We start from the raw sequence: 109780 nt of genomic DNA on the forward strand, positions 1-109780 counted from the left end.
TGAGTTTCGCCCGGCCACCACAGCGCATCGTTTCCCTGCTGCCATCGCTGAGCGAATCGGTCTGCGCGCTGGACGCGTGCGCCCGGCTGGTCGCAGTCGACGACTACTCCAACTTTCCGGAAGCGGTCCGCCACCTGCCGCATGTGGGCGGCATCGAGGATGCGCGGGTGGAAAGCATCGTGGCGCTGAAACCCGACCTGGTGCTGGCGCCGACCTCGTCGCGCGCACTGCCGCGGCTGGAGGCGCTGGGCCTGAAGGTGGTCGCACTGGAGCCGCGCACGCTGGCGGATGTGCGCCGGGTCTTGTTGCTGCTGGGGCCCGTGCTGGCGGCGCGTGACGGCACCCAGGCCTGGCAGGCGATCGAAGCGGAGCTGGCGCAGGTGGCGCACAGCCTGCCGCCCGCGCAGCGCGGCGCGCGCGTGTATTTCGAGGTGAGCAGTGCGCCCTACGCGGCCAGCGAAGCCTCCTTCATCGGCGAACTGCTGGCGCGCATCGGCGTGCGCAACGTGGTGCCGGCGGCGCTGGGTCCGTTCCCGCGGCTCAATCCGGAATTCGTGGTGCGCGCCGATCCCGACGTCGTCATGCTGGCGGAAGACGAGGCGAACGCGCCGCTGGCGACGCGTCCCGGCTGGCAATCGCTGCGCGCCATCCGCGCGGGCCGGGTCTGCCGGTTCACGCGCGCGCAGGCCGACGTGCTGGTGCGTGCGGGTCCCCGGATGGCCGAGGGCGCCCGGCTGATGGTGCAGTGCCTCGCGGGCGGCTGGCGCGATGGGGGCGCGCCCAGGTGAACGGCACGCGTCCTCCCGCCACGGTCGCGGCCTGGCTCGTCATCGCGAGCGCGGGCCTGCTGTTGCTGGGCGTTGCCGTCGGCAGCCTGGGCTGGGAGCCGCTCGCGGATCCCACGGGCGCTGGCCTGTCCATCCTGTGGGACATCCGCTTGCCGCGCACCGTCGGCGCGTGGACCGCGGGCGCGCTGCTGGGACTGGCCGGCGCCGTCGCGCAGGGGCTGTTCCGCAATCCGCTCGCCGATCCCTATCTCCTGGGCAGCTCCACGGGCGCCGCGTTCGGCGTCGCCTTGCTGCTGCTGGCGCTGGGCGCCGCACCGGAGCTCGCCGCCGGCTGGGGCGTGCGACTCGGGCTCACCGGCGCGGCCTTCCTCGGCGCATCGGCGGCAGTGGCGGTGACGCTGGCGCTGGCGCGCGGCGTGCAGCAGACCGCGCGCCTGCTGCTCGCAGGGGTGATCGTCGGCATGGTGTTCGGCGCCTTCGCCGCCTTCGCGATCTTCCTGGCGCCCGAGCTCCTGCGCAGCATGCAGGCGTTCCTGCTCGGGACGACCAGCTTCCTCGGCTGGCCTTCGGCGCTCGTGCTCGCGCTGGCGCTGGCCGTGAGCGCCGCCGCCGGCATCGCGTGCAGCCGCGCGCTCGACGCACTGGCGCTGGGCGAGACGACGGCGGCGAGCCTGGGCGTGGCGCTCGGGCCGATGCGCCTGCTGCTGGTCGCCGTCATGGCGCTGGCCACCGGCGCAGCCGTCGCGCACGTGGGCCTGGTCGCCTTCATCGGCCTGATGGCGCCGCACCTGGTGCGGGCGCTGTGCAAGCCGACGCACCGCTGGCTGCTGCCGCTCTCCGCGCTCGCCGGCGGCGTGCTGCTGCTGGCGGCCGACGTGCTCGCCCGCTGGCTGCTCGCGCCGCGCGAACTGCCCGTGGGCGTGCTGACGGCGGTGCTGGGCGGCGGCTACCTGCTGGCCTTGATGCAGAGGAGGGCGCGGTGAGCGCAGCCGCGTTCGAGACGCGCGACCTGCGCGTGGCGCTCGCGGGACGCGAGGTGCTGCACGGTATCGCGTTGGACCTGCCGGCCGGCCGCTGGACTGCGGTGGCCGGCCCGAACGGCGCGGGCAAGACCACGCTGCTGAAGGCCCTCGCGTGCCTGCTGCCGGCCAGCGGCGAGCTGCGCCTGCTCGGACGCGCCAGCGCCTCCTGGTCCGCGCGCGAACGGGCGCGCGCGCTGGCCTGGCTGGGGCAGGCCGAGTCCGGCGCCGAGGACCTGCTGGCGCACGACGTCGTGCGCCTGGGCCGGCTGCCGCACCAGGGCTGGCTGGGCGGCGGTGACGCGGACGACGAACAGGCCGTGCGCGAGGCGATGGAGGAGACCCAGAGCTGGAGCTGGCGCGACCGCCCGCTGGGCAGCCTGTCGGGCGGCGAACGCCAGCGCGTGCTGCTGGCGCGCGCGCTGGCCGTGCGCGCGCCCGTGCTGCTGATGGACGAGCCGCTGTCGCACCTGGACCCGCCGCACCAGGCCGACTGGCTCGCCATCGTGCGCCGCCACGTGGCCCGCGGCGGCACGGCGGTGAGCGTGCTGCACGAGATCGGCCTCGCGCTGCAGGCCGACGACCTGCTGTTGCTGCGCCAGGGGCGGGTGGCGCATCATGGCCCCTGTTCGGATCCGTGCACGCATCGCGCCGTCGAGGCGGTGTTCGACCAGCGGCTGCGCGTGCATGCAGTGGCGGGGCGCTGGGTGGCGCTGCCGCGCGAGGAGGGCGACGCATGAAGGCGAGCTGCGTGATGGTGCTGGGCACGCACAGCGGCGCGGGCAAGAGCTGGCTGGCCACCGCGCTGTGCCGCTGGTATGCGCGCATGGGCCTGCGCGTCGCGCCGTTCAAGGCCCAGAACATGAGCAACAACGCCCGCGTGGTGCCCGCCCCCGGCGGCGCGCTGGGCGAGATCGGCAGCGCACAGTACTTCCAGGCGCTCGCCGCGCGTGCCGAGCCCGACGTGCGCATCAACCCGGTGCTGCTCAAGCCCGAGCACGACACGCACAGCCAGGTCGTCGTGCTGGGCGAGGTGGACGCCGCGCTCACCGCCATGCCCTGGCGGGAGCGCAGCGCCCACGTGTGGCCGCGCGTGCAGGCGGCGCTCGACGCCCTGCGGGAAGAGAACGACGTGGTCGTCATCGAAGGCGCGGGCTCGCCGGCCGAGATCAACCTGCGCGACAGCGACTACGTGAACCTGCGCGTGGCGCTGCACACGCAGGCGCGCTGCCTGCTCGTGAGCGACATCGACCGCGGCGGCGCGTTCGCGCACCTCTACGGAACCTGGTCGCTGCTGGAGCCGGCCGAGCGCGCGCTGCTGCACGGCTTCGTGCTGAACAAGTTCCGTGGGGATGCGGCCCTGCTCGACCCCGCACCGCAGGAACTCGAACGGCTCACGGGCGTCCCCACGGTGGCCACCTTGCCGATGGTGTGGCACCACGGCCTGCCGGAGGAAGACGGCGTCTTCGAGCAACGCACGGGCGGCGCGGGCGACGCGCACACCACGATCGCGATCGTCGCCTATCCGCGCATCAGCAACCTCGACGAGTTCCAGCCCCTGGCCGCCGTGCCGGGCGTGCGCCTGCGGTGGGTGCGCACGCCTGCGGCGCTGGACGGCGCCGACTGGGTCGTGCTGCCGGGATCGAAGAACACGACGGCCGACCTGCAGTGGCTGCGCGCGCAGGGGCTCGCCCCCGCGATCGCGCGCTTCGCGCAGCAGGGCGGCCGCGTCCTCGGCATCTGCGGCGGGCTGCAGATGCTGGGCGAGGCCTTGATCGATCCGCGGGAGCTCGCGGGCAACCAGCCGGGCCTCGGGCTGCTTCCCCTGGTCACGCAGTTCGCCGAGCACAAGACGGTCCAACGCACCACGGCGTGCTTCGAGCCCCTGGCCGGTGCATGGCGGGCGCTCTCCGGCATCCAGGTGCAGGGCTACGAGATCCATACAGGCGTCACGGCGCAGCACGCCGGGATGGCGCAGGGGCGGATCGCGCTGGCGGGCGGGCTGGGCTGGCAGGACGAGCGCGGCAACGTGCTGGGCGTGTACCTCCATGGGCTGTTCGAGCAGCCGCAGGTGCTGCAGGCCTTGTTCGGAGCCGGCGTGCCCACGCTGGAGGCCGTGTTCGACCGGCTCGCCGATGTCGTGGACCGGCACTTCGAGACCGGCGTGCTGCCCTCGCTGATCGCGTGCTGACCGCGCACTTGTCTTGCAGGCAAATGCAAATCCGTAAGGGTTTGAACGTAGCCGGGCACATTGCCCAAGTCCGCGCCCGCAGTCCATACTAGGCCAGCCGGGGCACGGGGCCACGGCATGTCCTTGGGGGCTGCCATGTACAAGAAGATTCTGCTTGCGTACGACGGCTCGGATGCCGGCCAGAAAGCGTTGCTCGACTGCCGGGACGTCGCTCAATGGGGCCAGTCCGAGCTGCACCTGGTGGCCGTGATGCCGTCGGCCATGAGCTTCGTCGGGCTCGAGGGCGGCGTGTACGACGTCGAACTGGAAGAGCGCGAGAAACGCAAGTACCGCGCGGTGCTCGACGACGGCCTCAAGCGCCTGAGCGAATGCGGCCACATCGCCCGCGGCGAGGTGGTGACGGGCGAGGCGATCGACGAGATCGTCAAGTACGCGCGCCAGATCAACGCCGACCTGATCGTCGTCGGCCACAAGCACCTGGACAGCTGGGCCGCGCGCTGGTGGCGCGGTTCCATCTCGGGCGCCCTGATCGAGCACGCGCCCTGCAGCGTGCTGGTCGTCATCACCCAGTAGCGGTGCGGCCATGGCCTTTCCCTCCGGCCCGCACCGGAGGCCCGATGCCTCCCTGTCGGTCGCGAAGTACCGGCTGCGGGCGGCGCGGTACGACCTGGAGCTGCTGCCCTTCGAGCCGGTGCGCACCGAGGCCATCGCCGTGCTCGACCCGCGGCCGGGCGAGACGGTGCTGGACGTCGGCTGCGGCACGGGCCTGAGCTTCGGGCCGCTGCTGCGGCGCCTGGGGCCGCAAGGCCGTGTCGTGGGCATCGAGCCATCGCCCGAGATGCTGGAGCTCGCGCGCCAGCGCGTCGCCGTGCATGGATGGCGGGGCGTGACGCTGCTGCAGGCCGGCGCGGCCGAGGCGCCCCTGGAGGGCCTGGCGGACGCGGCGATGTTCCACTTCACCCACGACGTCCTGCGGGACCCGCAGGCACTGGACCACGTCCTCGCGCACCTGCGGCCCGGCGGCCGGGTCGTGGCCGCGGGGCTGCAGTGGGCGGCGCCCTGGATGCTGCCGGCCAACCTGTTCGTGCTGGGTGCCGCGCTCTATTCCGTCACCTCCATGGAAGGCCTGGAGCAGCCCTGGACCCTGCTGGCCAAGCGCGTCCAGGGGCTGCAGGTGCGCACGCGCGGCTTCGGCGGGATCTACATCGCCAGCGGGCGTATCGCGGAGCATGCGCCGCGGCCGCACGGGGCGGGCTGAGCCGGCGGCCACGCTGGCGCCGTGCCTGCGTTAGGCTCGCGGCATGAACCGGATCGCGCTCCTGCGCCGCGCCGCGCTGGCGCTGTGCCTCGCGTTCGCCTGCATTGCGGCCCTGGCCGCGGCGCCGCGCCCGCGCCTGGTCGTGCTGTTCGTGGTGGATGGCTTGCCGCAGTGGCAGGTGCAGGCTTATCGCGACCAGCTGGCGCCCGACGGGCTGGCGCGCTTCCTCGACCACGGGGCGTCATTCGAGCAGGCGTACTTCGACGATGCGTACACGGTGACTGGCGCCGGCCACGCGACCTTACTCACCGGCGCCTATGCCCACCGCACCGGCGTCATCGGCAACGAATGGCTGGACCGCCGCACCGGCCAGGCGGTGTACTGCACCGGCGACGCGTCCGAGCAGTACATCGGCCATGCGACGCAGGCCCTGGACGGCACCAGCCCGCGCAACCTGAAGGTGGAGTCGCTGGGCGACGTCCTGCGGCGCAGCGACCCGCGCGCGCACGTGATCGCGGTTTCGGGCAAGGATCGCGGCGCCATCCTGCCCGCGGGCCGCAGCGGGACGGCCTACATGTACATGGCGGACGATGGCAGCTTCGCCTCGACCACCTATTACATGCGTGCGCATCCCGCGTGGGTGGAGGCCTTCAACCGCGCGCGTCGGGCCGATCGCTATTTCCACACGCAGTGGCAGCCGCTCCTGCCAGCCGCCGCGTACAGCCGCTCGCTGCCCGACGACCAGCCCTGGTTCGGTCCGCGTGGCGGCCACCTCCCCATGGCGCTGGGCAACGCGGCGGACGAGAAGCCGGGTGCGGCCTTCTACGGCTCGCTGCTGGCCAGCCCGTTCGCCGATGCGTTGACGCTGGACTTCGCCCGTGCCGCCGTCGCGGGCGAACACCTCGGCGCCGACGCCGTGCCCGACCTGCTGGCGATCAGCCTCTCGGGTCACGACTACGTCAACCACACCTGGAGCGCCGAGTCGCGCCTGTCGCAGGACCACCTGCTGCAACTCGATCGGCTGCTGCAGTCCTTCTTCCACGACCTCGACCGCAGCGTCGGTCGCGATCGCTACCTGGCGGTGCTCACGGCCGACCACGGATTCATGCCCAACCCCGAGGCCTTGCAGGCCCGGGGCATCGCGGCGGGACGGATTTCGGGACACCAGTTGCGCGCCGCGGTGAACGAGGCGCTCGAGCAGGAGTTCCATGCCCCCCGGCTGGTGTCCGGCCTGTCCGCTTCGGCGCTCGTGCTGAACCGGGCGGAAATCGCAGCCCGCGGCCTGGCCTTCGACCGCGTGGCGGTGGCGGCACGGGCTGCTCTGCTCGCGCAACCGCACCTGCTGGCCGCCTACACCCGCGCCGAGTTGCTGGCCGGCAGCCGTGCCGGTGCGCCGTTCTTCGCGGCGATGCGCAACAGCTGGCATCCCGAGGTCTCGGGCGACGTCCAGTTCGTCACCGAACCGTACTGGATGTTCGGCGCGGCCGTGGCCACGCACGGTTCCCCGCACGAGTACGACACGCACGTGCCGCTGCTCTGGTGGGGACCGGCGTGGGTGCGGCCGGGCGTGCGCCCCGAGCGCGTGGCCATCACCGACCTGGCGCCGACGCTGGCCAGGCTGCTGCGCATTGCGCCGCCTGCGGCCAGCGAAGGGCGCCCGCTGGAGCTGGCGCCCTGACGGATGTCGCAGAATGCGTGAACTTCACACAAGCGCAACATGCGGCTTACGGCGCGGTAACGCGCCAGGAGCACGCTCGTGGCGACGCCAAGTGCACAGCAGAACCCGGCCTACATGGCTTTGCGCCGCGAGCCGTCCTGAGGAGGAGGCGCGCAGGGGCACGCTCTGCTGCTGCTGAACTTGCCCGCTTACGACGGAACCCAAGGATCCCGATGCCCATTCCCCCGCCGCAGTCACCGGCCGATGAGTCCCGACCTGCAGATGCCGCCCCGGCGCCGCGCAAGCGGTTGAGCCGGCGCGCGTCGCTGATCGGCACCGTCATCGCGCTGCTGGTGGCGGCCGGGCTCGCCTGGCTGGCGTGGGACCTGACCCGCCCCGCGACGATGGCGAGCGCGGGGCGCGCAGGCGGAGCCGGCGGCCGTGGCGGTGCCGGCGGTCCCGGCGGCCCGGGCGGCGGCCGCGGTGCAACCACCGTCGGCGTCGCGGTGGCGCAGGCGATGGACATCCCGGTCAACCTCGACGCACTCGGCACGGTGACGCCGCAGGCCACCGTGCGCGTGCGCCCCCAGGTCAGCGGCGTGCTCACCCAGGTGTTGTTCAAGGAAGGCCAGTCCGTGAAGGCCGGGCAACTGCTCGCGACGATCGATCCACGTCCGTTCGAGAATGCCTTGCAGCAGGCGACCGGCCAGCGCATGAAGGACGAGGCGCAGCTCGCGGCGGCGCGCGTCACGCTCGCGCGCTACGAGACGCTGCTCAAGCAGGACTCGATCGCACGCCAGGACGTCGACACGCAGGCCGCGACCGTCCACCAGCTCGAAGCCACCATCGTTTCCGACAAGGCCGCCGAGGGAACGGCGCGCCTGAACCTCTCCTGGACGCGCATCACCTCGCCCATCGACGGGCGCGTGGGCCTGCGCACCGTGGACCTGGGCAACCAGGTGAGCACCAGCGATGCGAACGGCATCGCGGTCATCACCAAGATGACGCCGATCGACGTGCAGTTCGCCATCCCGCAGGACAACGCGGCCTGGCTGCAGCACAACGGCGGCGGCTTCATGGAGGTGCGGGCCTACGACCGCACCAAGACCACCTTGCTGGACAGCGGCGTGTTCGCCTCGCTGGACAACCAGATCGACACCACGACGGGCACGGTCCGGGCCAAGGCGCGCTTCAACAACGCCCGCCTGCAGCTCTTTCCCAGCCAGTTCGTGAACGTGCAGCTGCAGGTGCGCACCATCCAGAACGCGGTCGTCGTGCCCGTGGCCGCGGTGCGCCAGAGCGGCAGCGGCGAATTCGTGTTCGTCCTGCAGCAGGACCACACGGTGAAGCAGCGGCCCGTGGTGCGCGGGCAGCAGGTCGACGACCGCGTGCAGATCGTGAGCGGGCTGCAGGTCGGCGAGCGCGTGATCACCGAAGGCGCCGACCGCCTGCGCGACGGCGCCCGCGTCACGCTGCCGGGCGAGTCGCCGCAAGGCGGCGGGCCGGGTGGCAACGGCGGCCGTCGCCGCAACGCGGGTGGGGCCGACGGTGCGGCGCCCGGAGTCCAGCCCGCCGCTTCCGCGCCCTTCACCGGCGCATCGGCCGCGCAGCGCGGGCCGGCGACGAGCCCCTTCGCCGGGACGCCGGCCGTGCCGCCGCAACCGGAAGGTTCCCGCACCTGGGCGCGCGGCGAACCCACGCAGCCCGTGTCGCCCGCGCAGGCCGCGGCTTCGTCCGCGATGGGTGCTCCAGCGGCGAGCGGCGATGCCGGGCCGGGGGCGCATCTGTCACCCGAGGAGCGCGCGCAGCGGCGCGCGGAGTTCAGCAAGCTCTCGCCGGAGGAGCGGGCGAAGCGCCGCGAGGAGTACCAGAAGCGCCGCGCCGCGGCCGGCGACGGCTCCGCCAACCCGCAGCAGTGATGGTCGTCCGCCGCATTTCCCTGCCTCTGCTGCCGGCAGAGGGCTGGGGTGAGGGCCGCACTCGATGAGTCCTTCCCGTCCCTTCATCCTCCGACCCGTCGCCACGGCGCTGCTGATGGTGGCGATCGTGCTGGCCGGCCTGCTCGGGCTGAAGTTCCTGCCGCTGTCGGCGCTGCCGCAGGTCGACTACCCGACCATCCAGGTGCAGACGCTCTATCCGGGCGCCAGCCCCGAGGTGATGGCGCAGACCGTCACCGCACCGCTGGAGCGCCAGTTCGGCCAGATGCCCGGACTCTCGCGCATGGGGTCCACCAGCGCGGCGGGTGTGTCCATCATCACGCTGCAGTTCACGTTGGGCCTGGCGCTCGACGTGGCGGAGCAGCAGGTGCAGGCCGCCATCAACGCAGGCGCCTCGCTGCTGCCCGCGGACCTGCCGGCGCCGCCGACCTACGCCAAGGTGAACCCGGCCGACGCGCCCGTGCTCACGCTCTCGATCACGTCGGGCACGCTGCCGCTTACCGAGGTGCGCAACATCGTCGACACGCAGCTCGCGCTCAAGATCAGCCAGGTGAGCGGCGTCGGGCTGGTGACGCTCGCGGGCGGCCAGCGCCCGGCCGTGCGCATCCAGGCCGACACCAACGCGCTGGCCTCGCTGGGCATCGCGATCGACACGCTGCGCACCGCGATCACGGCGGCGAACGCGAATGCGGCGAAGGGCAGCATCGACGGCCCGACGCGCTCGTACACCATCAACTCCAACGACCAGCTGCTCACGGCGCAGGACTACAGCAACCTGGTGGTCGCCTTCCGCAACGGCGCGCCGGTGCACCTGTCGGACGTCGCGCAGGTCGTGCAGAGCGCCGAGAACGTGAAGCTGGGCGCCTGGGCGGGCCACGCGTGCGACAGCCAGGACAGAGCCGGCCAGGACGGCAGCTGCCGGGGCGCGGCCGCGCCCGCGCTGCAGCCGGCGATCATCCTCAACGTGCAGCGGCAGCCCGGCGCCAACGTCATCGCCACGGTGGACGCGATCAAGCAGCGCCTGCCGCAGCTGACCGCGGGACTGCCGGCGTCGATCCAGGTCGAGGTGCTGGCCGACCGCACCACCGGCATCCGCGCCTCGGTGGAGCACGTGGAGATGGAGCTCGTGCTGGCCGTGCTGCTGGTCGTGCTGGTGATCTTCGCCTTCCTGCACAGCCCGCGCGCCACGCTGGTGGCGAGCCTGTCGGTGCCGATCTCGCTGATCGGAACCTGCGGCGCGATGTACCTGCTGGGGTACAGCCTCAACAACCTGTCGCTGATGTCGCTGACCATCGCCACCGGCTTCGTGGTGGACGACGCGATCGTGATGATCGAGAACATCGCGCGCCACATGGAGAACGGCGAGCGGCCCATGGAGGCAGCGCTCAAGGGCGCCAGCGAGATCGGCTTCACGATCATTTCCCTCACGGTGTCGCTGATCGCCGTGCTGATCCCGCTGCTGTTCATGGGCGACGTGATCGGCCGGCTGTTCCGCGAGTTCGCCGTGACGCTGGCGATCACCATCCTGATCTCCGCGGTGGTGTCCCTGACGCTGGTGCCGATGATGACGGCGCGCATGGTTCGCACGCTGGAGCCGCCCGAGCACGGCATCGGCGCGCGCATCCAGCTCTCCTTCGACCGCGTGGTCGAGAAGTACGACGGCGCGCTCACCTGGGTGCTGGCGCGCGAGCGGCTCACGCTGCTGGTGGCGCTGGGCACGCTGCTGTTCACGGTGCTGCTGTACATCGCCATTCCGAAGACGCTGTTCCCCACCCAGGACACCGGCCAGCTGCAGGTGCGCGTGCAGGCGGCGCAATCCTCCTCCTACGGCAGCATGGCGGCCTTGCAGCAGGAAGTCGCGCGGCGGCTGCTCGCCGACCCGGCGGTGCAGTCGGTCGCCAGCTTCGTCGGCGTCGACGCGGCCAACAACACGATGCTGAACATCGGCAGCATGCTGGTGAACCTGAAGGATTCGCACGGCAGCCTGCAAGGCGTGATGGACCGCCTGCGCCAGAAGGGCGAGCAGGTCGCGGGAACGCGCCTGTTCGTGCAGCCGGTGCAGGACCTCACCATCGAATCCGAGACCGGGCCGACGCTGTACCGCATGTCCGTGGAAGGCTCGGACCCGGCGGTGGTGAACGACTGGACGCAGCGCATCGTGGACCGGCTGGCGCAGGAGAAGCGCCTGGCCGACGTCACCACCGATGCCGGCGCGAGCGGCGCGGCGCTGTACGTGGACGTGGACCGCAGCACCGCTGCGCGCCTGGGTATCGCCGCTTCCACCATCGACGAGGCGCTCTACAGCGCGTTCGGCCAGCGCATCGTCTCCACCATCTTCACCGAGACCAACCAGTACCGCGTGATCCTGGAGGCGCGCACGGATTCCCTGCCCGCCATCGGCGACCTGAGCAACATCCAGCTGATCTCCAGCTCCGGCACGGCGACGCCGCTGACCGCCGTGGCCCGCGTCAGCGAGCGCCGGGCGCCGCTGCAGATCACGCACGTGGCGCAGTACCCAGCCGCCACCATCGGCTTCAACACGGCCCCGGGCGTGGCCCTCGGCTCCGCGGTGGACACGATCCATGGCGCGCTGAAGGACCTGCAGATGCCGGCGACGGTGTCCGTCACGATGCTCGGCGCGGCGGGTGCGTACGAGACCTCCCTGTCGAATCAGCTGTGGCTGATCCTCGCGGCGGTGGTCTGCGTGTACATCGTGCTGGGCGTGCTGTACGAGAGCTACGTGCACCCGCTCACGATCCTCTCCACGCTGCCTTCCGCCGGCGTGGGCGCGCTGCTCGCGCTGCTGCTCAGTGGTTCCGGGCTCGGCGTGATCGGCATCATCGGCATCATCCTGCTGATCGGCATCGTCAAGAAGAACGCGATCATGATGATCGACTTCGCGCTCGACGCCGAGCGCGAGCAGGGCAAGTCGCCGCGCGAGGCGATCCACCAGGCCGCGCTGCTGCGCTTCCGGCCCATCCTGATGACGACGCTGGCGGCCTTGTTCGCGGCGATCCCGCTGATGCTCAGTTTCGGCCAGGGCGCGGAGCTGCGCCGGCCCCTCGGGCTGGCCATCTTCGGCGGCCTGATCGTGAGCCAGTTGCTCACGCTCTTCACCACGCCCGTGATCTACCTCGGCTTCGACCAGCTGGGGTCGCGCTGGCGCAAGCGCGGTGCCCGGCGCCCCCACACCAGCTTCCCTGAGGGCCAGGGGGCCCGGATCGAGCCACCGAAGGACGAACGCGCCTCTTACCTGCCCCCGGCCGTGGGTGAGGGCGGGCCGGCCGGCGGCGGCGGCGAGTGAGGCGGCAGGCGCCATGAACCTCTCCGGCCCCTTCGTCCGCCGACCCGTGGGCACCGTGCTGCTCACGGTGTGGATCGCGCTTGCCGGCATCGCGGCTTTCTTCAAGCTTCCAGTCGCTTCGCTGCCGCAGGTGGACTTCCCGGTGATCTCGGTGTCGGCGAACCTGCCGGGCGCCAGTCCGCAGACGATGGCCAGCAGCGTGGCGACGCCGCTGGAGCGCCGCCTCGGCGTGATCGCCGGCGTCAACGAGGTGACCTCCTCCAGCGGCAACGGCAGCACGCGCGTCACCCTGCAGTTCGACCTGAACCGCGACATCGACGCGGCCGCGCGCGAAGTGCAGGCCGCGATCAACGCGTCCCGCTCCGACCTGCCGGCCACGTTGCGCAGCAACCCCACCTACCGCAAGGCCAACCCGTCGGCCGCGCCCGTGATCATCCTGGCGCTGACCTCGCCGACGCGCTCGCCCGGCCGCATCTACGACGTGGTCAACAACCTCGTGCAGCAGAAGATCGCGCAGGTGCCCGGCGTCGGCGACGTGGAACTCGGGGGCGGGTCGCAGCCGGCGGTGCGCGTGGACATGATCCCGTTTGCGCTGAACCGCTACGGCATCGCGATGGAGGACGTGCGCGCGGCGCTGCAGGCCGGCACGGCCAACCGGCCCAAGGGCGACGTCACGGTGAACGGCAACCGGCTGCAGATCTACACCGGCACCGCCGACATGCCCAACGGAGGCAAGACGGCCTCGGACTACCGCGACCTGGTGGTCGCCTGGCGCAACGGCGCGGCGGTGCGCCTGTCGGATGTCGCCGAGGTGAGCGACGGCGTGGAGAACATCAACACCATGGGCCTGTTCAACGGCCGGCCCGCGGTGATCGTGCTGGTGACCCTGCAGCCGGGCGCCAACGTCATCGAGACCGTGGACGGCGTGCGCGCGCTGCTGCCGGAGCTGCAGGCCTCCCTGCCCAAGGACATCGCCATCGACGTGGCCTCGGACCGCACCTTCTCCATCCGGTCCTCGCTGCACGAAGTGGAGCTCACGCTCGCCATCGCCATCATCCTGGTCGTGCTGGTGGTGAGCGTGTTCCTGCGCAGCGCGCGCGCCACCTTCATCCCTGCGGTGGCCACGATCGTCTCGCTAATGGGGACGCTGGGCATCATGTACGTGCTCGGCTTCTCGCTCAACAACCTGTCGCTGATGGCGCTCACCGTGGCGACGGGCTTCGTCGTGGACGACGCCATCGTGGTGCTGGAGAACACTTCGCGCCACATCGAGCAGGGCATGGACCGCTTCCAGGCCGCGCTGCGCGGCGCGCGCGAGGTGGGCTTCACGGTGCTGTCCATCAGCATCTCGCTGATCGCCGTGTTCATCCCGCTGCTGTTCATGGGCGGGCAGGTGGGCCGCCTGTTCCGCGAGTTCGCCGTTTCGCTCTCGGCCGCGGTCATGATCTCGCTGCTGCTGTCGCTCACCACGACGCCGATGATGTGCGCCTGGCTGCTGAGCCCGAGCGCGCACGAGAAGAAGCCCTCGCGCATTTCGCGCTGGGCTGAAGCGGCGTTCGACCGCGTGCACCGCATCTATGCGGTGAGCCTGGACTGGGCGCTGTCGGCGCGCTGGCTGGTGCTGCTGATCCTGCTGCTGGTGATCGGCCTGAACATCTTCCTGTTCGTGCGCGTGCCCAAGGGCTTCTTCCCGCAGCAGGACACCGGGCAGGTCATGGGCGGCATCCGGGCCGACCAGAGCATCTCGTTCCAGCAGATGCAGGACAAGCTGCGCCAGCTGGTGGACATCATCCGCGCCGACGAAGCCGTCGACACGGTGGTCGCCTTCACCGGCGGCTCGCGCGCGGGCGGCGGCTTCATGATGATGACGCTCAAGCGCGGCCACGGCGAGCCGCGCGGCCAGGAGGTGATCTCCCGGCTGCGGCCCAAGCTGGCGCGCGTCACGGGCGTGAGCCTGTTTCTCAATCCCGTGCAGGACGTGCGCATGGGCGGGCGCTCCAGCAACAGCACCTACCAGTACACGCTCAAGAGCGACAACGTCGCCGACCTCAAGCTGTGGGGCAACAAGCTGATGGAGGCGATGAAGGAGCAGCCGGCGCTGACCGACATCGACAGCGACCTGCAGGAGAACGGCATCGAGACGTATGTCGACGTCGACCGCTCGAGCGCCGCCCGCATGGGCATCAGCGCGCGCAGCGTCGACAACGCGCTGTACGACGCCTTCGGCCAGCGCCAGGTGGCGACGATCTACGAGGAGCTGAACCAGTACAAGGTGATCATGCAACTGGCGCCGCGCTACATCGTGACGCCGGAGGCGCTGAAGGACGTGTACGTGCCGGCGAAGAACACGGGCGCGCCGACGCCGGAGACCGGCCTGGCGTCGACCGGGGTCTCGGGCAGCACGGCGAGCGGGGGTGGCAGTGCCACGGGCACCAGCACCGCGGCGGGCACCAGCGGCGGCGCTGGCACCTCGGCCAACCTGTCGCTGCGCGACGCCTCCACCGGGACCGCCGTGAGTTCGGCGACCACGCCCATGGTGCCCTTGTCGGCGATCGCGCATTTCGCCGAGCGGCCGGCCGCGACCTCGGTCAACCACCAGGACGCGGAGCTCGCCGCCACCATCTCCTACAACCTCGCCGACGGGCACACGCTGGCCGACGGGGAGGCTGCCGTGCGGGCCGCCGAGGCGCAGATCAGCATGCCGATCAACGTGCGCGGCAGCTTCCAGGGCACGGCGCGGCAGGCGCAGGAGACGAACCAGCAGCAGCCCTTGCTGATCCTCGCGGCGCTGGTGGTGATCTACATCGTGCTGGGCGTGCTGTACGAGAGCCTGGTGCACCCGATCACCGTGCTGTCCACGCTGCCCTCGGCGGGCATCGGCGCCGTGCTGGCCCTGCTGATCTTCCACATGGAGTTCTCGATCATGGCGCTGATCGGGCTGTTCCTGCTGATCGGCATCGTCAAGAAGAACGCGATCCTGATCATCGACTTCGCGCTGGACGCGGAGCGCTCGCGCGGCCTGTCGCCCTACGAAGCGGTGCGCGAGGCCTGCCTGCTGCGCTTCCGCCCCATCCTCATGACCACCCTGGCCGCGATCCTCGGCGCGCTGCCGCTGGCCATCGGCTTCGGCGAAGGCGCCGAGCTGCGCCGGCCCCTGGGCATCTCCATCATCGGCGGCCTGATCGCCAGCCAGGTGATCACGCTGCTCACGACGCCGGTGGTCTACCTGCTGCTGGACAAGCTGCGCCGCCGCAGTCCGCTCGAGCGCGAGCTGGCGCGGCACGGCGAAGCCCGAACCGCCTGAACCCGATGAAGCTGCTGCCTGCCTCCCGTCCGCTCCTGCTCGCGCTCGTGCCCGCGCTGCTGCTCGCCGGCTGCGCCAACCTCGCACCCAACTACGAAGTGCCCAGCGTCGACACGCCCGCGAGCTTCAAGGAGGGCAACGGCGTCTGGGTGCAGGCCGCGCCCGCCGACACGCTGGAGCGCGGGCCCTGGTGGGAGCTGTTCGACGACCCTCTGCTCAACGCGCTGGCCGCGCAGGTGGACGTCACCAACCAGAACGTCGCCGCCGCGATCGCCGCCTATGAAGAGGCCCGCGCGCTCACCCGCGAGCAGCGGGCCGCCATGTTCCCGCAGGTGACGCTCGACGGCAGCGCCAACCGCACCGGCGCCGAGAACCGGTCGACCACGCGCAGCTACCGCGTCAACCTTGGCGCGAGCTGGGAGCCCGACGTGTTCGGACGGCTGCGGCTGACGGTGGATCGCGCCCGCTATGGCGAGCAGGTCGCCGAGGCCGACCTCGCGGCGGCCCGGCTCGCTGCGCGCGGCGAGCTCGCCAGCAACTACTTCACCGTGCGCCAGGCCGACCTGTTCTACGCCTTGCAGAAGGACGTCGTGGCCGGCTACCAGCGCTCGGTGCAGATCACGCGCAACCGCTACGACGCGGGCGTGGTCGCGCGCACCGACGTGCTGCAGGCGGAAAGCCAGCTCGCGAATGCGCAGGCCGACCTGCTGTCGCTGGAACGCACACGCCAGACCAGCGAGCACGCCGTCGCCGTGCTGGTGGGGCGCGCGCCCGCCGACTTCAGCATCCCCGTCGACCTGAAATGGACGGTGAGCATTCCGCGGTTGCCCGCGGAGGTGCCCAGCACGCTGCTGCAGCGCCGTCCCGACATCGCCGCGGCCGAACGCCAGGTCGCGCAGGCGAACGCCGCGATCGGCGTGGCGCGGGCCGGCTACTTCCCGAGCTTCGGGCTCACGGGCTCGATCAGCTCCGTGGGAACGACCATCGGCGATCTGTTCAAGGCGTCGAACCTGGTCTGGGCGCTGGGCCTCACCGCCACGCAGATGGTGTTCGATGCCGGCGCGACGACCGCACGCGTGGACCAGTCGCGGGCCGCGCTGGGCCAGGCCGCGGCGCACTACCGCCAGACCGCGCTCACCGCATTCCAGAACGTCGAGGACCAGCTCATCGCGCTGCGCGTGCTGGAAGAGCAGCAGGTGCTGCGCGCCGAGGCGAGCCGGGCGGCAGACCTGGTGGAGCGCCAGATCCTGAACCGCTACGAGGCGGGCCAGGTGAACTACACCGAAGTGATCACGGCGCAGCAGAACGCCGCCACCGCGCGCCGTGCCCTCGTGCAGGCGCAGGTGGACCGGCAGGTGACCATCGTCGCGCTGATCCAGGCGCTGGGCGGGGGCTGGGGTGGCCTGGGGACCACGCAGGCCGTACGCTGAGCAGGGAAATTTGACGAATGTCAACCGCGCGCCAGCGCAGTGGCGTACCTTGGCGGTATGGGCAACGGCAAGTTCGCAGCAATCCTCGCGGTCCTGATCTCCGTCGGGGTGGCCGCGTGGCCGTCCGTGACCCAGAAGACGGTGGTCCAGGGCGTCACCGTCGCCGTGACGGCGGGCAACCTCGGCGAGGACAGCAGCATCTGGGACTTCGCCGTCGCGTACGACGCGCAGGGCGTGCACGGACTCAAGGGCGACGAGCCGCTGGACCAGTTCGTGCTGGTGGGCGACGGCCACCGGATGAAGCCGCTGGCCTGGGAAGGCGACCGCGACGGCAAGCACCACCGCGCAGGCGTGCTGAAGTTCATCGCCATCCGGCCGCGCCCCAAGGAGCTGCAGCTCGAGCTGGCGCGTCCCGCCGAAACCCGGCCGCGGATCTACCGCTTCGTGTTCGGCGACTGGTCTGCCTGAGCCAGGCGCTCAGGCCTTGCCGGGTTCGGTGTCCTGCCCCAGCAGGGCGAGCATGCCGCCTTCCAGCGCCTCCATGTGCCGCGCCAGCTGCGGCGTCGACTCCTTGGAGATCTTCATGTAGCCCTTGAAGGTGCGCAGCAACGTGGCGCGGTCGGGGTGGTGCAGCAGCACCGTGGCGAGCGCGGCTTGCAGCACGTGCACCTGCGCGGCAAGCATGAGCTGGTTGTCCACCAGCCCCTGGATGCTTTGCCTGTGGACGTCGAGCGTCTCCCTGATTTCCTGGTCCTGGTCCATGCCGGTCTCGTCGATGCGTTGCGGCCATTGTGACACCGCAAGCGGCTCACGCGCGCAGTGCGGGCGGAGGTGTCTTGGGCCGGTAGTCGCACCAGCGTGCGACCGCGCACTCCCAGCACTTGGGCAGGCGCGCCACGCAGACGTAGCGCCCGTGCAGGATGAGCCAGTGGTGCGCGTCCTGCCGGTACGCCGGCGGCACGCGCTGCATCAGCTTCTGCTCCACCTCCAGCGGGGTCTTGCCCGGGGCGAGCCCGGTGCGGTTGCTGACCCGGAAGATGTGCGTATCCACAGCCATGGCTTCTTCGCCGAAGGCGACGTTGAGCACCACGTTGGCCGTCTTGCGCCCGACGCCGGGCAGTGCCTCCAGCGACTCGCGGTCGCGCGGCACCTTCCCGCCATGCTGCTCCACGAGGATGCGGCAGGTCTCCATCAGGTGCTTCGCCTTCATGCGATAGAGGCCGATCGTCTTGATGTACTCCTTCAGCCCCTCCTCGCCCAGCGCGAGGATCGCCTGCGGCGTGTTGGCGACGTGGAACAGCCGGCGCGTCGCCTTGTTCACGCCCGCATCGGTCGCCTGCGCCGACAGCAGCACCGCGACCAGCAGCTCGAAGACCGTGCTGTATTCGAGCTCGCTGGCCGGCATGGGGTTGGCGGCTTTCAGAGTGGCGAAGAAGGGCTCGATGTCGGCGGCTTTCATGCGGCGAGTGTAGGGCGGTCGGTCCAGCGGCCGCGCGCTCCTACAGTTCCTTCACGACGGCCGCGACGATCGCGGCGGTCGCGGAGTCGCGCCGCTGCGCCAGGGCGAGCTTGCGCTCCTCCGCCTGCGGCAGTTCGATGACGCGCAGCTTCGGATCGCTCGCCCAGCGTGCACCGCGCAGCAGCGGCACCACCGACACGCCCAGGCCCGAGCGCACCAGTTCGACGATGCTCTCCAGCGCGTTGAGCTCCAGCAGTTCCTGCGGCCGCGTGCGCAGCCGCTTGAGCGTGCGTTCCACCAGCTGGCCCGTGTGCTGCGTCGGGTCGAAGCGGATGAAGGGCTGCCGCTGCAGGAGCAGGCGCGGGTTGCCTTCCTCCAGCTTGCGCGGCGCCAGCAGCACCATCGGCTCGGCATAGAGCGCGGTCCACGCGAGATCGGGGCCGACCCCGGGCTCGCGCACGACGATCGCAGCGTCGAGCCCGCCGGCCTGCACGCGCTCGATCAGCTCGATCGACTTGGCGGCGGACACGTGCAGGTCCAGGGCAGGGTGGCGCGACTTCAGCGCGAGCGTCGCCTGGATCAAGGGGCGCACCGCGGAAACCACGGCGCCGAGCTGCACCGTTCCCGCCATCGCGCCGGCGGCGGGATCGGGCGCCAGGATCTGTTCGTACAGCGCGAGCAGCCGGCGCACCTGCGGCACCAGCGTGCGGCCGGCGTCGTTGAGCACCACGGCCTTGCCCTGCCGCTCGAACAGCGGCCTGCGGAGTTCGCCTTCGAGCGCGCGCATCTGCTGGCCCACGGCCGCCTGCGTGAGCGCGACGCGTGCGGCGGCGGCCGCGAACGAACCCTCGGCCGCCACCGCGGCGAAGGTGCGCAGGACGCGGATGCTGCTCATGGCGCGATCCTAAACGAAACCTTTAGCTTCGCTAAAGCAAGTTTGGCTTTTGCTTTGGCGAGCCGCTCCCTATGATCGACTGCATGATGTTGAAGTTGTTCGCTCCCTTCCTGCTGGCCGCCGCGGCGGTCGTCACGCCCTCGGCCCACGCCGACGGCTACCCCGCCAAGCCCATCCGCCTGGTCGTTCCCTTCCCGGCCGGCGGCCCCACCGACGTCTTCGCCCGCGCCGTCTCCGAAAAGCTGGGCCAGCGCCTGGGCCAGACGGTCATCGTCGACAACAAGCCGGGCGCGGGCGGCGCCATCGGCACGGACCTCGCCGCGCGCGCACCGGCCGACGGCTACACGCTGCTGCTCGGCACCAGCAGCACGCACTCGGTGGCGCCGGCCTTCGGCATGAAGCTGCCCTACGACACCGCGAAGGACTTCACGCCCATCGTGCAGGTCGGCGACGCGCCCAACCTCATGCTGGTGCCCAACGACACGCCGGCCAAGGACGTGAAGGAGTGGATCGCCTACGCGCGCAAGAACCCCGGCAAGCTGAACTACGCGAGCAGCGGCCCCGGCACCGTGGTGCAACTCACCGCCGAATACCTCAAGGCCGAGGCCAAGGTGGACCTGACGCACGTGGCATACAAGGGCACGGCCCTGGCGATGCCGGACCTCATGAGCGGCAAGGTGCACGTGCTGTTCGACTCCATGCCCACGGGCCTGCCGCACGTGCAGGCCGGCCGCCTGCGCGCCCTCGCGGTGACCAGCCTGAAGCGCTCGCCGCTGCTGCCCAACCTGCCGGCCGTGTCCGAGACGCTTCCGGGCTTCGAGTCCGTGGTGTGGTTCGGCCTCTACGGCCCGAAAAACCTGCCGCCCGCCGTGGTCACGCGCGTCAACGCCGCGGTCAACGAGGTGCTGAAGGACAAGGACATGCAGGATCGCCTCGCCAGGCTCGGCATCCAGCCGGCCGGCGGGACGCCGCAGCAATTCGCGACCGTCGTCGAGCAGGACCGCGCGAAGTGGAAGAAGATCATCACCGAGCAGAAGCTCACCCTGGAATGAGGACGCGATGAAGAATTTCGATTTCCATAACCCGTACCCCACCACGCGCATCCCGGTCTTCGCGCGCAACGCGGTGTCCACCTCGCATCCGCTGGCGGCGCAGGCCGGCCTGCGCATGCTGTGGAAGGGCGGCAATGCGGTGGATGCGGCCATCGCGGCCGCCGCCGCGATGACGATCTGCGAGCCGGTGAGCAACGGGCTGGGCAGCGACGCCTTCGCGATCCTGTGGGACGGCAAGCAGCTGCAAGGCATCAACGGCTCGGGCAAGGCGCCCGCGGGCTGGACGCCGGAGTACTTCCGCAAGAAGTACGGCGACAACGCGGCGACGCCGCCCAAGCGCGGCATCGACTCGGCCACCGTGCCGGGCGCGGTCGCCACCTGGGTCGCGCTCTCCGAGCGCTACGGCAAGCTGCCCTTCGCCGACCTCATGGCGCCCGCCGTCGAGATCGCGGAGCGCGGCTACCTGCTGCCGGTCGTGGTGCAGCAGAAGTGGGATGCGGCAACGCCGGAGCTGGGCACGATGCCCGGCTTCGCGCAGACCTTCCTGCCCTGGGGCCGCGCGCCGCGCGTGGGCGAACTGTTCCAGTTCCCGGCCGCCGCGCGCGCGCTGCGCCTGATCGGCGAGACCCGGGGCAAGGCTTACTACCAGGGCGAGATCGCCGAGGCGCTCGCGCGCTTCAGCAAGGACATCGGCGGCGTGCACACGGTGCAGGACTTTGCGAGCTTCCAGCCGGAGTGGGTCACGCCCATCCAGAAGAACTACCGCGGCTACACCCTGCACGAGATCCCGCCCAACGGCCAGGGCATCGCGGCGCTGATGGCGCTGGGCATCCTGGACAACTTCGACCTGCGCTCGCACAAGGTGGATGGCGCCGACTCGCAGCACCTGCAGATCGAGGCGATGAAGCTCGCCTTCGCCGACACCTACCGCTTCGTCGGCGAGCGCGCGGCGATGGAAGTGACGACCGAGCAGATGCTGGACGACGCCTACCTCGCCAGCCGCGCGAAGCTGATCGACATGAAGCGCGCGCAGGACTTCAAGGCCGGCAACCCCGTCAAGGGCGGCACGATCTACCTCACCGCCGCCGACGAGAACGGCATGATGGTGAGCTTCATCCAGAGCAACTACATGGGCTTCGGCTCCGGCTGCGTGGAGCCGACCTACGGCATCAGCCTGCAGAACCGCGGGCATGGCTTCAGCCTGAAGCCGGGCGCCAACCAGGTCGCCCCGGGCAAGCGGCCCTTCCACACGATCATCCCGGCCTTCCTCACGAAGGACGGGCAACCGGTCATGAGCTTCGGCGTGATGGGCGGCAACATGCAGCCGCAAGGCCACCTGCAGACGGTGGTGCGCATGGTGGACTACGACCAGAACCCGCAGGCCGCCTGCGATGCGCCGCGCTGGCGCTTCAACAGCGGGCTGGAGATCAACGTCGAACAGCAGATGAACAAGGCCACCGTGCAGGAGCTCGTCTCGCGCGGCCACCGCATCGAGGTCATCAACGACAACTACCAGGACTTCGGCGCCGGCCAGTTCATCTGGAAGATGGGCGACACCAAGAAGGAAGGCTACGTGATCGCGAGCGATTCGCGGCGGGACGGGTTGGCTGCCGGGTTTTGACCGCGGGCGTGGGGCGCGTGCCGCGCGAGGAGGGCACGCCGCTGAGCATCAATCAGGAGAACGCAGAGGACGCAAAGGTCACGCAGAGGACGCAGAGAAATCCATTGAAGGTTTTCCTTTGCGTCCTCTGCGTAACCTCTGCGCACTCTGCGTTCTCATTGCCCGCTCTCGCACGTGGCCCGAGCGATGCACGTTGCTCGATCTAACGCAAGCTCGCCAGGTAATGCCCCAGGTTCTCGATGTCCTGGTCGCTCAAGGTGCTCGCCACGCTGGTCATGTTGCCCGCGTCGTTCGTGCGGGTCTTCTCCTTGAAGGCCTTCAGCTGCGCGACGATGTACTGGTACTTCTGGCCCGCCACGCGCGGGATCTCGTTCTGGCCCAGGAAGCCGCCGAGATGGCACATCGTGCACAGCGTCTCGTCGGCCTTTGCCTTTCCGAGCTTCGCCTTGCCGTCGTCCACCTTGAAGTCGTTGGGCTTCAGGGGCAGCGAGGCGTAGTAGTTGGCGATGTCTATCATGTCGTCCCGCGACAGCGGCTGCGCCATCGGCGTCATGAGCGGATTGCTGCGCCGGCCCTCCTTGAAGTCCTTCAGCTGGATGTACAGGTAGCGCCAGGTCTGGCCCGCGAGGGCGGGCACCTCCGGCATGGCCGTCGTGCCGTTGCCGTCGGCGCCGTGGCACGCGGCGCAGGCCTGCGCCTTGGTGCGGCCCGCCTCGACATCCTGCGCCGCCGCCGTGGCGCACACGGCGAGCAGCGCAGCGAAGGCGAGGGCAGTCCGCGTCGCGTGCATCAGTCCAGCGAGAACACCACCATGGTGTTGCCGCGCTTGAAGTCCAGCTGCGTGTTGCCGCCGCAGCCCATGGCGATGTACTGCTTGCCGCCGACCATGTAGCTCACGGGCATCGCGTTCGCGCCGGCGCCGCAATTGAATTCCCACAGCTTCTGGCCCGTGCCGGCGTTCAGCGCCCGGATGAAACCGTTGCCTTCGCCGTAGAACACGAGGTCGCCGCCGGTGGCCAGCGCGCCGCCGATCAGGGGCTGCTCGGTGTCGAACTTCCACGCCACCTTGCCGGTGTCCACGTTGACCGCGGCGAGGCGGCCCCATTGCTTTTCGCCCTCGATGGTCTTGAAGGCGCCGCCGAGCCACAGCTTGCCGCCGGGATACTTCGCGTCCTCGACGTGGTAGGTCATGGGCTGGTGCAGGTTCAGCGCATACACCAGGCGGTGCTTCGGGCTGAACGCCATCGGCGACCATTCGACGCCGCCGTTCGCACCGGGCAGCATGCGCGCGCCCGTGGCGGTGGGCAGCACCCACATGTTCTCCTGCGGGATCATCGCGTCGGAGAAGCGGATCAGCTTGCCGGTGGCGCGGTCATGCACGTACACATGGCCGGTCTTGCCGCCGTGGATCACGGCCGGCACCATGCGGCCGCTGGCGTCCTTCACGTCGACCAGCATGGGCGGGCTGACGGCGTCGAGGTCCCACACGTCGTGCGCGATGTACTGCGAGTGCCACTTGTACTCGCCGGTGTCCAGGTTCACGGCCACCATCGAGTCGGTGTACAGGTTGTCCCCGGGCCGCACGGCGCCATACAGGTCCGGCGAGGGATTGCCGACCACGAAGAAGATCGTGCGGGTCTTGAGGTCCACTGCCGGGTTCATCCACACGCCGCCTCCGAGCGTCTGGTAGAACGAGCTGTCGCGCGCCAGCGCCTGCTTTTCGGCGGCGATGTCGCGCTTCATGTTGCGGCCGGTCGCATCGTTCTCGGCCCAGACGCCCTCGTGGCCCTTCTCGGGGATGGTGTAGAAGGTCCAGAGCAGCTTGCCGTCATTCGCGCCATAGGCCTTCACGAAGCCGCGGATGCCGTACTCGCCGCCGTTGGTGCCGATCAGCACCTTGCCGTCGATCACGGTGGGCGCCATCGTCTCGCTGTAGCCCTTCTCGGGATCGGCGATCTCGGTCTGCCACAGCACGGCGCCCGTCTTGGCGTCCAGCGCGAGCAGCTTCGAGTCCAGCGTGCCCATGAACAGCTTGCCGCCTTCGATCGCCACGCCGCGGTTGTTCGGCCCGCAGCAGAAGGTGGTGATCGGACCCATCTTGTGCTTGTAGTGCCAGAACTCGCGGCCCGTCGTCGCGTCGATCGCGTACACGTGGTTGAAGGCGGTGGTGAGGTACATGACCCCGTCCACCACGATGGGCGCGGTCTCCATCGACTCCTTCACCTCGGTCTGGAACATGAACACCGGGCGCAGGCGCTTGACGTTGCCCGTGTTGATCTGCGTGCCCGGGTAGTAGCGCTGCTGCTCGTAGCCGCCGTTCGTGTGCAGCCAGTTGACGCCCTGGGAATGCGCCGCGTTCAGCATGTCCTGCGTCACGTTGGGCGCCTTGACGATCATCGGCGGGCCGCTGCCTTGCTGGCCCTGGATTTCCTGTTGCGCGGTGGCGGCGGGGGCGGCGAGGGCACAGGCGAGTGCCACCGGCCAGAGCGAATGACGGAAGACCTGCATACGACTTCTCCTCGGGTTGGATACTTCGAGTGAAGTCCGGCGCGCGAGCGTCGGGCTCGGAAACCTTGCGTGTGAGTATCATGATTTCGCGTCGCCAGCACAAGGAGGTTGCCTCATGCCGAAGGATGTCCTGCGCTCCGTCCTCGCCGCCCTCGTCCTGCTTTTCATAGCGCCGGTGCAGGCGCAGCAGGGAGTCGGCAACATCAACATCAACGGGCAACTGGTGCTTGCCGCGCGTGCAGGATTGGTGCAACGCGTCAAGCAGTTGATCGCCGAGGGCGCCGAGGTGAACTCGCGCGACCGCAACGGTGACTCCCCCCTGAAGATGGCGGCCGGCAAGGCCAATGTCGAGCTGGTGGACGTGCTGCTCGCGGCGTCCGCCGACGTGCAGCAGGCGAACATCGCGGGGGTGACGCCGCTCATGGCCGCCGCGTTCGCGGGCAGCCCGGAGATCGTGCGCAAGCTGCTGGCCGCGGGCGCCCGCCCGGAAGCCGTCGACCGGGTGAAGAAGAATGCGGCGGTGTACGCCGCGGGCCAGGGCTGCACCGAATGCCTGGAGCTGCTGTTGCAGGCCGGCACGCCGGTGAACGGCCGCCTGGACCACGAGCTGACGCTGCTGATGTGGACGGCTGGCTATGGCCAGGAGGGCGCCGCGCGCATGTTGCTGCAGCGCGGTGCGGACGCGTCGCTGCGCGACGATCGCGGCAAGACAGCCGCGGAGATCGCGCGCGAGCTCAACTACACCGCGCTGGCGCAGATGCTCGCGCCTTAGCCGCCGGCGCTGGCCTCAGCTCCCCCGCGACGCCTGCAGCAGCTTGTCCACGACCGCGCGCAGCCGGCGCGAGGCCTCCTCTGCGCCGAACTGCTGCTGCCACCAGAGCACATCGGCGAAGCCCTGGCCGCCCAGGGCATCCACCGCGATCTTCACGCCTTCGTACAGGGTGTCGTCGAGCGTCGTGTGGCCGCGCAGGCAGCGCACCGCGAGAAAGGGCACGCCCTGGCAGGCCGGATCCTTCTTGAGCGCACGCAGCAGGTCGAAGATGCGGCCTTCGTCGAAATGACAGCCGCAGACCAGCAGCGACGGCGGCGAACGCAGGGCGCGAACCGCCTCGTCGAAACTCGCTGCGTGCTCCAGGTCATGCGGGACGGCGAGCACCTGGCGGAACACGTCGAAGGCATCGGCGTGGTCCGCCACGAGGATGCGGGCGGGGGACGACATGTGCCGAACATTGTAATGTCATGACACGGTCGAGTCCGGTCCGATGTTGCGCCGGAACAGGGCGAACAGCCGTTCCCAGTGGCGTTCCGCCGACGCCTGGTCGTAGATGCCGGCGCGCCGCGGGAACACGAAGCCGTGGTGCGCGCCGGGGTACCACTCCAGCCGGTACGGCGTGCCGGCGCCGTCCAGCGCGGCCTGCAGCGTGGCCACCGTTTCGGGCGGCGCCCACACGTCGGTCTCCGCGCAGGCGACATAGGTTTCGCAGCGGATGCGCGGCGCCAGGCGGTGCGGCGAGTCGTCCTGCGCGGTCACCATGCGGGCGCCGTGGATGGACGCAATGCACGCGATGCGCGAGGGCAGGGCGGCCGCCGCTGCGAACACGAAGGGCCCGCTCATGCAGTAACCCACCGCGCCGACGCGCGATCCGTCCGCCTCGGGCTGGCCGTCCACGAAGTCCAGCATCGCCTGGGTGTCGCGCACTGTCCCCGCGTTGCTGAGGCTGTCCATCAGCGCGAACATCGGCTTCATGCCCTCGGGCGTGCGCTCCTTCAGTTCGAACTCGCGCGCCAGCCGGTAGTACAGGTTGGGCAGCACCACGTAGTAGCCGACGCTGGCCAGCCGGCGGGCCATGTCGTGCAGTTCCTCGCGCTTGCCGGGTGCGTCCATGTAGAACAGCACGACCGGGTACGGGCCGCCTTCCTCCGGGTGAACCACGAAAGTATTCATCTCGCCTTCGCCCGTGGCGATGTCCAGGTGCTTCTCGACCATCCCGCCCTCCTTGCGGAGCAGCTTGGCATGTACGCCGCGGGGCGGGCAGAGGGTAGTCCCGCACCTACCCGACCTGACTCGGCGGGACGACAGCGGGGCGTCGGTGAACGGCCTACACAGGAAGGTGACCGATCGAAAGGAAAACAACCATGCATACCGCCATCTGCGCCTTCGACAGCGCCGAGCAGGCCGACGCCGCGGTGGACGCGCTGCTGCGCGCCGGCTTCTCCCGTGACGACGTGCACATCGAGCACGAGTCCAGCACCGCCGAAGGGAGGAACGACCACGACCGCCATTCGGAGCGCCTGGCGCGCGAGGAGGGCCACGACCGCGGCGTGCTCTCGTCCTTCGGCGCCTTCTTCGCCAGCCTGCTGGGCCGCGACCACACGCCCGGGCACCTGGACACCTACACGCAGCACGTAGAGCGCGGCTCCCACGTCGTGGTCGTCGATGCGGTCGACGCCTCCGAGGCGCTGCGCGCCAGCACCTTGCTGCACGACCTGCAGGCCGCCGACGTCAACGTGGTGCACCGGCCGGCGCAGCCGCCGGTGCGCGACCTCGTCGCCGAACGCGAGCAGGACGACCCGGGCGTCGCCGGCATGGTGAGCCGCAGCCGGGACAACTACGAATCGACCGGCAGCGTCGGCGAGAGCCCCGGCGCGCGGGAGCGCGAGCGCGCCGTCGCGTCCCCGCATGTCGTGAGCCCGGTCGCTGGTCCGTCGCTGCGCGACCCCGAGACCGAGCACGCGCCCGGCCTGCGCTATGCCGACAAGGACAAGCCGCTCTGAGCGGCACAGGAGACCCACCGCATGCATACCGCCATCTGCACCTTCGAAGATCGCGCGCAGGCCGAACAGGCCGTCGAGCGCCTGCAGCAGGCCGGCTTCGCCCGGCACGACATCCACCTGGAGCACCGCCACGCGGACGGCAGCCCGATCGAGGAACGCAGCAACTACGGAATGGGCACCTTCGAGTTCTTCGAACACTTGTTCGGCCACGGTGAGCACGCCATCCACACGGGCCGCTATCGCGACGCGGTGGACCAGGGCCTGTTCGTCGTGATGGTCGAACACCAGGACGAGGAAGAGTCGAGCCGCGCCCAGGCCGTGCTGCACGGCATGGAAGCGCGCGACCTGAACCGCTTGCACCGCGCCGGCGAACGGCCGCTGCGCGACATCGTCGCCGAGCGCGCGGACCATGACCTGCAACGCAGCTTCGGCACGGCGCGCGCGGACATGGGCGCGAGCCACACGTCCGACGTGAGCGGCGAGCCCGCCGACGTGGCGCCCGAGCGCGAACTGGAACGCCCGATCGCCTCCAACGGCGGCTGGGGCGAGCAGGACCGGCTGCAGGTCGTCGACGAGGACCGCCCGATCGCCTCGCCCAGCCTGCGCTCGGACAACGAGGACAAGCCGCGCTGAAGCGGCGCGCCTCTCGCCAGCACGCCCGCCGCCGCGGGCGTTTTTCATGGGGAGCGATCTGGTCAGCGCTTGTGCGATCGCGGGCAGGAGAACGCAGAGTGCGCAGAGATTGCGCAGAGGACGCAGAGGAAGAACCCTTTTCAAAGGAATTCTCTGCGTCCTCTGCGTAGCCTTTGCGTCCTCTGCGTTCTCCTTTCCCAAGCAGCGCCGCGGCCCCCGAAAGCGGCGCCCGCGCGGCCGCGCGACAATAGCGTCGACGCGGCCGTTTTCGTGCCGCCCTTCACCGAGACGATCGAGATGCCCCTTCCCTTCGCCAAGCGCCTGGACAACGTCGAAACCTCCGCCATCCGCGAGCTCTTCAAGCTGCTGGGCAAGCCCGGCATCATCAGCTTCGCGGGCGGCTTTCCGGACAGCGCCATGTTCGACGTGGAGGGCCTGCGCGAGGCCTCGCAGCGCGCGCTGCAGGAGGAGCCGGGCGGCGCGCTGCAATACGGCGCCACCGAAGGCTACGAGCCCCTGCGCACGCAACTCGCCGCGTTCGAGCGCAGCAAGGGCGTGACCGACCTGGAGCCGCACCAGTTGATCGTCACCACCGGCAGCCAGCAGGCGCTGGACCTGCTGGGCAAGACGCTGATCGACCCGGGCGACAAGGTCATCGTCGAAGGCCCGACCTTCCTGGCCACCATCCAGTGCTTCCGCCTCTATGGCGCCGACGTGCAGAGCGCGCCCATCGACGCGCACGGCGTGCAGGTGGACAAGCTCGAAGAGATGATCAAGGCCCACAAGCCGAAGTTCGTCTACCTGATCCCCACCTTCGGCAACCCGAGCGGCGCGCTGCTGTCGCTGGAGCGGCGGAAAAAGATCCTCGCACTCGCAGTGAAGTACCAGGTGCTGGTCGTCGAGGACGACCCCTACGGCGACCTCTACTTCGGCGAAGCGCCGCCTCCGAGCATCCTGGCGCTGTCGAAGGACGTCCCCGGCAGCCGCGAATGGATCGCCCACTGCGGCAGCATGAGCAAGGTGCTGAGCCCGGGCCTGCGCGTGGGCTGGCTCATTGCCCAACCGGAACTGCTGGCCAAGGCGACGATGTGCAAGCAGTTCAGCGACGCGCACACCAGCACCTTCGCGCAGGCGACCGCGGCGCAGTACCTGAAGAGCGGCCGCATGCCCGCGACGCTGAAGAACGTGCGGCAGAAATACGGCGAGCGCGCCAAGGCCATGGCGGACTCGCTGCGCAAGGAACTCGGCGACGCCATCGAGTTCACCGAGCCGCAGGGCGGCCTGTTCTTCTGGGCGCGTCTCACCGGCGCGGGCGGCAAGATCAAGGATGCGGGCGAGTTCGCGAAGCGGGCGATCGAGCAGGGCGTCGCGTTCGTGCCGGGGACGCCGTTTTTTGCGAAGGACGCGGACCCGAGCACGCTGCGCCTGTCGTTCGCGACGGCGGACGTGGCGAAGATCAGGGAAGGCGCAGCGCGCCTGGGCCTGGCGCTCTCACAGCGCTGATCGCCGCCGGACCGGCGTGGGCTCAACGCGCAACGCCGACGCCGCATCCCGTAGGCTGGCGGTGAGCGCGCGCAGCGCCGAACCCCAGCGCTCTCGCGGGGCGCGCCGGCGCCCGACCCTCACGTCACCCGCTCACCCCGCCGTCAACGTCTTCAACACGTCCGCATACCACGCGCAATTCAAGCCGAGCGAATCGTCGACTCCCTGCTCGCGCGTCGACACATCGAAGCGCGCGGAGTGGATGCCCAGCAGCCGCCACGGCAGCTTGGTGTCGCCGCCCGCGTGCCGCATCACCACCGGCGCGCCGCTCGCGCCGCGATGCGTGCGCGCATCGGTCAGGAAGAAGCCCTTTTCCTGGAAGCGCACGCCGAAGGCGGAGGCGATGATGGCTTGCCGGGCGACGGGCAGGTTGTGCACGGTGTCGTAGAAGCCCAGGGGAAAGCCCACGATCAGCAGCGGCGCGCCGATGCCGATCTCGTCGAGGTCGGGCTCCAGGTGTTCCGGCGTGAAGGCGTACAGCACGATGCCCGCGGGCAGCCGCCCCTGGTCGATCTCGACGACGGCGACGTCGATCTCGCCACCCGAGTCGACGCCCTGGTGCCAGACGCTCACGCCGTTCGCGTACAAGGGCACTGACCACACGGTGGTGCGCGTGAGGTTCACGGGGTCGGTGTGCAGCACCAGTTCCACGCGATCGGGATGGTGGCCGCTGGCCTCGTCGAGCAGCACGTGCCGGCTGGTCACGAGGAACAGGCGTTCGCCGCGCCGGAAGTAGAAGCCCGAGGCCGCAGTCAGCGCCTGCGACCCATAGAAGGTGGAGACGCGGACGGTGGCCAGCAGCAGGGATTCGATCACGCCCCATCGTACAGCGATGCACGCGGCTTGCGGCTCGTCCGCTTCGGGAGGCGCGCAGGCCCCGGATCGACTACCATGGGGCCGCTGACGTTCCCCCAGACCGTCCATCCCCGGTCGTTCCCTCCACCGCCTGCAGGCGGCTCGCGAATCTCCCTCGATGTACCTCCTGGAGTTCGTGCAGTCCCGCCGTGTCCTGCGCGGCGGTGCCGCCTTGAGAGGCCGGCGCGCCGCCATCGCAGCAGCAGTCGAAAGGAAAACGAGATGAGCAATACGAGACAACGCGCCCAGTGGGCGGAGCACCTGAAGGACGAAGCGGCGGAACTGCGGGCGCAGCAGGTGTCCGCGGGCAGCACGCACTCGCCGGTCGAGGGGCCGCTGCCCCACAGCGCCGACGCCCTCGAGTCGGCCGTCCACGCGGAGCGCGAGCGCTGCTGCGCGATTGCCAGCCGCTGGACCAGCGAGGCGGAAGTGCACCGCGCCTTCGCCGAGTGGACGGAGTGGGAAACGCGGGCCGCCGTGGAAATGGCGCGCGCCATCCTCCGTGGCATCCGCGAGGGCCAGCGCGGCGACAGCCCGGCTTAAGCGCCGAACGCATGGCGCATGGAATAGCGCAGAACGCACAACGTAGCGCCCTAGCGCCGAGCGCCGCACTCCGGGCATCGCGCGCGGCTGCGGGCCGCGCTCACCGGCCCAGCGCGCCCTTGAGCGCGTCGCTCAAGGTCCGGTTCAGATTCATGCCCTGCAAGGTACGCAGCGTGTTGGTGGAGGCCGTGATCTCGGTTATCGCCTGCAGCGTCCGGTTGTTCTCGCTGTTCTGGATCACGAATCCCGGCGCCGCGTCCGGATGCGGCAGTTGCAGCGTGTTGGCGGTGCCGTTCTGCACGACGGCCACACCCGCCAGCTGCTGGCCGAGCTGCCGGGCCTGGTCCACGGTGATGCTTCGCACGTCCGGGATCTGCAGCGCCGTCTGGCTCACGACCTGGCCGTCGATCAGCACGGTTCGCACGATGCCGAACGACACCATCAGCCCGTCAGGTAATGCGAAGCCCCCGCGCATGTCCGCGAGCAGGTCGTCGCCCGTCGTCATCCAGGCCTGGTCGGCGCAGGCGGAGCCGGCCGCCAGCGCGGCCACGAGCCCCAGCATGCAGATCGCTGTCGGCCGCATCAGAAGTCCCCTGGGCCGTTGCGGGGCAGGCCCGTGCCCGCCAGCCCGTCGTGCGGCAAGGCCGAGAAGACCGGCGCACGGGGCGCCGCGCGCCAGTCGCTCGCCAGGTTGAAGCGTGCCTGCTGCACGTGGTCGTGGATCACGAACAGCAATCCGCCCAGCCAGAGCTTTTCGAATTCCTCGCGCGTCAGCGCGCGCGTGCCGCGCGCAGGATCGCCGATCAACACGCGCCCGTCGCGCAAGCCTTTGACGACCACGAAGTGGTGGTAGTTGCCTTCGTTCACGAGCACGATGGCGGGCAGCCCCGCCTCCGCGAGCTTCTCGAGCGGCTGCTGGAACCCGTCAGCCGCATAGCCGAGACTCTCCAGGTATTGCTTCATGTCCAGCATGGAGAATCCCTCCTGCCGGATCTTCTGCTGGTCGCCTTTCGCGTACATCTCCTGCAGGACCTCCTGCTCGCTCACCGGATGGCCGTAGTGATGCGTCAGCAGCGTGGAGATCGCGGCGGAGCCGCAGCTGAAGTCGTACTTCTGCAGCACCGTTGTCGCGGTGCGCGCCGCCTGCATCGACGTGATCGGCACGCGGAGCATCTGGCCCGCGAAGCCGGGCACCAACGCCTCCGGAGCCGCCTGCACCTGGCACGCCGCGACGGCCAGCACCAGGGGCAGCATCGCATTGCGCATGTTGCTCGGCTCCTATTGCAGCCGCAGGTTGAGGATCAGCGAGTTCTGGATCAGGACGTTGGCCCCGGTGTTCTGGATCACCACGGGGATTCCGTTCATCTGTCCGAACGCGCCGGCAGTGATCGTGTTCGTGCCGGTCTGCACGTTGGTCGCGCTGTTGCCGGCGGTCGTGCCGCGCAGGCGGATGTCGTTCACCGTGGTGTCGGTGCCACCGCGCAGGTCGGAGAGCTGCGCCGCCGCAACCGGTGCGCCGAAAGATACCGGCTCCTGCCCGGCGAAGGCAGCGTTGCTGCCGATGGCGAGCAGCGCGCAGAGGAGGGAAACGCTTCGTGGAGTCATGGCTTGTCCCCGTAGGCGAACTGCAATGCGGACCCGGCTGCGCCCGCGTGCATGCCGGGCCCGCACTCGATCAATGCACCGTCAGGTTCGACTGCACGTTGACGCTCTGCTGCACCAGGCTCGTGAAGCCGGTCACCTGCGACATCACGAGGATGCCTGCCGCCGAACTCGCCGCGCTGCCGATGGAGTTGTTCATGGCGAAGCTGCCGGCATTCGGGCTGACCGTGCCGCCCATGCCGCCGGACCCGCCGGTGGCGCTTCCGCTGGTAGCAGCACCTCCCGTCGCGGTAGCCGCTCCGCCCGCACCAGTGGTGTTGCTGCCGCCCGAACCACCGGCGCCACCGCCGCCGGACGTGGCCGCGCCGGAGCTCGCGCTGCCGGAGGTCGCCGCGCCGCTCGTGGCGCTGCCGCTGGCGCCGCCGTTGCCGCCGACGCTCGTGCCGCTCGCGCCGTTGCCGCCGCTGCCCCCCGCGCCGGTGGTGGCATTTCCGCCCGTCGCGCCGGCGCCTCCGGCTCCACCGGTGCCGCTGCCGCCGGCACCACCTCCGCCCGAGCCTCCGCTGGTCGCGGTCGCGCCCGAACCCGCAGCACCGACGGTGCCGCTCGTGGCGTTGCCCCCGAAGCTCGGGCCTAAGTTGGTTGATCCGGTGCTGCCGCCCGTGGCGCCGCCTGAGCTTGCATTGCCGCCATTGCCGCCGGTCGCAGAGCCGGTTCTGCCCGAGTCCCCGCCGCTGCCGCCCCTGGCGTCGCCGCCCATGCCGCCGCCCGCGCCGCCACGCGCGTCGCCGCTGCTGCCGCCCCTCCCGCCGTCGCCGCCGTATGTGCGCCCGCCATTACCGCCATCGCCTCCCGAGCCGCTGCGCGCCGAGCCGCTCGTGGAACTGCCGCTGCGCGCCGAGCCGCTCGTCGCGCTGCCGCCCCTCCCACCATCGCCGCCGTTGCTGCCCTTCGCATCGCCGCTTTCGCCGCCGCTGGCGCGCGCATCACCGGCGTTGGCTGTACCCGAGCGTCCCGATGCGCCGCTGCCGCCATCGGCCGAGCCGCCGCCGGTCACGTAGTTGCCGATGCCGGAGATCGTGTTGCCCGTCACGGACCCGCTCAGGCGCGTCAGCGCCGCCACGTTGGTCACGTTGAACGCGTTGGAGAACGAGGCGGAGGAGCCGTTGTTCAGTGCAGCCGAACGCGTAGCCGACGCATTTGCATCGCCGGAATTACGGTACATGCTGTTGTCGACCGTGGTGTTCGTGCTGTTGTCGTTGAAGCTCGAGTTGAAGGTCTGCGCAAATGAGGTTGCGCTCGCACTTGCCAGCAAGGCAACGGCGGCGGCGATGAGGCTGAGTTTCATGGTCTCTCCAGGTTTTGGGGACTGAGGAATTGACGGAGCCCGCGCCGGTGCGCCACGGCTCCGCGGCGTTCCATTGCAATCTCGATGCCAGGCGCCGACTCGTCTCGCAGGGAAACTCGGTGGCCGCCTGCTGCAAGCGATGTGCGCCGATCAGCAGCGGCTCGCCTCCTCGTCGCGTGCAGTGCTCCGCGTAGCTGGTTGTCACGCGCGCGTGACACAGCCGTTTTCCGCTGTGACACAGCGGTCCGCGTGGCACGACGGTTCATTTGAAACTCGAAGTAAGTAAGCGGGGTAACGCACAGACGAACCGAGTGGCCGGTCGGTAACGTTTAGTCTTCATAACGAGATGTTTCATGTCCAACTCGGCCAAGCTGCATCCGCTCAGTGCGCTCATCTCGACCGCACTGCTCATCACCGCACCCGCATTGCACGCGCAATCGGCCGGCCGAGCCAAACCCCCGTCGTCGCCGCCGGCATCGCAGGCTCAGGTCGATGCGCTGCGGCGCCAGCTCTCCGACCAGGCGGAACAGCTGGACAACATGCGCAAGGCCTTGGGCGACCTGGATGGGCGCTATCGCGAACTGATGCAGGCCATGGAGGCCGAGAAGAAGGCGCATGAGGACGCGCTCTCGCGCATGGCTCAGCCGCAACAGGCGCAGTCGCAACAAGCCCAGCCACCGGGCGCGCCGCGCACGGTGCAAGTGCCGCCCCGCGAGGAGCCACGCGAGGTGCAGATAGGCACCGCGCCGGCTGCGGTGCCCGAGTCGCCGCTGAGCGTGCCGCAATTGTTCGACCAGCCCAGCGTGCTGACAGCGCGCGGCCAGACGATCGTCGAGCCCTCGTTCCAGTACGAGCACTCCTCGACCAATCGCGCTGCGCTGGTGGGCTTCACGGTGATTCCCGCGATCCTCGTCGGCCTGGTGGACGTGCGCGAAGTGCGGCGCAACACGTCGACCGCCACGCTCACCGTGCGTCACGGTTTCAGCGACCGCTTCGAACTGGAGGGCCGCCTCCCCTACCTGTACCGCTCCGACTCCACGGTGAGCCGCGAGATCTTCACCGGTACCGCGACGGACCGCGCCTTCAGTGCGACAGGCAGCGGCATCGGCGACGTGGAAATGACGGGCCGCTATCAGCTCACCACCGGCACCAGCCGCTGGCCCTACCTGATCGGGTCGCTGCGCTTCAAGTCGCGGACCGGCAAGGACCCGTTCGAAGTGACGACCGATTGCGTCACGCGGTGCGTGGGCGGCACCACGGGCACGGGCGAACCGCTCGAACTGCCCGTCGGGTCGGGCTTCTACACGCTGCAGCCCGGGATCACCTGGCTGTATCCCTCGGACCCGGCGGTGTTCTTCGGCAGCTTCACCTATGGCTACAACTTCAAGCGCACTGGAGTGAGCCGGCACGTGCTGGGCGGCGAGACCGAATCCCTTGGCGACGTGAAGCCGGGCAACACCCTCGGCGTGAACTTCGGCATGGGCCTGGCCCTGAACGACCGGTCCTCGTTCAGCATCGGCGTGGATCTCAGCACGATCGGACGCACCCAGCAAAACGGGGCGGACGTGCCGGGCTCGGTCCGCACGACGCTCGCCAGCCTGCTGCTCGGATACAGCTTGCGCTGGGACCAGAACCACACGGTGAACCTGTCGGTGGGCGCGGGACTCACCCGCGACACGCCGGACCTCACGCTCACCGTGCGGATGCCCTTCAACTTCTGAGGCATTCGCCATGAACGAACAACGACCCATCCTGGTGGTGGCAGCGGAGGACTGCCGCGCCGAATTGCTGGAGCAGCTGCTGGCGCGCGGCTGGCTGGCCACGACCGCCTCGAACCTCGCCGCGGCAGCGGCGCTGTTGCATTCGCAGCGCTTTCCCGTCGCATTGCTGTTGCTGGACAGCAGTCATCCCGATGCCGCGGCGCAATTCCAAACCTGCGCCGCCATGGGATCGCAGTGCGAGTGGGTGGGTGTGTTCCCGGCTGGCGAGTGCACCCGCGCCCCCTGGCGCGACCTGATCCTCACGTACTTCTTCGACCACCACACGTATCCGGCCGACCTCACGTTCCTGTGCCAGTCGCTCGGACACGCGTGGGGCCGCGCCAGCTTGCGCGAAGGTGCGACGGGCGACAGCGCGCCCGGTGGCGACATGGGCATGGTCGGCGAGAGCCCGGCGCTGCGGCGACTGCGCAGCGAGATCCGCAAGGCCGGGCCGTCGGACGCGCCGGTGCTGATCGCCGGCGAAAGCGGCAGCGGCAAGGAGCTGGTCGCGCGCGCCTTGCACCTCGGCTCGCGCCGCGCCAAGGCACCGTTCGTTCCGGTGAACTGCGGTGCGTTGCCGACGACGCTGATCCAATCCGAGCTGTTCGGCCATGAGCGCGGCGCATTCACGGGGGCGAGCAGCGCACGGCGGGGCTTGATCGAGGAGGCGAGTGGCGGCACCCTGCTGCTCGACGAGATCGCGGAGCTGCCGCTGGAGACCCAGGCCACGCTGCTGCGCTTCCTGCAGGAGCGGCGCATCGTGCGCGTGGGTAGCACGCACGAGATCCAGGTCGACACGCGCGTCATCGCCGCGTCGCACGTCGACCTGGAGAGCGCTGTGGCGGTTGGCCGGTTCCGGGCCGACCTGTTCTTCCGGCTGAACGTGCTGCACCTGCGCGTGCCGCCGTTGCGCGAGCGGCGCGAGGACATCCCACGACTGGCCCGCCACGTCTACGCGCAGACGGCTGCCGGCCAAAGGGTGATCGCGCGCGGCTTCCATCCCGATGCGATCGCCGCGATGATGGAGTGGCCGTGGCCCGGCAACGTGCGCGAGCTGTGCAACCGCGTGCAGCGAGCGGTGGTGATGGCAGACCGGCCGCTGATTTCCGCGGACGACCTTGGACTCACGACGGTGCAGCTCGGGACGGCGGGCGATCTGGAGGAGGCGCGGGTCGAGGCGGAAAAGTGCGCGATCCGGGATTCGCTCGCGCGCGAACGCCACAACGTGACGCTGGCCGCGCGCGACCTGGGTGTTTCACGGATGACGCTCTATCGGCTCATGGCCAAGCACAGCATCACGCCGCACGCTGCATGACAGGGAGCAGGCGCTGCGCGTGGCCGCGCAGCGCCTGGTAGCACTCGCAGCTGCCCGCCTCCAGCGCATCGCGATCCATCACGTGCAGGCGCCCGCGGCCCCAGTGAAGGACACCGCCGCTTTCCAGCCGTGTTGCCGCCCCGGATACCGCCTCCCGTCGGACCCCCAGCATTCGAGCCACCTGCTGCTGTGTGACAGCGAGCCGATCCGGGTCGCCGTGTTCCAGGCGGGTAAGGATCCAGCGACACAGCTGCTGGTCGACCCGGTGCATCCGGCTGCACAGGGCTGACTGCGCCATCTGCACCATGAGCCACTGCTGATAACGCAGGGCCTGCAACTGCAGGCTGCCGCCCTTGGCAAATTCCGCGCGAAGCACCGAGGCGGGCAACCGCCAGGCACGTCCGGCACGCTGCACGACCGCCTGACCCGGCGACCAGTTGCCCGATGCGAACGTGAGCCCGACCACCCCCTCGTGGCCCGTGGCCGCCACGTCGATGGATTCGCCGGCGGCCGCGCTGCACAAGTGCGAGACGACCGCAGTGGTCGGAAAGTAGACGTGTGTCACGGGGCCGACATCGCCGCACAGCACGTCGCCTTCGACCAGTTCGATTTCGACCAGGTGCGGTCGCAAGCGATCCAGTTCGTCGGGCAACAGCTCGCTCAACAGTTTGTTGTTCTTGCTGGAGGGCATAAGTCCTCGGCTCGTCGCAGGCAGTATCGGTGCCGACTCCGTTCATTCTTGTAGCAGATGCCGATCACCCGCGCCGGAAAAAATTGCGACGAGTTTGCGCATCCGCAACCGATGGGCGCCCGATCGACGCCAGCTAGGCCAGGATGCCGAGCAACGTGCGGTGAAAGGCCTGCGGGTCCTCGTACTGCAGCCAGTGTGCGGCCCCGGGCAGCACGATCAGTTCGCCCAGCGTGGGCGCCAGCGACAGTTTCTGCCGCAGGGCCGGCAAGGTGTCGCGGTACAGCGCATCCTGCTCGCCATAGATCGCGTCGACCCGGCAGGTGATCTTCGGCAGCGTCTGCGCCAGGATGTCCGAGAGCGCGAGCCGGCGCCGTTGCATGCGATCGCGCGGCACGTTCACCGACTGCAGCGCCACGGCGAGATCGTCGACCGTCTCCGGCTTGAGCATCAGCGTCGCCAGGTTGCTGCGATGCGCGGCGAGCTTGCCTTCCTCCGTCGGCTGGTCGCGCCAGGACGTGAGCGACAGGCGCCGGTCGCGCAGCCCGAGGCCCGGTGCGCCGACCAGCACGATGCGCCGCACATGCTGCGGGTCGGATGCAGCGATCAACCCGGCGCACAGGCCGCCGAACGAGAAGCCGACCACGTCGACTGGCGCAGCGCCGACCACGGCGGGCAAGGCAGCAGCGATGGCGGGCGCCACCGCATCCGCATCCTGGCCACCGGGCGGGCGCGCGGAATCGCCGAAGCCGGGCAGGTCGGGCACGACGACGCGCCGGCCCGATTCGGCCAGGGCATCCACATTCCTGATCCAGTGCGTCCAGCTGCCGCTGCCGCCGTGCAGCAAGACCAGCGGCTCGTGCGCATCGTCGCCCCACGTGTGCCACACGATGTCGCCATCGCCGCAAGGCGTGGTGAGCGTGCGGGCGCGGGAGAGCACGCGCAGCGCGGCGTGCGGGAGTTCGGTTTGCAGGGGAGGCAGTTGCGGGGTCGCGGTCATGCCGTCATTTTCGCCGGTTGCGCAGTTCAAGCGGCTTTGTGCCAACTAGTTCTCGGCCACCGCGGAATACAAACGGGCGTGACGGCGTTCTTCCACGGACGGGCCGCGTGGTGCGGTCCCGCAATGAGGAGGGATCCCCCATGAAGAAACTGCTTCTCGCCATCGTGCTGCCGATGGCGCTGCTCGCGGGCTGCGCGTCGCTGTCCGGCGGCTCCGAACCCGCCATGATGAAGGACGGCATGCTGGTCAACGCCAAGGGCATGACGCTCTATACCTTCGACCGCGACGTCGCCAACAGCGGCAAGTCCAACTGCAACGGCGACTGCGCCGTGAAGTGGCCGCCGCACATGGCCGGCGCGTACGGCCAGGCGCACGGCGACTACACGATCGTGGTGCGCAACGACGGCGCCAGGCAGTGGGCGTTCAAGGGCAAGCCGCTCTACACCTGGCCCGAGGACCAGGAGCCGGGCGACAAGTACGGCGACAACTACAACAAGGTGTGGCACGTCGCCCGTTGAGGGAATGCGCATGAACCGCTTCCTCGCCGCGCTGGCGCTGGCGGCCTTCGCCTGGTCGGCGCAGGCCGGCGCACTGAAGGTGACCGTGCTGGACAAGGAAGGCCGGCCGGTGCCCGACGCCGTCGTGGTGTTGGCGCCGTCGGTGCCCGGCACGCCGGCGCCGCTGCCGGACCACGTGACCATCACGCAGCAGAACATGCGCTTCGTGCCCGCCGTGTCGCTGGTGGGCGTGGGCGCGGTCGGCACCTTCGTGAACAACGACCCCTGGGAGCACCACGTGCGCGGCAGCGCCGCGGGCATCCAGAACTTCGACGCGGCCAGCAGCAGCGGCTTCGAGCTGCGCCTGGAAGGCAAGGCGAACGGCAGGCCCGCGCAATCGTCGCAGGCGAAGTTCGACCAGCCCGGCGCCGTGCTCCTCGGCTGCCACCTGCACGCGTCGATGAAGGCGCACGTGTTCGTGAGCGACACGCCGTGGGCCGCGCTCAGCGGCGAGGACGGCAGCGCGAGTTTCGTGGGGGTCCCGGAGGGGCCGCTGCGCATCCGCGTGTGGCAAGCCGACCAGCTTCTGGAGCTGCCACCGCAGCAGATGACGCTGACCGCCGCGCCGGCGCGGGCGACGGTGCAATTGCAAGTCCTGCCGCGCAGGCGCCGGGTGTGAGGGCGCGGCCTGCCCGAGGTGCAGGCCGCGTCCCGCCTGCTCTAGCGCGACCGTGATGTTCCCCTGATCGGGAGATTGACGCCGGCGCCCGCAGTGCCATCATGGCTTCGCTCTCCCAGGAGGTGCGCCATGAGACTCCGCCCACTGCGTCTCGCCGCGTTGGTGCTCGCGCTCGCCGCGCCGCTCGCGGCGCAACCCCAAGGCCTGCCGCGCCACGTGCCCGGCACCATCTGCTACACGCCGCAAGGCTGGTGCTGGGCCGTGTACCCGGGGCCCGCCGGCACGCGCTGCGCCTGCCCCGCGAACGGCCTGTGGTTCCAGGGCGTGCTGGTCTGAGGTGTGTCATGGACGCGCGCGCGCTCACCAACCTGCTGCTCGACGCCGAGGCACTGGCCGACTACGCAGCGCGGCACGGCAGCCTGCCGCCCGACTGCCGCGTGTTCGAGCTGCTGGGCCAGGCGCAGGCCTTGCACGCCGCGGGCAAGCAGTCGCAACTGGCCGTCGACCTCTCGCACGAGATCGATGCGCTCGCCAAGGCGATCCAGCCGGTGAGCGTGTTCCGCCTGACGTGGCGGCGTCGCCTGTACACCGTGTTCAGCCGCACGGTGACGGCGGCCGCACCGTTCGTGATCGGGCTGCTCACCCTGCTGCTGACCTTCTACCTCGCGTTCCAGAGCTCGCAACTGCACCAGGCGGACATGGCGCTGCGCTCCTACTACGAGTGGGTCGGTCAGCAGCCGCGCGAGAAGCTGTTCGCGGCGTTCAAGCTGTATCGCTACGAGCGCGTGCTGAACGTGACGACGCCGCCCCTCGCGCAGCTCGATGAGTACCAGAAACTGGTGGAAGACGCGCAGCAGCTCGCCAACAAGGGCGCCGCCATCCAGGGCATGCTGCAGAGCGCCTCGGCACTGCAGTACGTGCCGCATTTCGTCGAGGAGATCGGGCCGCGGCCCGTGCGCTCCTTCTTCCTGAAGCTCAATGCCGTCGGGCCCGTCCCCGACGAACTCCCCACCGGCGCCGTGCCGCAGCTCGACGCGAGCCGCGCAGCGCCCGGCGCGCTGCCGGGCAGTCCTGGGGCGCTACAGGGCACGCACTGCAAGGCGGAGCCGCCGCCGCCCGCTGCGCCACTGAAGGCGGTTGCGGTGCGCAGCGCGGCGAAGACCGTGGACCTCGCGGACAGCTACGAAGAAGGCTGGGCCTGCTTCCTCGAGCGCATCAAGCTCGATCCGCGCCAGCTGAGCTACTCGCAGTGGCCGGTCATCTACGACACGCAGATCAAGATCAACATGCTGGTCACCTGGCTGCTGCCCGGCCTGTACGGGCTGCTGGGTGCGTGCGTGTACGTGATGCGCCGGCTGATCCTCACGCGCCACGCGCTGCCGGGCAACGGCAGTGCGCTGAATGCGCTGTCGCTGTTGCTGCGCATCGCGCTGGGCGGGCTCGCGGGCATCATCATCGGCTGGTTCTGGGTGCCCGGCGCCGGTACGGCGGGCAGCCTGTCGCAGATCAGCTCGATTCCCTTCGGCATCGCCTTCCTCGCGGGCTTCAGCATCGAGACGCTGTTCTCGCTGCTGGACAAGCTGAACCACAACCTGCTGAACCCGGGGGACGAGCCGCCTCCGCCGGAACCGAAGAAGGCCTGAGCGGCGGCTGCGCGCCGCCCGCCCTGGCGCGCAAAGGGTCCTGCATTCGGTGGATGCCGTCGCCGCCGCGGCCATCGATCATCGACGTCCTGGAGCGGGGTATGGAAAGAAGAGCGAATCGCTTGCGCAGTGCCTGCGCGCTCGTCGTGCTCGCGGCCGTGCTGGCCGGCTGCACGCAGGAGCGGGCGCTGGCCGTCAAGGCGGCCGCGGAACGCTTCGCCGCCCAGGCCGCAGCGGCGATCGACGCGCTCACCGAGCTGCATGTCCGCGGCGCCTACGGTCCGCTGCAGACCGACGATGTGATGCTGGCGCAGGCGCGCGACGACGTGTACGAGGTGCAGGCCGCCGACCCCGGGCAGGTCAGGGCGGCGGTGGCGCAGGCCTTCACCTGGGTGAGCGACCGCGAGCAGTTCCGGCGCAACGCATTCGGCGGGGCCGATGCCCTGAAGCAGGCCTATGGCGAGTTCGCCCTCGCGTTCCGCCGGCTGCCGGAAGGCAGCTTCTTCGCCGCCAACGACGTTGCGTGCGCCGCAGGACTGGGCGCGCGGCTGGTCGGCACCATGGCGAGCGCTGCGCAGCAGCTCGCGCGCCATCCCGTGCCGTTGGTGGTGGAGACGGCCGCGAGCCAGGCGCAGGTCACCGCGACGGCGCAGAAGGCGGTGAGCGCGAACAACCGCCTGCTGCTGGACGCGCCGCTGCGTGCGCATCTGGCCGTGCTGCGCGAGCAGGACCGCGCCAACGTGGAGGTGGTCGCGAAGCTCACCGACGCTGCCGAAACGGGCCTCGCCGTGCTGGACATGATCGCCAGGTACGACCAGGTCTCGGCGGCCGACCTGGCCGCCGCCGTGCGCCAGGTGCTGGTGATTCGAGAAAGCACCTTCGGCCTCTCGTCCCAGGCGCAGCTGGCCCGCCTGGACAAGGTGGTGGCGCAGATCGAGGCGCAGCCGGCGCTCGCCCAGGCGGCGGCGCTGCCGCTGAACCAGAAACCGGCCACGTGCCAGTGAGGAGGAAGCCATGACGCCCGACGAGGAAGTCGTGCAGCAGGCGGACCTGGCCCTGATCGACGCCACGCTGGCTTACCAGGGCGCGTCCGCCACGGACCGCCTGCAGCTGGCCGGGCCCTTGCAGAGGGCGCGTGAGAGCTGGGGCACCGCGCGTTACCGCCTGCTGCTGCCGGACAGCGTGGCGACGCAGGCGGACGTGGAGGAAGCCCGCGCGATCCGCGCGCGCTTCGAAGCCGACGCCGATACGCAGGCCAGCGTGCAGGCGCTGCTGCAGCTGGCCATGCTGCTGGCCAAGTTCGTGCATTGAGGGAGCGCAGCGATGGATGCGACGGAGATGATCGAAGCCGTGCAGAAGGCGCTGGGAGTCGACGTGGACGGCCGTGCCGGCCCGGAGACCTGGACCGCCATCTACGCGGCCGTCGTCAACACCAGGAAGGCGGCAGCCGCGACGCCGCTCACGGCCTTTTCCAGGGTCGACGAGCGCAGCGAAAGGAACATCGCCACACTGTTGCCCGAAGTGCAGCCCATGGCGCGCATGCTGGTGCAGAAGGCCGCTGCCAACGGCATCGACATCCGGGTGATCAGCGGCCTGCGCAGCTACGAGGAGCAGGACGCGCTGTATGCACAGGGCCGCACGGCGCCGGGCAACATCGTCACCAAGGCGCGCGGTGGCTACTCGAACCACAACTTCGGCATCGCCTTCGACGTGGGCGTGTTCTCCGGCAGCAAGTACCTGCCCGAATCCCCCAAGTACAAGGCCGTGGGCGTGCTCGGACAGGAGCTGGGCCTCGAATGGGGCGGCAGCTGGACCTCGCTGGTGGACGAGCCGCATTTCCAGTTGCGGCCCGCGTGGGCGCGGTCGATGAACGAGAGCAGCATGCTTGCCGAGCTGCGCCAGCGCCGGCAGGACAGCGAGCCCGTGTACGCCTGAGGCCGCACACCACGTTCAGAGCAGGTCCTTCAGCAGGTAGGCCAGGTTGTCGTGCACCTTGTGCAGCACGCCGCGCCGGCGCCACTCCTCCAGCTTCACCTCGCGCGCGCGGGCGACGTACTTCTCGAAGATGCCGTCGAACTGCGCCGCCAGCTTCTCGTCGAGGATGCCCAGCGTGATCTCGTCGTTGGTGTCGAAGGAGCGGTCGTCGAAGTTGGTGGAGCCCACCCCGCACCAGCAGCCGTCCACCGTCAGCAGCTTGTGGTGCAGCAGGGTGTGCGGGTACTCGAACAGGCGCACCCCGGCCTTGAGCATCGTCTCGAAATGCCGGTGCCCGGCGTGCTGCACCATGGGCGAGTCGGAGCCGCTGGTGGAGGGCATCAGCACGCGCACGTCCACGCCGCGCTTTACCGCCGCCGCCATCGCCTTGATGGCTTCGGCCTTGGGGATGAAGTAGGGGTTCTGGATCCAGATCTTCTTGCGGGCGACGCACAGCACGGTGTGGTGCAGGATCTTCACCGCCGGCGCCGAGTTCTCCGGCTTCGCGTAGGCCGCGTGGATCGGCGTGTCGCCCACCTTGTGCAGCACGGGGAAGAAGTCGTCGCCGATGAAGAGCTCGCCGCTCTCGCCCGCCCAGTTCTCGCTGAACGCGCCCTGCACTGTGTGCACGATGGGGCCGTGCAGCCAGACACTCACGTCGGCGTTGTGCTTGTGGTCCTCCGCGTTGCCCAGCCAGTCGTCCGTGATGCAATGGCCGCCGACGAAGGCCTCCTTGCCGTCGACGATGCAGAGCTTGCGGTGGTCGCGGTCGTTGAGCACGCCGATCGTGTAGAACGAGCGCTTGTGGAAGAACTTGAGCTTGCAGCCCGCCTCGCGCAGCCGTTCCACCTTGTCGTTCTCGATCGTCTTGGAGCCCTGCGCATCGAGCAGGATGCGCACCGCGACGCCGGCGCGCGCGCGGTCCATGAAGGCATCGGCCACGCGGTCGGCGAGCCGGCCCGGCTTCCAGAGGAAGGTCTCGAAGTGCACCGACTTCTCGGCCGCCAGGATGCGCTCGACCAGCTTGTCGAAGAAGGCGCCGTTCTCCAGCACCTCGACGCGATTGCCTTCCACCGAGGTGCCCAGGCTCAGGCCCGACAGCGAGGGCATGAGCTTGTCGATGCCGCACTCCGTGTCCACCTGCAGCTGGGGGCTGCGGTGCCAGCGGATCGAATAGATCACGAGCAGCAGCACCGCGATCAGCGCGAACGACAGCCACAGCCAGAACCGCGAATCCATGGATCTCCCTTGCAAAGGCAATCCTTCGATGGTGGGTCAGCAAAGGGACCGCTGAGGTACGAAGAAATCCTGCACCCGCGCAGGAGGCGACCGGCACGATGCGACGGCGCCCACGCCACGGCAGGGCTGTGCGGCGCGCAACGATCCGCAGCGCCTAGGGATCACGCCATGCGCCAACGCGCGCGCCGCGCGTAGACTGCGCGGCCATGACAACCAACGCGCCCCGCTACGACGCCTCCAGCCTGCACGGCTATGCCCACGACCTGCTCGTCGCCGCCGGCATGCCCGATGACAAGGCCCAGGGCGTCGCCGACATCCTCATCGACGGCGACCTGCTCGGCCACACCACGCACGGGCTGCAGCTGCTGCCGTCGTACCTGCGCGAGGTCGAGTCCGGCTCGATGCGCGTGGACGGTCAGCCGCACGTGCTGCACGAGTCCCCCGCCACGGTCACGTGGGACGGCCGCCGCCTGCCGGGTCCCTGGCTGGTGCTGGAGGCGATGAAGAAGGCGGCCTCGATGGCGAAGCGCTGCGGCACCGGCACCGTCGTCATCCGGCATTGCCACCACATCGCCTGCCTCGCGGCGTTCCACAAGCGCGTGACCGAGCAGGGGCTGATGATGATCCTCGCCTCCTCGGATGCGAACTCCGCAAGCGTCGCACCCTACGGCGGCCTCGACCCGGTCTTCACGCCGAACCCGATCTCCGTCGGCATCCCGAAGACGGGCGATCCGATCGTGACGGACATCTCCACCTCCGCCACCACCAACGGACTCACGAACCGCCTGCACCAGCAAGGGGGCAAGCTGCCGGCCCCGTGGCTGATCGATGGCCACGGCCAGCCCAGCGACGATCCCGCGGTGCTGTTCAACGAGCCGAAGGGGACGATCCTGCCGCTGGGCGGACTCGACTCTGGCCACAAGGGCTACGGGCTGTCGCTGACCGTCGAGGCGCTCACGGGCGGACTTGCCGGTTTCGGCCGCGCCGATCCGAAGCAGGGCTGGGGCGCGACGGTGTTCCTGCAGATCCTCGATCCCGCCGCCTTTGCGGGCACGCAGGCCTTCGTGCGCCAGATGGACAATATCGCCGAGCGCTGCCACGCGTCGCGCCCCGCGCGTCCCGGCCAGCCCGTGCGCCTGCCCGGCGAGAAGGGCTATGCGCTCGCGCGCGAGCAGGAGGAGCGCGGCGTGGTGCTGCACGCCGGCATCATGGAAGCGCTCGCGCCTTGGGCGGAGAAGCTGAAGGTCGCGGCGCCGGCGCCGCTCTGACGCGCGCTCCGCCTGCGCTGCGGCTGGGGAGAAAAACCCAACAACCGGACGCAGAGGACGCAGAGATCTCGCAGAGGACGCAAAGGAAACCAATTCAATTTTGATTGGATGTTCTTTTGCGTCTTCTGCGCATCCTTTGCGTCCTCTGCGTCCGGTTGTTGGTTTGAAGGTTCCTACGCCGGTACAACCGGCCGCCGCCCACGCAGCAGCTTCATCACGGGCGGAGCGAACCAGACCAGGAAGGTCAGCAGCGCCAGCCCCAGTGCGATCGGCCGCACGAAGAACGCGCCGAGGTCGCCGTTGGACTTGATCATCGAGGTGATGAAGTTCTCCTCCAGCATGCCGCCCAGCACCACGCCCAGGATGGCCGGCGCGATCGGGAAGCGGTTGGCCTCCAGCACGTACGCGACGATGCCCGCCACCAGCATCACCGTGACCTCGAACAGCGAGTTGTTGATCGCGAAGGTGCCGACGATGCAGAACAGCAGGATGAGCGGCATCAGGATGTTGCGCGGTACCTGCAGGATGCGCTTGGCCACCTTGATGCACAGGATGCCCAGCGGCACCATGATGATGTTCGCCACGATGAACAGCAGGAACACGGCATAGATGTTCTGCGGGTTCGTGGTGAACAGCGTCGGTCCCGGGTTCATGTTCTTCATGTAGAGCACGCCGATCACGATCGCCGTGATCGAGTCGCCCGGGATGCCGAACACCAGCGCCGGGATCCACGCGCCCGCGAGCGCGCTGTTGTTGGCGGAGCCGGACTCCACGATGCCCTCGACGTGGCCGGTGCCGAACTTCTGCGGCTCCTTGGAGAACTTCTTGCTCATGGCGTACGACATCCACGCCGCGATGTCCGCGCCGGCACCTGGCAGGGCACCCACCAGCGTCCCGAGCGCGCTGCCGCGCAGGATCTGCACCGGGTATTTCTTGGCCAGCGCCCACTGGCCCTTCAGGACGTTGCCGACCTGCTCCACGGCGAGGACCGCGGGCGGACTGGTGTCCACCACGAAGCGGATCACCTCCGAGATCGCGAACATGCCGATCATCATGGCGATCATGCCGATGCCGCCGGTCATCTCCGCGCTGCCGAAGGTGAAGCGCGGGTAGCCCGCCGGGTTGCCGAGGCCGACGCAGGCCACCAGCAGTCCGAGCAGCAGCGTGATCACGCCCTTCAACGGCTGGTCGCTCGTGATGAACACGGCGCAGGTCAGGCCCAGCAGCACGAGCCAGAAGTACTCGAAGGAGCTGAAGCGCAGCGCCACCTCGGCGAGCACGGGTGCGGCGACGATCAGCACCACCGTGCCGAACAGGCCGCCGACCGCGGAGAACACCAGCCCGGCGCCCAGTGCCACTTCCGCCTGGCCCTTCTTCGTCATCGCGAAGGCCTCGTCGGTGTACGCGGCGGAAGCGGGCGTGCCCGGGATGCGCAGCAGGCAACCGGGCACGTCACCGGAGAAGATCGCCATCGCCGTCGCCGTGACGATGGTCGCGATCGCCGGGATCGGCGCCATGAAGAAGGTCACCGGCACCAGCAGCGCCGTCGCCATCGTCGCCGTGAGCCCGGGCACCGCGCCCACGAACAGCCCGAACAGCGACGCGAGCAGCATCGCCACGATGGTGCCCGGCGCGAACACCATCTGGAACGCCTGGAGGATCGCCGAGCCGGTCACCATGCCACCCCTTTCAGCACGCCCCAGGGCAGGGGCACGCGCAGCAGCTTGTAGAAGGCGAAGTGCACGAGCAGCGTCGCGACGATCGCCACCGCGATCGCGATGGGGACCCGCACGCGCAGCACGAGCAGCAACGCGAGCAGGACGATCGCGGCCGTGGGGAGGAATCCCAGGGGCTCGGACGCCAGGATGTAGAACACGATGGAGCCGACCAGCACCACCAGCCCCAGCACGTGGCGCGGCGAGTGCACCCAGTCGTCCCAGGTGAGCCAGGGCTGCTCCGCCCGCTGCCTGAGGCCCGTGGCCACGAGCAGCGCGCCACAGACGCACAGGCCCGCGGCGATCAGGCCCGGGAACAGCGCCGGCCCCACGGGCTGGCCCGGGATCTTGGGATAGTGCTGGATGGCCGCGAGGACCGCGGCACCCAGGAGCATCAGCAGCGCGCCGAAGACCGCGTCATTGAGCTTCACTTCGCGATGCCCACGGCCTTCATCGTGGCGCCGAGGTCCGCGTCGGACTTCGCCATGAACCGGCCGAACTCTTCCGGCCCGGCGTAGATGACGCCGAAGCCGCGGCTGGCCATGAAGTCGTGGTATTCCTTGCTGTTGGCCACCTTCTGCACGGTGGCGGCCAGCTTCGTTCGGACGTCGGCGGGAATGCCCTTGGGCGCGACGATGCCGCGCCACGCGGCGGTGGTCCAGTCGCTGCCGATCGCCTGCTTGAGGGTGGGCACTTGGGGGTACAGCGCCGCGGGCTTGTCGTTCATGATCGCGAGGCTCTTCACCTTGCCCGCATCGATCAGCGAGCGCGCCTCGGGCAGCGACACCGGCGCGATGTCGATGCCGCCGGCCACCATGTCCTGCAGTCCGGGCGCAGCGCCGTTGCTGGGCACCCAGGACACCGAGGCCGGATCGATCTTCTGGTCGCGCAGCAGGCCCGCGAGCGCGAGGTGCCAGATGCCGCCCTGGCCGGTGCCGGAGGCCTTGAACTTGCCGGGGTTCGCCTTGATGGCGGCCAGCAGTTCCTTGATGTCCTTGTACGGCGCGTCCGCGCGTACCTGCACGCCGGCGGGATCGGCGTTCACCAGGCCGATCGGCGTGTACGACGCGCCGGAGAGCTCGGTCAGTCCCTGCCAGTGCATCATGCTGATCTCCACCGTCGCGAGGCCGATGGTGTAGCCGTCGGCCGGAGCCGATGCGATGGCCGAATGTCCCACCACGCCGCTGCCGCCGGTGCGGTTGACCACGTTCACCGGCTGGCCGAGCTCCTTTTCCATGAGGCTGCCGAGGATGCGGGCGGTCGCGTCGGTGCCGCCGCCGGCGCCCCAGGGCACGATGAGCGTGATCGGGCGCGTCGGATAGGTCTGCGCGCTGGCGGGCAGGGCCGCCGCGAGGGCGAGCGCGGCGACGGTGCCTGCGATGAGCAGGCGGCGGGTAGCACGGGTCATGCGTCGGTCTCCTTGGCGTCGCATCGAGGTGGGCGACTGCGGGCCAATCTACGCCGGCGCGCGGCGCGGCGTGCTAGGGAGAACCCACTGGACGGCGCGGCGCGCAGGCGCCACTGCCCTCAGGCGTTCAGGGCAAGGAGGCGCTGGAGGGTCGCCGCATCGGCGACGGCCGTCTCCGGCAGCTCGTTGCCGCGCTGGAACGCGCGCACCAGCTGCGCCGATGCGTTGCCGAAGATGCCGTCGGCGCGCACGTCGCAGCCCTGGTCGGACAGCGCGAGCTGCACCAGCCGCACGTCGAGCCCGCGCTGCAGCGGCGCCTGCACGCTCAGCACGCGCGTGCCGGGCTGCGGCCCGTCGTAGCACCCGGGCGGCAGGGCCGCCAGCGAGGCGAGCGATATTTCGGCGCCACGCACCACGAGGGGCAAGGCCAGTCCCCAGGCGTCCTGCGCGATCAGGCGCTGGAACGCATCCATGCGGTACACCGTCTGCCGCAGCAGCGCATTGGGGTGGGTCGCGAGCCAGTCGCGCCGCGTGCGCACGTAGCGCTGGATCCATTCCGGTTCGCCGAGCTGCTGCACCGTGCCGTCGGCCATCGTGCGGTCGCGCAGCAGCGCCCACGAGCCGTGCACCCAGCTGTCGTAGACGACCGCCACGCCCAGCGGGGAACGGATGCCCAGGCGCGTCGCCGCGCGCAGCGCCGGGTTCCAGTACGCGTCGTCGAAGAACGCGTCCTGCACGTCGCGCATCACCGGATCGTCGGCACTGGCGCGCAGCACGTTGTGCAGTTTCAGGTCCGTGTCGGCCGCGGCGCTGCGCGCGGCGAGTGCCGGCAACCATGCGCGCAGCCGCTCCCCGAAGCGCGCGCCGACGGTGTTGCAGTAGCGCTCGACCAGCACGTGCAGGTTGCCCGAGCCCAGCGTCGTCTGCGCACGCCCATAGGTGAGCCGGCCGGTGTCGCCCGGCAGGTTGGTGACCTGGCTGTAATCGCCGCGCACGCTGCCGGTTTCGAACAGGTTGACGATGCCCTTGGCGGCCTGTGCCTGCGTCGCCGGAATGGCGGGCAGGGCGGTGGCGACGGGCACGTCGGGCGGCGCATAGCGCAGCACGCAGTAGCCGGGCAGCGACGGGTCTTCGCGGCAGTCGACCACGTGGTGGCCCGTGCCTTCCAGGTCCTGCCTGCGTTCGGTGCAATCGCTGCACGCGATGGTGGTGCTCAGAACGTCGGTCATGGCATCTCCCTGCAAACGTGAACCCAGGATAGGTGAGCCAGGCGCATCCGCCATCGGCCGGATTGGGTAAGGGCAGGCGCGCTGGCCTTGCCACCCCGAAAGGGCGAGGCAGTCCGTCCAACGCGATGCTAAGTTGACTGGCATGCGCGGTGATCGCCGCGCGCCGGAAGGAGCACCCCATGGACCACCTGCATCAGACGCTTTGGGCGCAGGGCCTCACGCTGGCCCTGGGTGCCTACACGCAGGCATCGGATGCCTACGCCCACGACGCCCTGGTGAACTCGGTGGCGCTGTGGGCCGTGTTGATCGCCGCCGGACTGGTGTTGCTGGAATGGGTGGTGGCGCGCCGGGCAAGGGGCTGAGTTGACGCAGCGCAAGGGCGCCGACCGGGCGCTGCCTAGCATGGGGCAACCAAAGACGAGGCGTTCCATGCGTTCGATGCGTTCCATCCTCCTGGTCCCGAGCCTGCTCGCCGCCAGCCTGTGCGCGCACGCGCAGGCGCAGGCCCCGAGCCGCGGCGAATTGCTGTACAGCACGCATTGCGTGGGCTGCCACACCACGCAGATGCACTGGCGCGACCGGCGCCTCGCGCGCGACTGGGGCTCGCTGAAGGCGCAGGTGCGGCATTTCCAGGACGTCGCCTACCTGCGCTGGAGCGAGGATGACATCGATGCCGTCGCGCATTACCTGAACGACACCATCTACCGTTTCCCCGAGACGCAGACGCGCCGCTGAGGCGCCCACGGCCATGCGCGCAGCCGAGCGCGCGTACAGCCATGGCCGGGCTCCTCGAGCGGTGCCCGGTAAAATGCCCTGATGCGACACAGCGGGGGCGGCCTCGTCTACTCCACCGAAAGCGGACGGATGTGCCCGGCCTGCCGGCAGCCGGTGGCCCGCTGCACGTGCAAGCAGGCTGCGTCGGTGCCTGCGGGCGACGGCATCGTGCGCGTGCAGCGCGAGACCAAGGGCCGCGGGGGCAAGGCCGTCACGGTGCTGCGGGGGCTGCCGCTGGAAGCCGCGGCCCTCGCGAAGCTGGGCCAGGAACTCAAGGCCGCCTGCGGCAGCGGCGGCACCGTCAAGGACGGCGTCGTCGAAGTGCAGGGCGACCATGTCGACAAGGCGATGGCGTGGCTGCAGCAGCGCGGCTTTCGCGTGAAGCGCGCCGGCGGCTAGTCACAAGGCCTTACGCAATCTGCTGAACGGGGGGATCGTCCCGGTGTCCTACATTGCTCATCCGAAAGCGCTAGTGGATTTCCTCGCATGACACCGGTCCTCGCCCGGGCCCGCGCCTGGGCTGGCTATCATTGGCAGCGGGCCAGCGCGCTGGCGCGCCGCCACCCTTTCCGCACTGCGCTGATCCTGCCCGCGTTGCTGCTGGGCTATGTGCTGGTCCTGATCCCGTTCACTCCGAGCACCGCCGACCTGCGCAAGGCGCGCTCGGAAGTGCCGTCGGTGGTGATGTCCTCCGACGGCGTCGTGCTGGCGGAGTTCAAGCGCGTCAACCGCGAGTGGGTGCCGCTGTCGCAGATCGCCAAGCCCGTGGTCGACGCGCTGATCGCCACGGAGGACCGGCGCTTCTACCAGCACCACGGCATCGACCTGCGGCGCACGGCCGGGGCGGCGCTGAACACCTTGCGCGGCCGCCGCGAGGGCGGCTCGACCATCACGCAACAGCTCGCGCGCAACCTGTATCCCGAGGAGATCGGCCATTCCATGTCGCTCACGCGCAAGGCGCGCGAGGCGATCACGGCGCTGAAGATCGAGTCCGTGTATTCCAAGGACGAGATCCTCGAGACCTACCTGAACACGGTGCCGTTCCTCTACAACGCGTTCGGCATCGAGATGGCGGCGCGCACGTACTTCGACAAGTCGGCCAAGCAGCTGGACGTGCTGGAGAGCGCGACCCTGATCGGCATGCTCAAGGGCACGGCCTACTACAACCCCGTGCTCAATCCTGAGCGCGCGCGCGAGCGGCGCAACACGGTGCTCGCGCAGATGGTCAAGGCCGGCAAACTCGATGCCAAGCGCGCCGAGCAGCTCGCCGCGCGGCCGCTGCGCGTGGACTTCGAGCGGCAGGACCCGCAGCTGGGCATCGCTCCGCACGCCACGCAGCAGGTGAAGAAATGGCTGATCGCGTGGGCCGATCGCGAGGACTACGACATCTACGCCGACGGCCTGGTGATCCGCACGACCATCGACTCGCGCCTGCAGAAGGCCGCGAACACCGCGGTGCAGAAGCACCTGCACCAGCTGCAGGACCTCGCCGACCGCAGCCGGCGTCGCGGCGAGGACAAGCCGGTGCTGCAGGCGGGCTTCCTCGCCATCGACCCGCGCAGCAACCAGGTCAAGGCTTGGGTGGGCAGCGCGGACTATGCGCAGGAACAGTTCGACCACGTGTACCAGGCGCGGCGCCAGCCGGGCTCCACCTTCAAGCCCTTCGTGTACGGCGCGGCGTTCTCCGACGGCATGTCGCCGGACGACACCTTCCCCGATCAGGCCGTGACCATCCGCGACCGCGGCGGCGCGGTCTGGAGCCCGGGCGACCCCGAGCCGCCCACGGGCCAGCCCATGACGCTGCGCGAGGGGCTCGCGCAGTCGCGCAACCGGATCACCGCGCAGGTGATGCAGCACGTCGGCCCGGCCAAGGTGGCCGAGCTCGCGTGGCGCCTGGGCGTGCGCGAGAGCAAACTGGATGCGGTGCCATCCCTGGCGCTCGGCACCAGCCCGGTGACGCTGCGCGAGATGGTGACGGCCTACGGCACGCTGGCCAACAACGGGCAGTATCTCGGCCAGCCGCAACTGATCGTCCGCGTGGACAACCGCAGCGGCCACACGCTGGCCCTGGTCACCCGGCCGAAACCGGAGGAAGCGCTGCCCAAGCCGCGCGCGCTGCAGCTCGTCAACGTCATGCGCGGTGTGATCGACGAAGGCACGGGCAGCGCGATCCGCACGCGCTGGGGCATCCAGGCCGACGTGGCCGGCAAGACAGGCACCACGCAGGACGACACGGATGGCTGGTTCATCCTGATGCATCCGCAGCTGGTCGTCGGCGCCTGGGTCGGCTTCAACGACAACCACGCCACGATGGGCGACAGCTGGGGGCAGGGCGCGCGCAGCGCACTGCCCATCGTGGCCGACTTCTTCGTGCAGGCGCTGCGCCAGCGCGCGGCCGACCCGCGGGTGGAGTTCGACATCCCGCGGCCGCGGCCGAAGCCGCGCGAGCCGCAGCCGGGTGACCCGGTGCAGGAGATCGTGAACGACCTGCTGGGCCGGCTGATCCGGATGATCCAGTAGGGCCGCGGCGGGTCCCGAATGCGCGCCGGGCCGGACCGCATGGCAGCGGGCCGGCCCGGCGTTCGCTTTCTCGGTCAGTCGCCGTCGTCGTCTTCACCGTGGCCGGCCTCCAGGCGTGCCAGCATCAGCAGGCCGCCCAGCACCAGCAGCGTCTTGAGGAACGCGAGCGTCTCCGAAACCGGCGCCTGCCGCGGCAGCATCCAGTACTTCTGCAGCACCGGGCTGGTCGCGAGCAGGGCCGCTGCCAGCACGCTGGTCCAGCCGGTATGCTGCAGCGCGAACTGCGCGATGGCGACTCCCAGTCCGGCTGCGAGGACCACGACCAGGCACAGCACCGGCAGCGGGGCGCCGGCGGCGTGCACGAAGCCGAGGAGTCCCCACAGCACGGGCACGGCAGCCAGGCGCAAGGGCGAGGCGGTCGGCCGCATGGCTCATTCCCCTTGCGCCCGCTCCATCACGGCGAGCTCGGTGCTGTGGTCGCGCCGCGCGGCGACGCGCGTGAGGTAGGCGGAGCCGCTGTCCTCGGCATCGAGCGCCGCGACTTCGTTGCGCGAGGCCAGGTAGGCCGCGGTGACCTCGGCACGCGTCTTCGTGCTGTGGACCTGCGCCAGCTGGTTGTAGTCGTCGGCCCAGGGGTTCACGCCCGAGGCCTGGAACGCCTTCAGCTCCGCCATCACCTGGGCGCGGCTCGCGGTGGAGACGAAGGGCGTCGGGTCGATGGTGATGTCGTCGGCGAACGCGGTGCCGATGGACGCGGAAGCGAAGCACAGGGCGAGAGCGAAATTGCGGTTCATGGCTTTCTCCATCAAGGTTGCAGTCGTGTGTCGGGGGCGGGGGTCTCGCCTTGCCGACCCAGTCATGATGGAGAACAGGTCGCAGCAGCGCTGTGCGCTTACGCACCTGATTTTGCAAGTGGCTCGCGTGCGCCTTCGGCCATGCGTTGCAGGCGCAGCAGGTCGCGCACGACCAGCGCGCCGCCGTCGCGCACCAGCACACCCGCCTTCGCGAGCGCCGAGAGCTCGCGCGTGACCTGTTCGCGATAGGTGCTCACGCGGTTCGCGAGTTCGACGTGCTTCGGGACGGGTTCGATGCGCAGCTCGCGCCCTGCGGCGCCCTCGCTGCTGCGCGCGATCCGCAGCAGCTCCATGCACACGCGCTGCTGCACGCTCAGCGTGCTCAGTTCCAGGACGCGGTCGACCAGTCCGCGCGCGAGATCGGCCAGGCGCACCAGCACGCGTTCGTTGACGATCCACTCCTGGCGCAGCAGCTCGCGGAAAGCGGCGGGCGGCATGGAGGCGAGCAGGCCCGGCGTGAGCGCCACCACGTCGGCGGAGCGCGGGCGACCGTCGATGGCGGCGAGCTCGCCGAAGGAGGTGCCTGCCGCCAGTTCGCGGAAGCTGGTCTCGCGCCCGGCGGACGAATAGGTGGTCACGCGCACGGTGCCGGCGATGATGAAATGCAGGTCGCGGTCGCCGTCCTCGCGGCCCACGAGCCGCTGGCCCGCCTCGTACGGCCGCCATGCGCACTGCCGCCCTATCGCGTCGAGCCGCGCCGTGTCCAGGCCCTGCAGCAGGTCGATCTGGCGCAGGCCCAGGCTGGAAGTCTGCATCGAGGAGGCCATCGCGGCCCACTCTAGTCACTCGCGTGCAGGCGGGCAAGCTGCCGACCGGGAGAGGCGGGCAAGAAGGTAGGCTGGGGTGACGCAGGAACCCCGGCGATGGATGCCTCAGGCGACGGGGCCGAGTTCCAGTGCTTCGTACACGCGCAGCGCCGCCCAGGCGTCGTTCGCCGCGTAGAGCAGCTGCGCGGGGCTCAGCCGCTTCTGGGCCCAGTTGGAGGTCGCCGCCCGCTTGGACTTGAGGTAGCGCTGCCCGAACAGCACAGCCACCGCGGCCTTCGTCCCCATCTGGCGCCGGTAGCCGCGGTGGCGGAACACGGTGTCGAGGTCCAGCACGTCCTGCGGCTCCACGCCGAGCTTGGCGTTGATGCGGCGCTTGTCGTCGTGCAGCCCGAAGCCTGCCTTGACGATGCCACGGCGCGCGAGCAGGGCGCCGGCCACCTCGCGGCAGCCCGCTTCGTGCAGCTGGAAGATGAACACGGCCTCGCGCGTCGCCAGCTGGATGACGTGCGGCCCTTCGGACGCGACGCCCGCCTGGAAGGTGGGGCGCGACTCCGTGTCGAAGCCCCACACGGGCGCGAGCGCCAGCGCGTCGGCGGCCAGCTCCGCGTCGTGGCTGGTCGCGACCACCGCGATGCGGTCGAGGCCGATGCGCTCGAACGGTTCGAGTGCCGCGATCTCCTCCGGGCTCGGCATGGGGGGCGCTTGCATGCGGGGAGCATAGCGGCTGTCCGCCGCGGGACGGGCAAGGCGCGCAAACCCCTGGGGGGCGGCGGATCGGGGCGACAATGTCGGCCTGCAACGGTGCATGCGCTCGAGGGGCGCTGGCGCCACGACCGAACGAACCACAAGGACGACCATGATCACGCTGCACGGCTTCCCGGCCAGCAATTACTACAACAAGGTCAAGCTCGCGCTGCTGGAGAAGGGGATTCCCTTCGAGGAGCGCAGCGTCACGCTGAAGGACAAGCCGCCCTCCATGCTGGAGGATTCGCCGCTGGGCAAGATCCCCTTCATCACCTGCGAGCACGGCCCGCTGTGCGAAAGCCAGGCGATCCTGGAGTACCTCGAAAGCGCGTATCCCGGCACGCCCCTGCTGCCCAGGGACCCGTTCGCCGCAGCCAAGGTGCGCGAGCTGGTGACCTTCCTCGACTGGCACCTCGAGATGGCCGTGCGCCAGCTGTATGGCGCGGCCTTCTTCGGCGCGCCGCCGCTCAGCGAAAGCAATCTCGCGCGCATCCGCGGCGAGATCGAGCAGAAGCTCGCGGGCGTCCAGCGCCTGCTGAAGCTGGCGCCCTACGCCGCAGGTGACACGTTCACCATGGCGGACTGCAGCGCCTTCGTGGACCTGCCGCTCGCCGGCATGGCGACCAAGGCGGTGTTCGGCGAGGACCTGCTGCTGGCCCACGGCCTCGACTACAAGCCCTACGTCAAGTTCCTCGCGGAGCGGCCCGCGGCCCAGAAGGTGGTGGCCGACCGCAAGGCCGCCACTGCGAAGGCCTGAGCCGGGATGGGGGAGTCGCCGGCACGCTAAGCTGCGGGCCGTGACACCCGAACTCCTGCTCCGCCATTCCGACGAGGCCACCTTGTGGCCGGCCGGCTGCGGGCTCGGCGTGGCCGAGGCGTACGAGCGCGCGCTGAGCGTGCGCGAGCTGCGCCTGGGCCGCGGCGAGCAGCCGCGCGGCTACAAGGTCGGCTTCACCAACCGCACGATCTGGGAACGCTACGGCGTCCACGCGCCCATCTGGGGCACGGTGTGGAACACCACGCTGAGCTTCTGCGAGGGCGAGGGCGAGCTGTCGCTGGCCGGCACCTGCCAGCCACGCATCGAGCCCGAGTGCGCGTTCGGCCTGAAGGCCACGCCACCCGCGCGCGCCGGCCTGGACGCGCTGCTCGCCTGCATCGAGTGGATCGCGCCGGGCTTCGAGATCGTGCAGTCGCACATGCCGGACTGGAAGTTCCAGGCCGCCGACACCGTGGCCGACAGCGGCCTGCACGCGCGCCTGCTGGTCGGGCCGCGCCGGCCGGTCGCGGATCTCCCCCGGGATGGCGGCGCCTTCGATGCGCAACTCGCTGCCTTGCGCGTGACGCTCACGCGCAACGGCGAACGCATCGATGCCGGCGTGGGCAGCAACGTGCTCGATGGCCCGCTGCATGCGCTCGCGCATTTCGTGGCCGCCTTGCGCGACTGCCCCGGTGCGCCCGACCTGCAACCCGGCGACGTGGTCACCACCGGCACCTGGACCGACGCGTGGCCCGTCCAGCGCGGCGAACGCTGGCAGGCCGACTTTCCCGCGCCGCTCGCGCCGCTTTCCGTGCAATTTGTCTGACCAACCCAATGAATCCAGCTCTTCCCGAAGATTGCCTCGCCGCCACCCCGCTGGTGGACAGCACGCATCCCGCCGTGCTTGCCTTCGCGCAGGCCCACGCCATCGGCGCGACCCCGCGCGAGCAGGCCGTCTCGCTGTACTACGCGGTGCGTGACCGCATCCGCTACGACCCTTACCGCATCGACCTCGGTTCCGAGGGCATGCGCGCGAGCACCGCGCTCGCGCTCGGTTACGGCTGGTGCGTGACGAAGGCGGCCCTGCTGGCCGCGGCCGCGCGTGCGGCGGGCATCCCGGCGCGCGTGGGCTTTGCGGACGTGCGCAACCACCTCTCCACGCAGCGCATGCGCGAGACGATGACCACCGACGTGTTCATCTGGCACGGCTACACCGAGCTGTGGCTGGACGGGCAGTGGCGCAAGGCGACGCCGGCGTTCAACGTGGAGCTGTGCGATCGCTTCGACCTGCTGCCGCTGGAGTTCGACGGCGTGGCCGATTCGATCTACCACCCGTTCGACAAGAGCGGGCAGCGGCACATGGAGTACCTGCGCGAGCGCGGCAGCTTCGCCGAGGTGCCGCTGGCGCGCATCGTCGCGGACTTCCGCGAGGTCTATCCGCGCTGGCTGCAGTCGGCCGGCGTGCGCATCGGGCTGCACGACGCGGATTTCCTGGCCGACGTGGAGCGCGAACCCCAGCCTTAGCAGGCGAGCGGCTGTCGACACCCGCCTGCAGGGACGCGCGTTCAACGCCCGCCCAGCGGGACCTTGCGTGCCAGCACGAGATAGATCACTGCGCCCAGCACCAGCAGGCCGGAGGCGATCCACAGCGAAACGGTGAACCCTTGCGCGGGGCTGGCGCTGCGCGCCACCAGCGCCGTCGCGAGCGGCGGGCCCGCGATCTGCCCGAGGCCGTACAAGGCCGTGAGCAGGCCCATGTAGGGCGTGGCGTGCAGCGGGCGCACGCGCCGGACTTCCTGCATGGCGAAGAAGGTGATTGCTGTGAAGGGTAGTCCCAGCAGGAAGCTGCCGAGGCCGAAGCCGGCCAGGGTCGGGCTCACGAGGCTGGCGGCGACGCCGACGGCCTGGATCGCGTAGCAGCCCGCGAGACGCAGGCGCAGGTCGCCGCCCGCGGACATGCGGGACGCGAGGATCGCGCCCAGCATCACGCCCACGCCGAACAAGGGCCAGAACAGGTCCAGCCAGGGCGATCCGGGCAAGGCCTGCCGCGCGATCACGGGCAGGAAGGTGGCGGTGACGATGTAGCCGATGCCCGCGAGCCCGTACGCGAAAGCCAGGGCGCTGATCCCCGCGCGGCCCATGCCGGCGGACCCCGGTGCGGAGTCGTCGCTCGCCGCCGCCACCGGCGCTGTGGCCACGCCGCGTCGCGTGTCGAACGCGCGCCACACCGTCGCACTCAGCAGCGCAGCGAGCACGGCAAAGGTGAACCAGCCGGCTTCGGCCGTGCTGCCGCGTGCGACCAGCACGCTGGCCGCGAGCCCGCTCGCCACGATGCCGCCGCCCGGTCCGACGTAGATCAGCGCGCCCATGGCCGGCACGCCGCGGCGCGCGAGTTGCTCCAGGCACCACCCGGACGTGTAGAGGAACACGATCGCGCTCGCGACGCCGGCGGCGAAGCGCAGCCACGGCCACAGCGGCGGTACGTCCCAGGCCATGCCGAGCGTCAGCAAGGTCGTGGCGACCAGTCCGCCGCGCACCCAGCGCGGCCCGTCGATGGCGACGCTGCGGCCAAGGCGGCGGGCGATCCAGGGCTGGAAGGTACAGGCCAGGGCGCCGACCAGGTAGCCGAAGTAGTTCGCGCTGGCGAGCAGGCTCGCGCCCGCGAGGTCCACTGCATGCTCGGCCAGCATGAGCGGCAGCAAGGGCGTGAACGCGAAGCGGCCGATTCCCATGGCCACCGCCAGTGCGACGAGGCCGGCAAAAGCCAGGGCGAGGGCAGAGGGTGGCGCGGCGCGTTCGGTCATCGGGCGCGCAGTGTCGCACGACGCCGCGGCGGCCGCCCGGCAGGCCCGGTACCATCCCGGGCATGAAAATCATGCTCGCGCTGCGCCCGTGCAGCCCGGGGCTGGCACGCCGCCTGGGAGCGGACGAGGCCCTCGCCAAGGCGCTCGGCGCCAAGCCCAACCCCGCCGTCGGCTTCCTCTTCCCGCGCTTCTTCGACGCCGCGGGCCCGGTGCTACCGCGCCTGCTGGCGCTCGCCGAGGGCGAGCCCGTGGGCTTCGTGCGCGAGCTGCGCTGCAGTCCCGCGGAGCTGCAGGCCTGCACGCATTTCGAGGCGGTCTGTCGTGCCACGATCGGGCAGACGCGGGCCGATTCCAAAGCCACCATGGCGGCCTACCACCAGGATGCCCTGCATCCGACGGCGAGCCGCTGGGCCGTGCGGCTGCCGCAGCGCATCTTCCTGAGCAAGCCCGTGGCCGCCGACGCGCTGGGGCACGTGGACGAATGGACCGGCGAATACGTTCTGGGTCCGCAGCTGGCCGACGCCCTGGCGGCGAGCGGGCTCACGGGCTTCGAGTTGCGCCCGGTCCTGCACCACAAGACCGGCGAGGCGCACGAGGAGGGCGGCCGGCACCTGGTCGCGCGCACGCTGCTGCCGCCGGCGCTGGAGGATGCCACCACCTACGAAACGTTCGACGAAGGGCCGCGCCAGCCGTCCACGCCGCGGCGCTATGGCCTGCTCAGTTATGCCAAGGGTGCGCTGGAACAAAGCCCGGACCTCGCGCGGACCGCGGAGCCCTGGGGCAGCTGGCGCACGCCGGTGTGGATCCTGCGCCAGCCCGCGCGCGACTGGTTCGAGCAGCGGCAGGCGCGCGGCTGGCGCTTCCAGCCGGTGCTCGCGGCCGGCAGCGCCCTGCATGCGGAGCACACCCAGCGCTGGGAGGACCTGCTCGGCCAGCTCCGCGCAGCGGGCGCCAGCGTGCAGGCCTGAGAAGGTGTGAACGAATTGCTCACACCCACGCGAGCCTTCAGCGCGCGACGAGCACGGGCACGGGCGATTCGGCCACCACCTTGGTAGCGACGCTGCCCAGCATCAGCCGGGCGATCCCGGTGCGGCCGTGCGACCCGATCACCACGAGGTCGGCCTCGGTCTGCCGCGCCGATTGCACGACGCCGTTGGCCGCCCCGATGTCCTCGGCCAGCCGCGTCTGGCAGGGAATGCCCGCCTTCTCGCAGAGGTCCAGCACCTTCGCGTGGGCGGCGGCGCCGTGCTCCAGTGCGGCCGACATGTAGGCCTGGAAACCGAGCGGGTTGGATTCGCCGATGCCCAGGTAGGGGTACGGATCGACGACGTACAGCGCGGTGAGTTGCGCGCCGTGCAGCTTGGCGAGGTCGACGGCGAGGCGGGCGGCGTGCTCGGACGCGGCGGAGCCGTCGGTGGCGAGAAGGATGCGTTTGAACATGGCAGGCTCCGGTAGTGATGCGTGGAACCATGCTGCGCTTCGCGGGACGCCCCTCGCTTGACGTGCGTCAAGCGTGCACGACCTGCTCCCCATGGGCGGGTCGGTCCGCTTGAAGCCCCTCGGCCGCGCGGTTAGCATGAGCTGCCGCACGCCGCGGCGTGGAGACGGAATGCCGCAGTTGATCGCCACCGTGAAGGGCGTCGAAGTCAAGCACGTGTACCTGCACAAGGACCGGACCACCCTGGGCCGCAAGCCGAACAACGACATCGTGCTGGACACCATGGTGGTGAGCGGCCAGCACTGCGCGTTCGACCTGGTCGGCGTCGCCGACGTGTACCTGCAGGACCTGGGCAGCACCAACGGCACCTACGTCAACGACCGCATGGTCAAGGAACGCACGCGCCTGCAGGACGGCGACATGATCGCCATCGGCCCCTACCGCATCCGGTACCTGCAGGCGAGCGAGGAGCCCAGCACCTTCGGCGGCACCCAGTCCTTCATGCCCGATGCGCCGCAGCTGCATGCGAGCTTCACCGTGGAGACCGGCACTTCCGCCGGCCTGGAAGTGCCGGTTGTCAAGGCCGTCACGACCTTCGGCAAGCCTGGCGTGTCGGTCGTCTCGGTCGCCCACCGCCGCGGCGGCTTTTTCGTCACACACCTGGGGGGCACCAACGCGCCCCTGCTCAATGGTGAGGCGATGGGGGGCGACCCCGTGATGTTGTCGGATCAGGACGTCCTGGAGCTCGCCGGCACCCGGATGCGGTTCCATTTGCGGGAATGAAGGCACAATGACCGCATGGGACTCATCGGTCGGATCTTCAGGGGGGACAAGGAGCGCGCGTCGGGGGCCACCACGCAGTTCCGCGAAAGCGAACCGGAAGGGGGCGACGAGGCGGAGTCGCGCAACGCGCCGCGCCGGGAACTCGTGCAGGTGGTGCTGCGCGACACCATGCGCAAGCACGGCATCCCATCCGACTGGATCGAGTGCCGCATCCTGTCCACCGTCAATCGCGTCGGCCGCCATGGCATGCACGTGAACTTCGTGGTGAAGCAGGCGCACGAACGCCTGCTTGGCTACGTGTTCGCGTTCCAGGACAGCTACGAGCGCGAGCTCGCGCGTTTCGAACCGCGCGCGCGCGACTGGCTCCTGAGCCTGGGCTGGGAGTTCCAGAACTTCAACGCGTCCGACATGCCCGATCCGCGCACCTGGTCCCAGAGCGGACCCGCGCCGCTGCAGGGCGCGAACGGGCGCACGCTGCCGACCGATTTCCCGCCGCTGCAGCTCCCGGTGGAAGCGGAGCCGCCGAAGTCCGACGAGGACGTGCAGCGGGACCTGCAGGCCTTGTTCGCCATCCGCGATGCCGCGATGAACGACACGAAGCGCCCGGCCGCCGCGAGTGACCAGAGGGACTTCGAGCCGACGCAGCCGTACCGCAACGAGGACGGCGAAGCGAAGAAGTAGCGCGCCGCGCCTGCGCTTCGCCCAGCGTCCGCTGCCTCTTGCAATCGGGGCCGGGCAGCCCCAGATCCTGGGCATGAACACCACCGCATCCAAGAACCTCGTCATGCTCGCCCGCATGCTCGAGCGCCTTGACCGCAGCGAAGACGCGGTCGACCCGCAACAGTATCGTGGCGTGGTGGAGCACCTGAGCGAGGCGCTGCGCACCGTCCGGAACGACGCAGCGCTGGAGGCGGTGCTCTCCGCATCCCCTGCGACCGCGGAGCTGTACGAGAACCTGCAGTACGAGCACGCCGGCCTCTGCCGTTCACCGCTGGAGGCGGGCCTGAACGCGGAGCTGGTCGCCCGCGCGGCGATCGATGCCGCGCGCCGGAGCGCCGCTCAGCCGAAGCACTGAAGGGTCTCGTACCCGCCGCCGCCACCGATGCTGCGCACCAGCGCGTAGCGGGGGTCGGCCGTCCAGCGCAGCGGCGCGAACGCGGGTGGCGCGGCGCCCTGGGCCTTGCGCGCGAGCGTGACGTGCGGGCGGTACGGCCGCTCTTCCACCGGGATCTCCATGGCATGCAGGCGCTCGGCGAGCGCCGCGTGCAGCCGCGCCAGTTCGGCGGGCACTTGCGTGGCCTCCAGTACCGCGATGCCGCCGGACCACACGCAGGCGCGGTCCAGCGCCAGCTCGCAGCCCGCCCACTGCACCGTGAGCGCTGAACGCAGCTCCGGCACGCGCTCGGCGGGCACGTTTCCCAGGAAGTGCAGCGTCAGGTGCAGGCGCTCGGGGCGCGTGCACCGCGCTCGCGCCGGCCAGGTCCACGCAGCCGCGTGCGCGAGCACCTCGTCCAGCAGCGCCGGCGCCGGCCACAGCGCCAGGAACAGGCGCAGGCTCGCGGGGAGGGCCGTCTGCATTGCAGGATTCTCGCGCGGGCACACGCTCCGTGCGTTCTGTCGCGCTCAAACCGGCCGTTTCGCAGCACGGCCGAGCCGGCAACCGCTACAGTTCCAGACACGGACGGCCAACGCGTGCGCGCTGCGCCCGACCTTAGAACAATGACCTCGCCCGAACTGCAGTCCGACGTCAGGCGCTACCTGCTGGGCAGCGTGCCTTCCGTCCCGTATCTGGAAGCGGTGCTGCTGCTGCGCGCCGACCCCGGTGTGGCCTGGGACGCGGCGGGACTGGCACGGCGCCTGTACGTGCCCGAGCGGCGCGGGATCGAACTGCTCGGGCAACTGCGGGAGAGCGGTATTGCCGTTGCAGCCAGCCAAGCCGGCGCCGTGCACTACGGCCCCGAACCGCAGCTCGCTGCCCTGGTGGACCAGGTGGCGGAGGCCTACGCCTCCGACCTCGTGGGCGTCTCGAGCCTCATCCATTCCCGGATCGACCGGCGCGCCCAGCAGTTCGCCGACGCCTTCCGCTTCCGCAAGGACTGACCATGGCCGCACTGATCTATGGCCTCTGCGCGCTGACGTCCATCGTCTGCTGCGTCCTGTTGTGGCGAAGCTGGCGCGCCAGCGGCGCACGCCTGCTGTTCTGGAGCGCGCTGTGCTTCGGCTGCCTCAGCATCAACAACGTCCTGCTCGTGTTGGACCGGGTGGTCTGGCCGGTGGAGGTGGACCTCACCGACTGGCGGCTTGGATGGGCGCTCGCCGCGGTCGTGCTCCTGCTGTTCGGCCTGATCTGGGAGGAGGACTGAAGTGGAGCAGATGCTGTCGGGCGCCATCGCCGCCGGCTGGGGGATCGCCGGCCTGTTCTTCTGCCGGTTCTGGCGTCGCACCGGTGACCGCTTCTTCCTCTGGTTCGCGCTGTCGTTCTGGCTCGAAGCGGTCAACCGCATCGCGCTCGGCCTGCTGGTCGCCGCCCAGGAAGACAGCCCCCTGATCTACGGCCTACGCGTGGTGTCGTACGGCTTCATCCTCTACGCGATCTGGTACAAGAACCGCCCGCGTTCCTAGAGTTTCGGAATGTGCAGCGTCTTGCTGATCATGAGGCTGCCGGAGAGCACGAACAGCAGCACCAGGCCGTGCACGTCCCACGGCCCGATGTGCGCCGCGCCGCCCCAGAGCCGGTCGCCGACACTGCCTTGCCAGGCGGCCCACGCCAGCACGCCGGTGATCACGACGCTGGTGGGGATGGGCGTGCCTTCGAAGTAGCGTACCTTGCCGCTGCTGTCGTCCGCCAGCTGCTCCGCGGTCACGTTGTAGCGCGCGAGCCGGCTCACGCCGCAACAGACGAAGTAGACGAGGCCTGCCGCGTCCCAGCCGCCCTGCAGTCCCGCCGCGAAGCCCAGCGCCGCGGGGGCCATGCCGAAGGAAATCACGTCCGCCAGCGAGTCGAGCTCGCGCCCGAGCGGCGAGTGCTGGTGGCGCGCCCGCGCGATGCGGCCATCGAGCACGTCGAACAGGAAGGCCGCCGGCGCCAACGCCGCGGCGGCGTAGAAGTGCGAGCGGTCGCCGCTTGCCATGTACAGCATGGAAAGCAGGATCGCGCCGACGCCGCAGGCCGCATTGCCCAGGGTGAAGAAGTCGGCCAGGTGGAATTCCCGAAGCATCGAGAAATGCCGGGGCGCGCTGCGTTCCATGGGGAGTCCTTGCATAGGGCGTGAGCCAGCCAGCATAGCCGGGGATGCGCGTGCGTGGGGGAGGGCGAGAGCGGGCAGCGGAAGGCGGGAGCGGGCAGCCGGACGCAGAGGGCGCAAAAGGGAACAGCCAAAGGACGCAGAAAAGACATCTTTTTCAATGGAAGTCCTTTTGCGTCTTCTGCGAAACCTTTGCGTCCTCTGCGTCCGGATGTCCGTCTTCTCCGAGGGACGCTACGATGCGGGCTGCCATGCGCACATCCTCCCAGTCCCTGGTCGAATCGCCCTATGCCTGGTTGCGGCTGGCCGTCTCGCTGTTGCTGATGACGATCGGCGGGTCCGGCATGTATTCCATCACCGTGGTCCTGCCGCGGATGCAGCAGGACTTTGCCGTCACCCGCGGCGACGCATCGCTGGCCTACACGCTCACGATGATCGGGTTCGGGGCAGGGGGCGTGCTCATGGGCCGGATCGCGGACCGCCTGGGCATCATGGCCGTCGTGATGCTCGGGGCCGCCGGCCTCGGCGTCGGCTTCATCGCCGCGGGGCTCGCGCCGGGCCTGCTGCTGTTCTGCCTGGCGCAAGGGCTGCTCGTCGGGCTGCTGGGCACTTCCGCCACCTTCGCCCCGCTGGTGGCAGACACCTCGCGCTGGTTCGACCGCCGCCGCGGCATCGCGCTGGCCATCTGCATGAGCGGCAACTACACCGCGGGCGCCCTGTGGCCGCCGGTGATGCAGTTCTTCATCGATGCGCACGGCTGGCGCGCCACCTACATGGGCATGGGCGTGTTCTGCATCGCCGCCATGGTGCCGCTCGCGCTGGTGCTCCGGCGGCAGCCTCCCGCGGTCGAACTGCACGTGACGGGCGCCGCGGCGCGCAGCGACGTGAGCGAGTCGCGTCCGCTGGGCCTCGCGCCCAACGTGCTGCTCGCGCTGCTGTCGCTGGCGGCGGTGGCCTGCTGCGTGGCGATGTCCATGCCCCAGGTGCACATCGTCGCGTACTGCGGCGACCTCGGGTTCGGTGCTGCGCGCGGCGCGGAGATGCTCTCCCTGATGCTGGGCATGGGCGTCGTGAGCCGGCTCGTCTCCGGCTGGGTGTCCGACCGCATCGGCGGCCTGCGCACGCTGCTGCTCGGCTCGGTGCTGCAAGGCATCGCGCTGCTGGCCTTCCTGCCCTCGGACGGGCTGGTCTCGCTGTACGTGGTGTCCGGCATGTTCGGGCTGTTCCAGGGCGGCATCGTGCCGGCCTATGCCTTGATCGTGCGCGAGTACTTCCCGGCGCAGCAGGCGGGTGCACGCGTCGGCACGGTGCTGATGGCCAGCCTGCTGGGCATGGCCCTGGGCGGCTGGATGTCCGGCGCCGTGTTCGACCTCACCGGTTCCTACCGCGCCGCCTTCCTCAATGGCATTGCGTGGAACCTGCTGAACGTGTCCATCGTGGGCTTCCTGCTCTGGCGCGCGACGGCGCTGGGCCTCATCGCAGGCTGGCCGGCGACAGGCCGGCGCGCGGCGGCATGAGCCGCAGGGCCGCCCCAAGGCGAATCCTGCAGCGCGTAGCGCGGAGGGTAGTCCAGTGAACCGCGCCGAGGCCAGGCACCTGGACCGGCGCGACCTGCTGCGACTCGCGGCGGCGACGGCAGTCGCCGGCTCGCTGCCACGCACGGCGCGCAGCCAGCCGCGCCTGCGCGAGGATCCGTTCGCCGCCGGCATCGCGAGCGGATCGCCGACGGACCGCTCGGTCGTGCTGTGGACCCGCCTGCTCGGTGCGCAGATCCCGTCCGGCCCGGTGACGGTGGAGTGGGAGATCGCGGACGACGAGCGCTTCACGCGCATCGTGCAGCGTGGCGAGACGCAGGCCGTGCCGCAGCTCGCGCACAGCGTGCACGTGGAAGTGCAGGGGCTGGCAGCGGACCGCTGGTACGCGTACCGCTTTCGCACGGGCGGCTGGACCAGTGCCGCGGGCCGCACGCGCACCTTCCCCGCGCCCGATGCGCACGTGCAGCGCCTGCGACTGGCGTACGCGTCCTGCCAGCGCTGGGAGCACGGCTTCTACGCGGCCTGGCGCCACCTGCGCGCGGACGACCCCGACGTGGTCGTGTTCCTCGGCGACTACATCTACGAATACCCGGGCGCTGCGAACGCCGTGCGCACGCTCCCCGATGGCTGGGTGACGGACCTCGCAGGCTATCGCGCGCGCTACGCGCTGCACAAGTCCGACGCCGACCTGCAGGCCATGCACCAGGCCTGTCCCTGGCTCTTCACCTGGGACGACCACGAGGTGCAGAACGACTATGCCGGCGAACAGGAAGGCAACGCCGGTCCTGCGGTGCCGGACTTCCGCCGGCGCCGCGCAGCGGCCTACCAGGCCTGGTACGAGCACACGCCGGTGCCCGCGAGCGTGCTCACGCGCGCGCTCGACGGACTGGCGACGGGCCAGGGCTTGCGCGTCTACGGCGAGCGGCGCTTCGGGCGGCTGGCGCACTTGCTGCTGCTCGATGGCCGCCAGTACCGCAGTCCGCAGGCCTGCACGCGCGGCGGCCGCTTCGGATCGAGCACGGTGAATCCGCTGGACTGCGCGGCGCTCGCGGACCCGGCGCGCACGATGTTCGGCTTCGAGCAGGAACGCTGGCTGGCCTCGCGCCTGGCCGACGGCGGCGCGGCTTGGACGGTGTTGAACCAGGCGACGCTGTTCGGTGCGCGCGACCTCGTGCCGGGCCCGGGCACGCTGCTGTGGAACGACGGCTGGGACGGCTATCCGGCAGCGCGCCAGCGGCTCGTCGGTGCCTTGCGCGAGACGCGCGCTGCCAACCCCGTGATCCTGGGCGGCGACGTGCACGAGAACTGGGTCGGGCACGTCAAGGCGGACTACGCGCGGCCCGAGAGCGCGAACGTCGGCGTGGAGTTCTGCGGCACCAGCATCACTTCGCGCACCGCCGAGCCCGAGCACTTGCGCAATCGCTGGGTGGACAACCCGCACTTCGTGTACGCGGAGGCGATGCACCGCGGCTACGGCCTGGCGGAGTTCACGCCGGGGCGGCTGGAGGTGGCCCTGCGGGTGGTGGACGAGGTGACGAAGCGGGATGCGCGGGTGGCGACCGATGCGCGCTTCGTGGTGGAAGCGGGACGCCCGGAAGTGCAGCGCGCCTGAACCTCAGGCCATCAACTCCAGCAGGCGATCGAGGCCGCCCTCGTTGATCTGCACCATCGCCTGCTCGCGCACCTTCGGCTTCGCGTGATAGGCCACCGACAGGCCCGCCTCGCCCATCATCGGCAGGTCGTTGGCGCCGTCGCCCACGGCGATCGCCTGTTTGGGCGAGATCCCGAGGTTCGCGCAGGTCTCGAGGAACATCTTGCGCTTCTCCGCGCCGTCGCAGATGTCACCCCAGGGCTGGTCCACCATGCGGCCCGTGAGTTCGCCGCAGTTCGGGCCGGAGCGGATCTCCAGCACGTTGGAGCGCGTGTAGTCGATGCCCAGCTTGTCGCGCACGCGGTCGGTGAAGAAGGTGAAGCCGCCGGAGACCAGCAGCGTCTTCAGGCCGGCCGCCTTGCACGCCTGCACGAGGCGCTCGGCGCCCGGATTGAGCTGCAGGCGCTGCGTGTAGATCATCTCCATGTCGGCGACCGTCACGCCGCGCAGCAGCGCGACGCGCCGGCGCAGGCTCTCCTTGTAGTCGGCAATCTCGCCGCGCATCGCGGCCTCGGTGATCGCAGCGACTTCCTCCTTCTTGCCGACCGCATCCGCGATCTCGTCCACGCACTCGATGTTGATCAGCGTGGAGTCCATGTCGAAGGCGATGAGCTTGAAGTCCTTCAGCGAGAGGGGCGGGTTGATGCCCTGGATGACGAGGCCGGGGGCGAATTCTTGGGGGGGCATGGAGCGTCATTTTGGCATCGTTGGATTGCGGAGAAGAGAACGCAGAGTGCGCAGAGGTTACGCAGAGGACGCAGAGAAAACCAATCCGAGGAATCCTTTGTTGGATTCCTTTTGCGTCCTCTGCGTAACCTCTGCGTCCTCTGCGTTCATTTGCCTCGTTCAGGCACCCGTCTCACTTCGCGCGCACCCGCCGCGCGGACCTCATGCTTCGGCGGTCGGCACGAAGCGGCGCATCAGCGGGCCGATGATGTCCAGCGGCAGCGGGAACACGATGGTGGAGTTCTTGTCCGCGGCAATCACGGTCAAGGTCTCCAGGTAGCGCAACTGCAGCGCCTGCGGCTGGCGGGCCAGCACCTCGGCCGCCTCTGCCAGCTTGTACGAGGCCTGCAGTTCGCCTTCCGCGTGGATCACCTTCGCGCGGCGCTCGCGCTCGGCCTCCGCCTGGCGCGCGATGGCGCGGACCATGGTGTCGTCCAGGTCCACGTCCTTGATTTCCACGTTGGTGACCTTGATGCCCCAGGTGTCGGTCTGCGCGTCCAGGATCTTCTGCACGTCCAGGTTGAGCCGCTCGCGTTCGGCCAGCAGGCCGTCCAGTTCATGCTTGCCCAGAACGGCGCGCAAGGTCGTCTGCGCCAGCTGGCTGGTCGCCTCCAGGAAGCGCTCGACCTGGATCACCGCCCGCTCCGGGTCCACCACCCGGAAGTACAGCACCGCGTTCACCTTCACCGACACGTTGTCGCGCGTGATCACGTCCTGGCTGGGGATGGCCATGACCACCATGCGCAGGTCCACGCGCACCATCTGCTGGATGCCGGGGATGAGCACGACCAGGCCGGGTCCCTTGACCTTCCAGAACCGCCCGAGCTGGAACACCACGCCGCGCTCGTACTCGCGCAGGACGCGCAGCGCCGACGCGAGCAGCACCACCAGCACGAACACCACCAGGCCGAGGCCGCCGCCGACAAGCATCGTGTTCTCCTTCGCTTCGCAGATCCGTTCAGGCGGGTGCCACTTCGAGTTGCCCGCCCCGCAAGTCAGTCACCCGCACGGTGTCGCCCGCGCGCAGTTGCTGCGGGCCGTGCACCTTCCAGTGTTCGCCACGCACCAGCGCCCAGCCCTCGCCTCCGGAGAATTCCAGCAGCTCGCCGCTGGCGCCCACCAGCGTCCGCGGCCCGGTCACGACGGGCCGGCGCCGGGTGCGCGCTGCCATGCCGGCCAGCAGCAGGACGAAGGCGGCGGACACCAGCACCAGCGTCGCGATCAGCGCCGGCGGGATGCCCCAGCCGGGCGATTCGGTGTCGATCAGGATCACGCAGCCGAAGCCGAAGGCCACCATGCCACCCAGTCCCAGGACCCCGTGACTGGGAAGGAAGGCCTCGGCGGCCCAGAAGCCCATGCCCAGGAGAACCAGCGCGAGACCCGCGTAGTTCACCGGCAGCATCTGCAGTGCAAACAGCGCCAGCACGAGGCAGATGGCGCCGATGATGCCCGGCGCCACGAGCCCCGGACTGCTGAACTCGAACGCCAGCCCGTACAGGCCGGCCATCAGCAGCAGCAGGGCGAGGCTGGGATTGGTGATCGTGGAGAGCAGGTGGCTGCGCCAGTCCTCCTCGAAGGGCAGCACCGGTGCCCCCAGCGTTTGCAGGCGCTGCACGCTGCCGTTCACCCGCAGCTCGCGGCCGTCCAGTTGCCGCAGCAGGTCCGGCACGTCGACGGCGACCAAGTCCACCACCTTCAGCTGCAAGGCCTCGGGGGCCGACAGGCTCACCGCTTCGCGCACCGCCCGTTCCGCCCATTCGGCATTGCGGCCGCGCAACTGCGCCAGGCTGCGGATGTAAGCCGAGGCGTCGTGGACGCGCTTGGCCGCCAGGGCGTCGCCGCCTTCGGGATTGGCGGCGGCGCTCGCTGCCGACGCGGGCTGCGCCGGCAGCGGGTTCGACGGCGCGCCACCTCCCGGCATGCCGATGGCGACGGGCGTCGCGGCTCCGAGGTTGCTGGCCGGTGTCATGGCGGCCACATGGCTGGCGTAGAGGAGGTAGGTGCCGGCGCTGGCCGCACGGGCACCGCCCGGTGCGACGAAGGTCGCCACGGGCACGGGCGAGGCCAGGATGGCCTTGATCATGTCGCGCATCGCGAGGTCCAGCCCACCGGGTGTGTCGAGCTGCACCACCAGCAGCTGCGCCCGTTCCCGCTGCGCCAGCGCCAGTCCCCGTCGCAGGTAGTCCGCCGTGGCCGGCCCGATGCCGCCGTCGATCTGCATCACCACCACCGGAGCGCGGGCGACGCTTTCCGCCATGACCCCGAGCACGAAAGGCAGCAGGGCCAGGAGGCAGAGCAGGCGACGCAGGACGCGGCTCATGGGCAGAGTCTAGGCCTGCCACAGCCGGAGTCAACGTGATGCGCTCATGCGCACGGAGCCCAGGGCGGCTCAGGGCTTGCGCAGGTAGTGCGCATCCGACCAGGTGAGCAGCGAGGCTGTCTGAAAACTCAACGCAGCCGGCAGCGCTCCGATAGTCGACCTCTCAGATGGGCGCAGGTCGCGTTTTTCGGACGTGCCAAAGGGTCAGGGACCCCTGAAAACGCGGGTCCACGGAGTTTTCACACAGCCTCCAGCGAGGGCGGACCGCCACGAACGGCGGGTCGCTGGAAATCCAATTGCAATGGCCCGGCTGGACCTGGCCACCTCCGGAATTGGTCTTATCCGAATTCCGAAGCGCCCCTAGTTGATGGCCAGCCCAATGGGAAGCGAGAGCAGCGAGCCGGTGCTGGTGCAGTTCGCGAGCGCACCCGTGGTGGCGTCCACGCTGCACTGCGAGACTGTGTTGCTACTGTAGTTCGCCACATAGACATAGCTGTCATTGGCGCTCACGGCCAACCCGAGGGGGGCCGAAAACCCCGTGCCGGTGCTGGCGCAACTCGTGAGCGCGCCCGTCGAGGCGTCGACACTGCATTTTGTGACGCCGCCGCTGCCCTGGTTGGACACATAGGCATAGTTGCCATTGGCGCTCAGGGCCACGCTCCAGGCCATCGAGAACGCCGAGCCGGTGCTGGCGCAATTCGTCAGCGCCCCCGTGGTGGCGTCCACGCTGCACTGCGAGACCGTGTTGTTGCCACCGTTCGCCACATAGGCATAGCTGCCATTGGCGCTCACGGCCACGCCATCGGGACTCGAGAACCCCGAGCCAGTGCCGCCACAATTCGCCAACGCCCCCGTCGTGGCGTCCACGCTGCAACGCAAGACCGCGCCGAAGTAGTTCGCCACATAGGCATAACTGCCGCTGGCGCTCAGGGTCACGCCCGTGGGATTCCTGAACCCCGAGCCGGTGCCGACGCAGCTCGTCAGCGCCCCCGTCGCGGCGTCCACGCTGCACTGCGAGACCGTGTTGTTGTTCTGGTTCACCACATAGGCATAGCTGCCATTGGCGCTCACGGCCAGCGCAGTGGGTCCCGAGAACCCCGAACCGGTGCTGGCGCAGTTCGTCAGCGCCTGCGTCGTGGCGTCCACGCTGCACTGCGAGACCGTGTTGCTGCCAATGTTCGCCACATAGCCAAAGTGCCGGGTTGCGCAGGACACGCCCACATTGCCGACGTTGGCGGAGGTAACGGTGCCGCTGCCATTGCTCACGGTGCAGGTGGTGCGCACTGTGGGCTCGCTGCTCACCGTGACGCTGTAAGCCGTGTTGTCTTGATGTGCGGTGGTAAAGGTGAAGGCGCCGTTGGCGCTCACCGCGAGGGTATCGCCGCCGTCGTTCTGCAGGGCGACGGTTTGCCCCGCCGTCAGGCCGGTGACGGTGCCACCAACGGTGTACGTTGATGGCGTAGGCGTAGGCGTAGGCGTAGGCGTAGGCGTGGGGTTCGACGCTGCGACCGGAACAGAATGAGGGCTGCTCAAGTCGCTGCCGCCACTGCCGCCACAGGCGCTCAGTGCCAGGCTCAGACCAATGGCCGCCGTGCGCAGTGCGCTATTGAATCGTTCGGTGTTGACGCGGTGCATCTTGAGATCTCATTGATTGGTATCGGGGCCGCCGCTGGCCTGCCCGCGGGTGTTGTTCGGTCGTGGCTTCTTCAGTAGCGCAGCATCAGCCCGGCACTGAGCACTTGCCCCGTGGTGCTGTCACCCCCGCTGAAGCGCCCGGTCCTGCCCAGGTAGTCGTAGTCCACCGTCAGGGCCAGACGCGGCGTGAGGCTGTAGCGCACGCCCAGCCCGCCCACCACGGGGTACTTGACGCTGCTGGAGGCAAAGTTCTGGCTGGGTACGTTCAGCTGAAGATGGCTGTATCCGACTCCGGCGCGCCCCACCAGCGTGAACGACTGCGTGAGCGGATAGCTCAGGGTGGCCGCAGCGGTGGTGACATTGGTGTCGTAGTTGGCAATGCCGCTCGGGGTCGTGATGCCCACCTTGCCCAGGTTGAAGTAACTCAGCTCCGCGCCCCACATCGGCGTGATCTGCAGGCCGCCTGTGATCTTCACCGCCGTGGCCGTGCCACTGCCGTTGAGATCGATACCAGGATTGCCCGTATTGGCGGGGGAGTCTTGCCAGGATTGGCCCACACCCAGGCCCAGGTAAAAGCCGGTCTTGGGTGTTTGCTGCAGCAGGTCCTGGGCCACACAGGGGGCGCTGACAAAGCACGCTCCCAGGCCAAGAATGCCAATCGCAAGCAGTGTTTGACCCCGCGCTCGGGCAGTAGCGTTCATGTTGTGATGAGGATTAGGTTGAAAGCAGGTGTGCGTTGCGCGAATCACACCCGTGCGCCGTCGATGACGGTGTGCTGAGCTTGGAGTATGGAGGGGTTCCTGCAGGCGCTACGTGAGGCGAAGCCGCATAGGAGGCAGGGATTTGCTCAACCCGCCCCACATCGCATGCGAGTGGCATCGGCACGTCGCCTTGGCGCAACGCAAACCGGGTGCGCTGAGACGGTTGCGAGTGACAGGCAGCCGAACATCAGCAGGACCAGCACGGCGCGCGACCACTGCAGCTGCAGCCGCGCGTGCACGGGCCGGGGAGCGCCCCCACCCCGGCCCTCCCCCAGAGGGGGAGGGAGAAAGACAACAGGTCAGGCGGGCTCGGCGACCTTGGGCTGGCCGAGGGCGCGGAGCACGTCGCGGACCATCTGGGCGCGGTCCTTGACGTCCACCAGCGCCTTCTCGATGCGCAGCTTCTCGTTGCCGGCGAGCTTGATGTGGCGGTTCTTCTGCACCAGCTGGATGATGGCCAGCGGCTCGACGGGCGGATTCTGCTTGAAGGTGATGTGGATCACGGTGGGCGCCGCATCCACCTTCACCACGCCGTAGGGGCGCGCGAGCACGCGCAGCCGGTGCACGTCGATCAGCGTCTGCGCCTGCGGCGGGAGCTTGCCGAAGCGGTCGACGATCTCCTCGAGCAGTCGGTCAATCTGGTCGACGTTCTTCGCGGTCGCGAGCTTCTTGTAGAAGGAAAGCCGCAGGTGCACGTCGCCGCAGTAGTCCTCGGGCAGCAGCGCCGGCGCGTGCAGGTTGATCTCGGTGGTGACGGACAGCGGCGCCAGCAGGTCCGGCTCCTTTCCGGCCTTCAGCGAGCGCACCGCCTCGGAGAGCATCTCGTTGTACAGCTGGAAGCCGACCTCCAGCATGTTGCCGCTCTGGTTCTCGCCCAGCACCTCGCCGGCGCCGCGGATCTCCAGGTCGTGCATCGCGAGGTAGAAGCCCGAGCCGAGTTCCTCCATCTGCTGGATCGCCTCGAGGCGCTGCGCGGCCTGCTTCGTCAGGCCCTCCACGTCGGGCACCATCAGGTACGCGTAGGCCTGGTGGTGGCTGCGGCCCACGCGTCCGCGCAACTGGTGCAGCTGCGCCAGGCCGAACTTGTCGGCGCGCGCGATCACGATCGTGTTCGCGCTGGGCACGTCGATACCGGTCTCGATGATGGTGGAGCACAGCAGCACATTGAAGCGCTGCTGCACGAACTCGCGCATCACGCGCTCCAGTTCGCGCTCGGGCATCTGCCCGTGCGCGACGGCGATGCGCGCTTCGGGCAGCAGCCGCTCCAGCGCCTCGCGCCGGTTCTGGATGGTCTCCACCTCGTTGTGCAGGAAGTAGACCTGGCCGCCGCGCTTGAGCTCGCGCAGCACGGCTTCGCGGATCACGCCATTGCCCTCGTTGCGCACGAAGGTCTTGATCGCCAGGCGCCGCTGCGGCGCAGTCGCGATCACGGACAGGTCGCGCAAGCCCTCCAGCGCCATGCCCAGCGTTCGCGGGATCGGCGTCGCCGTCAGCGTGAGCACGTCCACTTCCGCGCGCATGGCCTTGATCGCCTCCTTGTGGCGCACGCCGAAGCGGTGCTCCTCGTCGATGATCAGCAGGCCCAGGTTCTTGAACTTCGTCGATTGCGAGAGCAGCTTGTGCGTGCCGACCACGATGTCGATGCTGCCGTCTTCCAGGCCCTTGAGCGCCGCGTTGATCTCCTTGGTGGAGCGGAAGCGGCTCATCTCCGCCACCTTCACCGGCCACTTGCCGAAGCGGTCCACCAGCGTCTGGTAGTGCTGCTCCGCCAGCAGCGTTGTGGGCGCGAGGAAGGCGACCTGCTTGCCGCCCGTGATCGCCACGAAGGCGGCGCGCAGCGCGACCTCGGTCTTGCCGAAGCCGACGTCGCCGCACACGAGGCGGTCCATGGGATGCGGCGACACCATGTCCTGGATCACCGCATGGATGGCGGCGTTCTGGTCCGCCGTCTCCTCGAAGCCGAAGTCGTTGGCGAAGGTCTCGTAGTCCTGCGCGCTGAAGCGGAAAGCGTGACCCTGGCGGGCGGCGCGCCGCGCATAGAGGTTCAGCAGTTCGGCCGCCGTGTCGCGCACCTGTTCGGCCGCGCGGCGCTTCGCCTTCTCCCACTGCCCGGAGCCGAGCTTGTGCAGCGGCGCTTCGTCCGCGCCGACGCCGGTGTAGCGGCTGATCTGGTGCAGCTGGCTCACCGGCACGTACAGCGTCGCCTTGTCCGCGTATTCCAGGTGCAGGAACTCGGTGCTGCCCTGGCCCACGTCCATGCTCACCAGCCCGCGGTAGCGGCCGATGCCGTGCTGCGCGTGCACGACCGGGTCGCCCACGTTCAGCTCCGACAGGTCCTTGATGAGCGCTTCGACATCGCTGACCTGCTCCTGCTTCTTGCGGCGGCGCGCCGTGGGTGCGCTGGCGAACAGCTCCGTCTCGGTGACGAAGTCGATCGCCTCCTCGGTCCACGCGAATCCCTCCGCGAGCGCCGCGGTCGCGATGCCCAGCTTCTCGTCGCTGGCCTGGAACTCCGCCAGGCCCTCGAAGGCGGGCAGCGTGAGGTGGCTCGCGCGCAGGAAGTCCAGCAGGCTCTCGCGCCGGCCCGCGCTTTCGGCGAGCACCAGCACGCGGTGCGAGCCGCTCTCCACGTGGTGCTTGAAGTTGGCCAGCGGTTCTTCCGCGCCGCGCACGACCGCGATGTTGGGCAGGCGCCGGAATTCGGCATAGCCTTCTTCCTGCGGCACGGCCTTCAATGCGAGTTGCGCGTGCGCATTGGCGCGCACGAAGAACTGCTCGGAGGACAGGAAGAGGGCTTCGGGCGGCAGCACGGGCCGCTCGGGATCGCCCTGCACCAGGCGGAAGCGGTCGCGCGTGTCCTGCCAGAAGCGGTTGAAGGCCGGCTCGAGATCGCCGTGCAGCATCACCGTGGACTGCTCGCCCAGGTAGTCGAACACCGTCGCCGTCTGCTCGAAGAACAGCGGCAGGTAGTACTCGATGCCGGCGGTGGCGACGCCGTTGCCGATGTCCTTGTAGATGCGGCTCTTCGTCGGGTCGCCTTCCAGCAGCTCGCGCCAGCGGCTGCGGAAGCGCGCCCGCGCCTCGTCGTCCATGGGGAACTCGCGGCCGGGCAACAGCCGCACTTCGGGCACGGGATACAGGCTGCGCTGCGTGTCCGGGTCGAAGGTGCGGATCGAGTCGACCTCGTCATCGAACAGGTCGACGCGGTACGGCACTGGCGAGCCCATGGGGAACAGGTCGATCAGCCCGCCGCGCACCGCGTACTCGCCCGGACTCACCACCTGCGTCACGTGGTTGTAGCCGGCCAGCGTGAGCTGCGCCTTGAGCTTCGCCTCGTCCAGCTTCTGCTGCACGCGGAACTCGAAGGTGTAGCCCGCCAGGAACGCGGGTGGCGCGAGCCGGTAGAGCGCCGTGCTGGCGGGCACCAGCACGACGTCGGCCTCGCGCTGCAGGATGCGCCAGAGCGTCGCGAGCCGTTCGCTGATCAGGTCCTGGTGCGGCGAGAACGTGTCGTAGGGCAGCGTCTCCCAGTCGGGGAACAGGGCGCAGCGCAGCTGGGGCGCGAAGAAGGCGAGCTCGTCCAGCAGGCGCTGCGCATCGTTCGCGTCGGCGGTGACGATGGCGGTGAGCTTGCCGTCCTGCAGTTCGCGCTGGGCCACGCGCGCGAGCAGCAGCGCGTCCGCCGAGCCGGCGGGACGCGGCAGCGTCATGCGGCGGCCGGGTTGGAGCTTGGGTAAATCCATCGGGTTGAATCGGAAATGCAAAACACCCCCTCGTCACGGACGGGGGGGTGCGTGAAGATATTAACCCGGAATGCCGCGCCGGGTCCGCCACGGGGAATTGCTGGCCCACGCCGCGTGCGTCGAGGGCTCTTCGAGGTAGCGCAGTGGCAAGGGGCAGGCATAGAATGGTTTGGACGACATGAACGCGAACGCAACTCCTCCCCGGTATTTCGCACTCATCCCCTGCGCCGGCAACGGCAGCCGCGCCGGTACCGCAGGGCCCAAGCAGTACGAACGCGTCGCCGGCCAGCCGCTGGTGTGGCACACGCTGTCGGCCTTCGCCGGCGTCAAGCGCATCGCGCGCACGCTGGTGGTGGTCGCGCCAGGCGACGGTTTCTTCGAGCGCAACCCGAGCACGTCGGCGCTGGTGGTCCAGTGCGGCGGCGCGACGCGCGCCCAGAGCGTGGCCAACGGCCTGCGCGAGCTGCGCCGCGTCGGCGCGGTCGACAACGACTGGGTGCTGGTGCATGACGCCGCGCGCTGCCTGATCACGCCGGACCTGATCGACCGGCTGATCGACGCCTGCTCGGGCGACGAGGTCGGCGGACTGCTGGCGCATCCCCTGGCCGACACGCTCAAGATCGAAGAGAACGGCCGCGTCTCCGCGACCGTGGAGCGCGCGGGCAAGTGGCAGGCGCAGACGCCGCAGATGTTCCGCGTGGGCATGCTGCGCCAGGCGCTGGAAGCAGCGGCCGACCGCATCACCGACGAATCGGGCGCGATCGAGGCCATGGGGCTCAAGCCGATGCTGGTGGAAGCCGGCGCGCAGAACTTCAAGGTCACCTACCCCGAAGACTTCGCCATGGCGGAGGCCGTGCTCCGCAACCGCCGCTGATGCAGCTGCGCATCGGCGAAGGCTGGGACACGCACGCGCTGGTGCCCGGCCGCAAGCTGGTGCTCGGCGGCATCGAGATTCCACACGAGCGCGGCCTGCTTGGGCATTCCGACGCGGATGCCCTGCTGCATGCGATCACCGATGCCGTGCTCGGGGCGGCGGGCCTCGGCGACATCGGCCGCCACTTTCCCGACACCGACGAGCGCTTCCGCGGCGCCGATTCCGTCGTGCTGCTGAAGGAAGCGCTGGCGCGCGCGCGCGAAGCGGGCTGGGCCATCGTCAACATCGACAGCACGATCGTGGCGCAGGCGCCGAAGCTCGCGCCGCACATCGAGGCCATGCGCACACGCATCGCGCAGGCCCTGGCGCTCGCGCCCGGGCAGGTGAACGTGAAGGCGAAGACGGCGGAGCGGCTGGGCCCGGTCGGCATGGGCCAGAGCATCGAGGCGCGCGCCGTCGTGCTGCTGACGAGCCGACGGCCTAGCGTGCGCGGCGCGGAGCAGGGCACTTGCCCCCGCCCGCGTCAGCTTGCCGACGACTCGTAGGGCTCGGGCGCCTTGCTGGGCTTGGGCTCGCGGTCGCCGCTGCTCGGCACGGGCGGCATCTGCCGCGGCCGCTGCAGCTTGATGTGGGCCGCCAGCCCGCCCGACGTGGTGTTGGCGATCGCGAAGATCCCGCCCATGCGCTGCACCGTCTTGTCCACGATGGCCAGTCCCAGGCCGGCACCGGTGGCCGCCGTACGCGCCGCGTCGCCGCGGAAGAAGGGCTTCACCAGGTTGGGCAGCGCCTCCGGCGAGACGCCCATGCCGTGGTCGCGCACCTTCAGCAGCACCCATTCGTTGCGGGCGCGGGCGGCGATGTCCACCAGCGCCACGCCGGTTTCGGGCGTCTTGCCGTAGCGCCGCGCGTTCTCCAGCAGGTTGGACACGACGCGCGCAAGTTCCACCTCGTCGGCCAGCACCTGCAGGTTGCGCGGCATGTCGACGTTCACCTTGATGTCGCCGTGGTCCTCGATCGCGTACATGCAGGCTTCGATGACGTCGTTGAGCACCACGGGCTTGAGCTCCGCGTGGTCGGGCCGTGCGTAATCGAGGAACTTGTCGATGATGGCGTCGAGCTGGTCGATGTCGGCGGCCATGTGGTCGCGCGCATCCGCGTCCACCACGCTCATCTCGGTTTCCAGGCGCAGGCGGGCCAGCGGCGTGCGCAGGTCGTGCGAGATGCCGGCGAGCATCACGGCGCGGTCCTGCTCGATTTTCGCCAGTTGCTGCGCCATGCGGTTGAAGCCGATGTTCACCTCGCGGATCTCGCTGGTGACCGCCTTCTCGTCAAGCCGGCTGGCGTCGAAGTCACCGTCGCGCACGCGGCTCGCGGCGAACGAGAGCTGCTTGAGCGGCCGGTTGATCAGCCGGGCGATCACCGCGGCGCCGGCCAGCGACAGTGCCGCCGCCGTGATCAGCCACACCAGCCAGGTCTTGCCGCCGACCTGCGAAAACTTGTTCCGGTCCAGCAGCATCCAGTAGTCGTCGCGATCGATCTTGAAGCCGATCCAGAGGCCTTCCTCGTTGTTGACGCTGCTGGCCATGAGCGTGCCGCTGCCGAGCCGGCCCACCAGTTCGTCCACGATGCGCCGGTCCATCGCGCTGCCGGTCAGCGGCGCGAACCGGTCCTTGGGCTCGCGCGGCAGGATGCGCACGCCCTCCTGGTCGGCCAGCGTCTTGATCAGCGACACGCGCGCGATCGGGTCCGCGTGCACCAGCGCCGCGCGGCTGAGGTTGACCAGCGAGGCGATCTGCTGCGCCGTCTGCACGGCCCGCGGCTCGAACTCCAGCGCCCGGAAGGTCTGCAGCCACGCGACGATCGAGCCGATCAGCAGCAGCGACAGCAGGAAGAAGGTGCGCCAGAACAGCGACAGCCCCAGGCGGGGCCGCATCTCGAGCGGCGCCGGGGCAGTCTCCAGCGGGGCGGGACTGGTGGCTTCGAGCTGGGTCATGACAGCGCTGGCGAAGGACCCGGAACGACTGGCAGGAGACGCGTCATCCCGCCATTGTTCACTTGCAGCCCTCGCTTGTCATTCGGCGTGAGGCGAAGCCGTGTCATTTGTCATGTGTGGCTCGTGCGGCGTGCCGCACGAGCGTCAACCGGCACCGTCCGGCACGAACACGTAGCCCACTCCCCAGACCGTCTGGATGTAGCGGGGCGATGCCGGGTCGGCTTCGATCAGCTTGCGCAGCCGCGAGACCTGCACGTCCAGGCTGCGGTCGAAAGGCTCGAACTCGCGGCCGCGGGCCAGCTGCGCGAGCTTCTCGCGCGACAAGGGCTGGCGCGGATGGCGCACCAGCGCCTTGAGCATCGCGAACTCGCCGGTGGTCAGCGGCAGTTCCTCGCCGTTCTTGCGCAGCGTGCGCGCGCCCAGGTCGAAGGCGAAGGGCCCGAAATTCACCACCTCGTTGTCGGAGGACGGAGCGCCGGGGGCTTCCTGCGCCGGGCGGCGGCGCAGCACCGCGTGCACGCGGGCCAGCAGCTCGCGCGGGTTGAAGGGCTTGCCCAGGTAATCGTCGGCGCCGACTTCGAGGCCGACGATACGGTCGACGTCTTCGCCCTTCGCCGTGAGCATGATGATCGGTGTGCGGTCGTTGGCCGCGCGAAGGCGCCGGCAGATCGACAAGCCGTCCTCGCCCGGCATCATCAGGTCGAGCACGATCAGGTCCGCGGTCTCGCGCAGCATGAGGCGGTTGAGGGCCTTTCCGTCCTCGGCGAGGATGACCTCGAAACCTTCCTGGGTGAGGTACCGGCGCAGGAGGTCGCGGATCCGTGCGTCGTCGTCGACCACCAGGATCTTGTCGGTACGAGCTGCTGCTTGCGTCATGGTTCTCCCATAGCCATTTGTAACAACGGCGATTCTGAACGGCGATTCGATGGGTTCCGGGTTTTTCCGGGTGCTTTTTCGGCCTGTTACAGATGTTGCCCCGACAGCGGCCCATTGACAAGAGGCAGGTGAACCTGGAGGGCGCTCTGCCGTTCTACTCAGGTATGAAGTCCGTTTTCGCGTTGCTGCTGATGCTTGGGAGCCTGGCAGCCCAGGCCGCGCCGCAGCCACAGGGCGCCCCGAGGCCTGCGCCCTCCGCCCCCGAGTTGCGCCAGGCCTTGCAGCAGTACCATCCCGGCAGCGCGGCGAGCCCCGTGCGGCTCACGGCCGAGCAGCGCGCCGAGTTGCGCCGGCAGCTGTCCGAGTACGGGCCGCCGCCGTGGGCCACCACCGTGGCCGTGCCCATGCAGCGAAAGGACCCATGATCCGGACGACTCTCCGCACCCTGCTTGCAAGCGCAGGGTGCGCGCTCCTGGCCACCGCCGCCACGGCCCAGGTACTGCCGCCCCCGCAGAACGTCCTTCAGCTGCAGTCCACCGGGACGGTGGAGGTGCAGCAGGACCTCCTGCAGATGAGCCTGTCCGCGGCGCGGGACGGCAGCGATCCGGCGGTGGTGCAATCGCAGCTGCGGTCGGCTCTCGAGGCCGCGCTGGCAGAAGCCAAGAAGACGGCGCAACCCGGGCAGATGGATGTGCGCACCGGTAACTTCGCCATCTATCCCCGCAACAACCGCGATGGGCGCATCGGCGGCTGGACCGGCAGCGCGGAACTGGTGCTGGAGGGACGCGACTTCCCGCGCATCACCCAGGCCGCGGCGCGGATCCAGACCATGACCCTCAATGGCGTGAGCTTCGGGCTCAGCCGCGAGCAGCGCGCGCGCGTCGAACACGAGGCGCAGGCGCAGGCCATCGAGCGTTTCCAGGCGCGCGCGACCGAGCTCGCCAAGGCCTTCGGTTTCGGCGGCTATGCCTTGCGTGAAGTCGCGGTCAACACCAACGAACCGGGCTTCATGCCGCGCGTGCGCATGATGGCGGCGGATGCCAAGGCGTCCGCCGAATCCGTGCCGGTGGAGCCGGGGCGCACGGCCGTCACGGTCACCGTATCCGGCTCGGTGCAGTTGCGCTGAGCGCGCCGCCGCGTCCCCGGTCCAGTCCGACAGGGCGGCTGCCGCGCCGCCGCTAAGCTGGGCCGCCATGGATTGCTTCCTTCATCTCGGTGCGCGCCCCGCGGCGGAAAGGCTGCGGCGGCGATGACGGTGCTGCTGCATATCTCGGACACGCACTTCGGGACGGAGGAGCTGCCGGTGGTCGCCGCCGTCCAGGCGCTGGCGCGCGAGCTGCAGCCGCATGCACTGGTGCTGAGCGGAGACATCACCCAGCGCGCGCGCAGCGCCCAGTTCGCCGCAGCGCGGGCCTTCGTGGACGGGCTGGGCATCGCGCGCGTGCTCACGCTGCCGGGCAACCACGACATTCCGCTCTACAACGTGGCCGCGCGCCTGGTCTCGCCCTACGGCAAGTACAAGGCCTGCTTCGGCGAGGAGCTGGAGCCCGAGCTGGTGCTCGCCGACGTGCTCGTGGTGGGCGTCAACACGACGCGGCCCGAGCGGCACAAGGACGGCGAGGTGTCGGCACGCCAGATCGAACGCGTGGCGCAGCGCGTGCACGGTGCACCGCGCGAGCAGTTGCGCATCGTCGTGACGCACCAGCCCGCGTGCGTGATGCGCCCCGAGGACGAGAAGGACCGCCTGCACGGCGGAGAACAGGCGGTGCAGGCGTGGTCGCGCGCCGGCGCCGACCTCGTGCTGGGCGGCCACATCCACCTGCCGTACGTGAGCGACCTGTGCGCTCGCGCGGGGGAGGGCACGCCCCGTGCGATGTACTGCATCCAGGCGGGCACGGCCTTGTCGAGCCGGGTGCGGCACGGCACGCCCAACTCCCTCAACGTGATCCGCTGGCAGCCGCCCGCCCCGGGCGCGCCGCGCAAGGTGCGCGTCGAGCGCTGGGACTACGACGTCGTGGACCGGCGCTTCGAGCTGACCCACCCTTACGATCTGGAGCTGGGGGACTAGATCCGGCCTGTCCCCCGCCCAGAGGGCGTCGTCCTACTGCGCGGCCCAGCCGCCGTCCATGTTCCAGGCCACGCCGCGCACGTTCTTCGCCGCGTCGGAGCAGAAGAACACGGCGAGCTCGCCCAGTTCCTCCGGTGTCGTGAACTGCAGGGACGGCTCCTTCTCGGCCAGCAGCTGCTTCTTGGCCTCCTCGTTCGACACGCCCATGGCCTTCGCCCGGGCATCGACCTGCTTCTGCACCAGCGGCGTGAGCACCCAGCCGGGGCAGATCGCGTTGCAGGTGATGCCCGTGGTGGCGTTCTCCAGCGCGGTGACCTTGGTCAGGCCGACGATGCCGTGCTTGGCCGCGACGTAGGCGGACTTCTCGGCGGACGCGACCAGGCCGTGCACGGACGCGATGTTGATGATCCGGCCCCAGTTCGCCTTCTTCATCGCAGGCAGCGCCAGGCGGGTGGCGTGGAAGGCGCTCGAGAGGTTGATCGCGATGATCGCGTCCCAGCGCTCGGGCGGGAAGTCCTCGATGCGGGCGACGTGCTGGATGCCGGCGTTGTTCACCAGGATGTCGACGCGGCCGAAGCTCTCGGCGGCGTACTTCATCATCGCCTCGATCTCGGCCGGCTTGCTCATGTCGGCGCCGTGGTAGCCGACCTTCACGCCCAGCGCCGCCACTTCGGCCTTGGGCCCCTCGGCGTCGCCGAAGCCATTGAGCACGATGCTGGCGCCCTGGTGGGCCAGTGCCTTGGCGATGCCGAGGCCGATGCCGCTGGTGGAGCCCGTGACGAGGGCGGTCTTGCCTTTGAGCATGGGGATCTCTCTCTGGATGATTTAGGATGGACGCGACCGAGCGTACCCGTTTCGGCGCCATCCCCCATCCATGTCCGACCCTAAGCTGAACTACGTATCCTGTCCCGACAGCGCCGGCAGCCACCGCATGGCGTATTGGCAGTGGGGCGACCCGGCCGCGGCCCACGTGGTCGTGTGCGTCCACGGGCTGTCCCGGCAGGGCCGCGACTTCGACACGCTCGCGCAGGCACTGGTCGCCCGCAGTCCCGCCCCGCTGCGCGTCGTGTGTCCCGACGTGGTCGGGCGCGGCCGCAGCGACTGGCTGGCGGACCCCATGGGCTACGGCATCCCGACCTACGTCGGCGACATGTTGCAGATGCTGCAGGCCTTGCATGCATCCGCTCCGGTCACCACTCTGGATTGGGTGGGGACGAGCATGGGTGGACTGATCGGAATGGGCCTGGCCGGCACGCCGGGCCTGCCGCTGCCGGCGCCGGTGCGCCGGCTCGTGCTCAACGACGTCGGCCCGGTGATCCAGTGGAGCGCGTTGCAGCGCATCGGCACCTACCTCGGGCAGACCGGCCGCTTCGGCTCGGTGCAGGAGGCTGCGGATGCCATGTGGGCCATTTCGCAAGGCTTCGGTCCGCACACGCCCGAGCAGTGGCTCGCGCTGTCGCAGCCCATGGTCAAGCCGCTGCCGGCCGGCGGCTTCACGCTGCACTACGACCCGGCGATCGCCGTCCCCTTCCGCACGCTGGACGAGCAGGCCGCCGCCGCCGGGCAGGCCGCCCTCTGGCAGGCCTACGACGCGATCCAGGCGCGCACGCTGCTGCTGCGCGGCGCGCAGTCGGACCTGCTGTCGCGCGCGACGGCCGACGAGATGGCGCGCCGCGGCCCGAAGCCCCGGGTCGTCGAATTCGCAGGGGTCGGCCACGCCCCGACCCTGATCGCACCGGAGCAGGTGGAGGCCGTGTGCGCCTTCCTGCTCGCCCCTGATTCCGCCACCGATGAAAAGCCATTCAGCGGAACAGGGTGACGCGGCCGCAGCGGTCCCCGACCTCGTAGCGGCCGCCGAACAGTCGCTGCCGCACCAGGCCGATGCGCTGGCGCGCGCACGCGCCTTCGCCGAGCCCCTGATTTCCGGCGAACGGCTGGACACCGGGGAGAACACGCTCGCGCACGCCGACGCCGTGGCCGCCATTCTCAAGTCCATGGGCGGCTCGGAGGCCATGCAGGCCGCGAGCTACCTCGTGTACGCCTGGGCCCACCTGAACAAGCCCGAGGACGTGATCGCCAAGGCCTTCGGCGACAGCTACGCGGCGCTCGCGCGCGAGACGATCAAGCTGGTGTCGGTGCAGCGCCAGGCCCGGGACGCCGAGGACACCCTGCCGCTGCGCGACGACGCGCGCGTGCAGACCGAGAACGTGCGCAAGATGCTGCTGGCGTTCTCGCGCGACCTGCGCGTGGTGATGCTGCGCCTCGCCTCGCGCCTGCAGACCCTGCGCTACTACGCGGCCACCAAGCAGCCGGTGCAGCCGGTGGTGGCGCGCGAGGCGCTGCAGGTGTTCGCTCCGCTCGCCAACCGGCTGGGCATCTGGCAGGTGAAGTGGGAAATGGAAGACCTCGCCTTCCGCTTCCTCGAACCGGACACCTACAAACGCGTTGCGGGCTGGCTGGACGAAAAGCGCGTGGAGCGCGAGCAGTACGTCGAGCAGTTGCGCAGCGAGCTGGAGTCGGAGCTGCGCGCGCACGGCATCCAGGCGCAGGTGCATGGCCGGCCCAAGCACATCTACAGCATCGTCAAGAAGATGCGCGGCAAGTCGCTGGACTTCGAGCAGGTGCTGGACGTGCGCGCGCTGCGCGTGATCGTGCCCGACGTGAAGGACTGCTACGGCGCGCTGGCGCTGGTGCACGCACGCTTCTCGCCGCTGCTGGAGGAGTTCGACGACTACATCGCCCGGCCGAAGCCCAACGGCTACCAGTCGCTGCACACTGTCGTGAGCGATGCGGCCGGCCGGCCGATCGAGATCCAGATCCGGACTCAGAAGATGCACGAGCACGCCGAACATGGCGTGGCAGCACACTGGGCGTACAAGGAAGCGGGCCAGAAAGGCTACGCCGGAGTCAGCGCGAAGTCGGAGTACGACACCAAGATCGCCGTGCTGCGGCAACTGCTCGCGTGGGAGCGCGACCTGGCCGGCTCGGTCGAAGGCCTGTTCGAGGACCGCATCTACGTGCTGACGCCGCAGGCCTCCATCGTGGAGCTGCCGCAGGGCGCGACGCCGGTGGACTTCGCCTACAGCGTGCACACCAGCCTGGGCCACCGCTGCCGCGGTGCCCGCGTCGACGGCGCGATGGTGCCGCTGAACACGCAGCTGAAGAACGGCCAGACGGTGGAGATCGTCGCCGCGCGCGAAGGGGGCCCGTCGCGCGACTGGCTCAATGCGGACCTGGGCTTCCTGGCCAGCCACCGGGCCCGCGCCAAGGTGCGCGCCTGGTTCAACGAGCAATTGCGGCACGAGACCGAGGCGCGCGGCCGCGAGCTGGTCGAACGCCTGCTGCAGCGCGAAGGCAAGACCGCCATCAAGCTGGAGGAGCTGGCCTCGCAGCTGGGGTTCAAGTCCGCCGAGGACCTGTTCTTCGTCGTCGGCAAGGACGAATTCTCCCTGCGCACCATCGAGCAGCTGCTGCATCCGCACGCCCCGCCGCCCTCCGACGACGAGGTGCTGCTGGCGAAGAAGTCGCGCGCCACGCCGGCGAAGGCGCCGCGCGGCGGCGTGCTGGTAGTGGGCGTCGATTCGCTGATGACGCAGCTCGCGAAGTGCTGCAAGCCCGCGCCGCCGGACGCCATCGCCGGCTTCGTGACGCGCGGCAAGGGCGTCAGCATCCACCGCAGCGACTGCGGCAGCTTCCGCCAGATCGCTGCCCGCAGCCCCGAACGCGTGATCGAGGTGGAGTGGGGCCGGCCCAAGGCGGGCGAGGCCGCGGTCTACCCGGTGGACGTGGCCGTGGAGGCGGGCGACCGGCAAGGATTGCTGCGCGACATCTCCGAAGTCTTCGCCAAGGAAAAGATGAACGTGGTCGGCGTGCAGTCGCAGTCCGTCAAGGGCCTGGCGTGGATGACGTTCACGGTGGAGATCGCCGATTCGCAGCGGCTGGGCAAGGTGCTGTCCATCGTGCGTGACGTCGCCGGCGTCCGGTCCGCGCGAAGGCGCTGAGTGGGTCTGCTACAATCGTGGGCTCAACGACAGGCGCGTAGCTCAGCTGGTTAGAGCACCACCTTGACATGGTGGGGGTCGTTGGTTCGAGTCCAATCGCGCCTACCAAATCCGAAGCCCGGAACTTGCGTTTGCAGGTTCCGGGCTTTTTGCTGCCCGCTCGCCGCTCGCCGCTCGCCGCTCACCTGCGCGGCGGCCGCCCACTCGCCCGGACGCTCCGCAGCCCGCGTCGTCGCCAGGCGCGCATGAGACCTAAGTCCCATTGGCCCCGGGCCGCGCCCGCGAACAATGGCTCTGCGGTACCCGTGCCTGCCGCGTGCGAGCGCGGGCTCCTCACTCTCCATTCCATTCCCTTCACGGAGGTTGCATGCAACGTCGTCAGTTTCTCGCCCTCACTCCCGCGCTCGCCGTCGCGGCCACGAGTGTCCACGCCAAATCCGACAAGGCTGCCGAGCAGGCCGAAGTCAAGGCCAAGGCCATGCAGGCGCTGCAGGACTTCTACAAGGCCGACCCCAGGCTCAGGGACGCCGTCGCCAGCGCGCCGGGCTACGCCGTGTTCACGACCTTCGGCCTGAGCTTCGGCCTCGGCGGGGCCGGCGGCAAGGGCATCGCGCACGACGCGAAGACCTCGAAGGACACCTACATGAGCATCGCGCAGGCAAGCGCAGGGGTGCAGCTCGGCGCCTCGGACACGCGCTACCTGTTCGTCTTCGACAGCGAGAAGGCGCTCACCGACTTCGTCGAGAAGGGCTGGGACGCTTCGGCGAGTGCGGCGGCGGGCGCCGGCGCCGGCGGCAGCGCCGCCAACGTCGGGGCGGGGGCCGGGAACATCCAGGGCGGCAGGATGTACGCCCTGACCAAGGCCGGCCTGCAGGTGGGCGCCGCCGTGTCGGGCCTGAAGGCCTGGAAGGACAAGGACCTCAACTGAGTTCCGGGCCTCATCGCCCGTCCTTGCCCGATCGCTGAAGCAGCAGCGCTGCGCTCCTGGACCTCGCAGCGGTGGCTGCCCTTGCGGGGTCGCTTGACTCTCGTCAAGCGACCTGGCGGCGTCCCATCGGAACATCGGCCATGGTCGCGCTCGCACCGTCGCCGCTTTCGCCCGTGTTTCGCGCCCGCGGCCTGGGCAAGACTTATCACGCCGGTGACGTGGACGTCGTGGCCCTGCGCGACGTGGACCTGGACATCGCGGCCGGCGAGTTCGTCGTGCTGCTCGGTCCTTCGGGCAGCGGCAAGTCCACGCTGCTGAACATCCTCGGCGGCCTCGAAGTGGCCACCACCGGCACCCTCAGCTACCAGGACCACGACCTGACCGCCGCGAGCGACGAGGCGCTCACGCGCTACCGGCGCGACCACGTCGGGTTCGTGTTCCAGTTCTACAACCTGCTTCCCAGCCTCACCGCGTACGAGAACGTGGCGCTAGTCACCGACATCGCCGCCAACCCGATGTCCATCGACGAAGCCCTGGAGAGGGTGGCCTTGACGGCCCGGCGCGATCACTTCCCCTCGCAGCTCTCGGGCGGCGAGCAGCAGCGCGTCGCCATCGCGCGCGCCATCGTGAAGCGGCCGCAGGTCCTGCTGTGCGACGAGCCGACCGGGGCACTCGACTATGCGACGGGAAAGCTCGTCCTCGACGTGATCTCGCGGATCAACCTGGAACTGGGCACCACCGCGCTGGTGATCACGCACAACGCGGCGATCGCCGGCATGGCCGACCGCGTCGTGTACCTGGCGGACGGCAGGGTCCAGCGCATCGCGAAGAACGCAAGGCGCGTGGCGTCCGCGGAGCTCGCGTGGTGAGCCGCCCGTGAGAGCCCTCGACCGCAAGCTGCTGCGCGACCTGCTCGCGATGTGGAGCCAGGCGCTCACCATCGCGCTGGTGGTCGCCAGTGGGGTGGGCGGCTTCCTCACGAGCCTCTCGGCCGTGGATTCGCTCGCGGCGGCGCGCGACACCTTCTATAGCGAGGGCCGCTTCGCCGACGTGTTCGCCACGGTGAAGCGGGCGCCGCTGGCGTTGGCCGCGCAGCTTGCCGCCGTGCCGGGCGTGGCCGACGTGCAACCCACGATCGAGGAAGTGGTGCGCATCGAGGTTCCCGGCAGCACCGATCCGGTGCTGGGCCGCTTGATCGGCGTCGATGCACGCCAACCGCCGCGGCTGAACCAGGTTGCCATCGTGCATGGGCGCAGGCTGTTCGAGCAGGGCGGCCCCGACGCACCCGTGCGCGACACGCTGGACGCGCTGCTGTCGCAGGGCTTTGCGCAGGCTCGCGGGCTTCGTCCGGGGGACACCGTTGGAGCGCTGGTCAACGGCCGCATGCGCCACCTGCGCATCGTCGGTCTCGCCGTCTCGCCGGAATTCGTCTTCGCGGGCTTGTGGGGCATGCCGGACCAGCGCGGCTACGGTGTGTTCTGGGTGGACCAGGAGGCGCTGGCCGCCGCCTACGACATGGACGGCGCCTTCAACACGCTGGCCGTGCGTCTCGCGCCCGAGGGCGCGCGCCGAGTCACGGAGGGCGAAGTGATCGCCGCGCTGGCGCAGCCGCTGGCCCGCTACGGCGGGGCGACGCCGATCGGCCGCATCGACCAGACCTCGCACGCCATGCTGGACAACGAGATCAAGGAGCAACGCGTGCTCGGAACGGTGCTGCCGTCGATCTTCCTCGGCGTCGCGGCCTTCCTGCTGAACGTCGTGATCTCGCGGCTTGTCGCAACCCAGCGCGAGCAGATCGCCGCCCTCAAGGCGCTCGGCTACGCGAACGGCGCCATCGCGGCGCATTACCTGAAGCTGGTGCTGTTGATCGTGGCGCTGGGCACGGCCCTGGGCATCGTGGTCGGGGACTGGCTGGGCGCTGCCTTCGTCGGCCTGTACGCGGAGATCTTCCACTTTGCGCACTTCGAGCATCGCATGGACCCGGCGCTCGTCCTGCTGGCCGGCGGACTGACGCTGGGCGCCGCCGTGCTCGGTACGCTGTCGGCGCTGCTCGCCACGGTGCGGCTGAGGCCGGCGGAGGCGATGCGGCCGCCCGCGCCCGGCCGGTTCCGGCGCACGCTGGTCGAGCGGCTGGGTTTCACGGGCCTGAGTCCCGCGCTGCGGATGATCCTGCGCAACATGGAGCGCAAGCCGCTGCGCACCGGCCTGTCCATCGGCGGCATGGCCGCAGCGGTGGCGATCGTCGTCATGGGCAACTTCTTTCGCGACGCCATCGAGGTGGTCATCGACGGCAGCTTCGCGCTTTCCATGCGCAGCGACGTGTCCGTGTGGCTGACGGAGCCGGGCGAGGGCGCCATCGCGCTGCAACTGGCGAGGCTGCCCGGGGTTGTGGCGCACGAATCGCTGCGCGACGTGCAAGCCACGCTGGTCAACGGCCAGCGCCGCCAACGCGTGATGATCCGGGGCGGCCCCCTGCGCAGCGAGCTGCTGCGCATCGTCGATGTCGATGGCCGGCAGACCTTGCCGGACGGCGACGGCATCGTGCTGACCGACCGGCTGGCTGCGAAGCTGGGGCTGCGGGTCGGCGACCTGGTGCAGGTGGAGGTGCAGGAAGGCCGGCGCCAGCAGCTCACGCTGCCGGTGCAGGCCACGGTGCGCGAGATGATGGGCCTGAACGCCTACATGAACCGTGCCGCCCTGAACCGGGCGCTGGGCGAGGGGGATGTCGCCACGGGCTTCGTGCTGGCGCTCGAGCGCGGCAGCGAGTCGCGCTTCCTGCACGCCACGCAGGCGCTGCCCCGCGCGGCGGGTGCGTTCAGCAAGGCGACGATGCTGCGCAACATGCGCGAGGTGACTGCCCGCAACATCCTCATCATCAGCACGGTGCTGACCGTGTTCGCCGGGGTGATCGCGGTCGGCGTGGTCTACAACAACGTGCGCATCGCCCTCGCCGAGCGGGCGTGGGAACTGGCGAGCCTGCGCGTGCTCGGTTTCACGCGGGCCGAGGTGTCGGCGCTGCTGCTGGGCGAGCTGGCGCTCGGCATCGCCGTGGCCTTGCCGCTCGGGATGTTCGGCGGCTACGCACTCGTGCACGTCATCACGGAACTGCTCAAGTCGGACCAGTTCCACTTCCCGGTCGTGATCTTCGCGCGCACCTATGCCCTCGCGGCGCTGGCCGTGCTGGCCGCAGCGGTCGCGAGCGCATGGGTGGTCCGTCGACGTATCGACCGGCTGGACATGGTCTCCGCCTTGAAGACGCGGGAGTGAGCAGGCATGAAGCGCAACACCTTGGTGATGGCAGCGGCGGGCGCAGGTCTGGCCGCGCTGCTGGCATGGGCCTTCGCGCCGCGACCGGTCGCGGTCGAAGTCGCGAGCGCCACCATCGGTCCCTATGAGCAGTCCATCGTGGAGGACGCCCGCACGCGCCTGCGCGACCGCTACGTCATCGCCGCGCCCCTGGCCGGGCGACTGGCGCGCATCACGCTGAGGGAGGGCGATGCGGTGGCGGCCGGAGACACCGTGGCGACGCTCGCGCCGGCGCTTTCACCCCTGCTGGACGAGCGCACGCTGCAGGAGCAGCAGACCCGTGTCGCGGTCGCCGAGGCGCTTGTGCTGCGTGCGGATGCCGGCGTGCAGCGCGCCCGCGTCGCGCTCGACGTGGCGCTGGCGGAGCAGCGTCGCTCCGAGCAGCTGGCGGGCCAGAACTTCATCGCGCCGGCGAAGGCCGAGTCCGACCGCCTCTCGGTCGAGGCCGCACGCAAGGACCTGGAGGCGGCGCTGCAAGGCCGCCACGCGGCAGGTCACGAGCTGGAGACGGCGCGCGCGGCGCTGCTGGTCACCCAAAGGCCGTCGCGCCAGGCGGCCGGCTTTGCGCTGCGCTCCCCCGTGGCAGGGCGCGTGCTGAAGGTGGTGCAGCCCAGTGAGACGACGGTGGCGCTGGGCGCGCCGGTGCTCGAGGTCGGGGACATCTCGCAGCTGGAGATCGTCACCGAGCTGTTGACGACCGACGCCGTGCAGGCCCGCGTGGGCGCGCCGGTCCGCATCGAGCGCTGGGGTTCGCCCGGGACGCTCGAAGGCCGCGTGCGCCTGGTCGAGCCTGCCGCCTTCACCAAGGTTTCCGCGCTCGGCATCGAGGAGCAGCGTGTCAACGTGCTGATCGACATCACGAGTCCCCCGGTGTCGTGGCGGATGCTCGGGGACGGCTACCGCGTGGGGGTGCGCATCGTCACCGTGGCGCAGCCGGCCGTCCTGCGGGTCCCGGTGAGCGCGGTGTTCCCGCTGCCCGGGGAGGGCATGGCCGTGTTCGTCGTTGCGGACGGGCGTGCGCGGCTCCTGCGCGTGGACATCGGCGGCCGCAACGGTGTCGACGCCTGGGTGCGCAGCGGCCTGCAGGCTGGCGCCGAGGTGGTCGTCTATCCCCCTGCGTCGCTCGTCGACGGCTCGCGGGTGAAGAAACGCGTCGTGCCGCTGGTGCAGCCGGGCGCATGACTGCAAGCCGCCCGGCGAACACGCCAACCGCTGTCGGTCGCTGTCGTGGGCGCACGTGGGCTACTTCGGCGAGACCTGCCCCACGCTCATCCGCGGTGCCGCCGCCGCCCCGCGGCTTCCCTCGCCGTACACCGGCCGGTTCACGTCCCGGAACGCGAGCATGGCTCCCAGCCGGCGGTCCGCCGGCGACTCGAAGCCGCAGCGGCCTTCGAAGTGCGCGGGATTGCGGAAAGTGCCGAGCAGGATGTCCCACAGGGGCAGGTCGCCGTAGTTGAAGGCATGCACGCCCAGCCGGTGGTGTTCGCAATGCGCCTCGGGGCGCTGGATGAACCAGCCGAGCCAGCGCGGCGTGTGCATGTTCAGGTGCTGGAACATGCCGTAGAAGGCGGCGACATAGCCGGTGAGCGCCGCCGCCACGGGATCGAGACCGAGGACGACGAGCGTCACGAACAGCTGCAGCGCCACCTGGGCGACCATTTCCAGCGGATGGAACAGCACGGAGCCGGGGATGTCGACGCGCTGCGGGCTGTGGTGCAGCTGGTGCGTCAGGCGCCACAGCCAGGTGAAGCGGTGGAGGGCACGGTGCCCTGCGTACATGACCCCGCTCAGCACCACGTAGCCCACCACGGTGCCGCCCCCCACGCCGACCCCGGTGCCATCGAGCCAGCGGTGGCGGGCGAGCCAGGCGGGATCGACCGCGAGCGGAACCAGCGTGGACACGGCGCCGATCAGGAGCAGGAAGGCCACTCCCACCCAGGTCCAGCCGCGGCGTTCGGGAAAGGTTCGCGCCGGCCAGCGTCTCTCGGCAGCGAGCATGGCGAAGAAGGTGACGGGGACCAGCAGTCCGAGGAGGTCGGCGGTTTCCATGGAGGAGCTCCTGCAACAGTGGCCGGCGCTGCCGGCCGGTGGATGGACGCGCCACGACTGCTGGCGCGGCGAACAGCCTTACACCGTAAGTTGCAGTATGGACAAAAATCCTTACAGTGCAAGTCCATGCCGTCGCGCGACCCCGTTCCCGCCCGCCGGGGCCCGCGCCGCGCCCCGTCGCAGGCGCGCGGCCGCCGGGTCGCCGCGGCGGCGCCGGCTCTCTCGCCCGAGGGAATCGTCCAGGAAGCGCTGGCGCTGGTGGCCGCGGACGGCATCGCGGGCCTGTCCACGCGAAAGCTGGGGGAGCGCCTCGCCTGCGAGGCGATGAGCATCTACCACCACTTCCCGAGCAAGCAGCACCTGCTCGACGCGATGGTGGACGCATCCATCGCCTCGCTCGAATGGCCCGACCCGGCACTGCCGGCCGCGGAGCAACTGCGGCAAGCCATGTACGCGTACCGGCGCATGGCGCACCGGCAGCCGGCCCTGTTTCCGCTGCTGGCCTTGCATCGGCTGAACACGCCGACGGGCGTGCGCTTCATCGAGCGCATCCTCGGCATCGTGCGGCAGATCGTGCCGGACGGGGAGAGGGCGGCACGCCACTTCCGCACCATCGGCTACTTCCTGGTCGGCGCCGCGCTGGACGAGACGGCCGGCTACGCGAAGGGACCTTCCGCGGCGGACCCGGTGAGCGACGAGTTCATCGCGCGGGAATGCCCGAACCTGGTCGCCAGCGCGCGCTGGTTCCAGCAGGCCGAGTGGGACGCCACCTTCGCGCTTGGCGTGGAGGCGATGATGGCCGCGGTGCTGCGGGATGCGCAGCCCGCCGGGCCGGCGGCCATTCCAACCAGGCCGCGCCGACGCGCGCCCTAGGCTGCGCCAGCGGCCGTTTCAAGGCTTTGCCCTTGTCCCCAATACCCGGCGGACCCGCCCCGGCTGCACAGTCGGACCGTGGCCGCCCTCCGCCCCCTGCGCTTGCTGCTCGTGCTTCTGCTGGTCGTCCTCGCCTTCGGGCCCGCCGGCGCGGACACACCCGCCCCCCAGGAAGCGACCGTCAGCGTGTACCACCGGCCCGTCGCGGTGTTCCGCGCGCCCTTCCTCGGCGTGTCGCCAGCCGATCGCGCGCGGCGTGCCGAGGACAGCATCCGCGAGGCGCTCGCGCGCGGCGGCCCCGGGGTCGTGACCGTGCAACAGGAGCCGCAGGGCCGCGTCGTCATGATCGATGGCGCGCTGACGATGATCATCACGCCCCAGGACACGGACCGCTTGCGCGGCGAGACGCTGGACCAGGCCACGCGCAGCGCCGTGACGGCCCTGACCCGCGTCATTGCCGAAACGAGCGAGGCCCGGGACCGCGGACGCATCCTGCGTGCAGTGGCGTGGTCGCTGGGCGCGACCGTGGTGTATGTCCTGCTGTGCTGGGCCGTGCTGTGGGTGCGTGGCGTGCTGAACCACCACACATCGCAGTGGGTCGACGCGGCGGGCCGGCGCGTGCGGCTTGCGCATTCCCGGCTGTGGCAGCCCGCGCGCGCCCGCCGCATCGTGCAACTGGCCTTGCGGCTGCTGTCCTGGATCGTGCTCGCTGCCTTCACCTACCAGTGGCTCGTGTTCGTGCTCAAGCGCTTCCCGTTCACGCGCCCGGCAGGCGAGCAGCTCGGCGCCTTCGTCTTCCAGATCGGCGAGCGCATCGGCGGCGGGGTGCTGGGCGCGCTGCCGGACCTGGCCGTCGCCGTGGTGATCTTCGCGCTCGCTCGCGCGGCCACCGGCATGCTGCGGCCGGCGTTCGAACGCGTCGAGCACGGCACGGGCGGCTCCGGCTGGATCGACCGCGACCTCGCCCGTCCCACCCGCCGCATCGTGAACGTCGGCATCTGGCTGTTCGCGCTGGTCATGGCCTATCCGTACCTGCCCGGCTCGCAGACCGAAGCCTTCAAGGGCGTGTCGGTGCTCGTCGGCCTCATGGTCACCCTCGGCGGCTCCAGCCTGTTCGGGCAGGCCGCGAGCGGGATGATCCTGATGTACTCGCGCACGCTGCGGCTCGGCGAATACGTGCGCGTGAGCGGCACCGAAGGCACGGTGGTGGCCATGGGGACCTTCACGACGCGGGTGCGCACCGGCATGGGGGAGGAAGTCACCTTGCCCAACTCCGTGCTCATGGGCAACACGATCTTCAATCTCTCGCGCGACGTGCAGGGGCGGGGCTACATGGTCACCACCGGCGTCACCATCGGCTACGACACCGCGTGGCGCGAAGTGGAGGCCATGCTGATCGAGGCGGCGCAACGCACGCCCGGCGTGCTGGCGGAGCCGCCGCCGCGGGTGCTGCAGCGCGCGCTGTCGGACTTCTACATCGACTACCGCCTCGTGTGCCAGGCGAGCCCGGAACTGCCGCGCGAGCGCACGCAGTTGCAGAATGCGCTGCACGCGAACATCGTCGACGTGTTCAACGAACACGGCGTGCAGATCATGTCGCCGCACTATCTCGGCGACCCGGAGCAGCCGAAGGTGGTACCGCCGACCCGCGCGCAGGCTGCCTCGGTCGCGCGTAAGGGTTAAACCCCGGACCGGCACCCGGACCCCTCCCTAGAATCTGCTGCGTTGCAATACAAACACAGGCGGGACCCGTCCCGCCGCAGGAGCCCCGTCCGTGACCAGCAAGAAAGCCAGCGGCCAGGCCAAGCCGGCGCAGCGCGTCATCAAGAAGTACCCGAACCGCAGGCTCTACGACACTGACACCTCCACCTACATCACGCTCGCGGAAGTGAAGCAGCTGGTGCTGGACGCCGAGCCCTTCGTGGTGCGCGACGCCAAGACCAACGAGGACCTCACGCGCAGCATCCTGCTGCAGATCATCCTGGAGGAGGAGGCGGGCGGCGCGCCGATGTTCAGCGAGGCCGCGCTGGCCAACATCATCCGTTTCTACGGGCATGCGATGCAGGGCTTCATGGGCAGCTATCTCGAGAAGAACGTCCAGGCCTTCACCGACTTCCAGCAGCAGCTGGCCGCGCAGTCCAAGGTCCTGACCCCCGAGATGTGGTCGCAGTTCATGAACGTCCAGAACCCGATCCAGGGGGTGATGGGCAACTACGCGGAACAATCCCGCGTCCTGTTCGAGAAGATGCAGGAGCAGATGCAGAAGAACGCGGAGCAGATGCTCGGCGCATTCGGCGTCAAGAAATAGGTCTTTCCGCTTCGGGGACAATGGCGGGATGAGCGAGACCGCCGTCCTGGATACCCCCCAAGCCTCTGCCGTGCCGAAGGTGGGCTTCGTCAGCCTCGGCTGTCCCAAGGCCCTGACCGATTCCGAACTGATCCTCACGCAGCTGAGCGCGGAGGGCTATGCCACGTCCAAGACCTTCGAGGGCGCGGACCTGGTGATCGTCAACACCTGCGGCTTCATCGACGACGCCGTCCGGGAAAGCCTCGACACCATCGGCGAGGCCTTGTCGGCCAACGGCAAGGTCATCGTCACGGGCTGCCTCGGCGCGCGCGCCGGCGACAAGACCGACAACATGGTGCGGGAGATCCATCCCTCGGTGCTGGCCGTGACGGGCCCGCACGCGACGCAGGAGGTGATGGACGCGGTGCACGCCCACCTGCCCAAGCCGCACGATCCCTTCATCGACCTGGTGCCCCCCGCGGGCATCAAGCTCACGCCGAAGCACTACGCCTATCTCAAGATCAGCGAGGGCTGCAACCACCGCTGCACCTTCTGCATCATCCCCTCGATGCGCGGCGACCTGGTGAGCCGCCCCATCGGCGACGTGCTCAAGGAAGCGCGAGCCTTGTTCGAAGGCGGCGTGAAGGAACTGCTGGTGGTCAGCCAGGACACGTCGGCCTACGGTGTGGACGTCAAGTACCGCACCGGCTTCTTCGACGGCCGTCCCGTGCGCACGCGCATGCTGGAACTGGTGCAGGCGCTGGGCGCGCTCGCCGAGCCGCACGGCGCCTGGGTGCGCTTGCATTACGTGTATCCATACCCACATGTGGACGAAGTGATTCCGCTCATGGCGCAAGGCCTGGTCCTGCCCTACCTCGACGTTCCGTTCCAGCACAGCCACCCAGACGTGCTGCGCCGGATGAAGCGTCCCGCGAGCGGCGAGAAGAACCTGGAACGGATCGCGCGCTGGCGCGAGATGTGTCCCGAGCTGGTGGTCCGCAGCACCTTCATCGCCGGTTTCCCCGGCGAGACGGAGGAAGAATTCCAGCACCTGCTGGACTTCGTGCGCGAGGCGCAGATCGACCGCGCGGGCTGCTTTCCGTACAGCCCGGTCGAAGGCGCGGCGGCGAACGAGCTGCCGGGCATGCTGCCGCAGGAGTTGCGCGAAGAACGCCGTGCGCGCTTCATGGCGGTGGCCGAGGAAGTCTCCGCCGCCCGGCTGAAGCGCCGCATCGGCGCGGACATGCAGGTGCTGGTGGATTCGGCGCCGGCGCTGGGCCGCAAGGGCGGCGTCGGCCGCAGCTACGCGGACGCGCCCGAGATCGACGGGACCGTGCGGCTGCTGCCGCCGCAGAAGCTGAGCAAGCGCCTCGCGGTGGGCGAGTTCACCCGCGCGCGCATCGTGGCCACCGAAGGCCACGACCTGATCGCCGAGCCCGTCTGAGCGATCCACGCGCAAACGACAAAGCCGCCCGGGGGCGGCTTGCGTTTCGACTTTATCTCGGCCGCGAGGCACAAAGCCGGCGATGCCGGCCTTATCATGCGGGACGTGGCGAGAGAGAACCCCAAAGAAAAAGCCGGCTTGGACCGGCTGTTGTTCGGTGCCCAGGAGAGGCTGATGGCCTCCATGGACACTTCGAGTCCTCCACAAAAAAGCCGACTGATTGCCGGCTTTCTATCATCATCTGGTGCCCAGGAGAGGACTCGAACCTCCACGGAGTTACCCGCTAGTACCTGAAACTAGTGCGTCTACCAATTCCGCCACCTGGGCATTTCAGGAAAAACAAGATTGTATATCAAAAACCAAGAGCGAAATAACGCGACCGGGCTCCTCGACGAGATCGAGGGCGTGGTCCAGGGCCACCGCGACGGCCACGGCTACGTGGTGCGCGACGACGGCGAAGCCGACATCTACCTGCCCCCCAACGAGATGCGCGCGGTGCTGCACCGCGACCGCGTGCGCGCGCGCATCGTGCGGCACGACCGCAAGGGCCGCCCCGAAGGGCGCGTGGTGGAAATCATCGAGCGCTCGCCGCAACCCATCATCGGCCGGCTGCTGCACGAAAGCGGCGTGTGGCTGGTGGCGCCGGAAGACAAGCGCTACGGCCACGACGTCCTGATTCCCAAGGGCGCCACCGGCCTGGCGAAGGCGGGGCAGGTGGTGGTGGTCGAACTCACCGAACCGCCCAGCCTCTATGGCCAGCCGGTGGGCCGCGTGAAGGAAGTGCTGGGCGAAGTCGACGACCCCGGCATGGAGATCGAGATCGCCGTGCGCAAGTACGGCGTGCCGCACGAGTTCTCCGAAGCGTGCATCGCGCAGGCGCGCTCGCTGCCGGACAAGGTGCGGCCGCAGGACCACCGCAAGCGCGTGGACCTCACCGACGTGCCGCTGGTGACCATCGACGGCGAGGACGCGCGCGACTTCGACGACGCGGTCTATTGCGAGCCCGCCAAGGTGGGCCGCGGCAAGGGCTGGCGCCTGCTGGTCGCGATCGCCGACGTGAGCCACTACGTGGAAACCGGCAGCGCGATCGACGTCGACGCGTACGACCGCGCGACCAGCGTCTACTTCCCGCGGCGCGTGATCCCGATGCTGCCGGAGAAGCTGTCCAACGGCCTGTGCTCGCTGAATCCCGAGGTCGAGCGCCTGTGCATGGTGTGCGACATGCTGATCACCGCGGGCGGCGACATCCACGCCTACCAGTTCTATCCCGCCGTGATGTACAGCCACGCGCGCATGACCTACAACGAGGTCGCCGCGATCCTGGCGAACACGCGCGGACCGGAAGCGGCGCGCCGCAAGGACCTGGTGCCGCATTTCCTGAACCTGCACGACGTCTATCGCGCGCTGCTGAAGGCGCGCAACGAACGCGGCGCGGTGGACTTCGACACCGTGGAGACGCAGATCATCTGCGACGAGAACGGGCGCATCGAGCAGATCGTGCCGCGCGTGCGCAACGACGCGCACAAGCTGATCGAGGAAGCGATGCTGGCCGCGAACGTGTGTTCGGCCGACTTCATCCAGGACGCGGGCCACCCCGGGCTGTACCGCGTGCACGAAGGGCCGACGCCGGAGAAGAAGGAGATCCTGCGCACCTACCTGAAGACGATGGGCGTGGGCATGACGATCTCCGACGATCCGTCGCCCATGGAGTTCCAGAAGATCGCGCTCGCGACCAAGGACCGGCCGGACGCGCAGCAGATCCAGACCATGCTGCTGCGCTCGATGCAGCAGGCGATCTACACGCCGATCAACAGCGGCCACTTCGGCCTGGCCTACGAGGCCTACACGCACTTCACCAGCCCGATCCGGCGCTATCCGGACCTGCTGGTGCACCGGGTGATCAAGGCGATCCTGGCGCGCGAGCGCTACCAGCTGCCCGTGCTGCCCACGCCCGGCGAAGCCCACGAGAAGCTCGCGCGCCGGCTCGCCACGCGAGTCGCACCGCCGACGCAGAAGCCGCGCGCCAAGGTCGTCGCCACGCCGCGCGAGATGCAGGCCTGGGAAGCCGCGGGCCTGCACTGCAGCGCCAACGAGCGCCGCGCCGACGAGGCGAGCCGCGACGTCGAGGCCTGGCTCAAGTGCAAGTTCATGCGCGACCACCTCGGCGAGGAGTACTCCGGCGTGGTCACGGCGGCCACGAGCTTCGGCATCTTCGTCACGCTCGACGCGCTGTACGTCGAGGGACTGGTGCACATCACCGAACTCGGCGGCGAATACTTCAAGTTCGACGAGGCGCGGCAGGAGCTGCGCGGCGAACGCACGGGCATCCGCTACGCGATCGGCACGCGCCTGCGCGTGCAGGTGAGCCGCGTGGATCTGGACGGCCGCAAGATCGACTTCCGGCTGGTGCGCGAGGACGAGGAGTTCCTGGCGCGCGCCATGAAGGAAAAGGGCGTGGATGCCGCCCGCGAAGGCGGTGCGCCGGCGCCCAAGGCGCGTCGCGCCGCCAAGAAAGCCACGGGGCAGGGCGGCGCCAAGGCGCCCAAGGCCGCCGTGCGCGCCGCGAAGAAGGCCGCCAGCAAGGCCAAGCCGGCGCGCAAGTCCACGCGCCGCTGATCACCAGAACACAGGAGACACACCATGGCAAATGCAAAAGCCGCGGCCGGACAGGTCGCGATCGTCACCGGCGGCGGCACCGGCGTCGGCAAGGCCGCCGCGCTCGCGCTGCTCGGCGCGGGCTGGCGCGTGGCGCTGGCCGGGCGCCGCATCGAGCCGCTGCAGGAGGTGGCGAAGCCGTTCCCCAACCAGGCGCTGCCGGTGTCCACCGACATGTCCGATCCGGACGCCGTGCGCAATCTGTTCGACGAGACGGTGAAGGCCTTCGGTCGCGTGGACCTGCTGTTCAACAACGCCGGCCGCGGCTTGCCCGCGAACCCGCTGGAGGACATGTCCGTCGCCGACTGGAAGGCGGTGGTCGACACGAACCTCAACGGGATGTTCTACGGCATCCAGAACGCGTTCCGCGTCATGAAGTCGCAGGAACCGAAGGGCGGCCGCATCATCAACAACGGTTCGATCTCGGCGCACGCGCCGCGGCCGCACTCCATCGCGTACACCGCCACCAAGCATGCCGTGACCGGCCTCACCAAGTCGGCCTCGCTGGACGGCCGCCGCTACGACATCGCCGTCGGCCAGATCGACATCGGCAACGCGATGACGGAGCTGGCCGCACGCATGGCCAAGGGCGTGCCGCAGGCCAACGGCGACATCGCCATCGAGCCCCTGATCGACGTGGAGATCGTCGGCAAGTCGGTGCTGTACATGGCCAGCCTGCCGCTGGAGGCGAACGTCCTGTTCCACACCGTGATGGCCACGAAGATGCCCTTCGTGGGCCGCGGCTAGCGGCTGCGCGCCAGGGCTCCGCTTTTCTCCCTCTCCCCCTGGGAGAGGGGCGGGGTGAGGGCACGCGCGGCCGGGCTCACGCGACGAGGCGCGACGCGAGTGCCGATGCCGTGAGCGGCTCGTGCGCCGGCCAGCGATCCGCCGCCAGCCCGTGCAGGTACACGGCTGCACTCGCGGCCTCGAACGCGTCCTCGCCGTTGGCGAGCCGCGCGGCCACCATGCCCGCGAGCACGTCCCCGGTGCCGGCGATCGCCAGCCGTGCATTGCCGGTGGGATTGATGCGCACCTTCTCGTCGGGCGTTGCGATCACGGAGCCCGACCCCTTCAGCACCACGACGCAGGCGAAGCGCCGCGCCAGGTCGCGCGCCGTGGCGAGCCGGTTGGCCTGCACCTCCGCCGCCGTGAGATCGAGCAGCCGCGCCGCCTCCAGCGGGTGCGGCGTCAGCACCGTGGGCGCGCCGCTCTGGCCGCGGGCCACCAGCAGCGACTGCAGCGAGCCATCGCCCGCGATCGCGTTGAGCGCGTCGGCGTCGAGCACCAGCGCCCGTGCGTGCAGCGCGCGCGGCAGCGCTGCACGCACCGCCTCGCCGCCTCCGCAGCCGCACGCAACCGCCATGGTCGTGAAGTCGAGGCTGTCCCAGGCGCGGACCATCAGGTCCGGCTGCTGGGGATCGAGTGCAGGCGCCGCCGGATCGAGGAAGCCGACGAACACCCGGCCCGCGCCGTGATGCAGTGCGGCGCGCGCGCACAGCAGCGCCGCGCCGGCCATGCCGGGCGCGCCGCCCACCACGGCCACGTCGCCGTAGCTTCCCTTGTGGCTCGCATGCGGGCGCGCGGCTGCGGGCGGCGCGCCGGCCAGCATGGCCGTGGCCGGCTCCGGGTCCTGCACCTGCAGGTCGTCCCACCAGACCACGCCCGCGGCGTCGCGGCCCTGCGCCGTGAACAGGCCGGGCTTGAGCGCGAGCAGGCTCAGCGTGTGCGCCGCCCGCACGCAGGCAACCGAGGAGCCGGTGTCCGCATGCAGCGCGGACGGCACGTCCACGGCCAGCACGGGCGCGGGTCCGTCATTGAGCGCCTGGATCTGCTGCAGCAGCCGGCCCTCGGGGCTGCGGGTCGCGCCGATGCCCAGCAAGGCGTCGATCGCGAACCCGGCGCCGGCCGGCGCGTCGGCGGCGAAGCGCACGCCGGCGGCACGTGCGCGCTGCAGCGAGGCGCGCGCATCGTCGGGCGTGCGGGCTTCCTCGCCCAGCCAGGTCACCACCGGGTCCTTGCCCCACTGCTTCAGGTGCAGCGCTGCCTCGAAGCCGTCGCCGCCGTTGTTGCCGGGCCCGCAGGCCACCCAGATCGTGCGCGCGTGCGGCGCGAGCGCCAGCGCGAGGCGCGCGACGGCGAGGCCGGCGCGCTGCATCAGCGCATGCGCGGGCAGTGCGGCCGTGGCGCGCTGCTCGATGCGGCGGATCGCCGCCACGTCGTGCAGCGGCCAGGGGCGGTCGGGGGTGACGCGCTGCATGCCGGCCTCAGAGGACAAGGCGTTCCACGCCCAGGCCTTCGATGTCGATGGCCGGCGCCTGCGCCGTCATCAGGTCGGCCACCACGCGGGCGCTGCCGCAAGCGAGCGCCCAGCCGCTGGAGCCATGGCCGATGTTGATCCACACCCCCGGAACGCCGGTGGCGCCGAGCACGGGCGGGCCGTCGGGCAGCATGGGCCGCGCGCCCTTCCACTCCTGCACCGCGGCGCCGGTGTTGGCGAGCTGCGCGGCGCCCGGGAACCAGTCGTGCAGCACCTTGTAGAGGGTCTGGATGGCGCCCGGCCGGCGATGGGACGGCTCGCCGCCGATCTCGGCGCTGCCGGCCACGCGCACGCGGTTGCCCAGGCGCGAGATCGCGACCTTGTAGCGGTCGTCCATCACGCCGCTGCGCGGCGCGTTGAGCGGCTCGCGGATCGGCGCGCTGATCGAATAGCCATGCACCGCGGCCAGCGGAATGGGCAGGCCCACGGGCTTCAGCAGGTGGGCCGAGCCCATGCCGCTGCACACCACCACGGCGTCGAAGCGCTGCGTGGCGGGTGCGGCGTCGTCGCCGTGCGTGATGCGCAGCAACGTGGGCTGCGCCGGGTCCAGTGGCGCCACCGAGCAGTTGAATTCGAAACGCGCACCCAGCGCCTGCGCCTGGTTCTTCAGCAGCAGCGCGAACTGGCGGCAGTTGCCGACCTCGTCCTCGGGCAGGTGGATTGCGCCGGCGAAGTCCGTGTCGGGGTTCAGCGCGGGCTCCACGGCGCGCGCCTGGTCGCCATCGATTTCCTGGAACTTCACGCCGGCGTCGCGCAACACCTGCAGGCCCGGCTGCACCAGCTTGCGGTCCTTGTCCGAGCGCAGCAGCACCAGGTAGCCCTGGGCCCGGTCGTACTCCAGCTGGAGCTGCGCCGTGATCTGGGCAAGCCGCGCGCGGCTGTAGAAGGCCAGGCGCTGCAGGCGCGCCCGGTTGGCGAGATAGGTGTCCAGCTCGCAGGCGCGGTGCCAGCGCATCATCCAGCGCACTTCGTGCGTGGCCAGCGGCCAGCACACGCGCACGGGAGCGTGGCGGCTGAACAGGTAGCGCGCCACCTTGCCCGGCATGCCCGGCGCGGCCCAGGGCGTCACGTACCCCGGCGCGACCACGCCCGCATTGGCGAAGCTGGTCTCCAGCGCGGCGGCCCCGTGGCGCTCGAACACGGTCACCTCGTGGCCGTCGGCGGTCAGCTCGTACGCGGTGGTCACGCCGATGATCCCGGCGCCCACGATGGCGATTTTCATCAGGTCGGCAGGGCGGACGACAGCAGGCGCTCGACCTGCAGCGACAGGTTGAGGATGGTGTCGTCGTGCATCGCGCCGTGCCACGCCATGAGGCCCACCGGCAGTTCGCCGGGCGCGTGGCAGGGCAGCGAGATCGCGCAGCCATCCAGCATGTTGACCACGCTGGTGTTGCGCAGGAGCAGGGCGTTGACGCGGAAGAAGGCGGCATCGCGCTCGGCGCCCGGCGCGACTTCCGCGATCGGCGGCGCCACCATCGGCACCGTGGGCGAGAGCACCGCGTCGTAGCCGGCCAGCGCCTCGTGCACCCCGGCGATCCAGGCGGAGCGCGCCTGTTGCAGCTCGAGGTACTCCCAGGCCTTCATCTGCGCGCCGCGCTCGATGCGCAGGCGCACGCGCGGGTCGTAGCGGTCGCCGGCGCGCTCCAGCTGATGGCGGTGCCAGGCATAGCTCTCGGCCGCGGAGAAGCCGCCGGTGGACTGGATGGTGCCGAGGTCCTGGATCTGCGCCAGCGGGATCTCGGTGATCTGCGCCCCTGCGTCGCGCAGCAGGCGCAGCGTGCGCTCGAACGCGCGCGCCACCGTCGCATCGAGGCCGTCCTGCATCTGCGTGCGTGCCACGGCGAACCGGTACGAGGAAAGCGGCCGCTCGTTGCGAGTCACCTGGCGTGCGGCCAGGATCTCGTGCGCGAGGATCGTGTCGCGCACGCTGCGCGTCATCGCGCAGACCGTGTCGAGCGTCCAGGACAGCGGATAGGCGCCAGCCAGCGGCGTGAGGCGCGCCGTGTTCTTGAAGCCCACGATGCCGCACAGCGCGGCGGGGATGCGGATGGAGCCGCCCGTGTCCGAGCCGAGCCCGATGAAGGCAGCGCCCGTGGCCACCGACACCGCGGCGCCCGAGGACGAGCCGCCCGGCACGCGCGGCGTCGCCGCGTCGCAGGGGTTGGCGGGGGTGCCGAAGTGCGGATTGATGCCGACGCCCGAGAAGGCGAACTCGCTCATGTTCGTGCGGGCTATCACGACGCCGCCGGCGGCGCGCAGGCGAGCCACCGAGAGTGCGTCCGACTGGGCCGGGGCCGCGTCGGCCAGCGCCACCGAGCCGGCGGTGGTCACCTCGCCGGCGAGGTCGAACAAGTCCTTGATCGACACCGCCAGCCCCGCCAGGGGCGTGCTCGCGGCGGTGCGCGCGGCCTCCGCCTCGGCTTGCGGGAAGCGGGTCTTCAGGAATACGTGCCGGTTCGCCGGGGACAGGGCGGCATCGCGCGCGGCGGCCAGCTCGCCGGAGGCGGAGCCGCGCCCCTCGCGCAGGCGCTCGCGGATGCTGTGGAGATCAGGGTGCGGCATGGATGGGCAGGGTGGGGAGGAGGGGCCTGTGCTAGAATCTTGCGGTTTTGCCGGGTGTCAAGCGCGAGGTGCGAGTGGCGTTGTCGGCAAGACAAATCGCGGATCCCGCCCCTCGAGGTGTCGCAACGTGCCGTTGCGATTCAGGCCGGGATTCTAGACCCAACCTTCGGAGCTCCCATGACCGTATCCATGCGTGAAATGCTGGAAGCCGGTGTCCATTTCGGACACCAGACGCGCTTCTGGAACCCCAAGATGGCCCCGTACATCTTCGGCCATCGCAACAAGATCCACATCATCAACCTCGAGAAGACGCTGCCGCTCTTCGAGGAAGCCACCAAGTTCGCGCGCCAGCTGGCCGCCAACCGCGGCACCATCCTGCTGGTGGGCACCAAGCGCCAGGCGCGCGAGCTGGTCGCCGCCGAGGCCCAGCGTTGCGGCATGCCCTTCGTGAACCAGCGCTGGCTGGGCGGCATGCTGACGAACTTCAAGACCGTCAAGACCTCCATCAAGCGCCTGAAAGACATGAAGGCGCAGCAGGAAGCAGGCCTGGAGTCCATGTCCAAGAAGGAACAGCTGATGTTCGAGCGCGAGATCAACAAGCTCGAGAAGGACATCGGCGGCATCCAGGACATGAACACGCTGCCCGACGCCCTGTTCGTGGTCGACGTGGGCTACCACAAGATCGCCGTCGCCGAGGCGCAGAAGCTGGGCATCCCGATCATCGCGGTGGTGGACTCCAACCACTCGCCCGAGGGCATCGACTACGTGATCCCCGGCAACGATGACTCCGCCAAGGCCGTGACGCTCTACGTCCGCGGCATGGCCGACGCCATCCTCGAGGGCAAGAACAACGCCGTCACCGACGTGCAGCGCGCCGTCTCCGAGGGCGGCGACGAGTTCGTGGAAGTCAAGGAAGGCGCTGCCGCCTGACGCTTCGGCCCCTAGCCGCGACCAGGGGGCTTTCGGGCCCCCTTTGCACACCCGGACCCAACTGAACATTCGACAAGATTAGAGGACAAGATGGCTGCAATCACCGCAAGCATGGTCGGCGAACTGCGCGCGAAGACCGACGCGCCCATGATGGAATGCAAGAAGGCCCTGACCGAGGCCAACGGCGACATGGACAAGGCCGAGGAACTGCTGCGCGTCAAGCTGGGCAACAAGGCCGCCAAGGCCGGCTCGCGCATCACCGCCGAAGGCGTGGTCACCGCCTCCATCGAGGGCACCACCGGCGCCCTGCTGGAAGTGAACTGCGAAACCGACTTCGTCACCAAGAACGACAGCTTCCTGGCGATGGCCCGCGCCGCCGCCGAACTGGTCGCGAAGAACAACCCCGCGGACGTCGCCGCCCTCGGCGCGCTGCCTTACAGCCAGGACAGCTTCGGCCCCACGCTGGAAGACGTGCGCAAGGGCCTCGTCGGCAAGATCGGCGAGAACATGAGCTTCCGCCGCTTCAAGCGCTTCTCCGGCTCGAACAAGCTCGTGAGCTACCTGCACGGCACGCGCATCGGCGTGGTCGTGGAGTACCAGGGTGACGACGTCGCCGCCAAGGACGTCGCCATGCACGTCGCCGCGATGAAGCCGGTGGCGCTGTCGTCCGCCGACGTGCCCGCCGAACTGATCGAGAAGGAGCGCAACGTCGCGACGGCCAAGGCCGCCGAGTCCGGCAAGCCGGCCGACATCGCTGCGAAGATGATCGAAGGCTCGGTGCAGAAGTACCTGAAGGAAGTCTCGCTGCTGAACCAGGCGTTCGTGAAGAACGACAAGCAGACGGTCGAACAGATGCTCAAGGCCGCCAACACCACGATCAAGGGCTTCACGCTCTACGTGGTCGGCGAAGGCATCGAGAAGAAGGCCGACGACTTCGCCGCCGAAGTGGCCGCCCAGGTGGCTGCCGCCAAGCAGGCCGCCTGACGGCAATCCACGGCCGTTCGGAGGAGGGCACCCGAACGGCCGGTTACAAGCGCCCGCCGTTACACTCAAGCCCGTTCGAACCAGGAGACCCGCCCCCATGCCCGCCCAGCCAGCCCACAAGCGCATCCTGCTCAAGCTGTCCGGTGAGGCGCTGATGGGAGACGACGCCTTCGGCATCAACCGCGCGACCATCGTGCGCATGGTCCAGGAGGTCGCCGAGGTCGTCCACATGGGCGTCGAAGTCGCCGTCGTCATCGGCGGCGGCAACATCTTCCGCGGCGTGGCCGGAGGCTCGGTCGGCATGGACCGGGCCACCGCCGACTACATGGGCATGCTGGCCACCGTGATGAACGCGCTGGCGCTGTCCGACGCGATGACCAAGCAGGGCTTGGTGCCCCGCGTCATGTCCGCGATCGCGATCGAGCAGGTGGTCGAACCCTACGTCCGCCCCAAGGCGCTGCAGTACCTCGAGGAAGGCAAGGTCGTGATCTTCGCGGCCGGCACCGGCAACCCCTTCTTCACGACCGACACCGCCGCCGCCCTGCGCGGCGCCGAGATCGGCGCGGAGGTGGTGCTGAAGGCGACCAAGGTCGACGGCGTGTATTCGGCCGACCCGCAGAAGGACCCCACGGCGGAACGCTATTCCCGCATCAGCTTCGACGAGGCGATGTCGCGCAACCTGGGCATCATGGACGCGACCGCCTTCGCGCTGTGCCGCGACCAGAAGCTGCCGATCAAGGTGTTCTCGATCTTCAAGCACGGCGCGCTCAAGCGCGTGGTGCAGGGCGAGGACGAGGGCACCCTGGTGTACGCGTGAGCCCGGGACCCTGAGCAAGAGGAGCAGAGCAGAGCATGGCAACGATTCCCGAAATCAAGCAGACCACGCAAGGCAAGATGGACCAGACCATCGCCGCGTTCAAGAGCACCCTGTCCAAGATCCGGACCGGCCGCGCCAATCCCGGCATCCTGGACACCGTGCACGTCGACTACTACGGCTCCACGGTGCCGATTTCGCAGGTGGCGAACGTGTCGCTGCTGGATGCCCGCACGATCAGCGTGCAGCCCTGGGAAAAGGGCCTGGGCGCCAAGATCGAGAAGGCCATCCGCGACAGCGACCTGGGCCTGAACCCCGCTTCCATGGGCGACCTGATCCGCGTGCCGATGCCGCCGATGTCCGAGGAGCGCCGCAAGGAAATGACGAAGCTGGTGCGCCACGAGGGCGAGAACGCCAAGATCGCCATCCGCAACCTGCGCCGCGACGCCAACGAGCACGTGAAGAAGCTGGTGAAGGACAAGACCGCGACCGAGGACGACCTCAAGCGGGCCGAAGCCGACGTGCAGAAGGTCACGGACAAGCACATCAACGAGATCGACTCGCTGGTGGCCGGCAAGGAAAAGGAGATCATGGAGGTCTGACGGATTCAGGGGCTAGGGGCTGGGGGCTAGGGGCTAGGGAGACAGCCACTGCCTCGATCCCCCTAGTCCCTAGCCCGCAGCCCCTAGACCCTATGAGCGCCAAGCGCGACATCCCCCACCACATCGCCATCGTCATGGATGGCAACGGCCGCTGGGCGACCAGGCGCTTCCTGCCGCGCGTCGCCGGGCACAAGAAGGGCGTGGATGCGCTGCGCACCTGCGCGCGCCACTGTGGCGACATCGGGGTGAAGGTGCTCACCGTGTTCGCGTTCTCCTCGGAGAACTGGAGCCGGCCGGCCGAGGAAGTCTCCGGCCTGATGGAACTGCTGGCGGCGGCGCTCTCCCGCGAGGTTCCCAAGCTGAACGCGGAGGGCGTGCGCATCCACTTCATCGGCGACCGCTCGGCGCTGTCCGACAAGGTGCGCGCGGGCCTGGCCAGCGCGGAGGCGGTGACCGCTGCCAACACGCGCCTGGTCCTCAACATCTGCTTCAACTACGGCGGCCGCTGGGACATCGCGCAGGCCGCCGCCCGGCTGGCGGCGCACGGCGAGGCGATCACCGAGCAGTCGCTCGATCGCGCCATGGCGCTGTCGCACGTGCCTGACCCCGACCTCGTGATCCGCACCGGCGGCGAGTTGCGCATCAGCAACTTCCTGCTCTGGCAGGCGGCTTACAGCGAGCTGTACTTCACCGACAAGCTGTGGCCCGAGTTCGACGAGGCCGCGCTCGACGAGGCGATCGCCGACTACGGCAAGCGCGAGCGCCGCTTCGGCCGCACTTCCGCGCAGGTCGCCGCACCCGCACGCACGAGCCGCAAGGCGGCCTGAGGGTCGCGATGCTGAAGCAGCGCATCATCACGGCCATCGTCCTGCTGGCCATCCTGCTGCCGGCGCTGTTCTGGCGCACGCCGCAGCCCTTCCTTGCCATCACGCTGGTGCTGCTCGCCGCGGGCGGCTGGGAGTGGGGCCGCCTGAACCACCTCGGCGCGGGCGCCAGCGTGGCGCTCGGCGCGCTCACGCTCGCA

At 69.8% G+C, this 109780-nt stretch carries 108 protein-coding genes and 2 tRNA genes (2 of these 110 cut by a window edge); 69 read left to right on the plus strand and 41 right to left on the minus strand.

Annotated features, from left to right (window positions below; genetic code table 11):
* From JJB11_RS09730 to JJB11_RS09785, 12 genes are all read left to right on the plus strand, one after another.
* On the plus strand, positions 1–788 hold the 3' portion of the coding sequence (locus tag JJB11_RS09730; RefSeq protein WP_201169388.1) for an ABC transporter substrate-binding protein. 85 nt of this gene lie to the left of the window's left edge; the window shows 788 of its 873 coding nt (coding positions 86–873); its start codon lies beyond the left edge, outside the window; the stop codon is at positions 786–788.
* On the plus strand, positions 785–1771 hold the full coding sequence (locus JJB11_RS09735; protein ID WP_201964745.1) for an iron chelate uptake ABC transporter family permease subunit: 987 nt from the start codon (positions 785–787) through the stop codon (positions 1769–1771). The genes JJB11_RS09730 and JJB11_RS09735 overlap by 4 nt, the downstream gene beginning before the upstream one ends.
* Entirely contained in the window at positions 1768–2547 is a 780-nt protein-coding gene (locus tag JJB11_RS09740) for an ATP-binding cassette domain-containing protein (protein WP_201169391.1), read from the plus strand. The genes JJB11_RS09735 and JJB11_RS09740 overlap by 4 nt, the downstream gene beginning before the upstream one ends.
* On the plus strand, positions 2544–3998 hold the full coding sequence (locus tag JJB11_RS09745) for a cobyric acid synthase (protein WP_201169404.1): 1455 nt from the start codon (positions 2544–2546) through the stop codon (positions 3996–3998). The genes JJB11_RS09740 and JJB11_RS09745 overlap by 4 nt, the downstream gene beginning before the upstream one ends.
* A 135-nt stretch (positions 3999–4133) precedes the next feature.
* Complete coding sequence (locus tag JJB11_RS09750) at positions 4134–4571, plus strand: universal stress protein (protein WP_201169407.1); 438 nt, start codon at positions 4134–4136, stop codon at positions 4569–4571.
* Positions 4572–4581: 10 nt separating this feature from the next.
* Positions 4582–5256, plus strand: a complete 675-nt coding sequence (locus JJB11_RS09755; protein WP_201169409.1) for a class I SAM-dependent methyltransferase — start codon at positions 4582–4584, stop codon at positions 5254–5256.
* Positions 5257–5299: 43 nt separating this feature from the next.
* On the plus strand, positions 5300–6934 hold the full coding sequence (locus JJB11_RS09760; RefSeq protein ID WP_201169421.1) for an alkaline phosphatase family protein: 1635 nt from the start codon (positions 5300–5302) through the stop codon (positions 6932–6934).
* 287 nt (positions 6935–7221) lie between these two features.
* Positions 7222–8832, plus strand: coding sequence for an efflux RND transporter periplasmic adaptor subunit (locus JJB11_RS09765; protein ID WP_201964746.1), 1611 nt, complete (start codon positions 7222–7224; stop codon positions 8830–8832).
* Between the two features lie 64 nt (positions 8833–8896).
* Entirely contained in the window at positions 8897–12154 is a 3258-nt protein-coding gene (locus JJB11_RS09770) for an efflux RND transporter permease subunit (RefSeq protein WP_201169427.1), read from the plus strand.
* Between the two features lie 13 nt (positions 12155–12167).
* On the plus strand, positions 12168–15458 hold the full coding sequence (locus JJB11_RS09775; protein ID WP_201169430.1) for an efflux RND transporter permease subunit: 3291 nt from the start codon (positions 12168–12170) through the stop codon (positions 15456–15458).
* A gap of 5 nt (positions 15459–15463) precedes the next feature.
* Complete coding sequence (locus JJB11_RS09780; protein ID WP_201169433.1) at positions 15464–16888, plus strand: efflux transporter outer membrane subunit; 1425 nt, start codon at positions 15464–15466, stop codon at positions 16886–16888.
* 57 nt (positions 16889–16945) lie between these two features.
* Entirely contained in the window at positions 16946–17356 is a 411-nt protein-coding gene (locus JJB11_RS09785) for a hypothetical protein (RefSeq protein ID WP_201169436.1), read from the plus strand.
* Positions 17357–17365: 9 nt separating this feature from the next.
* Here the strand turns inward: JJB11_RS09785 and JJB11_RS09790 are convergent, their stop codons facing one another.
* Genes JJB11_RS09790 through JJB11_RS09800 form a run of 3 tightly spaced genes read right to left on the minus strand, consistent with a single transcriptional unit; the run spans position 17366 to position 19242 of the window.
* Positions 17366–17650, minus strand: coding sequence for a hypothetical protein (locus JJB11_RS09790; protein WP_201169437.1), 285 nt, complete (start codon positions 17648–17650; stop codon positions 17366–17368).
* Between the two features lie 46 nt (positions 17651–17696).
* Positions 17697–18347: an endonuclease III gene (gene nth / locus JJB11_RS09795; RefSeq protein ID WP_201169439.1), complete on the minus strand. Its 651-nt coding sequence runs from the start codon at positions 18345–18347 to the stop codon at positions 17697–17699.
* Between the two features lie 40 nt (positions 18348–18387).
* Positions 18388–19242 (minus strand): LysR family transcriptional regulator, encoded by an 855-nt coding sequence (locus tag JJB11_RS09800; RefSeq protein WP_201169441.1) that lies wholly within the window; start codon positions 19240–19242, stop codon positions 18388–18390.
* An 83-nt stretch (positions 19243–19325) separates the two neighbouring features.
* Here JJB11_RS09800 and JJB11_RS09805 point away from each other — a divergent pair, with 83 nt between their 5' ends.
* On the plus strand, positions 19326–20294 hold the full coding sequence (locus JJB11_RS09805; protein ID WP_201964747.1) for a Bug family tripartite tricarboxylate transporter substrate binding protein: 969 nt from the start codon (positions 19326–19328) through the stop codon (positions 20292–20294).
* Between the two features lie 7 nt (positions 20295–20301).
* Positions 20302–21915 (plus strand): gamma-glutamyltransferase family protein, encoded by a 1614-nt coding sequence (locus JJB11_RS09810; protein WP_201169443.1) that lies wholly within the window; start codon positions 20302–20304, stop codon positions 21913–21915.
* Between the two features lie 202 nt (positions 21916–22117).
* On the opposite strand, the gene JJB11_RS09815 is transcribed toward JJB11_RS09810, so the two are convergent.
* Both JJB11_RS09815 and JJB11_RS09820 read right to left on the minus strand, forming a co-directional pair.
* A complete protein-coding gene (locus JJB11_RS09815; RefSeq protein ID WP_201169445.1) occupies positions 22118–22705 on the minus strand; it encodes a c-type cytochrome in 588 nt (195 codons plus the stop codon).
* Positions 22705–24423, minus strand: coding sequence for a pyrroloquinoline quinone-dependent dehydrogenase (locus tag JJB11_RS09820; protein ID WP_201169458.1), 1719 nt, complete (start codon positions 24421–24423; stop codon positions 22705–22707). The genes JJB11_RS09815 and JJB11_RS09820 overlap by 1 nt, the downstream gene beginning before the upstream one ends.
* 115 nt (positions 24424–24538) lie before the next feature.
* Here JJB11_RS09820 and JJB11_RS09825 point away from each other — a divergent pair, with 115 nt between their 5' ends.
* Positions 24539–25195, plus strand: coding sequence for an ankyrin repeat domain-containing protein (locus JJB11_RS09825; protein ID WP_201169460.1), 657 nt, complete (start codon positions 24539–24541; stop codon positions 25193–25195).
* Positions 25196–25210: 15 nt separating this feature from the next.
* On the opposite strand, the gene JJB11_RS09830 is transcribed toward JJB11_RS09825, so the two are convergent.
* Both JJB11_RS09830 and JJB11_RS09835 read right to left on the minus strand, forming a co-directional pair.
* Positions 25211–25642: a DNA-binding transcriptional response regulator gene (locus JJB11_RS09830; RefSeq protein ID WP_201169463.1), complete on the minus strand. Its 432-nt coding sequence runs from the start codon at positions 25640–25642 to the stop codon at positions 25211–25213.
* Positions 25643–25660: 18 nt separating this feature from the next.
* Entirely contained in the window at positions 25661–26410 is a 750-nt protein-coding gene (locus tag JJB11_RS09835) for a dienelactone hydrolase family protein (RefSeq protein ID WP_201169465.1), read from the minus strand.
* A gap of 149 nt (positions 26411–26559) precedes the next feature.
* Between JJB11_RS09835 and JJB11_RS09840 the strand changes: the two genes are divergently transcribed.
* The 3 genes from JJB11_RS09840 to JJB11_RS09850 all read left to right on the plus strand — a co-directional run bounded on the left by JJB11_RS09840 (position 26560) and on the right by JJB11_RS09850 (position 29334).
* A complete protein-coding gene (locus tag JJB11_RS09840) occupies positions 26560–27198 on the plus strand; it encodes a hypothetical protein (protein ID WP_201169473.1) in 639 nt (212 codons plus the stop codon).
* A 21-nt stretch (positions 27199–27219) separates the two neighbouring features.
* The gene (locus tag JJB11_RS09845; protein WP_201169476.1) at positions 27220–27831 is read left to right on the plus strand and encodes a hypothetical protein; all 612 of its coding nucleotides are present in this window, start codon (positions 27220–27222) and stop codon (positions 27829–27831) included.
* A gap of 297 nt (positions 27832–28128) precedes the next feature.
* Positions 28129–29334, plus strand: coding sequence for an aminotransferase-like domain-containing protein (locus tag JJB11_RS09850; protein ID WP_201169479.1), 1206 nt, complete (start codon positions 28129–28131; stop codon positions 29332–29334).
* Positions 29335–29466: 132 nt separating this feature from the next.
* Here the strand turns inward: JJB11_RS09850 and JJB11_RS09855 are convergent, their stop codons facing one another.
* The gene (locus JJB11_RS09855) at positions 29467–30189 is read right to left on the minus strand and encodes a trypsin-like peptidase domain-containing protein (RefSeq protein WP_201169482.1); all 723 of its coding nucleotides are present in this window, start codon (positions 30187–30189) and stop codon (positions 29467–29469) included.
* 261 nt (positions 30190–30450) lie between these two features.
* Between JJB11_RS09855 and JJB11_RS09860 the strand changes: the two genes are divergently transcribed.
* On the plus strand, positions 30451–30771 hold the full coding sequence (locus JJB11_RS09860) for a hypothetical protein (protein ID WP_201169485.1): 321 nt from the start codon (positions 30451–30453) through the stop codon (positions 30769–30771).
* 100 nt (positions 30772–30871) lie between these two features.
* Here JJB11_RS09860 and JJB11_RS09865 read toward each other — a convergent pair whose 3' ends face one another.
* The 4 genes from JJB11_RS09865 to JJB11_RS09880 form a co-directional block, all read right to left on the minus strand.
* Positions 30872–31354, minus strand: coding sequence for a hypothetical protein (locus JJB11_RS09865; protein ID WP_201169488.1), 483 nt, complete (start codon positions 31352–31354; stop codon positions 30872–30874).
* Positions 31354–32037: a C39 family peptidase gene (locus tag JJB11_RS09870; protein WP_201169490.1), complete on the minus strand. Its 684-nt coding sequence runs from the start codon at positions 32035–32037 to the stop codon at positions 31354–31356. Before JJB11_RS09870 ends, JJB11_RS09865 begins: the two co-directional genes overlap by 1 nt.
* A 12-nt stretch (positions 32038–32049) precedes the next feature.
* The gene (locus JJB11_RS09875; protein ID WP_201169493.1) at positions 32050–32376 is read right to left on the minus strand and encodes a hypothetical protein; all 327 of its coding nucleotides are present in this window, start codon (positions 32374–32376) and stop codon (positions 32050–32052) included.
* 70 nt (positions 32377–32446) lie between these two features.
* Entirely contained in the window at positions 32447–33721 is a 1275-nt protein-coding gene (locus JJB11_RS09880; protein WP_201169496.1) for a hypothetical protein, read from the minus strand.
* A 353-nt stretch (positions 33722–34074) separates the two neighbouring features.
* Here JJB11_RS09880 and JJB11_RS09885 point away from each other — a divergent pair, with 353 nt between their 5' ends.
* Together JJB11_RS09885 and JJB11_RS09890 are read left to right on the plus strand one after the other, a co-directional pair.
* Positions 34075–35442 carry an acetate kinase gene (locus JJB11_RS09885; RefSeq protein WP_201169499.1) on the plus strand — a complete coding sequence of 456 codons (1368 nt, stop codon included), beginning with the start codon at positions 34075–34077 and terminating at the stop codon, positions 35440–35442.
* 10 nt (positions 35443–35452) lie between these two features.
* Positions 35453–36796: a sigma-54 interaction domain-containing protein gene (locus tag JJB11_RS09890; protein WP_201169502.1), complete on the plus strand. Its 1344-nt coding sequence runs from the start codon at positions 35453–35455 to the stop codon at positions 36794–36796.
* Here JJB11_RS09890 and JJB11_RS09895 read toward each other — a convergent pair.
* Positions 36777–37487, minus strand: a complete 711-nt coding sequence (locus tag JJB11_RS09895; protein ID WP_201169510.1) for a Crp/Fnr family transcriptional regulator — start codon at positions 37485–37487, stop codon at positions 36777–36779. The two genes, JJB11_RS09890 and JJB11_RS09895, sit on opposite strands and share 20 nt — an antisense overlap.
* 133 nt (positions 37488–37620) lie before the next feature.
* Positions 37621–38484, minus strand: coding sequence for an alpha/beta fold hydrolase (locus tag JJB11_RS09900; RefSeq protein ID WP_201169513.1), 864 nt, complete (start codon positions 38482–38484; stop codon positions 37621–37623).
* A gap of 140 nt (positions 38485–38624) precedes the next feature.
* On the opposite strand from JJB11_RS09900, the gene JJB11_RS09905 reads away from it, so the two are divergent.
* The 7 genes from JJB11_RS09905 (at position 38625) to JJB11_RS26345 (ending at position 43238) form a co-directional block, all read left to right on the plus strand.
* Complete coding sequence (locus JJB11_RS09905) at positions 38625–39002, plus strand: COG4315 family predicted lipoprotein (protein WP_201169516.1); 378 nt, start codon at positions 38625–38627, stop codon at positions 39000–39002.
* Between the two features lie 10 nt (positions 39003–39012).
* Positions 39013–39660 carry a cupredoxin domain-containing protein gene (locus tag JJB11_RS09910; protein WP_201169519.1) on the plus strand — a complete coding sequence of 216 codons (648 nt, stop codon included), beginning with the start codon at positions 39013–39015 and terminating at the stop codon, positions 39658–39660.
* A gap of 129 nt (positions 39661–39789) precedes the next feature.
* Positions 39790–39996: a hypothetical protein gene (locus tag JJB11_RS09915; RefSeq protein WP_201169522.1), complete on the plus strand. Its 207-nt coding sequence runs from the start codon at positions 39790–39792 to the stop codon at positions 39994–39996.
* Between the two features lie 8 nt (positions 39997–40004).
* Positions 40005–41303 carry a hypothetical protein gene (locus JJB11_RS09920; RefSeq protein ID WP_201169525.1) on the plus strand — a complete coding sequence of 433 codons (1299 nt, stop codon included), beginning with the start codon at positions 40005–40007 and terminating at the stop codon, positions 41301–41303.
* A 101-nt stretch (positions 41304–41404) separates the two neighbouring features.
* Positions 41405–42307, plus strand: a complete 903-nt coding sequence (locus JJB11_RS09925) for a hypothetical protein (protein WP_201169528.1) — start codon at positions 41405–41407, stop codon at positions 42305–42307.
* A gap of 10 nt (positions 42308–42317) precedes the next feature.
* Positions 42318–42614: a hypothetical protein gene (locus JJB11_RS09930; RefSeq protein ID WP_201169531.1), complete on the plus strand. Its 297-nt coding sequence runs from the start codon at positions 42318–42320 to the stop codon at positions 42612–42614.
* 12 nt (positions 42615–42626) lie between these two features.
* On the plus strand, positions 42627–43238 hold the full coding sequence (locus tag JJB11_RS26345; RefSeq protein WP_201169541.1) for a M15 family metallopeptidase: 612 nt from the start codon (positions 42627–42629) through the stop codon (positions 43236–43238).
* Positions 43239–43253: 15 nt separating this feature from the next.
* Here JJB11_RS26345 and JJB11_RS09940 read toward each other — a convergent pair whose 3' ends face one another.
* A complete protein-coding gene (locus tag JJB11_RS09940; RefSeq protein ID WP_201169544.1) occupies positions 43254–44516 on the minus strand; it encodes a phospholipase D-like domain-containing protein in 1263 nt (420 codons plus the stop codon).
* A 206-nt stretch (positions 44517–44722) separates the two neighbouring features.
* Between JJB11_RS09940 and JJB11_RS09945 the strand changes: the two genes are divergently transcribed.
* Positions 44723–45784 carry an Ldh family oxidoreductase gene (locus tag JJB11_RS09945; protein ID WP_201169547.1) on the plus strand — a complete coding sequence of 354 codons (1062 nt, stop codon included), beginning with the start codon at positions 44723–44725 and terminating at the stop codon, positions 45782–45784.
* A 173-nt stretch (positions 45785–45957) separates the two neighbouring features.
* On the opposite strand, the gene JJB11_RS09950 is transcribed toward JJB11_RS09945, so the two are convergent.
* The 4 genes from JJB11_RS09950 to JJB11_RS09965 all read right to left on the minus strand — a co-directional run bounded on the left by JJB11_RS09950 (position 45958) and on the right by JJB11_RS09965 (position 50136).
* On the minus strand, positions 45958–47463 hold the full coding sequence (locus tag JJB11_RS09950; protein ID WP_201169550.1) for a tripartite tricarboxylate transporter permease: 1506 nt from the start codon (positions 47461–47463) through the stop codon (positions 45958–45960).
* Positions 47457–47930 (minus strand): tripartite tricarboxylate transporter TctB family protein, encoded by a 474-nt coding sequence (locus JJB11_RS09955; protein WP_201169553.1) that lies wholly within the window; start codon positions 47928–47930, stop codon positions 47457–47459. The genes JJB11_RS09950 and JJB11_RS09955 overlap by 7 nt, the downstream gene beginning before the upstream one ends.
* On the minus strand, positions 47927–48907 hold the full coding sequence (locus tag JJB11_RS09960) for a tripartite tricarboxylate transporter substrate binding protein (RefSeq protein ID WP_201169556.1): 981 nt from the start codon (positions 48905–48907) through the stop codon (positions 47927–47929). The genes JJB11_RS09955 and JJB11_RS09960 overlap by 4 nt, the downstream gene beginning before the upstream one ends.
* A 119-nt stretch (positions 48908–49026) precedes the next feature.
* The gene (locus tag JJB11_RS09965; protein ID WP_201169559.1) at positions 49027–50136 is read right to left on the minus strand and encodes a chitosanase; all 1110 of its coding nucleotides are present in this window, start codon (positions 50134–50136) and stop codon (positions 49027–49029) included.
* 179 nt (positions 50137–50315) lie between these two features.
* Here JJB11_RS09965 and JJB11_RS09970 point away from each other — a divergent pair, with 179 nt between their 5' ends.
* From JJB11_RS09970 to JJB11_RS09985, 4 genes are all read left to right on the plus strand, one after another.
* Positions 50316–50498: a hypothetical protein gene (locus JJB11_RS09970; protein ID WP_201169562.1), complete on the plus strand. Its 183-nt coding sequence runs from the start codon at positions 50316–50318 to the stop codon at positions 50496–50498.
* Between the two features lie 76 nt (positions 50499–50574).
* Entirely contained in the window at positions 50575–50871 is a 297-nt protein-coding gene (locus JJB11_RS09975) for a c-type cytochrome (protein WP_201169566.1), read from the plus strand.
* An 81-nt stretch (positions 50872–50952) separates the two neighbouring features.
* Positions 50953–51309 (plus strand): translation initiation factor Sui1, encoded by a 357-nt coding sequence (locus JJB11_RS09980; RefSeq protein ID WP_201169569.1) that lies wholly within the window; start codon positions 50953–50955, stop codon positions 51307–51309.
* A gap of 87 nt (positions 51310–51396) precedes the next feature.
* Complete coding sequence (locus JJB11_RS09985; protein WP_201169593.1) at positions 51397–53430, plus strand: penicillin-binding protein 1A; 2034 nt, start codon at positions 51397–51399, stop codon at positions 53428–53430.
* Between the two features lie 74 nt (positions 53431–53504).
* On the opposite strand, the gene JJB11_RS09990 is transcribed toward JJB11_RS09985, so the two are convergent.
* From JJB11_RS09990 to JJB11_RS10005, 4 genes are all read right to left on the minus strand, one after another.
* Positions 53505–53858, minus strand: a complete 354-nt coding sequence (locus JJB11_RS09990) for a hypothetical protein (protein WP_201169595.1) — start codon at positions 53856–53858, stop codon at positions 53505–53507.
* Between the two features lie 3 nt (positions 53859–53861).
* Positions 53862–54224 (minus strand): DUF4148 domain-containing protein, encoded by a 363-nt coding sequence (locus tag JJB11_RS09995; RefSeq protein WP_201169597.1) that lies wholly within the window; start codon positions 54222–54224, stop codon positions 53862–53864.
* Positions 54225–54322: 98 nt separating this feature from the next.
* Positions 54323–55051: a Crp/Fnr family transcriptional regulator gene (locus tag JJB11_RS10000; protein WP_201169600.1), complete on the minus strand. Its 729-nt coding sequence runs from the start codon at positions 55049–55051 to the stop codon at positions 54323–54325.
* 105 nt (positions 55052–55156) lie between these two features.
* A complete protein-coding gene (locus JJB11_RS10005) occupies positions 55157–55759 on the minus strand; it encodes a 3'-5' exonuclease (RefSeq protein ID WP_201169602.1) in 603 nt (200 codons plus the stop codon).
* A 148-nt stretch (positions 55760–55907) separates the two neighbouring features.
* Between JJB11_RS10005 and JJB11_RS10010 the strand changes: the two genes are divergently transcribed.
* The 3 genes from JJB11_RS10010 to JJB11_RS10020 are packed head-to-tail and all read left to right on the plus strand — an operon-like array spanning position 55908 to position 58076.
* Positions 55908–56552: a glutathione S-transferase family protein gene (locus JJB11_RS10010; RefSeq protein WP_201169605.1), complete on the plus strand. Its 645-nt coding sequence runs from the start codon at positions 55908–55910 to the stop codon at positions 56550–56552.
* Positions 56553–56592: 40 nt separating this feature from the next.
* A complete protein-coding gene (locus tag JJB11_RS10015; protein ID WP_201169614.1) occupies positions 56593–57378 on the plus strand; it encodes a fumarylacetoacetate hydrolase family protein in 786 nt (261 codons plus the stop codon).
* 8 nt (positions 57379–57386) lie between these two features.
* Complete coding sequence (locus tag JJB11_RS10020; protein WP_201169628.1) at positions 57387–58076, plus strand: transglutaminase domain-containing protein; 690 nt, start codon at positions 57387–57389, stop codon at positions 58074–58076.
* 41 nt (positions 58077–58117) lie between these two features.
* Here JJB11_RS10020 and JJB11_RS10025 read toward each other — a convergent pair whose 3' ends face one another.
* Entirely contained in the window at positions 58118–59356 is a 1239-nt protein-coding gene (locus JJB11_RS10025; protein ID WP_201169630.1) for a YbfB/YjiJ family MFS transporter, read from the minus strand.
* A 62-nt stretch (positions 59357–59418) separates the two neighbouring features.
* Here JJB11_RS10025 and JJB11_RS10030 point away from each other — a divergent pair, with 62 nt between their 5' ends.
* Positions 59419–60324, plus strand: coding sequence for a hypothetical protein (locus JJB11_RS10030; protein ID WP_201169641.1), 906 nt, complete (start codon positions 59419–59421; stop codon positions 60322–60324).
* Between the two features lie 37 nt (positions 60325–60361).
* On the opposite strand, the gene JJB11_RS10035 is transcribed toward JJB11_RS10030, so the two are convergent.
* Positions 60362–60796, minus strand: a complete 435-nt coding sequence (locus JJB11_RS10035; RefSeq protein ID WP_201169643.1) for a universal stress protein — start codon at positions 60794–60796, stop codon at positions 60362–60364.
* Positions 60797–60965: 169 nt separating this feature from the next.
* On the opposite strand from JJB11_RS10035, the gene JJB11_RS10040 reads away from it, so the two are divergent.
* The 3 genes from JJB11_RS10040 to JJB11_RS10050 all read left to right on the plus strand — a co-directional run bounded on the left by JJB11_RS10040 (position 60966) and on the right by JJB11_RS10050 (position 62652).
* Positions 60966–61577 carry an FHA domain-containing protein gene (locus JJB11_RS10040; protein ID WP_201169646.1) on the plus strand — a complete coding sequence of 204 codons (612 nt, stop codon included), beginning with the start codon at positions 60966–60968 and terminating at the stop codon, positions 61575–61577.
* A gap of 15 nt (positions 61578–61592) precedes the next feature.
* Positions 61593–62258: a hypothetical protein gene (locus JJB11_RS10045; RefSeq protein ID WP_201169649.1), complete on the plus strand. Its 666-nt coding sequence runs from the start codon at positions 61593–61595 to the stop codon at positions 62256–62258.
* 73 nt (positions 62259–62331) lie between these two features.
* A complete protein-coding gene (locus tag JJB11_RS10050) occupies positions 62332–62652 on the plus strand; it encodes a hypothetical protein (protein ID WP_201169652.1) in 321 nt (106 codons plus the stop codon).
* Here JJB11_RS10050 and thpR read toward each other — a convergent pair.
* On the minus strand, positions 62637–63155 hold the full coding sequence (gene thpR, locus JJB11_RS10055; RefSeq protein ID WP_201169667.1) for an RNA 2',3'-cyclic phosphodiesterase: 519 nt from the start codon (positions 63153–63155) through the stop codon (positions 62637–62639). The genes JJB11_RS10050 and thpR overlap by 16 nt on opposite strands.
* Before the next feature lie 141 nt (positions 63156–63296).
* Here thpR and JJB11_RS10060 point away from each other — a divergent pair, with 141 nt between their 5' ends.
* Genes JJB11_RS10060 through JJB11_RS10070 form a run of 3 tightly spaced genes read left to right on the plus strand, consistent with a single transcriptional unit; the run spans position 63297 to position 64199 of the window.
* The gene (locus JJB11_RS10060) at positions 63297–63677 is read left to right on the plus strand and encodes a hypothetical protein (protein WP_201169669.1); all 381 of its coding nucleotides are present in this window, start codon (positions 63297–63299) and stop codon (positions 63675–63677) included.
* 2 nt (positions 63678–63679) lie between these two features.
* Positions 63680–63940 carry a DUF5985 family protein gene (locus tag JJB11_RS10065; protein WP_201169671.1) on the plus strand — a complete coding sequence of 87 codons (261 nt, stop codon included), beginning with the start codon at positions 63680–63682 and terminating at the stop codon, positions 63938–63940.
* A 10-nt stretch (positions 63941–63950) separates the two neighbouring features.
* Entirely contained in the window at positions 63951–64199 is a 249-nt protein-coding gene (locus JJB11_RS10070) for a DUF5985 family protein (protein WP_207189976.1), read from the plus strand.
* Here JJB11_RS10070 and JJB11_RS10075 read toward each other — a convergent pair.
* The gene (locus JJB11_RS10075) at positions 64196–64825 is read right to left on the minus strand and encodes a CDP-alcohol phosphatidyltransferase family protein (RefSeq protein ID WP_201964748.1); all 630 of its coding nucleotides are present in this window, start codon (positions 64823–64825) and stop codon (positions 64196–64198) included. The genes JJB11_RS10070 and JJB11_RS10075 overlap by 4 nt on opposite strands.
* A gap of 248 nt (positions 64826–65073) precedes the next feature.
* Between JJB11_RS10075 and JJB11_RS10080 the strand changes: the two genes are divergently transcribed.
* Together JJB11_RS10080 and JJB11_RS10085 are read left to right on the plus strand one after the other, a co-directional pair.
* Positions 65074–66339, plus strand: a complete 1266-nt coding sequence (locus JJB11_RS10080) for an MFS transporter (RefSeq protein WP_201169678.1) — start codon at positions 65074–65076, stop codon at positions 66337–66339.
* A gap of 55 nt (positions 66340–66394) precedes the next feature.
* Positions 66395–67969: an alkaline phosphatase D family protein gene (locus JJB11_RS10085; protein ID WP_201169680.1), complete on the plus strand. Its 1575-nt coding sequence runs from the start codon at positions 66395–66397 to the stop codon at positions 67967–67969.
* A 3-nt stretch (positions 67970–67972) separates the two neighbouring features.
* On the opposite strand, the gene serB is transcribed toward JJB11_RS10085, so the two are convergent.
* From serB to mfd, 6 genes are all read right to left on the minus strand, one after another.
* Positions 67973–68695 (minus strand): phosphoserine phosphatase SerB, encoded by a 723-nt coding sequence (gene serB / locus JJB11_RS10090; RefSeq protein WP_201169682.1) that lies wholly within the window; start codon positions 68693–68695, stop codon positions 67973–67975.
* Between the two features lie 201 nt (positions 68696–68896).
* Positions 68897–69664, minus strand: coding sequence for a slipin family protein (locus JJB11_RS10095; protein WP_201169684.1), 768 nt, complete (start codon positions 69662–69664; stop codon positions 68897–68899).
* A 28-nt stretch (positions 69665–69692) separates the two neighbouring features.
* On the minus strand, positions 69693–71054 hold the full coding sequence (locus JJB11_RS10100; protein ID WP_201169686.1) for an NfeD family protein: 1362 nt from the start codon (positions 71052–71054) through the stop codon (positions 69693–69695).
* A gap of 360 nt (positions 71055–71414) precedes the next feature.
* Positions 71415–72689 (minus strand): lactonase family protein, encoded by a 1275-nt coding sequence (locus JJB11_RS10105; protein WP_201169695.1) that lies wholly within the window; start codon positions 72687–72689, stop codon positions 71415–71417.
* A gap of 71 nt (positions 72690–72760) precedes the next feature.
* A complete protein-coding gene (locus JJB11_RS10110) occupies positions 72761–73390 on the minus strand; it encodes an outer membrane beta-barrel protein (RefSeq protein WP_201169698.1) in 630 nt (209 codons plus the stop codon).
* A 359-nt stretch (positions 73391–73749) separates the two neighbouring features.
* On the minus strand, positions 73750–77193 hold the full coding sequence (mfd, locus tag JJB11_RS10115) for a transcription-repair coupling factor (protein ID WP_201169701.1): 3444 nt from the start codon (positions 77191–77193) through the stop codon (positions 73750–73752).
* A gap of 178 nt (positions 77194–77371) precedes the next feature.
* On the opposite strand from mfd, the gene ispD reads away from it, so the two are divergent.
* Complete coding sequence (gene ispD / locus JJB11_RS10120) at positions 77372–78067, plus strand: 2-C-methyl-D-erythritol 4-phosphate cytidylyltransferase (RefSeq protein WP_201169704.1); 696 nt, start codon at positions 77372–77374, stop codon at positions 78065–78067.
* The gene (ispF, locus tag JJB11_RS10125; RefSeq protein WP_201169707.1) at positions 78067–78612 is read left to right on the plus strand and encodes a 2-C-methyl-D-erythritol 2,4-cyclodiphosphate synthase; all 546 of its coding nucleotides are present in this window, start codon (positions 78067–78069) and stop codon (positions 78610–78612) included. Before ispD ends, ispF begins: the two co-directional genes overlap by 1 nt.
* On the opposite strand, the gene JJB11_RS10130 is transcribed toward ispF, so the two are convergent.
* A complete protein-coding gene (locus JJB11_RS10130) occupies positions 78591–80060 on the minus strand; it encodes a sensor histidine kinase (RefSeq protein WP_201169708.1) in 1470 nt (489 codons plus the stop codon). The two genes, ispF and JJB11_RS10130, sit on opposite strands and share 22 nt — an antisense overlap.
* A 144-nt stretch (positions 80061–80204) precedes the next feature.
* Entirely contained in the window at positions 80205–80936 is a 732-nt protein-coding gene (gene ompR / locus JJB11_RS10135) for an osmolarity response regulator transcription factor OmpR (RefSeq protein WP_201169719.1), read from the minus strand.
* 164 nt (positions 80937–81100) lie between these two features.
* Between ompR and JJB11_RS10140 the strand changes: the two genes are divergently transcribed.
* The 3 genes from JJB11_RS10140 (at position 81101) to JJB11_RS10150 (ending at position 83004) form a co-directional block, all read left to right on the plus strand.
* The gene (locus tag JJB11_RS10140) at positions 81101–81361 is read left to right on the plus strand and encodes a hypothetical protein (protein ID WP_201169722.1); all 261 of its coding nucleotides are present in this window, start codon (positions 81101–81103) and stop codon (positions 81359–81361) included.
* On the plus strand, positions 81358–82062 hold the full coding sequence (locus JJB11_RS10145) for an SIMPL domain-containing protein (RefSeq protein WP_201169725.1): 705 nt from the start codon (positions 81358–81360) through the stop codon (positions 82060–82062). Before JJB11_RS10140 ends, JJB11_RS10145 begins: the two co-directional genes overlap by 4 nt.
* A 123-nt stretch (positions 82063–82185) precedes the next feature.
* Entirely contained in the window at positions 82186–83004 is an 819-nt protein-coding gene (locus JJB11_RS10150) for a metallophosphoesterase family protein (RefSeq protein ID WP_201169727.1), read from the plus strand.
* Between the two features lie 33 nt (positions 83005–83037).
* Here the strand turns inward: JJB11_RS10150 and JJB11_RS10155 are convergent, their stop codons facing one another.
* Positions 83038–83808 (minus strand): 3-hydroxybutyrate dehydrogenase, encoded by a 771-nt coding sequence (locus JJB11_RS10155; protein WP_201169729.1) that lies wholly within the window; start codon positions 83806–83808, stop codon positions 83038–83040.
* Positions 83809–83878: 70 nt separating this feature from the next.
* Here JJB11_RS10155 and JJB11_RS10160 point away from each other — a divergent pair, with 70 nt between their 5' ends.
* From JJB11_RS10160 to JJB11_RS10190, 7 genes are all read left to right on the plus strand, one after another.
* The gene (locus JJB11_RS10160; RefSeq protein WP_201169731.1) at positions 83879–84823 is read left to right on the plus strand and encodes an alpha/beta fold hydrolase; all 945 of its coding nucleotides are present in this window, start codon (positions 83879–83881) and stop codon (positions 84821–84823) included.
* Positions 84795–87005, plus strand: a complete 2211-nt coding sequence (locus tag JJB11_RS10165) for a RelA/SpoT family protein (protein WP_201169733.1) — start codon at positions 84795–84797, stop codon at positions 87003–87005. The genes JJB11_RS10160 and JJB11_RS10165 overlap by 29 nt, the downstream gene beginning before the upstream one ends.
* 31 nt (positions 87006–87036) lie before the next feature.
* A tRNA-Val gene (locus JJB11_RS10170) sits at positions 87037–87113 on the plus strand.
* Between the two features lie 259 nt (positions 87114–87372).
* Positions 87373–87933 (plus strand): YSC84-related protein, encoded by a 561-nt coding sequence (locus JJB11_RS10175; RefSeq protein WP_201169735.1) that lies wholly within the window; start codon positions 87373–87375, stop codon positions 87931–87933.
* A 140-nt stretch (positions 87934–88073) separates the two neighbouring features.
* Positions 88074–88802, plus strand: a complete 729-nt coding sequence (locus JJB11_RS10180; protein ID WP_201169737.1) for an ABC transporter ATP-binding protein — start codon at positions 88074–88076, stop codon at positions 88800–88802.
* A 7-nt stretch (positions 88803–88809) separates the two neighbouring features.
* Entirely contained in the window at positions 88810–91200 is a 2391-nt protein-coding gene (locus JJB11_RS10185) for an FtsX-like permease family protein (RefSeq protein ID WP_201169740.1), read from the plus strand.
* A 6-nt stretch (positions 91201–91206) separates the two neighbouring features.
* Positions 91207–92421: an efflux RND transporter periplasmic adaptor subunit gene (locus JJB11_RS10190; RefSeq protein ID WP_201169743.1), complete on the plus strand. Its 1215-nt coding sequence runs from the start codon at positions 91207–91209 to the stop codon at positions 92419–92421.
* 60 nt (positions 92422–92481) lie between these two features.
* On the opposite strand, the gene JJB11_RS10195 is transcribed toward JJB11_RS10190, so the two are convergent.
* Entirely contained in the window at positions 92482–93288 is an 807-nt protein-coding gene (locus tag JJB11_RS10195) for a sterol desaturase family protein (RefSeq protein WP_201169746.1), read from the minus strand.
* 126 nt (positions 93289–93414) lie between these two features.
* Here JJB11_RS10195 and JJB11_RS10200 point away from each other — a divergent pair, with 126 nt between their 5' ends.
* From JJB11_RS10200 to rimO, 4 genes are all read left to right on the plus strand, one after another.
* Positions 93415–94161, plus strand: coding sequence for a TetR/AcrR family transcriptional regulator (locus JJB11_RS10200; RefSeq protein ID WP_201169759.1), 747 nt, complete (start codon positions 93415–93417; stop codon positions 94159–94161).
* A gap of 78 nt (positions 94162–94239) precedes the next feature.
* Entirely contained in the window at positions 94240–95844 is a 1605-nt protein-coding gene (locus JJB11_RS26535) for a mechanosensitive ion channel domain-containing protein (RefSeq protein ID WP_201169769.1), read from the plus strand.
* 91 nt (positions 95845–95935) lie between these two features.
* Positions 95936–96469, plus strand: a complete 534-nt coding sequence (gene phaR / locus JJB11_RS10210) for a polyhydroxyalkanoate synthesis repressor PhaR (RefSeq protein WP_201169781.1) — start codon at positions 95936–95938, stop codon at positions 96467–96469.
* Positions 96470–96497: 28 nt separating this feature from the next.
* On the plus strand, positions 96498–97892 hold the full coding sequence (gene rimO, locus JJB11_RS10215) for a 30S ribosomal protein S12 methylthiotransferase RimO (protein ID WP_201169783.1): 1395 nt from the start codon (positions 96498–96500) through the stop codon (positions 97890–97892).
* 242 nt (positions 97893–98134) lie between these two features.
* Here the strand turns inward: rimO and JJB11_RS10220 are convergent.
* Positions 98135–98219, minus strand: a tRNA-Leu gene (locus tag JJB11_RS10220).
* An 18-nt stretch (positions 98220–98237) separates the two neighbouring features.
* On the opposite strand from JJB11_RS10220, the gene rnr reads away from it, so the two are divergent.
* Both rnr and JJB11_RS10230 read left to right on the plus strand, forming a co-directional pair.
* Positions 98238–100508, plus strand: coding sequence for a ribonuclease R (gene rnr / locus JJB11_RS10225; RefSeq protein WP_201169785.1), 2271 nt, complete (start codon positions 98238–98240; stop codon positions 100506–100508).
* 24 nt (positions 100509–100532) lie between these two features.
* Positions 100533–101294, plus strand: coding sequence for an SDR family oxidoreductase (locus tag JJB11_RS10230; RefSeq protein ID WP_201169787.1), 762 nt, complete (start codon positions 100533–100535; stop codon positions 101292–101294).
* Between the two features lie 76 nt (positions 101295–101370).
* On the opposite strand, the gene JJB11_RS10235 is transcribed toward JJB11_RS10230, so the two are convergent.
* From JJB11_RS10235 to JJB11_RS10245, 3 genes are read right to left on the minus strand one after another with little or no spacing between them, the layout of a single operon-like run.
* The gene (locus JJB11_RS10235) at positions 101371–102804 is read right to left on the minus strand and encodes an NAD(P)H-hydrate dehydratase (protein ID WP_201169790.1); all 1434 of its coding nucleotides are present in this window, start codon (positions 102802–102804) and stop codon (positions 101371–101373) included.
* A 7-nt stretch (positions 102805–102811) separates the two neighbouring features.
* A complete protein-coding gene (locus JJB11_RS10240; RefSeq protein ID WP_201169793.1) occupies positions 102812–104086 on the minus strand; it encodes a D-amino acid dehydrogenase in 1275 nt (424 codons plus the stop codon).
* Positions 104086–105426, minus strand: coding sequence for an amidase (locus JJB11_RS10245; RefSeq protein ID WP_201169795.1), 1341 nt, complete (start codon positions 105424–105426; stop codon positions 104086–104088). Before JJB11_RS10245 ends, JJB11_RS10240 begins: the two co-directional genes overlap by 1 nt.
* A gap of 177 nt (positions 105427–105603) precedes the next feature.
* Here JJB11_RS10245 and rpsB point away from each other — a divergent pair, with 177 nt between their 5' ends.
* The 6 genes from rpsB to JJB11_RS10275 all read left to right on the plus strand — a co-directional run.
* Positions 105604–106356 carry a 30S ribosomal protein S2 gene (gene rpsB / locus JJB11_RS10250; protein WP_201169797.1) on the plus strand — a complete coding sequence of 251 codons (753 nt, stop codon included), beginning with the start codon at positions 105604–105606 and terminating at the stop codon, positions 106354–106356.
* A gap of 90 nt (positions 106357–106446) precedes the next feature.
* Positions 106447–107340, plus strand: coding sequence for a translation elongation factor Ts (gene tsf, locus JJB11_RS10255; RefSeq protein ID WP_201169799.1), 894 nt, complete (start codon positions 106447–106449; stop codon positions 107338–107340).
* A 97-nt stretch (positions 107341–107437) separates the two neighbouring features.
* Positions 107438–108157 carry a UMP kinase gene (gene pyrH, locus JJB11_RS10260; protein WP_201169801.1) on the plus strand — a complete coding sequence of 240 codons (720 nt, stop codon included), beginning with the start codon at positions 107438–107440 and terminating at the stop codon, positions 108155–108157.
* Positions 108158–108192: 35 nt separating this feature from the next.
* Entirely contained in the window at positions 108193–108756 is a 564-nt protein-coding gene (gene frr, locus JJB11_RS10265; protein WP_201169803.1) for a ribosome recycling factor, read from the plus strand.
* Between the two features lie 92 nt (positions 108757–108848).
* Positions 108849–109583: a polyprenyl diphosphate synthase gene (gene uppS, locus JJB11_RS10270; RefSeq protein WP_201169805.1), complete on the plus strand. Its 735-nt coding sequence runs from the start codon at positions 108849–108851 to the stop codon at positions 109581–109583.
* Positions 109584–109591: 8 nt separating this feature from the next.
* On the plus strand, positions 109592–109780 hold the start of the coding sequence (locus JJB11_RS10275; RefSeq protein WP_201169808.1) for a phosphatidate cytidylyltransferase. The gene runs 675 nt beyond the window's last position; the window shows 189 of its 864 coding nt (coding positions 1–189); its start codon is at positions 109592–109594; its stop codon lies beyond the right edge, outside the window.

It is taken from the genome of Ramlibacter ginsenosidimutans, assembly GCF_016654015.1.
Lineage (GTDB): Bacteria > Pseudomonadota > Gammaproteobacteria > Burkholderiales > Burkholderiaceae_C > Ramlibacter > Ramlibacter ginsenosidimutans.

Coding starts and splice junctions, on each gene's coding strand:
- JJB11_RS09960 (WP_201169556.1), bottom strand. CDS start 48,907: ATGACCCGTGCTACCCGCCGCCTGCTCATCGCAGGCACCGTCGCCGCG.
- ispF (WP_201169707.1), top strand. CDS start 78,067: ATGCAGCTGCGCATCGGCGAAGGCTGGGACACGCACGCGCTGGTGCCC.
- JJB11_RS09810 (WP_201169443.1), top strand. CDS start 20,302: ATGAAGAATTTCGATTTCCATAACCCGTACCCCACCACGCGCATCCCG.
- JJB11_RS09930 (WP_201169531.1), top strand. CDS start 42,318: ATGACGCCCGACGAGGAAGTCGTGCAGCAGGCGGACCTGGCCCTGATC.
- nth (WP_201169439.1), bottom strand. CDS start 18,347: ATGAAAGCCGCCGACATCGAGCCCTTCTTCGCCACTCTGAAAGCCGCC.
- uppS (WP_201169805.1), top strand. CDS start 108,849: ATGAGCGCCAAGCGCGACATCCCCCACCACATCGCCATCGTCATGGAT.
- JJB11_RS09885 (WP_201169499.1), top strand. CDS start 34,075: ATGTCCAACTCGGCCAAGCTGCATCCGCTCAGTGCGCTCATCTCGACC.
- JJB11_RS10130 (WP_201169708.1), bottom strand. CDS start 80,060: ATGACCCAGCTCGAAGCCACCAGTCCCGCCCCGCTGGAGACTGCCCCG.
- tsf (WP_201169799.1), top strand. CDS start 106,447: ATGGCTGCAATCACCGCAAGCATGGTCGGCGAACTGCGCGCGAAGACC.
- JJB11_RS10000 (WP_201169600.1), bottom strand. CDS start 55,051: ATGGCCTCCTCGATGCAGACTTCCAGCCTGGGCCTGCGCCAGATCGAC.
- JJB11_RS10030 (WP_201169641.1), top strand. CDS start 59,419: ATGAAAATCATGCTCGCGCTGCGCCCGTGCAGCCCGGGGCTGGCACGC.
- thpR (WP_201169667.1), bottom strand. CDS start 63,155: ATGCAGACGGCCCTCCCCGCGAGCCTGCGCCTGTTCCTGGCGCTGTGG.
- JJB11_RS10155 (WP_201169729.1), bottom strand. CDS start 83,808: ATGCTCAAAGGCAAGACCGCCCTCGTCACGGGCTCCACCAGCGGCATC.
- ispD (WP_201169704.1), top strand. CDS start 77,372: ATGAACGCGAACGCAACTCCTCCCCGGTATTTCGCACTCATCCCCTGC.
- JJB11_RS10070 (WP_207189976.1), top strand. CDS start 63,951: ATGCTGTCGGGCGCCATCGCCGCCGGCTGGGGGATCGCCGGCCTGTTC.
- JJB11_RS09925 (WP_201169528.1), top strand. CDS start 41,405: ATGGAAAGAAGAGCGAATCGCTTGCGCAGTGCCTGCGCGCTCGTCGTG.
- pyrH (WP_201169801.1), top strand. CDS start 107,438: ATGCCCGCCCAGCCAGCCCACAAGCGCATCCTGCTCAAGCTGTCCGGT.
- JJB11_RS10145 (WP_201169725.1), top strand. CDS start 81,358: ATGATCCGGACGACTCTCCGCACCCTGCTTGCAAGCGCAGGGTGCGCG.
- JJB11_RS10065 (WP_201169671.1), top strand. CDS start 63,680: ATGGCCGCACTGATCTATGGCCTCTGCGCGCTGACGTCCATCGTCTGC.
- JJB11_RS09945 (WP_201169547.1), top strand. CDS start 44,723: ATGACAACCAACGCGCCCCGCTACGACGCCTCCAGCCTGCACGGCTAT.
- JJB11_RS09980 (WP_201169569.1), top strand. CDS start 50,953: ATGCGACACAGCGGGGGCGGCCTCGTCTACTCCACCGAAAGCGGACGG.
- JJB11_RS10075 (WP_201964748.1), bottom strand. CDS start 64,825: ATGGAACGCAGCGCGCCCCGGCATTTCTCGATGCTTCGGGAATTCCAC.
- JJB11_RS09880 (WP_201169496.1), bottom strand. CDS start 33,721: ATGAAACTCAGCCTCATCGCCGCCGCCGTTGCCTTGCTGGCAAGTGCG.
- mfd (WP_201169701.1), bottom strand. CDS start 77,193: ATGGATTTACCCAAGCTCCAACCCGGCCGCCGCATGACGCTGCCGCGT.
- JJB11_RS09845 (WP_201169476.1), top strand. CDS start 27,220: ATGCATACCGCCATCTGCACCTTCGAAGATCGCGCGCAGGCCGAACAG.
- JJB11_RS10040 (WP_201169646.1), top strand. CDS start 60,966: ATGCCGCAGTTGATCGCCACCGTGAAGGGCGTCGAAGTCAAGCACGTG.
- JJB11_RS10035 (WP_201169643.1), bottom strand. CDS start 60,796: ATGTTCAAACGCATCCTTCTCGCCACCGACGGCTCCGCCGCGTCCGAG.
- ompR (WP_201169719.1), bottom strand. CDS start 80,936: ATGACGCAAGCAGCAGCTCGTACCGACAAGATCCTGGTGGTCGACGAC.
- JJB11_RS09850 (WP_201169479.1), top strand. CDS start 28,129: ATGCCCCTTCCCTTCGCCAAGCGCCTGGACAACGTCGAAACCTCCGCC.
- JJB11_RS09895 (WP_201169510.1), bottom strand. CDS start 37,487: ATGCCCTCCAGCAAGAACAACAAACTGTTGAGCGAGCTGTTGCCCGAC.
- JJB11_RS09995 (WP_201169597.1), bottom strand. CDS start 54,224: ATGAACCGCAATTTCGCTCTCGCCCTGTGCTTCGCTTCCGCGTCCATC.
- JJB11_RS10175 (WP_201169735.1), top strand. CDS start 87,373: ATGCAACGTCGTCAGTTTCTCGCCCTCACTCCCGCGCTCGCCGTCGCG.
- JJB11_RS10165 (WP_201169733.1), top strand. CDS start 84,795: ATGAAAAGCCATTCAGCGGAACAGGGTGACGCGGCCGCAGCGGTCCCC.
- JJB11_RS09865 (WP_201169488.1), bottom strand. CDS start 31,354: ATGCGGCCGACAGCGATCTGCATGCTGGGGCTCGTGGCCGCGCTGGCG.
- JJB11_RS09870 (WP_201169490.1), bottom strand. CDS start 32,037: ATGCGCAATGCGATGCTGCCCCTGGTGCTGGCCGTCGCGGCGTGCCAG.
- JJB11_RS09970 (WP_201169562.1), top strand. CDS start 50,316: ATGGACCACCTGCATCAGACGCTTTGGGCGCAGGGCCTCACGCTGGCC.
- JJB11_RS10245 (WP_201169795.1), bottom strand. CDS start 105,426: ATGCCGCACCCTGATCTCCACAGCATCCGCGAGCGCCTGCGCGAGGGG.
- JJB11_RS09835 (WP_201169465.1), bottom strand. CDS start 26,410: ATGGTCGAGAAGCACCTGGACATCGCCACGGGCGAAGGCGAGATGAAT.
- JJB11_RS09965 (WP_201169559.1), bottom strand. CDS start 50,136: ATGACCGACGTTCTGAGCACCACCATCGCGTGCAGCGATTGCACCGAA.
- JJB11_RS10240 (WP_201169793.1), bottom strand. CDS start 104,086: ATGAAAATCGCCATCGTGGGCGCCGGGATCATCGGCGTGACCACCGCG.
- JJB11_RS09800 (WP_201169441.1), bottom strand. CDS start 19,242: ATGAGCAGCATCCGCGTCCTGCGCACCTTCGCCGCGGTGGCGGCCGAG.
- JJB11_RS09745 (WP_201169404.1), top strand. CDS start 2,544: ATGAAGGCGAGCTGCGTGATGGTGCTGGGCACGCACAGCGGCGCGGGC.
- JJB11_RS10230 (WP_201169787.1), top strand. CDS start 100,533: ATGGCAAATGCAAAAGCCGCGGCCGGACAGGTCGCGATCGTCACCGGC.
- rimO (WP_201169783.1), top strand. CDS start 96,498: ATGAGCGAGACCGCCGTCCTGGATACCCCCCAAGCCTCTGCCGTGCCG.
- JJB11_RS10005 (WP_201169602.1), bottom strand. CDS start 55,759: ATGCAAGCGCCCCCCATGCCGAGCCCGGAGGAGATCGCGGCACTCGAA.
- JJB11_RS10025 (WP_201169630.1), bottom strand. CDS start 59,356: ATGACCGAACGCGCCGCGCCACCCTCTGCCCTCGCCCTGGCTTTTGCC.
- JJB11_RS10060 (WP_201169669.1), top strand. CDS start 63,297: ATGACCTCGCCCGAACTGCAGTCCGACGTCAGGCGCTACCTGCTGGGC.
- JJB11_RS09915 (WP_201169522.1), top strand. CDS start 39,790: ATGAGACTCCGCCCACTGCGTCTCGCCGCGTTGGTGCTCGCGCTCGCC.
- JJB11_RS09860 (WP_201169485.1), top strand. CDS start 30,451: ATGAGCAATACGAGACAACGCGCCCAGTGGGCGGAGCACCTGAAGGAC.
- JJB11_RS10200 (WP_201169759.1), top strand. CDS start 93,415: ATGCCGTCGCGCGACCCCGTTCCCGCCCGCCGGGGCCCGCGCCGCGCC.
- JJB11_RS09750 (WP_201169407.1), top strand. CDS start 4,134: ATGTACAAGAAGATTCTGCTTGCGTACGACGGCTCGGATGCCGGCCAG.
- JJB11_RS09815 (WP_201169445.1), bottom strand. CDS start 22,705: ATGCACGCGACGCGGACTGCCCTCGCCTTCGCTGCGCTGCTCGCCGTG.
- JJB11_RS09825 (WP_201169460.1), top strand. CDS start 24,539: ATGCCGAAGGATGTCCTGCGCTCCGTCCTCGCCGCCCTCGTCCTGCTT.
- JJB11_RS10190 (WP_201169743.1), top strand. CDS start 91,207: ATGAAGCGCAACACCTTGGTGATGGCAGCGGCGGGCGCAGGTCTGGCC.
- JJB11_RS10020 (WP_201169628.1), top strand. CDS start 57,387: ATGAATCCAGCTCTTCCCGAAGATTGCCTCGCCGCCACCCCGCTGGTG.
- JJB11_RS09985 (WP_201169593.1), top strand. CDS start 51,397: ATGACACCGGTCCTCGCCCGGGCCCGCGCCTGGGCTGGCTATCATTGG.
- JJB11_RS09890 (WP_201169502.1), top strand. CDS start 35,453: ATGAACGAACAACGACCCATCCTGGTGGTGGCAGCGGAGGACTGCCGC.
- JJB11_RS09975 (WP_201169566.1), top strand. CDS start 50,575: ATGCGTTCCATCCTCCTGGTCCCGAGCCTGCTCGCCGCCAGCCTGTGC.
- JJB11_RS09755 (WP_201169409.1), top strand. CDS start 4,582: ATGGCCTTTCCCTCCGGCCCGCACCGGAGGCCCGATGCCTCCCTGTCG.
- JJB11_RS09905 (WP_201169516.1), top strand. CDS start 38,625: ATGAAGAAACTGCTTCTCGCCATCGTGCTGCCGATGGCGCTGCTCGCG.
- JJB11_RS10100 (WP_201169686.1), bottom strand. CDS start 71,054: ATGAGCCGCGTCCTGCGTCGCCTGCTCTGCCTCCTGGCCCTGCTGCCT.
- JJB11_RS09990 (WP_201169595.1), bottom strand. CDS start 53,858: ATGCGGCCGACCGCCTCGCCCTTGCGCCTGGCTGCCGTGCCCGTGCTG.
- JJB11_RS10235 (WP_201169790.1), bottom strand. CDS start 102,804: ATGCAGCGCGTCACCCCCGACCGCCCCTGGCCGCTGCACGACGTGGCG.
- JJB11_RS10110 (WP_201169698.1), bottom strand. CDS start 73,390: ATGAACGCTACTGCCCGAGCGCGGGGTCAAACACTGCTTGCGATTGGC.
- JJB11_RS10105 (WP_201169695.1), bottom strand. CDS start 72,689: ATGCACCGCGTCAACACCGAACGATTCAATAGCGCACTGCGCACGGCG.
- JJB11_RS10045 (WP_201169649.1), top strand. CDS start 61,593: ATGGGACTCATCGGTCGGATCTTCAGGGGGGACAAGGAGCGCGCGTCG.
- JJB11_RS10080 (WP_201169678.1), top strand. CDS start 65,074: ATGCGCACATCCTCCCAGTCCCTGGTCGAATCGCCCTATGCCTGGTTG.
- JJB11_RS09900 (WP_201169513.1), bottom strand. CDS start 38,484: ATGACCGCGACCCCGCAACTGCCTCCCCTGCAAACCGAACTCCCGCAC.
- JJB11_RS09805 (WP_201964747.1), top strand. CDS start 19,326: ATGATGTTGAAGTTGTTCGCTCCCTTCCTGCTGGCCGCCGCGGCGGTC.
- JJB11_RS10150 (WP_201169727.1), top strand. CDS start 82,186: ATGACGGTGCTGCTGCATATCTCGGACACGCACTTCGGGACGGAGGAG.
- JJB11_RS26345 (WP_201169541.1), top strand. CDS start 42,627: ATGGATGCGACGGAGATGATCGAAGCCGTGCAGAAGGCGCTGGGAGTC.
- JJB11_RS10050 (WP_201169652.1), top strand. CDS start 62,332: ATGAACACCACCGCATCCAAGAACCTCGTCATGCTCGCCCGCATGCTC.
- frr (WP_201169803.1), top strand. CDS start 108,193: ATGGCAACGATTCCCGAAATCAAGCAGACCACGCAAGGCAAGATGGAC.
- JJB11_RS10160 (WP_201169731.1), top strand. CDS start 83,879: ATGTCCGACCCTAAGCTGAACTACGTATCCTGTCCCGACAGCGCCGGC.
- JJB11_RS09875 (WP_201169493.1), bottom strand. CDS start 32,376: ATGACTCCACGAAGCGTTTCCCTCCTCTGCGCGCTGCTCGCCATCGGC.
- JJB11_RS09920 (WP_201169525.1), top strand. CDS start 40,005: ATGGACGCGCGCGCGCTCACCAACCTGCTGCTCGACGCCGAGGCACTG.
- JJB11_RS09790 (WP_201169437.1), bottom strand. CDS start 17,650: ATGGACCAGGACCAGGAAATCAGGGAGACGCTCGACGTCCACAGGCAA.
- JJB11_RS10140 (WP_201169722.1), top strand. CDS start 81,101: ATGAAGTCCGTTTTCGCGTTGCTGCTGATGCTTGGGAGCCTGGCAGCC.
- JJB11_RS09840 (WP_201169473.1), top strand. CDS start 26,560: ATGCATACCGCCATCTGCGCCTTCGACAGCGCCGAGCAGGCCGACGCC.
- JJB11_RS10010 (WP_201169605.1), top strand. CDS start 55,908: ATGATCACGCTGCACGGCTTCCCGGCCAGCAATTACTACAACAAGGTC.
- JJB11_RS09910 (WP_201169519.1), top strand. CDS start 39,013: ATGAACCGCTTCCTCGCCGCGCTGGCGCTGGCGGCCTTCGCCTGGTCG.
- JJB11_RS09775 (WP_201169430.1), top strand. CDS start 12,168: ATGAACCTCTCCGGCCCCTTCGTCCGCCGACCCGTGGGCACCGTGCTG.
- serB (WP_201169682.1), bottom strand. CDS start 68,695: ATGCCCCCCCAAGAATTCGCCCCCGGCCTCGTCATCCAGGGCATCAAC.
- JJB11_RS10180 (WP_201169737.1), top strand. CDS start 88,074: ATGGTCGCGCTCGCACCGTCGCCGCTTTCGCCCGTGTTTCGCGCCCGC.
- JJB11_RS09770 (WP_201169427.1), top strand. CDS start 8,897: ATGAGTCCTTCCCGTCCCTTCATCCTCCGACCCGTCGCCACGGCGCTG.
- JJB11_RS09950 (WP_201169550.1), bottom strand. CDS start 47,463: ATGGTGACCGGCTCGGCGATCCTCCAGGCGTTCCAGATGGTGTTCGCG.
- rpsB (WP_201169797.1), top strand. CDS start 105,604: ATGACCGTATCCATGCGTGAAATGCTGGAAGCCGGTGTCCATTTCGGA.
- JJB11_RS09780 (WP_201169433.1), top strand. CDS start 15,464: ATGAAGCTGCTGCCTGCCTCCCGTCCGCTCCTGCTCGCGCTCGTGCCC.
- JJB11_RS09785 (WP_201169436.1), top strand. CDS start 16,946: ATGGGCAACGGCAAGTTCGCAGCAATCCTCGCGGTCCTGATCTCCGTC.
- JJB11_RS09940 (WP_201169544.1), bottom strand. CDS start 44,516: ATGGATTCGCGGTTCTGGCTGTGGCTGTCGTTCGCGCTGATCGCGGTG.
- JJB11_RS10095 (WP_201169684.1), bottom strand. CDS start 69,664: ATGCTTGTCGGCGGCGGCCTCGGCCTGGTGGTGTTCGTGCTGGTGGTG.
- JJB11_RS09820 (WP_201169458.1), bottom strand. CDS start 24,423: ATGCAGGTCTTCCGTCATTCGCTCTGGCCGGTGGCACTCGCCTGTGCC.
- JJB11_RS10195 (WP_201169746.1), bottom strand. CDS start 93,288: ATGGAAACCGCCGACCTCCTCGGACTGCTGGTCCCCGTCACCTTCTTC.
- JJB11_RS09760 (WP_201169421.1), top strand. CDS start 5,300: ATGAACCGGATCGCGCTCCTGCGCCGCGCCGCGCTGGCGCTGTGCCTC.
- JJB11_RS09830 (WP_201169463.1), bottom strand. CDS start 25,642: ATGTCGTCCCCCGCCCGCATCCTCGTGGCGGACCACGCCGATGCCTTC.